This window comes from Sphingomonas sp., from assembly GCF_017744835.1.
GTDB lineage: Bacteria > Pseudomonadota > Alphaproteobacteria > Sphingomonadales > Sphingomonadaceae > Sphingomonas.
Genome location: NZ_JAGIAM010000006.1, coordinates 57,672 through 173,014, shown reverse-complemented (window position 1 = coordinate 173,014; position 115,343 = coordinate 57,672). Strand labels below are relative to the sequence as shown.

Genomic DNA, 115,343 nt, shown 5'->3' with positions numbered 1-115,343 from the left:
CGCTCGGCTATTACATCCCGGATACCGACTGGGTCGACTTCTTCAACCCGGAAGCCGCAGCCTTCTATTGGGCGAACGAACGCGACAAGCTACTCAAGCTCGGGGTCGATTGCTTCTGGCAGGATGCGACCGAACCCGAGAACGACGATCTGACGGGGCGGGTCACCAGCGCCGGTACCGGCGAGACTGTCCGCAACATATTCCCCCTGCAGGTTGCGCGCGCAGTCTATGACGGCCAGCGGCGCGACGCTCCGCGCCAGAGGGTGTTCACGCTTACCCGCTCCGCCGCCCCGGGGCAGCAGCGCTACGCCACCGCCGCCTGGTCCGGCGACATCGGCAACGACTGGGAGACATTGAAGCGGCAGATCACCGGAGGGCTCAATTTCGCCGCCGCGGGAATGCCTTATTGGACCGTCGACGCAGGCGGCTTCTTTCGACCGGGCAAGAGCCAGTACAGCGATCCTGCCTATCACGAACGGCTCATCCGCTGGCTGCAGTTTGGCACGTTCCTGCCACTCCAGCGAGTCCACGGCTATCAGAGCGACACGGAATTCTGGCATTACGGACCCGAGGTGGAGAGGCTGGCGCGCGCCTGTCTCGAGCTTCGCTACCGGCTGTTGCCCTATGTCTACAGTGAGGCCGCCGAGATCACGCGCGACGGATCGAGCCTGCTGCGTCCGCTCGTCATGGACTTCGTGCATGACCAGAGGGCGCTGGACGAGCGCTACAGCTACATGTTCGGCAAGGCATTCCACGTGGCTCCGGTCGTGGCGCCCGGGGTGCAGCAATGGCCGGTCTATCTGCCGGAGTCGCCGGGCGGCTGGTACGACTTCTGGAGCGGCGAGCATCGGGCTGGCGGCACCGTTCACCAGATTGCCGCGCCGCTCGACAGAATACCGCTGCACGCAAGAGCCGGAAGTATCGTTCCGCTTGCGCGGGTCGCCCAATCGACGGCGGGATCCCGCAATCTCGATCTGGAGCTCCGCATCTATGCGGGCGCGGACGGCCGCTTCACGCTCTACGACGACGATGGCACGAGCTATGATTACGAACGCGGCAGCTACAGCCGCATCGCGTTCGCATGGGACGATACGCGCAAGCGCTTGTCGATTTCGGCGCCGCGAGGGAGCCATGACGCGAGCACGCGGGTGCGGAACCTGCACCTGGTGCTGAAGCGACAGGGAAGCCCCGATATCGAACGCGATATTGCCTATCGCGGCGAAGGGGTGGTCGTGGGCCTGTGAAAAGTGCGTGGCGGGATCAGGGCGCGGGAGTCTCGCTGTCACCGATCGACGCAAGGGACTGAATAACAAAAGACGAGCCAATCGGCGGTCGACAGGAGAGGTGAATGAGGCTGACCAGGCGTGAAACCTTGAGCGGTCTGGGGATCGCAGGTGCCGCGGCATCGAATCCAGCCGCTGCCGCTGCGGGTTCGGCCCGCGGGCAGTTCACGCCGGACTGGCCCTCGTTGACCGCCGGTTATCGGACTCCCGACTGGTTTCGCGATGCCAAGTTCGGGATCTGGGCGCATTGGAGCGCGCAATGCGTGCCCGAGGAGGGAGACTGGTACGCCCGCGAGATGTATCGCCAAGGCTCCAATGCCTACAAAGCGCATCTGGCCAAATATGGGCATCCCACCGAGTTCGGCTTCATGGAGATCGACAATCTCTGGAAAGCCGAAAACTGGAATCCCGAGCGGCTGGTCGATCTATATACGCGTGCCGGGGCCAAATATTTCGTCGCGCTCGCCAACCATCATGACAATTTCGACGCCTTTGATTCCACCTACCACAGCTGGAACTCGACGCGGGTAGGCCCGAAGAGAGACATCGTCGGGATCTGGGCACGGGCCGCACGCGCACGCGGGCTGAGATTCGGCGTGTCCAATCACAGCGCGCACGCGTGGCACTGGTTTCAAACCGCTTATGGCTATGATCCCGAAGGGCCGTTGCGCGGCCGGCGGTACGACGCGTCGCGCCTCACCAAAGCCGACGGAAAGGGCAAATGGTGGGAGGGGCTCGATCCGCAGGAACTTTATGCGGGCAGGACGATGGCCTTGCCCGACGGCGTGCCATCGATGGTCGAGGCCAACGCCATTGGCGAACGCACCAACCTGATATGGGATGAGTCCGTGCCTCGCGCCAATCCTGCCTTTGCACGCAAATGGTTTCTGCGGTGCCGGGATCTGATCGACAAATATCGTCCGGATCTTCTCTATTTTGACAATTCCGGCCTTCCGCTCGAGCACTATGGCCTGGAGATCGCCGCGCATTTCTACAATGCCAGCCCAAGCTGGAACGATGGCCGGATGGAAGCGGTCATCAATGCGAAGAGGATGCCCGCCGAACTGCGCATGGGGCTGGTCGAGGATGTAGAGCGCGGCGGGAAGGGAAGCATCGAAACCTACCCGTGGCAGACCGACACCTGCATCGGAAACTGGCATTACGACCGCAAGCTCTACGCCAACAACGGGTACAAGACCGCCGCCACGGTTATCCACACGCTCTGCGACGTGATCTCCAAGAATGGCAATCTGCTGCTGAGCGTGCCGGTACGCGGCGACGGCACGATCGACGACAAGGAGGAACGGATCGTCGAGCAGATCGCCGATTGGATGGGTCGATACGGTTCGGCCATCTACGGCACGCGGCCATGGCGCATCCATGGCGAGGGGCCGACCAGGCCGAACAGCGGAATGTTCGGCGAAGGCGGCCCCCATTCGCCTTATACGGCGCGGGACATTCGCTATGCGCGCAAGGGACAGGACGTTCACGCCTTCGTCTTGGGCTGGCCCGCCGACGATATCGCCCGCCTTACCCTGTGGGGCAGCGGCAATCCCGTTGGTCGCGGTGCGCTCGCGCGCGTGGCTGTGCCGGGAGCTCCTGTGCCCCTCGATATTCGGCGGACAGCCGATGCGCTCGAGGTCAGGCTCCCGCCCGGGTTGCGCAACGACATCGGTATCCCGCTGATCCTTTCTGGTTCGGGCCTGACCGAGGGAAGCCCTGCGGACAGCTGACGGCGCCCATCGAGAAACAATGTCGAGCGAAGGGGGAGTTGAGGATGATACGGAATGGCGCAGTCCCGAAGCATTGGGCCCTGGCCCTCGCGCTGACGATCGGATCGCCGGCGCTGGCGCAACACCAGACGGGGCTCGACGCCAACGGTCACCTGATCCCGGTCGCACAGCGCCCATCGCCAGCCTTCGCCTATGTGCGCCTCAAGAACGGCGTCCAGCTGCGCCTCAACGGCGTGACCAAGAACATCCTCTTCTACGGTCCCGAGACCGTCCGCGTGAACGCGACGCTCGGCCCCAATTACTGGACCGCCCCCAGCCTGGTCGTGATCGAGAAGCCGGCGGCGGTGCCCTTCACCGTAACCGATACTGCGGCCACGCTGACCATCCGCAGTGCCAGGCTGCGCATCGAAGTCAGCAAGGAGACCGGCGCGGTGCGCTTCCTCGATGCGTCAGGCAAACTCTTCACCGAGGAGGCGGCCGACCAGCCGCAAACGCTGACCAGGCGCACCATTTCGGGCGCGTCGACCTATGAAGCGCAGAACCGTTTCACGCTTCGGCCCGACGAGGCGATATATGGCTTCGGTTTCACCGGCGACGACACCAGCAACCGGCGCGGCGCGGACCTGCTGCTTGTCCAGACCAATGTCGGCATCATCATCCCGGTGATGATGTCGACCCGGCGCTACGGCATCCTGTGGGACACCTATTCCCAGATGCGCTTCAAGGATGATGCCCGCGGCGCCTCGCTCTGGGCCGAAAGCGCTCCGGGCGGCGTCGACTATTATTTCATGGGCGGCAGTTCGTCCGACGAGGTGGTGGCGGCCTATCGCGCGCTCACGGGCCCGGCGCCGATGTATCCGAAGCAGGCGTTCGGCCTGTTCATGAGCAAGGAACGCTACAAGACCCAGGCGCAGTTGCTCGACGTCGCCCAGACCTTCCGGCGCGAACGCTTCCCGCTCGATTACATCGTGCAGGACTGGCAATATTGGGGATCGGACAAGGACGGAAGCTGGAGCGGCATGACCTGGGATCCGACCCGGTATCCCGATCCGGCCGCAATGAGCCGGCAGCTCCACGACATGCACCTCAAGTTGATGGTGTCGATCTGGCCGTCGATAGGCGATGACACCGCGCTCGCGCACGAACTCGACGCGAACCATCTTCGCTTCGCTCCGCTCCACTGGATCTCGAAGCATGCGCGCGTCTACGACGCCTACAGCCCGCTCGGCCGCCAAATCTATTTCAAGCACATCAAGTCGGGGCTGCTCGACAAGGGCGTCGATGCGCTGTGGATGGACGGTACCGAGGTCGAGGTGAGCAGCGCGATGTGGAACGCGGCGGCCAATATCCGGGATACCAAGGCGCTCGGCTCGAACGCGCTCGGCGACTTCACGCGGTACCTCAACCCCTATTCGCTGCTGACGACGCAGGGGACCTATGACGGCGAGCGCGCGACCAGCGACAAGCGCGTCTTCACGCTCACTCGTTCGGCCTGGGCAGGGGCGCAACGCACGGCGGCGGCATCCTGGAGCGGCGACATCTTCGCCAGCTGGAAGACGTTCAGGCAGCAGATCGCCGGTGGCGTGAACGTGACGGTGACGGGCAATCCCTATTGGACGCAGGATACCGGTGGCTTCTTCGTCTCCAACTTCCCTGGTGGCGAGAAGAATGCCGCATGGCGCGAGCTGTTCGCGCGCTGGCTGCAGTTCGCGGCGTTCAACCCGATCATGCGCATCCACGGCACCGACGTCGAGCGCGAACCCTGGCGCTTCAAGACGCTCGACCCGCAAGTCTACGCCTCGCTGCTCGACAGCACGCGCCTGCGCTATCGGCTTCTGCCCTACACCTATGGCCTGAGCTGGAAGGTGACTTCGGAGGGCTACACGCTGATGCGGCCGCTGATGATGGATTTCCCCGACGACCGCGCAACCGACACGATCGACGACAGCTTCATGTTCGGGCCTTCGCTGCTCGTCCACCCCGTGACCCGCGCGATGTATCATGTGGAGAGCCCGCCGCCGCCAACGGTGCCGACGGACTATCTGCGGACCCCCGATGGCCAGCCGGGCCTTGCGGGCGAATATTTCGAAGGCGAGGGATTCGAGAGTCCGAAGAGCCGCTTCGTGGACACGAAGATCGACCACACTTGGCCCGACCCGCCGCTCGCCGAGCTGCCGGCGGGACTGACGAGCCTCGACCACTTCTCGGTGCGCTGGCAGGGCATTCTGACCGCACCCGAGGAGGGCAAATATGAGCTGGGCCTCGAGGGAGACGACGGCTTTCGCCTGATCGTCGACGGCAAGACCGTCGTCGAGGACTGGAACAAGGGTGCGACGCGCTACAAGAATGCCGAGCTGAGCTTCCACAAGGGGCAGCAGGTCAGGATCACGATCGAATATTTCCAGGGCGACGGGAATCGCGCGCTACGCTTCGGCTGGCGCCGCCCGAGCGAGCTGAGCAAGGCTCGCAACGACAGCGCGGCGCTCGACACGTCGGTCGAGACCTATCTTCCCAAGGGCGCCGGCTGGTTCGATTTCTGGAGCAACCAGCGTTTCGCGGGAGGTCAGCGCGTCGCGCGCGAGGCGCCGCTCGACATCGTCCCGCTCTATGTCCGCGCAGGTTCGATCGTCCCGATGGGGCCGGAGGTACAATATGCCACGGAATTGCCGGGCGCCCCATATGAGATACGCATCTATCCCGGTGCCGATGCACGCTTCACCGTCTATGAAGACGACAACGAGACCTATGGATACGAGAAGGGCCAGCGCGCGACCTATGATCTCGTCTGGAACGACAAGGCGAGAACCCTGACCGTCGGACCTCGCAAGGGCGCATTCCCGGGCATGATCTCACGCCCTGAACTCGACCTGGTGCTGGTGGGCGGCACGCAGCAGGGCGGCATCCAGCCCGCCCCCGCCACTAGGCGGATCACCTATGCCGGCAAGCAGGCGATTGTTCGCTTCTGACTGACCCGCAGGCGATCGGCCGACGCGCCGATCGCCTCTATTTCGGGAGTGTCGCGGGCTCCCGAACGGTGAATCCGGCGCTTTCGCCGGGAACTCCGGTCCCCGGCTGGCCGGAGCCGACCGTCACCCGATACGCCCCCGCGAGCACCTTGCGTACTCCGTCGGCGCTAACGGCGCTTAGGTCGCGCGGGGAAAGATCGAAGCGAATCGCGCGTGCCTCGCCCGGCTTCAGCGTCACGCGCTGGAAGCCGCGTAGCGCGATGCGCGGGGCGCCTGGATCCTCGGGGAAGTCCAGATAGAGCTGCGCGATTTCGTCGCCTGCCCGGTTGCCCGTGTTGCGCACCGTGCTCGTGACGCGGATGCCCTTGGCGGCTCCGCCGGCCGCGGGCGTCACCTCGAGCGGCGCATAGGCGAAACGCGTGTAGCTGAGGCCATAGCCGAACGGATAGACCGGCGTGCCATCGAAATAGCGATAGGTGCGGCCCGCCATCGAATAGTCGCCGAAGGGCGGTAGCTGGTCCACGCTGCGGTAAAAAGTGAGCGGAAGGCGGCCCGAAGGATTCGTCTTCCCCGACAGGACGTTCGCGATCGCCAGACCACCCGACTGGCCCGGATACCAGGCTTCGACGATCGCCGACGCATTGTCCTTTGCCCAGGCGAGGTTGATCGGGCTGCCGTTCATCGCGACCAGCACGATCGGCTTGCCCGTCGCCTTGGCCTGTTCGAGGAGCGCCTGCTGGTCGGGCGGAATGTCGAGCGTGGTCTTGTCGCCGCCCTTGAAGCCGGGGATCTGGACGGGCGACTCCTCCGCCTCGAGGTCCGAGGTCAGACCGACCACCGCCACGAGCACGTCCGCCTTCGCAGCCGCGGCCTTGAGGTCACGTTCGGGGGCAGTCGAGACGCGCTTCCACACCAGCCCCACGCCTGTGGTGCCGGTATGCGCGTCGCCGGTGATTTCGATCGGATAGCGCCGCCCCTTTTCGAGCCGCACCGTCTTCATCGTCGGCAGGCTGCCCCAGGGCGCATCCTTGAGGTCGACGAACGGCTGACCCTGGAACTTGAGCACCCCGCTCATGAAGCCCGAAAGGCCCAGGCGATAGCTGCCGGTCTCGGGCGGGACGAGGAAGCCGGTCCACACCACCCGGTGGTGATCCGAGACCTGGGCGAGGTCCAGGCTGCGGCCATCCACGCCGGTCTCGACCCTGGTCGCGACGGGCGTGTCTGCGAAGCGTGCACTCCGCACATATTCCACGAAGGCGCCAGGCGCGAAGCGCGCTGGAGGCGTGCCGAGCACATTGTAGTAGCGCGCAAGCAGGCCGGGCCGGCCGTCCGGCGCGCGCAGTGCCGCGGTGGGCACCGGATCGCCGTCGGTGAAGGTCTCGCCGAACGGGACATATTCGATCTGCGTGCCCGGCATGGCGCGCCGCAGCCCCTCGACCACCGAGATCGGCGGCGCGGACAGCGGCGAGGAATAGTTGCCGCGCAGCACGCGCGTGGCGTCGCCGAGCGGCCCTACGACGGCGATGCGAAGTCCCTGCCGCAGCGGCAGGATTCCGTCGTTGCGCAGCAGGACGAGGCTTTTCTCTGCGGCGCCCAGCGCCAGCGCGCCATGTTCCGGCGCGCCGACCGCGGCCGGGTTGCCCTCGGGCTTGCGGACGCCGCTCAGGTCGCCGTTGCGGTACCGCGCGGCGAAGAGCCGGACGAGCGCCTGGTCGATGTCGCCCTCGCTGATCAGGCCACGCTTAAGCGCCTCGCGATAGCGGTCCCCCAGCCCGGCGGTGTCCGAGAGGGTGGCGGTGTGGCATTCATTGTCAACGCCGGCGCGCAGTGCCGCTGCGACCGCTGCCGCGGGATCGGGAGCATAGTGATGGTTGTCGCTGATGTCCTTCACGGCGTCGCAGTCGGAGACGACATAGCCGGTGAAGCCCCAGGCGCCGCGCAGATGCTCCTTGAGCAGTTCGTCGCTGGCGCAGGCGGGCTGGCCGTCGATCCGGTTGTAGGCGCACATCACCGAGCCGGCCTTGCCCTCGACGATCGCGGCGCGGAACGCCGGGAGATAGGTGTCTTCGAGGTCATGCCTCGAGACGAAGACGTTGGCGCTGTGGCGCGTCGATTCCGGTCCGCTGTGAACGGCGAAATGCTTGGGCGTCGCGATCACGGCGGGCAGGTCCGGGTTGGGGCCCTGCATGCCGGTCACGAAGGCCACGCCCATGCGCGCGGTGAGGAACGGATCCTCGCCATAGGTCTCCTGCCCGCGGCCCCAGCGCGGGTCGCGGAAGATGTTGATGTTGGGCGACCAAGTATCGAGCCCGGTACCGATCCGGCCCATTCGCCCGGTCTGTCGCGCCAGCGCGTGGAGACCGCGGACCTCGCTGCTGATCGCCCCGGCGACGTCCTTGACGAGCGGCGCGTCGAACGTCGCGGCGAGCCCGATCGGCTCGGGGAAATTGGTCGTGGGCAGCGAACCGAGTGCGCCGTGCAGCGATTCGGTCCACCAGTTATAGGCCGGTATGCCGAGCCGCGGGATCGCCGGCGCGGTGTTGAGCAACTGGTCGATCTTTTCGTCCGGCGTCATCCGGCCGACGAGATCGATTGCCAGCTTCTCAGCGCGGCTCTGGGCGGCGGTCGCGGTCTCCGTCTGGGCGGCGGCAGGAAGCGAGATGCAGGCCGCACCCGCGAGCAGGAGCGCGCCGAACGATGCCGCGGTTCTGGTCATTCCGTACCTTTCGTGAGTTGCTGTGGCGATGTTTTCCGCCGGCCTTGCCTTGTTCCCGCCTCGAAAAAAAGACTGGGGATGCCGAAGGACATCCCCAGTTGAGGGGAGTTCTGGAACTGGATGTCGAACGCCGCGCCCCGAGGCGGCCACGCGTGCACATCACCTCGGCGGCGATGTTCGTGCCGTCTTGGCGCGGATCTGGTCCATCACCGCTTGGGCGGAATAGATCTCCGGAGTTTTCTCTAGCCCCTCGAAGGCGACATGTTTTCCGGAACCCATCTGGATCACCAGCATTGTCTGGTAGACGGGCGGAGGGGCCCAGCGCTCGAGGACCTGATAGGGAACGTCCCCACCGCCGAAGCCGCCCGTGCTCGGCCCGGTGGGAACGGAGCCGTCGCTGACGCCGGGAGCGGCACCCGCTTTGCTCGCGCCGCCACCTGCGCCGGTTCCGATCGACCCGGTCGAAAGAACCGAACCGGACCGCCCCTCGATGTTGTTGATATCCCCGGCCTGGACCTTTCGGGATACGGTACTGAGCACTGCAAACCATTCCTGGCCCGCGGCAATCGTAATTTCAGCCGCGCGCAGCATGGCGAACTCGGCCACCTGCGCCGCCGACATTTCCTTGCTGCCCGTGTAACTGACGGCATGGCGGCCGCCATCGACAGGTTCGGAGAAGTAGCCAGCGCCATTCGGGGCACGGGCGGCCTGATACGTCGGCATGGTGGTCGTGCAGGCGGCCAGCATCGCCGTCGCCGCAATCGGAAGAAACTTCCTCATCGCTTGCACCTTCTGATTTCCGCCCGGAGGAATTCCGGTCGGCGCGTTCAGGACAGGGCACCGATCGGGGGAGCCCGAAAGCTCCCCCGTTTGATTACACGCCCAGGTTACATCTGGAACAACACGCCGACCACGATGCGGCGATCGTTCAGGAAGCTGAAGCGATCGTACATCTGGCCTTGCTCGTCGATCATCGTCCTGGCCTTGCTCTTCGTGTCGAGGATGTTCGCGATCGATGCGCGCACCTGAACCTGGTCGAACACCTTGTACTTGATTGACGCGTCGAGGAAGCCCGCAGCCGAGTTGTACACCGGATGGCCGGTGACCCAGTCGCGATAGGTCGTCAGATATTTGGACCGCCAGTTGTATGCGAGACGCATCTCGAGCCTGTCGTCCTGATAGATGCCAACCGCGTTGGCGATGTGCTTGGACTGGCCTAGCATATCGTCGACACCCCATCGGAACACGGTGGTGACATCGTCCGGATTGCCGTCGCCGTCCGCATCGACACCGTTGCCCGGCGGCGTGGTGGTTGCATCGATAAAGGTATAGTTGGCCTGGACGCCGAGATGTTTGAGCGGACCCGGCAGGAAATCGAAGAATTGCTGATACGCAAGCTCGATGCCCTTCACCTTCGCCGACGCCTGGTTCACCTGACCATTGTAGATCACCTGCACCGTCTTGCCGTCGAGAGTCTCGCTGCCGAGGACCATGTCGCCGGTCGAGATGATGTTCTTGATGCTCTTGTAGAAGCCAGCGACCGACAGGTAGCCGCCCTTGAAATACCACTCGTACGAGAGGTCGTAGTTCCACGCCGTCGTCGGTTTCAGGAACGGGTTGCCGCGATTGACCCTGATATCGCCGATGGTGATGTTCTGGGCGCCGCGATCGATACCGTACAACGGATCGGTCGTGTCCACGATCGTCGGGTAATTGGTCCGGTTCGTAGTGACCACATATTCCTGCGAAGCGCGCAAATCCTGAACGTTCGGGCGGCTCAGCCCCTTGCTGGCGCCGACGCGGATCAGCATCTCGCGATTCAAATTCCACTTCATGTTGAACGACGGCAGCCACTGCTCGTCTTCCAGATCATAGGAGATCGGAACCGCTGCCTGTTCGGAATAGGCCGCCGACTGGGGCAGGAAATCACGCGGATCGTCGTGGGCCTCCGCATCGTCCGTCCGCGTCCGCACGCCGTTCGTGATCGGAGCCGTCTGCACGTCCGCGTTCCAGACACGATAGGAGCGATAGCCGGCCGAAGTCAGGTTGGTCTTCACATAGCGGAGGCCGATGTTCCCATCGATCGACATGCCATTGCCGAACTCCTGCTTGAAGTCGACGCGGACATAGGCGTTCTTGGTCTTCTCGGTGATGTCGGATGTGTTCTCCGGCAGGAAGATCGGGCTACCCCACTGCGTGCCGTCCGCCGTGCCGTGCGGAGTCCAGCCATAGTTGGTTCCCAGCTGCGGCTCGTTGTGGAGATAGTCGATGAACTTGCTGTAGTCGGACAGATAGTCGTCCTTCATGAACACGAAGGAGTTGTTCGCGCCCTGGACCACACCGCCACGGAAGAAGTCCGAGAAGTTGACCGCCTCGAAGGCGGACGGATCCTGGAACGTCCCGACGATGCCCAGACCGCCGCGCCCGTCCCATGCCGGCGCAATCGAACCCCAGTTGCCCATTCTTTCGGAGTTCACCTGGCTCCGCTCGGAATAGCGGACGCCGAACTTCACCCCGTGGAACCAACTGGCAAGGCCGTCGCCGCCCGACAGATCATAGGCTAGGTCGGCGCGAAGCGCGTAGAGCTCGCCCGTGCCGAGCTGGAAGCCGTCCGACGCGTACTGGAAATTGGCGCCGTTGAGGTCGCCCGCGTTCGCCGGCGTCGGAATGAAGCGCGCTTCGTTGACGCCGGTAGTGGCGGGATCATCGACGAGGTCTCCGCCATAGCGCGTGCTGCCGGGGCTGAACGCCTGGGTCGGCGTGAAGAACTCGATTGTCGGATTGTCGAGGTCCTGGTTGACGTTCCAGCTGAGCCAGGTGTTCATACCGGCCCAAAGCTCTCTGAACCGCGCGCTGGACTTGGTGTACTGGCCATCGAGCTCGACATAGAGGCGCGAGCTGGCGTTCCACTTCAGGTTCAGGCTGAAGTCCTGAGTGGTCGTCTCCTCTTTCTTGCCGATGCCAAGCGAGCCGATCGGGATGCCCTGTGCGCCGATCCAGCCGTCGTTGTTGCTGTTCACCAGGCCCGATTCCATCAGGCCGCCGCGAATCGGGATGAGCGTCTCGCAGTCGCCGGGGTTGGCCGGGAAGCCGTCGCTTCCGCTGCACATCGGCGTCCCCGCCGTGCCCCAGCTGGGATCGAGCTTCATGTCGGTGACGGACCAGGTCGCGTCGTGCTCCGGCCACCACTCCAGGGTGCGCTCGGTGCTGTCCACCTTCGTTTCGACGCGGACATATTTGAACGTCGCCTGCAGGCTGTCGTTCTTCCACTGCGCCGCCCCGTAAAAGCTCTCGCGATCGCGGTCGACATCGTTGGTGCGCATCTGGAAACCGCCAGCCATGCCGACGATCTGGCTGGGGTCGACGCCGGCGAATTCGTTCAGCCTGCCGCCGTCGTTGAACGCGCCGTTCTGAGGGATGTTGCCGTTCGCGTCGATCACCTTCGGCACGGGCGAGTTCTGCTGCCAGCCGTGAATCCGCGAATCGAGGATCGAGCGCGAATAGGAACCGAGCAGGCCGAATTCGCTGTTTCCGACACGCCAGCGGTTGCCGAGCGTAATGCTACCCGACGGAGACCATTTCTTGCGCAGGTCCGAATAGGTTCCGTCCACCGCCACGGCGACAATCGGGCCACGGCGATCGAACGGTTCGAGCGTCCGCAGGTTGATCGTGCCGCCGATGCCGCCTTCGATCAGGTCGGCCGACTGGTTCTTGTACACGTCGACGGCACCGACAAGCTCTGGCGGGATGCTCGACCAATCAAGTGCGCGGCCGCCATTAGCGGTGAACGCGTCACGGCCGTTGAACTCGGAGCGGACAAAACCGAGGCCGCGAATGAGGTTTCCGCGCCCTTCCGGCGACGGGAAGTCGGGACTTGCCCCACCGCCTGCCGGAAAGCGCGAGACAGTCAGGCCGGGAATGCGCCCCAGGGCCTCCGCCACCGACAAGTCCGGCAGGGTCGCGATGTCGGATGCCGTGATCGAATCGACGAACGTGCTCGCGTTACGCTTGATCTGCGCGGCGGACTCGAGCGCTCCGCGGATACCGCTGACGACAATGGTGTCGTCGGTCTTGGTCTGGGCTGCTTCATCGGCCCCCGCCTCGGTGGGCGCCGGTTCGTCCTGAGCATGGGCCGCGGCTGCGGCCAAAAGGCTGCCAACGGCGAGAATGGAGGCACCACTTTTCAGCGACCCCCGCAGCCACCTTGCCCCCCGAGCGTACACTGAAACATCCGCAAACGCTGATTTGATCACGCCCCATCCTCCCATGTTACCGCTACCATATTTTGGCAGCTCTTTTCTCCGACAAATGGTATTTGGAAAATCAGCTGCTAGCAAGTGGCCATCTGCGAGCAGATTGCGGTACGCCGAGGCAAACAAGCGACGAACTGATCAAATGCGCTCTCCGACCCTCGGTTTTGCAGCGCAACATTGCTGATTTGCAGTGCAACATTGCCGGTTCATTACATTCCCAACCTTGTTGGAGCCTGTTTTCTCTGACAAATAAAGTCGAGCAAAACACGGCGCGTGCGCCTGGCGCAGCGCGAAACGGGAGAGGGGGCGATGTGGTAAAGGAGGCGCTGCGCGGCGAGGACGGAAACCGCGGTGTCGCTATCAGCCGCGTTACGGTGATCGGAGGCGGAACGGCGGGCTGGATGACCGCCGCGGCACTATCCAACAAACTCAAGGGGTTGCCGATCTCAATTCGGCTTATCGAGTCCGAAGAAATCGGGACCGTCGGTGTCGGTGAGGCGACGTTGCCGCATATTCGGGCATTCAACAACACGCTCAACATCAGTGAGCAGGAGTTGATGAAGGCGACCGAGGCGACCTTCAAGCTGGGCATCGAGTTCTGCGACTGGGGGCGGATCGGCGACCGCTACATCCATCCGTTCGGCGACTTCGGCCCGACCGTGAACGAGATCCCCTTCTACCAGTTCTGGCTGAGGCTGAAGACGCTGGGCGACACCTCGCGGCTCGACGAATATTCGTTCCCGATCATCGCCGCCGAGAACGATCGCTTCCGCCACCCCTCCCCCGACCTCACCAGCATCGAATCGACCTTCGGCTACGCCTATCAGTTCGACGCCTCGCTCTACGCGCGCTTCCTCCGGCGCTATTCGGAGGCCAATGGCGTCGTCCGGACCGAGGGAAAGATCATCGGCAGCAAGCTCGATTCCGAAACGGGCTTCGTCGAATCGGTGACGCTCGATTCGGGCGAAGTCGTGGGCGCCGACCTGTTCATCGACTGCTCGGGCTTTCGCGGCCTGCTCATCGAACAGGCGCTCCACTCGGGCTATGACGACTGGAGCAAATGGCTCCCTTGCAACCGCGCGGTCGCGGTGCCGTGCGAGACCCGCGGCCCGCTCACGCCCTACACGCGCGCCACCGCGCGGACCGGGGGCTGGCAGTGGCGCATCCCGCTGCAGCACCGCGTCGGCAACGGTCAGGTCTATTGCAGCGACTTCATCTCCGACGACGAAGCCCAGCAACAACTGCTCGACAATCTCGAAGGCCCCGTGCTGGCCGACCCCCGCAGGCTCTACTTCACGACGGGCCGCCGCCGTTCCTTCTGGAACAAGAACGTCGTGGCCATCGGCCTTTCGGCGGGCTTCCTCGAGCCGCTCGAATCGACGTCGATCCACCTCATCCAGGACGGCATCACCGAACTGATCACGCTCTTCCCCGACAAGAGCTTCCGCCGCTCGGACATCGACGAGTACAACCGCCGCATGAGCCTGCATTTCGAGCGGGTGCGCGACTTCCTGCTCCTGCACTATGTCGCGACGCAGCGCGACGACAGCGAGATGTGGCGGCACTTCCGCAGCATGGAATTGCCCGATAGCCTGCAGGAGAAGATCACCGCCTGGACCACGCGAGGCCATATCATCAAATATGAGTTCGGCCTGTTCCTGCCGCCAAGCTGGATCGCGGTGATGCTCGGGCAGAACCTGCAGCCGCGGGGTTACGACCGGCGAGTCGATGCCGTGCCCGAGGAGGCGCTGGTCGCGAACGCTGCGGCGATTCGCCGCGACGTCGCCACGGCGGTCCGCAACACGCCCGAACATGCTGCCTTCATCGCGCAGATCGGAGCCGCTTCGGGCACCGCCGCGCTTGCGGCCGGCGCGCGGTAGGGGGAACGCGATGACCACGCCAAGCGAATCGGCCGCGGCGATCGAGCACGTCGTCATCTGCGGCACCGGGCTGGCGGCCCAGATGACGGCCTGCGCGATGGCGGCGCAACTGCCGCCCGCGATCCGAATCACGCTGGCCGACGTCGGCGACAGCGCGGGCACCGATCTGTTCTACGGCAGCGTCTCGGCACCCTCCGCCTATGCGTTCAACCTGACCACCGGATTGCAGGAGCCCAGGCTGGTTGTCGAAGGCGACGCCGCCTTTTCCTGGGGAACCCGCTATTCGCGCTGGGCGGGCGGAAGCCGATCCTGGATCCAGTGCTTCCACTTGTCGCTGCCGGTGATCGACGGGGTGCTGTTCCACCACTATCTCGCGCAACAAGGCGAGACGGAGCTCGAGCCCTATCTCGTGTCGGCCATGGCGGCGCGGAAGGGCGTATTCGCGCACCCGCCGCAGCGACCGGGCCAGACCGAGCAACTGCTCAGCCGCGCGGAATATGGCTATCAGTTCGATCCGGCCACCTATGCGCGGCTCTTCCAGTCGAGCACCGACGACGCGCGCGTGCATCGGGTACGCGGCGCGCTGGAGGAAGTCGTACGCGGCGACCAGGGCATCGCGGCGATTCGCCTGGCGGGCGGCCAGTCGCTCGAAGCCGACCTGTTCATCGATTGCACCGGCCCCGATGCGTCGCTGCTGTCCAGCCTCGGTTCGGCCTTCACCGGGGGGCGCCGCCTGCGTGCCGCGATGACGCGGAAACCCGCGGCCCGGCTCGGCCCGCCGGTTCGCGAGGTGACGCCGGAAGCCTATGGATGGCGTTCGGAAACGCCGCTTCGCGGCTGCACCGCGCAGCTGACCGTGTACGATCCGGCGTCCGAGGCCGAGGCGCTGTCGGCGCACGGCGCGGAGCCCGAGCGAACCGGCGAGGCGGTGCTGGGCCGGCGCGACGAGGCATGGTCGGGCAATTGCGTCGCGATCGGCCAGGCGGCCGGTGTCGTCGAGCCGCTGACGCCGGCGCCGCTGATGCTGCTCGAGCGCGACATCGAGCGCCTGCTTTCGCTGATCCCCTTTTCGAGCGACATGACGGTGGAGCGCCGCGAGTACAATCGCCGCTCCGCCGAGGATCACGAGCATTGCGCGCTCTTCTCGCGCGCGCTGTTCGAAACCGACGGTCTTCCCGACACGCCCTATTGGCAAGCCGCGCGCGCCGAGCCCGTTCCCGAGAAGCTCGCCCGCAAGCTCGACCTGTTCGAGGACCGCGGGCTGCTCGTCGCCTATGACCTCGAGCCGTTCCAGATGGAGGACTGGACGATCCTGCATTGCGGGATGGGCCGCCATCCGAGCCGATACGACCGCTCCGCCGATCGCGCGCCGGCGGATCGCGTCCGGCAGTATCTCGCGAACATGAAGAGCGAGATCGCGAAGCTGGTCGATACGCTGCCGAGCCACGCCGATTACATGGCGCAGCTGAAACAATATCTGCTCCAGAATCGACGCTGAGCGATGCAGCCGATCCTGAAGGAGATCGTCATCGTCGGGGGCGGGTCGGCCGGATGGATGACCGCCGCGGCGCTTTCGAGTCTGCTCGAGCCCAAGGACGTGTCGGTCACGCTGGTCGAGTCCGACCAGATCGGCACGATCGGCGTCGGCGAGGCGACCGTGCTCGACATCGTCAACTACAACCGCTTCCTGGGCGTGCGCGAAGACGAGTTCATGAAGGCCACCCAGGCGACCTTCAAATACGGCATCGAATTCATCGACTGGGGGGGCAAGGGCACGCGCTATGTGCATCCGTTCGGCCAGCATGGCGTCGACATGCGCGGCATCGACTTCCACCAATATTGGCTGCGCAGCCGCGCCGCGGGCAATGATCGCCCGATCGAGGACTATAGCCTGAACGCAGTCGCCGCGAAGCGGAACCGGTTCGCCCTGCCCGACCCCAATCCGCGCTCGGTGCTGTCGCATCTGCGCCACGCCTATCATTTCGACGCGGCACTCTATGCGCGCTTCCTGCGCAACTATGCCGAGGCGCGCGGCGTGCGGCGGATCGAGGGCAGGATCGAGGCGGTGCTGCAGGCACCCGAGACGGGCTTCATCACCGGCCTGAAGCTCGACAATGGCGAGACCTTGGGCGGGGAGTTCTTCTTCGACTGCACCGGCTTCCGGGCATTGCTGACCGAGCAGGCGCTGGGCGTCGGGTTCGTCGACTGGAGCCACTGGCTTCCCTGCGACACCGCCCTCGCCGTCCCCAGCGCGCATTCAGGGCCGCTGACTCCCTACACGCGATCGACCGCGAAGACGGCGGGATGGCAATGGCGCATTCCGACCCAGCAGCGCACCGGCAACGGCCATATCTATTGCAGCGGCTTCATCAGCGACGACGAAGCCACTGCGATGCTGCTCGACGGGCTCGACGGCGAAGCGACCGCGTCCCCGCGGATGATCCGGTTCACCACCGGATGCCGCGAGGAATTCTGGACCAAGAACTGCATCGCCATCGGCCTTTCGGCGGGGTTCCTCGAGCCGCTCGAATCGACCTCGATCTATCTGATCCAGGAAGGGATCAGCCGCTTCATATCGCTCTTCCCCGACGCGACCCTGCCCGAGATCGTGCGGACCGAGTACAACAAGCACATGCGCACCGAATTCGAGCAGGTGCGCGATTTCGTCATCCTCCATTATGCGGCGACCGGGCGCGACGACACGCCCTTCTGGAACCATTGCCGGACGATGGACATCCCCGACAGCCTGCAGCACCGGATCGAGCTGTTTCGCGAGGCCGGGCGGATCTTCCGCTACGATGAGGAGCTGTTCACCCCCTCGAGCTGGGTGGCGGTGCTCATCGGCCAGGGAATCATCCCCAAATCCCACGATCCGATCGTCGCCACCCTGCCCGCCGACGAGGTGCTGCACAGCCTCGCGACGATGAACGCGGGGATGGAGGGCGCGGCCGAGCGGATGCCGACCCACGCAGAGTTCATCGCGCGCTATTGCCCCGCGCCCGTCGCCTGATCGATCGCCCACGGAGCCCGCGGACATGCAAGACCTGAAGATCCGGAACATCGTCATCGTGGGCGGGGGCACATCGGGCTGGATGGCGGCGGCCGCCATGTCCAAGCTGCTGCACGACGACGAGATCCGGATCCGCGTGATCGAATCCGATGCGATCGGCACGGTCGGAGTCGGCGAAGCGACGATCCCCCACATCCTCTATTTCAACCGGCTGCTGGGGCTCGACGAGGACGACTTCGTCCGCAAGACCTCGGCGACCTTCAAGCTCGGCATCGAGTTCGTGAACTGGGGACGGATCGGCGATCGCTACATCCATCCCTTCGGCACCTATGGCCAGGAGATGGAGGGCCTGCACTTCCATCATTTCTGGCTGCGCCACGCCAAAGCGGCGACGGCGCGGCCGCTGGACGACTATTGCCTTGCCACGCTCGCCGCGCGCGCCGGAAAATTCCAGCGCCCCGACCCCACCAAGGTCAATTCGCCGCTGAGCGCGATCACCTATGCGTTCCAGTTCGATGCCGCGCTCTATGCCCGCTACCTGCGCCAATTCGCCGAAGCCCATCGCGTCGTGCGGACCGAGGGCAAGGTCATCAGCGTGCAGCAGCATGGCGAGAGCGGCTTCGTCGAAAGCGTGACGCTCGAAAGCGGCGAGATCGTGCCGGGCGACCTGTTCATCGACTGCTCGGGGTTTCGCGGGCTGCTCATCGAGCAGACGCTGAAATCCGGCTTCGACGACTGGAGCGCCTGGCTTCCCAACGACCGCGCAGTGGCGCGCGCTTCCACCAGGATCGCAGACCCGGTCCCCTTCACTCGCGCGACCGCCAAGTCCTCCGGGTGGCAATGGCACATCCCGCTGCAGTCGCGCACCGGCAACGGCCATGTCTATTGCTCCGAGCACATCAGCGACGAGCAAGCGCTGGAGAGCCTCAACGCCGATATCCTGGGCGAGCCGATCTCGGAGCCCAATTTCCTGCGCTTCAAGGCCGGGATCCGCAGGAAGCCGTGGAACAAGAACGTCGTCTCGCTGGGGCTGGCGTCAGGCTTTCTCGAGCCGCTCGAATCGACCTCGATCCATCTCGGGCAGTCGGCGATCGCGCGGCTGATGACCAACTTCCCCGACAAGAAGTTCAACCAGCACGACATCGATTACTACAATCGTCGGACGCGGCTGGAATGGGAGCAGATCCGCGACTTCATCGTCCTCCACTACAAGGCGACCGAGCGCGACGACAGTCCGTACTGGAACTATTGCCGGACGATGGACATCCCGCAGACGCTGGCGGACCGGATCGCGATCTTCAAGGAGAACGCCCGGCTTTACCGCCACGACAACGAGCTGTTCACCGAGCCGAGCTGGCTCGCCGTGCTGCACGGGCAGCGCGTGGCGCCGCAACGCCATCATCCGATCGCGGACATCCTGCCCGACGCCGAGCTGGAAGATCGCATGGAAAGGATCGCCGCGGTGATGCGCACCTGCGCCGCGCGCATGCCGTCGCACCAGGAGTTCATCGACCGGCATTGCCGCTCGCAGGCCTAGGCGCCCGTCGCGCGCCTATCGCTTGAGCTCGTCCACCAGATAGGCCTTCACGTTCCTGGCCGTCTCCGGCGTCATCTCGCCCAGCGCGCCGCGGCCCTGCGGCGGCAGATGCGCGACGGCGTCATGGCCCGCGCCGAAGACATAGTGATCGAACCAGGCGCGCCAGATCTGGCGCTCGTGCGCCGGAAGGTCGCGCACGGTCATGATCGCGTGCGCGAGCGCCTTGAAGGGAGAGCCCTGCCACGGCTTGTCGATGAGATCCCACCAGTAATTGGCGAGCACGTTGACCGGATCGAGCGCCTCGACATGGTGCCACCACATATAGGGGATGAAGATCGCGTCCCCCGGCTCCAGATCGGCGGTTTCGGCGGTCTCGAGCGCCTCGGCGAAGCGCGGATATCGCTCGAGATCGGGTTCGCGCAGGTCGACCATGCTGACCGGCGGCCCGGCGAAAGTGAAATCGAACGGACCGACATAGAGGTTGCGGACCTGCTCGGGCGGGAAAAGCGTGAAGCGGCGGCGCCCGCCGACGACGACCGCGACATTCTCCGACATGTCGAAGTGCGTCGAGACGGTCGCCCGGTTGCCGATCCACAGCCGCGCGACGGCACCGTCGCCGACGATGTCGGTGGCATTGTCGCGCGAGAACTCGGGGAAATTCTCGCAGACGGGTATCGCGCCGGCATAGAAGGTGGCGGGTTCGGCCTCGTCCTTCATCGCCAGCAGCGCGGCGAGAAGCTCGGCCGGCGGCGCCATGCGCTGCTGATAATTGAAGCCCCGCATGTCCTCGCGGTACCAGAACTTGCCCTTGATCTGGGGCGGCCCGAGGAAGGTGGGCGTGGGCCTGCCGATGTCGAAGGTCCGCAGATAGTCGCAGAGCGCCTCGGGCGATTCACGCCCCGCGCGGACCGCGGGCCAATCGGCCGCGACGCCGCGCAGCACGGCGGGTTTCCTCAGCGGCGCGATTTCGGAGCGAAAGCGCGCGCGGTCGAGATTGTGCCATTCACGCACCTTTTGAAAGTCCCGCATCTCGATCCCGCTCGCTCCCAATTCGACGGAGTCCTTCCTGAGGGCCTAATCGGTTTTTCCCAAGAGTCGACCGCGCGATCGGGCTCGGCTCGCGCCCGATTACCGATTGACTCGACCATTTTTTACTCGGACAAATTCGATGAGAGAAGGGGCGTTCCAGGGCCGGGCTGCAGTTCGCGCCGCAATCCCGATCGAATAGCAGGAGGGGAAGATCCGATTCCGTAACTATGCGGCCCTGGCGCTGGTGCCGCTCGCCGCCTCGTCGCTCTGCCTCGCATCGCAGGCCGCCGCGCAGACGCCGCAAACGAGCTGGGCGCCCGACAACGGCAACGGGACCTTCACCAATCCCTTGTTCGCCGAGGAGTTTTCGGACCCGGACGTGATCCGCGTCGGCGACGATTATTATATGACCGGCACGACGATGCACGTCATGCCGGGCCTTCCGGTGCTGCATTCCAAGGACCTCGTGAACTGGCGGCTGCTCGGCTATGTCTTCGACCGGCTCGACCTGGGTCCCGACTATCGGCTGGAGGGCGGCAAGGAGACCTATGGCCAGGGCATCTGGGCGCCGGCCATCCGCTATCACAACGGCACCTTCTACATCTTCTCGAACATCAACCACCGCGGGCTGCAGATCTTCAGCGCCACCAATCCGGCGGGGCCGTGGACGCATCGCTCGCTGCCCGGGCCGGCGCACGACGTATCGGTGCTGTTCGACGACGACGGCCGGATTTACGCGGTGCACGGCTATGACGAAGTCAAGCTGAGCGAGTTGAAGCCCGATCTGAGCGGCTTCATCGAAGGCAGCGAGCGGACGATCATCCCCGCCGGCAACGCGATGGGCGAGGGCCATCACTTCTACAAGATCGACGGCCGCTACTACATCATCAGCGCCAACTACTCCCCGGTCGGCCGCATGACCGCGGCACGCGCCGACCGACCGGAGGGTCCCTATGAAACGGTGACGATCAGCGCGCGCGAGACCATGGGGCAGCAGCGCGGCGCGTGGCTCACCGACAACGGGCTCGGCAAGGCGCTGCCCGGCCCCGGCGCGAAGCTCGCGATCGCGGGGCCGCCGACGCCCGATTTCGCCGGCGCGGTGCCGCTGCACCAGGGGGGCATCGTCGAGCTGCCCAATGGCGACTGGTGGGGCTGGTCGATGATGGACCGAAAGTCGATGGGTCGCACGACCTATCTGTCGCCGGTCACCTGGAAGGACGGCTGGCCCTATTTCGGGCTGCCAGGCAACCTCGGACGCAGCCCGGTGACCTGGCTCAAGCCGGCGACGGGCGCGGATCAGAAGCCGGCCCCGACCTGGCAGCACAGCGACGACTTCTCGGGGCCCAAGCTCCAGCCCATTTGGCAATGGAACCACGTGCCGGACGACAGCAGATGGTCGCTCCGTGCGCGGCGCGGCTATCTGCGGCTGGGGACCCTTCCCGCCCCGCATTTCCTGCTGGCGCGGAACAGCCTGACCCAGCGCGCGGTCTGGCCCGAATCGGTCGCGACCGTGCAGATCGACGCCCGCGGACTCAAGGACGGCGACTATGCGGGCCTTGCGCTGCTCAACGTGCCGTTCGCGACGCTCGGCGTGGTGCGCGACGGTGCGGGGTACCGCCTGCGCTTCTACGACCAGCTGGCCGACAAAACGCTCGAGGAGCCGCTGGCCGGCCCGGTCCTCCAGTTGCGCGTCGCCGGCGACTTCGATCGCGAGACCGCACGCTTCAGCGTGAGCAGTGACGGCAAGGCGTTCAGGTCGATCGGCGGGGAGCTCCGCACCGCCTATCAGCTCAAGACCTTCCAGGGCGTGCGCTACGCCCTGTTCGCCTTCAACGAGAAGGGTCGCGCCGGCGGCTACGCCGATTTCGACTCCTTCCGGCTGGACCAGCCGCTGGCCGACCGCAGCCATAACCTGCCGCTCGGCAAGGTCGTGACGATACGGAACCTGGCCAATGGCGAGCTCGCCTGGGCCAGTCCGCACGGAATGCTGCACGGCACGGGCGCGGCATCGCAGGAGGCGGCGAAGGGCGGAATTCGCTTCCGCGTCCACGATCGCGGCCAGGGGCGCGTCGCGCTCGAATCGGCCGACGGGCGCGGGTTCCTGACAGTGGTGGGCGAAGGCCTGTCGGCGGACGTGCGGCTGATGCCGGCGGAGAGCGCAGCCAGCCTCTTCCAATGGCAGGACCTGCTGCGCGGCGAGTTCATGCTGCTGTCGTTGCGCACCAACCGCTATGTCGGCATCGATCCCGGCACCGGCGAGCCCTATGCCGCCGACTGGCCCGGCGCCGCCGCCGACCGGCGCAACGGCACGGTGTTCCAATGGCAGGAGCCGGCCCCCGGCTCCGATTGAAGCCGAACGTCATTTGAGCGGACGCGGTTCGACCGGCGTCCGCTCGTCCTGCCATGGCAGGAATGGCAGCCCCCGCGCGGCGGCCGATCCGCCGCGCGGGGCTCCGCTCATTCGGCCACGGGGTATTCGAATATCGCCGTGGAGATCGGGGGGACGGTCAGCGCGCCGCCGAGCGCCGGCACCGCGCCCTGCTCGATCGTCACGCCGGCGGGCTGGCCCACCTTGTTCTCGGTGTCCACCGACTTGCCGGTCAGCAGCCAGCGCACGCCCTTGCCCCGCACCTTGAGGCTGCGCAGGTCGACCGCGAAGCGCTGCGGCTCGTAGGTCGCATTGGTCACGGCGATGCGCAGCCGCTTTCCGTCGGCGCTCAGCCCCGCGATCACGTCGAGCGGCCAGGTCGGGCTGCCGGCGTTGACCTTGGGATGGTCGAAGCCGACCGGGTAGTGCGGATCGGGCTGGGGCACGTTGCCGTCGACGCCGAGCGGAATCGTGCCCGCTCCGAAGTGCTCGCCGAAGAGCTTGAAGACCATGCCCGTCGTGTTGAGCACCGATGCGGTGGGGGTGATGTCCATCGTCGAGGCGCCGGTGGTGAAGGCGCTCATCTTCAGGAAATCGGTGTGCCGCAGCATCTCCTGCATCACCATCGAATAGGCGAGCGCGTTCTTGAGCGTCGGCTTGCCGAAATAGGCATATTCGTCGATCGACAGGAAGATCTTGCGCTCGCCGATCGCGGGGAAGCGCTGCGCGTAGATCTTCCACTCCTCGGCCTTCATGCGGACCTGGTTGGAGGGCGAGCGCGCATATTCGATCAGCTCGGCGTCGGCGGGTGCGCCGGGGCGCTCCTCGGGCCGATCGTACCAATGCTCGCTGATGCCGTCGAAGGTACCCATTGCCTTGGCGAAGAAGCCGCCGGTCCAGTCCTCCTCGGTACCGAACTTGTGCTGGATGCTCTCGAGCGAAGCATTCTCCTTTAGGTCGCGCGGCTTGAGCTGATCGGGCATCGCGCCCGAGGCGATCAGCGTGATCGACGGATCGACGGCGCGCATCCGCTCGGCGAACTCGCGGTGCTTGATCATGTAATAGTCGAGGCTGGTCTTGCCGATCTGCCACCAGCCATAGGGCTCGTTGCCGATGTTCCAGAACTTGACCCCATAGGGCTGGGCATGGCCGTTGGCGGCGCGCTTCGCGCCCCATTCGCTGGTCGCCGCTCCGTTCAGATACTCGACTTCCTCGGCTGCCGAATTGGCGTCGCCGAGGCCGGCATTGACCGTCACATAAGGCTCGACGCCGAGAATCCGGGTCAAGTCCATCCACTCGTCCATGCCGATGTCGTTGGGCTGCATCGCGCTCCAGGCATGGTCGAACATCGGCGCGCGCTTGTCGCGCGGGCCGAGCGCGCCGTGCCAATCCCAGTTGGACAGGAAGTTGCCGCCCGGCAGGCGCCAAAAGCCGGAATTGAGCGATTTCGCGATCGCGGTCGTGTCGGCGCGCCAGCCGTTGATATTGTCGGCGGGCATCAGCGACACCGCTCCGACGCGGAACCGGCCCTGGCCCGTGCCGGTGATCTCCAGCTTGGCGTCGGCCGAATCGGCCGCGGGGGTAAATTCGAACGCGACGCGCTTCCAGCCTGCGCCGGGCGCCGGAAGGGCGATCGTCTGGCGGTCGCCTGCCCCTGCGCCCCAGACCAGCGAGACCTCGACGCGTGCGCCGGCGTCGCCCGAAAGCCAGAGCGAGCCCGCATACCGCTTCCCGCGCGCCACGCCGATGCCTGATTGCGACAGCCCCTTTGGCGCCGCACCCACCGATACGCTCGGGCTCTGCGCGCCGACGAAGGGATCGCGCGGGTCCATCGTGACGGCATCGTCGCCGCCGATCGGGCGCCATTTGCGATAGGAAATGCCGGGACGCCCCTCCGCATTGGGCGGCGGTGAGACGTCCTTGGCCTCCGCCACGACCGGATAATAGAATTTGCGGTCGTCGAGCATCTCGGCCCAGAGCATGCGCGCCACCAGGCTGCCGATCGGCTCGACGAACATGCCATAGGCATGGCGCGTGACCGGCGCCGAGCGCTTGGCGCCGTCAATGGTGACGCGGACGCCCTGCGCCAGCGCCGCGGGCGCCATCCCTTGGGCCGCCAAGATGAACGCGAGTCCTCCCGCTGCCGTGCCGAAACGCGTCATTATACCCCCTTCGGATATTTTATTACTCCGACCAGTCTAAAGCGCTGCGGAACGATCCGCTACCCCTGCCGTCGCCACCGTCAGAGAGCATTTCCGTTGGACGAGCAATGTTGGGCGGTTGACTCGCCCTCGATTAAACCGACAAATGAACCAAATCGCGGGCAGGACCGCGACCCTGGGGAGGATTCGAGCATGATGACCAAATCGGCACGCTTGCTGCGCGCAGCGTCGTGGGCGCTGCTTGCCGCCGCGCTGCCTGCGGCCGCACAGGTCGCCACGAAGGCGCCGCCGCCCGTGCCGGGCGCAAGGCCGGTCACCACGGAATGGATCAAGGTCCACGCCCCGACGATCGAAGGCAACCTCGAGGGGGAATCGGCGGATCGCGACGTGCTGGTGCTGCTTCCGCCGGATTATGCGAAGAACCCCCGCAAGCGCTATCCCGTTGTCTACGCGCTCCACGGCTATTCGATCGGCGCGAAGCAATGGACCACGGAGATCCACGTCCCCCAGACCGCCGAAGGCGGCCTCGCCCGGAGCGGACGGGAGATGATCATCGTCTTCCCCGACAGCAAGACCGTCCATAACGGATCGATGTACTCGAGCTCGGTGACCACCGGCGATTTCGAATCCTTCATCGCCGACGATCTGGTCCGCTACATCGATGCGCACTACCGGACCCTGCCGAAGCGCGAGAGCCGCGGCCTCGCGGGCCATTCGATGGGGGGCTATGGCACTGCCCGCATCGGAATGAAGCACGCCGACGTGTTCGGCGCGATCTACATGATGAGCCCCTGCTGCCTCTCGCCCCGCGATTCCGGCCAGTTCGACGCGGCAACCGGCGCGAAGCTCGAGAAGCTCAAGTCGATCGAGGAAGCGACCACGCTCGGCTGGGGCGAACGTGCACAGCTCGCGACCGCCGCCGCCTGGTCGCCGAATCCCAAGAACCCGCCACTTTTCCTCGACCTCCCGGTCAAAGACGGCGTCGTGCAGCCGCAGGTGCTGGCGAAATGGGCAGCCAATGCCCCGCTCGCCTTCGTCGACCAATATGTCGGCAACCTGCGCCGCTATCGCGCAATCGGGCTCGACGTGGGCGACCGCGACGGCCTGAAGGGCGATGCGGTCAAGCTCCACGAAACGCTCGATCGCTATGGTATCGCCAACAGCTTCGAGATCTATTCGGGCGATCATACGAGCGACGTCGCGACGCGTTTCCAGGATCATGTGATCCCGTTCTTCGCGAAAAACCTGGTGTTCGAGGCGCGCAAGTGAAGCGCGCAGCCTTCGCCGCGCTGCTCGCGGCTTCGTCCCTCGCACTCGCCTCGCCCGCGGCCGCGCAGTCCGATCCCCTGGCCCCGACCGGCCAATGGAGCGTCTATTCGGGCGGCGCCGCCCAGCTGCCGCCGATGGGCTGGAACAGCTGGAACGCCTTTGCGCTCGATATCAGCGAGGCGAAGCTCCTGGGATCCGCCGAAGCGATCGTCGACTCAGGCCTCGCGGCCAAGGGCTATCGCTACATCAATATCGACGAAGGCTGGTGGGCGCGCCGCGACGCCGACGGGCGGCTGGTGATCCGGACCGACAAATTCCCGTCCGCGCGCCAGACCGGCGGGCGGACCAGCTTCCGCGCGCTGACCGACAAGCTCCACGCGATGGGGCTCAAGGCCGGCATCTACTCGGACATCGGCCGGAACAGCTGCGGCCAGATCCACAGCGACGACAAGGCGAACCTGCCGAGTGGCACCGTCGCCGAGCGCGAGGTCGGCCTCTACGGCCATGTCGACCAGGATATCGGGCTCTATTTCGGCGAGTGGGGCTTCGACCTGATCAAGGTCGACGCCTGCGGCATCCGCGGCCTGCCGGCGGACGCGCCCAAGGTCGTGTCGGGCGAGTTCCGCGCGCTTCCTCCGCTGGTCGACAGCGGCTCGCTCGGGCGGACCAATATCGCGGGCACCAAGGCGCTCTACACCCAGGTCGCCCGCGCGCTCGAGCGCGCCAATCCGGACAATGACTTCATCTTCTCGCTGTGCCTCTGGGGCGCAGCCGACGTGCGCTCGTGGGCGCGCGAGATAGCGAGCACGTCGCGCACCAGCGAGGACATATTCCCGATCTGGGGGCGGATGCTCCACAACATGGACACGGCACTCCGCCGTCCGCTCTATGCGCATCCGGGCTCGTGGAACGATCCCGACATGCTCTACATCGGCGCCGGCGACTTCGACGCGCGCCACCTCACCGAGGCGCGCTCGCACTTCAGCCTCTGGGCGATGCTCAACGCACCGCTGATCATCGGCTATGACCTGCGCACCGCTGCCCCCGAGCTGATGGCGATCCTCGGCAAGCCCGAAGTGATCGCGCTCAATCAGGATCCCGCGGGAAACCAGGCGGTGCTCGCCTATGATTCCGACGATGTCGACATTCTGGTGAAGACGCTCGCGAACGGCGAAAAGGCCGTCGCGGTGCTCAATCGCACCTCGGAGCCGGTTTCGGCCACGCTCACCGCGGCCCATCTCAAATTCGCGGCCGATGCGGACATCGCGCTCACCGACCTGTGGAGCGGCGAGGCCAGGCGGTTCCGCGACCGCCAGGAGCTAAAGCTCGCACCGCACGAGACGCTGCTGTTCCGCGTCAAGGGCAGCCGGTTGCTCGCGGACGGGCATTATCTTTCCGAAATGCCCGGCAGCGTGAACCCCGCGGTCGACGGCGTCGTCGCTCCCGAGGTCGATCCGCTCGTCCACCGCGCCATCCTTCCCTGGGCGGGCACGCGGGTGACGCGCGAGGGGCCACGCTATGGAGGCTGGGGCGGCGCCCAGGCGGACAGCACGCCCTATTCCGAGCAGCTGGGCATCGCCGGCCGCCGCTTCGATACCGGGATCGGCGTGCTTGCCAATTCGCGTCTGGAAGTCCGCAATGCCGGCTATCGGCGCTTCACCGCGCTGGTCGGCGTCGACGATTCGGCGCGCGACAGGAGCCAGCCGGTCACCTTCGAGGTCTATGCCGACGGCAGGCTCGTCACGCGCTCGCGCCCGATGCGCTTCGGCGAGGCGCCTGCGCCGCTCGCGGCGGACGTCGCGGGCGCCAAGCTGGTCGAGCTGGTAGCGAGGACCCCGGGCGCGCCGCGCTTTCCCGATCCGGTCACCTGGGCCGAGGCGGCCTTGCGGCGCTAGAACGAGGAGTTGGTGTCCTCGAGCGCAAGGTCGACAAGGACACGCATGGCGTCACTGGCGGCATCGGCATCGCCTGCGGCGATCGCGTCAAAGACGCGGACGTGGTCGGGAAGCGGGTCGCGCGGCAGCGAGCGCGCGCGCTGCTTGAACTGCGTCGTCCAGTTCACGGCCGCGCCGATGCTCGCGCTGAGTGCGATCAGCGCGCTGTTGTGCGTCGCCTGGAGCAGCGCGTCGTGGAAATCGCGATCGGCGGCGCGCCCTGCTTCGGTCGCAAGCGTGAAGCGTCGCATCTTCGCCAACGCGTCCTTCATCAGCTTGAGATCAGCCTTTTCGCGACGCTCCGCGGCGAGACGCGCGGCCGAGGGTTCGACGATAGCGCGCAGCTCGAAAAGGTCGCGGACGAAAGCCGGATCGGGCTCGCCCGAGAATGCCCAGGCCAGAACCACGGGATCGAGCATGTTCCAGCGGCTGCGCGGCAGCACGCGCGTCCCTGCCTTGGGGCGACTTTCGACCAGCCCCTTGGCGGTGAGCACCTGTACCGCCTCGCGATAAGCGCTGCGAGACACGTCGAGTGCCTCCGAATTCTCGACTTCGCCGGTCAGCCGTTCGCCGGGCGCGATCTGGCCAGAGACGATGGCGGTGCCGAGATAATGCGCCACCGCGCCGCGCAGGCGTCGTCCAGAGCCCTTCGGAGCGGGCGTCTGGCCGTCGGCGCTCAATTCCCCGAGCACTAGCGCCTTCCCCTCCTCCGATGCCATCCGGCCGCTTCCCCTTATCCGAGCTAGGCGCGCCTTATCAGCGACTGGACGACGCATGCAAGTTGCGTAGCCCGTCGCGCAAAATGGTGGCGCCGAATTGGCGCTGATGCCGCGATCATGCGGGAAGAGAAGCGTCGCTCCGGCAAAGAGGCCGAATCCGGATCGGTCTTTACCATTACGTCCGATTTGGCCAGTTCGAGCACCGCACCTCAAATCCGCAGCGGAACGGCCGACGGGGCTGAAACGCGGCGGCCGCCCGCTGAATCATCCCTTCGGCGTGACCCAGACCGATACCGGCACCACCACCTTTCCCGGTGCGGGCTTGCCCACCTCCACGCGGTCGGCCTTGACCAATTCACCCGTCTCCAGGTTGAAGGATGCCCAGGGCTTGGGCATGCGCCCGAACGACATCTTCTGGATCGGCTGGCCGGTGGTCGAGTTCATGATCGTGGCAATGATCGGCATACCGGTGCGTTACCCAGCTGCCTGGAGGCCTGTCCATCGCGCCCGGACAGATTGCTGTGGACGATCGGGCCGACGCGGCGCGTTAGCCGCAGCCGATCTTATGGCCGGACCCGAAAATTCGAAAAAATGGGATAAAATCAATGGCGGCTGGTGGAGCTGAGGGGAATCGAACCCCTGACCTCTGCAGTGCGATTGCAGCGCTCTCCCATCTGAGCTACAGCCCCGCCGCCGGTCCCCGGGTGGCCCCGGGAGGCGCACCCATTAGCCCCAGCCGATGCACGATGCAACTGGCTTGTGCGGCGTCGCCTACATCGCCGGAAGTGCCGCAAATGCGACGAATTTCGGAACTCCGCCCCGGCCTCGCTCGCTGATCCCGCGAGGCGCCGCGCCCTCGCGCGTGCGCCATCAGGAACGCAGATCAGGAGAGAGGATGATGGACGACCGTAACGACCGCTGGGGCGCGCGCGACTATGAGCGCAGCACCCCCAGCCCCGACTATACGCGGGATTACGGCTCGGGCCGCGACTATAGCTACTCGAACGCGCGCGACTATGCCGCCGCGGGCGAGCTCGGCTACGGCCGCGAACGCCAGGACCAGGGCCGCAGCACGCCCAGCTATCGCGACGATTCGTGGCGCGGGCGCAGCGACTATGGCGCGCAGGATTATGGCGCGCGCGACTATGACCGCGGCGCCTGGGACCGCGACCGCTATCAGCGCGGCAGCGACCGCGGCTGGGGCGAGCGCATGCGCGGCTATGCCGGCTATGGCGCAGCCGCCGGCGGAACGCGCGGCCAGGGCGAGCGCGCCGGCCAGGACGACGACCGCGGCTTCCTCGAGCGCGCCGGCGACGAGGTCCGCTCGTGGTTCGGCGACGAGGAGGCCGAGCGCCGCCGCGAGATGGACCAGCGCTACGACGACCGCATGGCGCGCTCCGAGCGCCGGCGCGACACGTCGCCGCACGACGATCATTATCGCAGCTGGCGCAGCGAGCGGATCGCCGAGCTCGACCGCGACTATGACGAATATCGCCGCGAGAACGCACAGCGCTTCCACAACGAGTTCAGCAGCTGGCGCACCGAGCGCCAGGGCCAGCGCGACTGCCTGCGCCGGGTGAGCGAGCATATGGAAGTGGTGGGCTCCGACGGCAGCCATGTCGGCACCGTCGACAAGGTCCGCGGCGACCGGATCCTGCTCACCAAGAGCGATCCCGAGGCAGGCGGCCATCACCATTCGATCCCATCGCGCTGGATCGATTCGGTCGACGACCAGGTGAAGCTGCGCAAGACCGCCGACGAGGCGCAGGCGCATTGGCGCGACGAGGAGCGCTCGGGCGCCTTCTTCGGCGAGCAGGGCGAGACCAAGCGCGCCGAGGAGCGGCAGGACTGGTCGAGCGAGCACAATCTCAACCGGAGCTTCTCCGGCACCTATTGAGGCCGGAGCAACAGCACGCAGGCGGTACTAGGCCCGGGGTCGTTCCCGGGCCCTTTTTTTGCTCAGTCGGCGAGGAAGGCCGCGAGTGCCCTGGCAAAGGCGGCGGGCTGGTCGAGCATCACGAAATGGCCGCTGTCGCCGACGTCGACGAAGCGGACATGCGGCGCCTTGGCATATTCGCCGCGATAAAAGGCCTCGGCACGCTCGCGCGGCAGCCGCGCGCTCCACGGATAGACGAGCGTGATCGGCGTCGTGATCGCCGCCATTTCGGGACGCAGATCGGTGGTCGCATCCTCGTAGAAGGCGCGCGCCGAGACGCGCGGATCGGCGGCGAGAATCCATTTGGCGACCTGCGCCTGGGCCGCAGGCGTGGCCGCCTGGGTCGCCGCGACCTGCGCGGCAGCGGCCGGGTCGCGCGGCTTGCCATGCTCGGCAGCCATCCGGTCGCGCATCGTCGCGGCCATCGGCTCGATCGCCGCCACCGTCGCACCCGGCGCGAAGATCGTGCCCACCCAGGGCAGCGCATCGACCACCATCAGCCGGCCGACGTCCTGCGGATGCGCCTTGGCGAGCATCAGCCCGGCGAGCCCGCCCATCGAATGGCCGACCACGACGGCGCCCTTCAATTTCTCGCTGGCGACGAGCCGGTGGAGGTCCTCCACCACGCCCGGAAGCACGCCGGGCGCGAGATTGGCGCCGGGATCGTCGCCGCCGAAGCCATTGACCTGCACCAGATAGACGCTGTGCGCGCGCGCGAGCTCGGGCACGACCGTCTCCCACACTGCGCGCGGGCTCGACAGGCCGGGGATCAGAATGACCGCCGGGCCGCTGCCGACGCGCTCGACAGAGATATGGTCCATGGGGATCGGGGCTGCGGCCTGCGCGGGCGAGGCCTGGCGCTCTGCGGCGCGGCCGTCGGTAGCGGAAGCGCAGGCGGCTGCGATCGCCACGGCGATCGCGATCCAGCGGAGGCGGCTGCCGCGGCAGTCGGCGAAGGGAAGCAAACGAGCAATCATTGCGAGACTCCCTTGGAGGGGTTCTGGAAGATGTCTTCGATCGCGAGGCCGAAGACGTCGGCGATCTTGAAGGCGAGCGGGAGCGAGGGATCGTAGCGGCCGGTCTCGATCGCGTTCACGCTCTGACGTGACACCTCGAGCCGTTCGGCCAGGTCCTGCTGGCTCCAGGCGCGCTCGGCGCGCAGCACGCGGAGGCGATTGTTCATTACGCCGCCCTCCGCGCCAGTGCGGTGTTGACGCACGCGCCGAGCCCGAGCCCCGCGAACCACACGATCGGCCAGACATAAGCGACGACGTGCGGCACCAGCTCGAAGCCCTCGAGGAAGCCCCAGATCGTCGAGGCGGCGAGCGCCACGCCGGTGGCGATCAGCAGCTGTCGGATCTGGACCGCGCGCAGATATTCATCGCTCTCGATCAGCAGATAATGACCCATCGCGACAAAGAAGCCGGTCACTGGCAGCGCCGGCAGCACGCCGACGACATAAGCGAGCGGGCCCGAGACGAGCTGCCGCGACAGGAGATAGACCGCGCCGAACAGCAGCAGGGCATAGAGGACGCTGAGCAACAGCACGGTACGGTTGTAGCGCCGCTGGGCAGGAGAGAAGGCCATGTAAAGCTCCCTTTCGAATCAGACAAGGACGCTTTACACATCTCGGCGCTGATATGTCAAGCACGCTTGCCAATGTGGTTGGCATGCTTGACGAACGACGCTAGTGCGCAGCCTTTGAGTGGCCGTCGGGAGGTGGGGGTGGATCGGGATCGGCCTGCCAGCCGCCGTGGCTGCGGATCAGCGGCTTGCCGCAGCCGACGCACCACGAACGGTAAGTGGTGCCGTCGCTCCAGGCGAGCCGACGACTGCGGTGATGCTTGCCACGCACGCACTGGAAAAGCTGGAGGACTCGCATGACGCCTCCCGTCTCCCTCCGCCGGTCGGGAGGGTGGAGGCGCGATGATGCCATGTTGCGGAATTGTGTCCAGCTGAATCGCTGGCGGTTCAGCGGCCTAGCTGTCCCACCATGTCCGCGGCGAGCAAGCTCAGCGTGTCGTCGCGCGCGCCCATCACGACAATGCGGTCGCCGGGCCGCGCCTCCGCGACCAGATGCGCCGCGGCTGCCGCGCGCTCGGGGATGTGGAGCGCCCTGCGTCCGGTGGCGGCGACGTCGGCGACGATGTCGGCGCTGGTGACCTCACGCGACACCGTGCCGCCGTGGTAGACGGGGTCTGGGAGCACCAGCAGATCGTCGGCGCCGAGCTTCTCGGCGAACATCGCCACCAGCTCGCGCCGCATCACCTTGAGCGGGCCATAGCCGTGGGGCTGGAAGAGCAGCAGCAGCCGGCCCGGGAAGGCGTGGAGCGTGTCGAGCGTCGCGGCGATCTTGTCGGGGTTGTGCCCGAAATCGTCGATCACGGCGACGCTACCGGCCTCGCCGACCAGCTCGAAGCGGCGCTTGAGCCCGACGAAACCCTCGATCGCACGCGCCGCCTCGTCGAGCGGCACGCCCGCGGCGCGGACCGCGCCGATCGCCGCCAGCGCGTTCGAGACATTGTGGCGGCCGGGCACCTGGAGATTGACGCGCAACGGCGCCCCGCCCTTCTCGACCAGGCCGAAGCCGATGCCGAAGCGCTGCTCCTTGAGGTCGCGCGCGATGAGGTCGGCCTCGCCTTCGATCGCGAAGGTGAGCAGCCGATCGGCGGGCAGCGTCATCGCCAGGGCGGCGCCCTCGCCATTGTCGAGGTTGACCACGGCGGTGCCCGCCTTTGCGATGAAGGTGCGGAACAGGTCGCGCAGCTCGTCCATCGACTTGTGGTCGAGGCTGACGTTGTTGAGCACCGCGACCGCCGGCCGGTAGAGCGCGATCGAGCCGTCGCTCTCGTCGACTTCGCTGACGAAGGCGCCGCTCTCGCCCACCAGCGCGCTGGCGAAGGGGGCGTCGGGGGTGGCGAAATTCTTCATCACCGCGCCGTTCATCACCGTCGGGTCGCGACCGGTGGCGTGGAGGATCCAGCCGATCATGCCGGTGACGGTCGACTTGCCGCTGGTGCCCGCGACGCCGATCGAGAGCGGCGCGGCGTTGAACAGCGTGGCGAGCAGCTCGGCGCGCGACATGCGCTCCGCGCCGACGCGCTCGGCTGCGACGATGTCGGGCACGCTCGCCTCGACCGCGGCCGAAGCGACGACGATCTGGTCGCCCGAGACGACGCCGCTGCCGTCCTGCGCGAAGAGCGCGATGCCGCGGCGCTTGAGGTAATCGAACTTGGCGGGGAGCTTGGCCTGGTCGAGGCTGCGGTCCGATCCGGCGACGGTGGCGCCCTGGCCGGCGAGGATCATGGCCAGCGGCATCATGCCCGATCCGCCTATGCCGACGAAGAAGTAAGGTTTGCCGTGGTGCATCGCTGCGCGCTATCGGCGGATTCCGCGGGAGGGGCAAGGCATTGCCCGGCAATCCGCATGGCTTGAGCCGGATATTGGCCGGATATTGGGGTGAATGGATGCGCATTGGAGTCGTGGCGCCGGGCCGGGCAGTGAGCAAGGAATCCTCGCTGCGCATGGCCGCCTTCATGGCGCTGACTTATCCCCAGCACGAGATCGTCTTCCATCCGCAATGCTTCATGACCCAGGGGCATTTCGCGGGATCGGACGACGTGCGCGCGGCAGCCTTCCTCGAATTCGCCAACGATCCGGCCTTCGACGCGATCTGGTTCGCGCGCGGCGGCTACGGATCTAACCGCATCCTCGACATGGTGATCCCCAAGCTGGGGCCCGCCGCTTCCGCCAAGACCTATATGGGCTTTTCGGACATGGGCTTCCTGCTCGGTGCGCTCTATGCGCGGCGGATCGGGCATCCGGTCCACGCGTCGATGGCGAGCGGGCTGGGCATGAACGACAGCGGCGAGGATGTGGGCTGGGCGCTGGGCTGGCTGATCGACCGCGACCGCCGTGCGCTAGAGCCGAGCCTTGCCGACGGGCGGCCGGCGGTGGCGTTCAACCTGTCGATCCTGAGCGCGCTGATCGGCACCAAATGGCTGCCCGACCTGACCGACCATGTGCTGATCGTCGAGGAAGTGTCCGAGGCGCTCTACCGGATCGACCGGATGATGTTCCAGGTCGCGCACGCCACCCAGCTCAAGGGGATCGCCGGCATCCGGCTGGGCGCGGTCTCGGACGTGCCCGACAACGACGTGGATTTCGGCGAGACCGACGAGCAGATCGTCACGCGCTGGTGCCGCGACATGGGCGTGCCCTTTCTCGGCCGAGCCGAGGTGGGGCATGTGCGGCTCAACCGGGTGGTGCCGTTCGGGGTGCTGTGAGCGACCGCGCCGCGCTGGCGACGACCTCCGCGGCGAGCGATTCGTAGAAGGCGCAGACGCCGGCGAGCTCGCCTGCGCTCAGCACCAATTCCTCGCCGATCGCGAAGCTTCGCAGCGGCGCGCAGGGTCCCGCCCAGCCGGCCGTCATCCGCGTGCCGCCGCGCGCATCGGCGCGCGTGACGATGCCGCCGCAGTGGAACAGGCAGTCGCGCGACCGGCCCAGCGCGCGCAGCCGCACCTCGTCCGTCGCGCATGCCGCGCCGTCCGCAGCCCGGAACGCGCGCAGCTTGTTGGCGGTGTTGCGTTGCCCGGCGACCACGGGGAGGCCGATGCGCAGCGACGCCTCGTCGATCAGCACGTTGAGGAAGCGATCGAGCTCGCGCAGCCCGTTCCCGATCACCTTCGCGCGATAGCGTCCGCCGATCGCGGCCGGCGCCACGCCTGCCTGCGCGCTAAGCCCTGCGCCGAGGAAGCGCGCGCCGCGAGTCAGCGTGGCATGCGCCCGCACCAGCCCGTCGTCGATGCCCGGCGCGCGGGTCAGCTGCGCGACGCGTCGGTGGCCGCGCGGGCGGCGATCGCCTGCTCGACGGCTTCGCACCCGGCAGCGCTGGCGACGGCGAGATCGAGCGGCCGCCCGCCGAGCGCGTCGTCATGATTGTTGAGGAATTCGATCGCCGCCTCGCGCCCGCCGAGCATGCGCCAAGCGAGCATCGTGATGCGGCCCTGGCGCTCGGCGCTGTCGGGCGAGAGCCGCGGCGTGCTGAACTTGTTGCGGAAGGGCTTGCGCGGCGCGCGTGCGGGCGCCTCGCTGGGGGTCGTCTCGACCGGCTGCTCGTCGCTCATCGCCTGTTTCCTCTCCGCGGCCCGCCCGGACCGGCGCCCACGCGCTCGCGATAGACCAGTCGCCCCTTCTCCATGTCGTAGGGCGACATCTCGACCTGGACGCGATCGCCCACGAGCGTGCGGATGCGGAATTTGCGCATCTTGCCCGCGGTATAGACGATGATCCGATGGTCGTTCTCCAAACGAACGCGGAAGCGGCCGTCGGGCAGCAGCTCCTCGACCTGGCCGTCGAGGGTGAGCAATGCTTCCTTCGCCAAGCCTCAGCCCTCCACGCGGCTGAAGGGCAGGCGGCGGGAATTCAGATATATCGGGGTCATGCGGCGCTCCGGCAGATGTAAGCGGGAGCACGCGAGTCTCTCAGCCGTTGGCGCCTACGGGGTGACGTGCCAGCGATTGGAGCAATATGGGCGCGCGGGCGGCGAAAAGGAACCCCGGCACCGGCGATAAGGCGGCAATCGCGACTGTGCTTGCCTATATCGCACCCGCGAAGGCATAAGCCGCGCTCCCGGAATCAACCCTTTGTCGAAAGTCCAACCCGTGTCCGAGATGTTCCGCATTACGCTGCCCGACGGTTCCGTCCGCGAGGTAGCCCCGGGGACTACCCCGGCGGACATCGCCGCGGCGATCGGTCCGGGGCTCGCCAAGGCGGCGATGGCGGCGCGTGTCGACGGCGAAGTGCGCGACATCATGCGTCCGCTCGAAGGCGACGCGCAGCTCGCACTGATCACGGCGAAGGACGAGAAGGACGCGCTCGAGCTCGTCCGCCACGACTATGCGCACATCCTGGCCGAAGCGGTGCAGAACCTCTTCCCCGGCACGCAGATCACTTTCGGTCCGGCGACCGATGACGGCTTCTATTACGACTTCGCGCCCAAGGACCGGCCCTTCACCGAGGAGGACCTGCCGGCGATCGAGGCCGAGATGCGCAAGATCATCGCCAAGGACGAGCCGCTGATCCGCGAGGTCTGGACGCGCCAGCAGCTGATCGAGCGCTGGCAGAAGCAGGGCGAGACCTTCAAGGCCGAATGGGCGCAGGAGCTTCCCGAGGGCGAGGAGCTGACCGTCTACCGCGCCGGCAAGGGCGAGGACGCGTGGCTCGACATGTGCCGCGGGCCGCACTTGGCCTCGACCGGCAAGGTCGATCCCAACGCCTTCAAGCTGACGCGCGTCTCGGGCGCCTATTGGCGCGGCGACCAGAAGAACGCGATGCTCTCGCGCATCTACGGCACCGGCTGGCTCAACAAGAAGCAGCTCGACGAGCATCTCCACCGGCTCGAGGAAGCCGCCAAGCGCGACCACCGCAAGCTCGGCGCCGAGATGGACCTGTTCCATCTCCAGCAGGAGGCGCACGGGTCGGTCTTCTGGCACCCGCACGGTTTCACCATCTGGCGCCAGCTCGAAGCCTATATGCGCCGCGCGATCGACGCCGCGGGCTATCAGGAAGTGAAGACGCCGCAGGTGATGGACGCGCGCCAGTGGGAGCAGTCGGGCCACTGGGGCAAGTATCGCGAGAACATGTTCGTCATCCCCGACGAAGTGCCGAACGTCGAGGACGAGGGCCCGATCGTCTCGGACGCCGCTGAGTGGATGGCGCTCAAGCCGATGAACTGCCCGGCGCACGTGCTGATCTTCCGCCAGGGGATCAAATCGTACCGCGACCTGCCGCTGCGCCTGTACGAGAATGGTTGCTGCCACCGCAACGAGCCCCACGGCGCACTGCACGGGCTGATGCGCGTACGCCAGTTCACCCAGGACGACGCGCACATCTTTTGCCGCGAGGACCAGATCGTCGAGGAAGTGCAGGCCTTCTGCCGCCTCGCCGACCGCATCTATCGCGACTTCGGCTTCACCTACTCGATCAAGCTGGCGCTGCGCCCCGAGAAGCGATTCGGCACCGAGGAGATGTGGGACCAGGCCGAGACCGAACTGCGCGACGCCGTGGTCCGCGCGGGGCTCGCCACCGAGGAATATGGCTGGGAAGAGCTGCCGGGCGAAGGCGCTTTCTACGCGCCCAAGCTCGAATGGCATTTGACCGATGCGATCGGCCGGACCTGGCAGGTCGGCACGATCCAGTCGGACCGGGTGCTGCCCGAGCGGCTCGACGCGTCGTACGTCGCCGAGGACGGGGAGCGCCATCGCCCGGTGATGCTCCACCGCGCGATCTTCGGCTCGTACGAGCGGTTCATCGGCATTTTGATCGAGCATTTCGCGGGCAAGCTGCCGGTGTGGCTCGCCCCGACCCAGGCAGTGGTCGCGACCATCGTCTCGGACGCCGACGATTATGCCAAGGAAGTGGCCAGGAAGCTGCAGGCGGCGGGCATCCGCGTCGAGAGCGATCTGCGCAACGAGAAGATCAACTACAAGGTCCGCGAGCATTCGGTCGCCAAGGTCCCGAACCTGCTCGTCGTCGGCAAGCGCGAGGCGGACGAAGGCACGGTGGCGCTGCGCGTGCTGGGCAGCCAAGGCCAGCAGATGCTGAGCCTGGACGAGGCGATCGCCAAGCTGAAGATCGAAGCGACTCCACCCGACCTGCGATGAGCCCCTTGCCCTTAGGAACGACCGATACGCTTTAAGAGCGGGGATTCGGCGGATCCTTAATCATTCGTTTGCCCTAATACGCGAGATACCGACGCTGCATGCGGCAAAGGGGATTGCGTTGTCGGGTATCGTTCCAAACGCTGTCCGGGGATCTGCTCGAAACGACCGCACGGCTATTCTGGTGGGCGCCGTGCTCGTGTTGGCATGCGCCGCGTTCATGTTTGTGGATCGCCATGTCCCGCCCCTCATTTTGTGGGACGAGTCGCGTCTGGCTGTGAACGCGCTTGAGATGCACCAGCGCGGCTGGAGCCTGGTGACCACCTATGGCTTCGAACCGGATCACTGGAATACCAAGCCACCGCTGATGATTTGGCTGATGAACGCCTCCGTCTCGGTCTTCGGCCCGTCCGAACTCGCGTTGCGGTTTCCCGCGATGCTGGCCGCGCTGGCGACGATCGCTATCGTCTTCGTCTTCACTCGGCGGGTTTCGCATTCGACTTGGACCGCGGTTCTTGCGGCGCTGCTTCTCGCAGGTAGCGTCGGATTCTACGGCGAGCACGGCGCGCGCACCGCGGACTATGATGCGCTGCTTTGTTTCTTCACCACGGCCTATCTCACCGTCTTCTACTTCGCGGTGCATCGGCGTCGCCCCGGCATGCGGCACCTGCTCTTGGCAGGCGTGCTGGTCGCGGGGGCAACGATGACCAAAACGACCGCCGGCCTGGTGCCCGGAGTCGGTGTGGCGCTCTATTTGGCCGTGTCGGGAAGGTTGCACCGTGCCTATACCACGCCGCGCTACTTTATGCTGTTGCTGCTGGCGCTCCTGCCGCTGGTCGCCTTCTACCTGGCGCGCGAGCGGCTCGCGCCCGGCTATCTGGAAGCGGTATGGCACAATGACTTTTCCGGCCGTTTCCGGGACAAGCTGGTGCGACAAGGCGGTCCGCCTTGGTATTATGTCCAGTTGTTGTTCCGAGACGGCTTGTTCAGCGCGGGGCCGTTGGCCCTTCTTGCCCCGCTTGGATTGGCCGGCGCCAAAGGCCAGACTCGGCAGGGCCTTGTGTTCGCACTCTGCTGCTTCTTCGGGCAGCTGGCCGTCGTGAGCATCACCGCCACCCGGCTCATTCAATATATTCTGCCCGCGCTGCCGTGGCTGGCAATTGCCTGTGCGCTCACCGTGAAGGCGCGGCTCCCACGCTTCCTGGGGTATTCGGCTTTACAGCGTCCGTCCTGGAGCAAGCTGATTCTGCCTCTGGCTCTTGTCACAGTGGCGATAGTCAACATCGGCGTGCGTACCGCAGTCATGCGGTACGACCTTCTCCTGGGTCGCGCCTATTACCCGCAGGCAGGCTATGGTGCGCTTTTCACCTCGCTTCGGGAGCGTGGCGTCGGCCGCTTGGCCGTCCTCGAGCCTGGATTCGCAGGCGGCGGGGTCACGAACTACCAGCCGCAGTTCGACTATTACGCACTTCTGTGGCGTACGCGCGGGATGACCATTTCCCGGATCGAGAAGCTGCCTCTTCAACGATCGCCTATGGTCACGGCGAGCTGCAATCCCGATCTCGGCGGCGCGCTTCGCGCGAGGGGAGCCTACACCGTCGGCAGCTTCGGCTGCGTAGCCACAAACCTGCCAGTAAGCCTGGCGAGATCCACCGAGTAGCTCGCCGGCAAGGTCGGCTGGCACACCGCTCCCGCCATCGTTTACACGATCCTGACGGCGGCCGCCGCACCGCCTCTCATGCCCAGGCCCCGATTAAGGCTTGCGCCTCGCCCCTCCGCTCCCGATATCCGCGTTACGCTCGCGCCACAGTGCGCGGGATTTTCGGCGGGACAGTGCGCGGTGGGCTACCGGAATGCGCTTTCCTGCGTTATTTACGCGCGCACGAAGCGAAGAAACGAAACAGCAGGAGCAATCCCTATACGTCCTCCCATGTCCCGGCGCCCGCTGGCGCCACCGCCGATGAACGGTCCGCGGTTCAACGAATTCATCCAGTCGCCCAAGGTCCGGGTGATTGACCAGGACGGCGAGAATCTCGGCGTGATGTACACGCGCGAGGCAATGGAGCAGGCGCGCGAGGTCGGTCTCGACCTGGTCGAAGTGTCGCCCAACGCCGATCCGCCCGTCGCCAAGTTCCTGGACGTCGGCAAGTACAAGTACGAGGCGCAGAAGAAGGCCAACCAGGCCCGCAAGAGCCAGAAGACGCAGGAGATCAAAGAGATCAAGATGCGTCCGAACATCGACGATCATGATTATGATACGAAGATGAAGGCTGTTCACAAGTTCATCGGCGAAGGCGACAAGGTGAAGATCACTCTGCGCTTCCGCGGCCGCGAGCTTTCGCACGGCCAGCTCGGCATGAACCTGCTCAAGCGCGTCCAGGAAGATTGCGCCGAGGATGCCAAGGTCGAGAGCTATCCGCGCATGGAAGGCCGCCAGATGCTGATGGTGCTGGCGCCCAAATGAGGATCGCGCGAGGGCTGTCCGCCGTGGCGGCCCTCGCCGCCCTGCTGCCCGCCGCCGCGGCGGCGCAGACCGTCCACAACCCGCCGATCACTGCCGGCGCCGACGAGCCGCTGACGCGGCCTTCGGACTATCGACTCGTCTGGTCCGACGAGTTCGATCGCCCGGGCGCGCCCGATTCGAAGAAGTGGCGCTACGACACCAGCCGCAACAAAGAGGGCTGGTACAACAACGAACTCCAATATTACGCCGCCGACCGGCGCGAGAACGTCCGCGTCGAGAACGGCAGGCTGGTCATCGAGGCACGCAAGGAGCGGCTGGCCGACAAGCCCGATTTCGGTGGGCAGGACTATGCCTCGGGCAAGATCGTGACCCAGGGGCTCGCCTCGTGGAAATACGGCTTCGTCGAGGTTCGCGCCAAGCTCGCCTGCGGGCGAGGCACCTGGCCGGCGATCTGGATGCTCGCCGAGGACGGCAAGGCCGGCTGGCCCGCAATGGGCGAGATCGATATCATGGAGCATGTCGGCTGGAACCAGGGCCGCGTCTACGGCACCGTCCACACCAAGGCCTATAACCACACGATCAACACGCAGAAGGGCAGCTACACGCAGGCGCCCGATGCCTGTGATGCCTTCCACAACTATCAGCTCGACTGGAACGAAGACCGCATCCTGGTGGGCATGGACGGCCATGCCTTCATGCGCTTCGACAACGACCACAAGGGCGACCCTGCGAGCTGGCCCTTCGCCTCGCCGCAATATCTGATCCTGAACGTCGCGGTGGGCGGCTGGGGCGGCCAGATGGGCATCGACGACGCGGCCTTCCCGGCGCGGATGGAAGTCGATTACGTGCGGGTCTGGCAGAAACGCTAGGCGGCCGGCGGTTCCCACAGCTCGATCGGGTTGCCTTCGGGATCGTGGATGCGGGCGAAGCGTCCGGTTTCGGGCGTATCCCATTCGGGCTTGGTGATGATCGCGATGCCGAGCGCGTTGAGCTGCTCGAGCAGTCCGTCGAGGTCGCGGACGCGCAGGTTGAGCATGATCTGCTTGTCCGCGGCGAAATAGTCGCTCGATTCCTTGAAGGGCTCGAACACGATCGGACCGGGCTCGGGATACCAGAACCATTCGCTCGACTGGCCCTGCTCGTCGGTGCCGCAGCCGCCGCCCACGCCGAGAGTGTCGCGGTACCAGCTCTTGAGCGCCTCCGGGTCCTTCGCGCGGAAGAAGAAGCCTCCCATTCCGATCACCGGCATATACTTTCCCCCGTTCAGGCCGCCTGGGCCGTGTTCACCTCGCCGGCCGCGGCGTCGAGCAGGCGGCGCTCGATCGTCTTGAGCCGAGGGGCGCCCTCGATCTTATCACCGATCAGATCGGTCAGGTAGAAGGTGTCCACCGCGCGCTCGCCATAGGTGGCGACATGCGCCGAGTGGATCGTGACCTTCGACTGGAAGAGCGCGTGGGCGAGATGGTAGAGCAGCGCCGGCCGGTCGCGCGCATTGACCTCGACCACGGTGAAGCGATTCGAGGCGCTGTTGTCGATGAAGACATTGGGCTCGATCGCGAAGGCGTCCGAACGCGGGCGCGGCGCCGGGCGGGCCTTGAGCCGCTCGGAGAGCTTGGCGCGGTTGGTGAGCGCGTCGGCGATCGCTTCCTTGAGCCGGTTGAGCCGCGACTCCTCGTCGAAGGGGCGGCCGAGCGGGTCCTGGACGAGGAAATTGTCGAGCGCCATCCCGTCGCGCGTCGTGTGGATGCGCGCGTCGATGATGTTGCCGCCGGCGACATGGATCGCGCCGGCGATCCGATAGAACAGCCCGGGATGGTCAGAGGCATAGACCGTCACCAGAGTAGCACCGCGCTCGGGATAGACCTGCGCCTCGATCGAGAGCGGCGCATCGCCGGCGGCGTCGATCTGCCGTGCATTGCGCTCGAGCACGTCGAGCGGTTCGGCGATCCAATAGGCTTCGGGCAGTCGCTTCATCAGCACCGTCAGGCGCGGCTCGGCCCAGCCGAGCGCGTCGGCCAACGCGGCCTGCTTGGCGGCGATGCGCTCGGTGCGGCCCTTCTGCTTGTGGCCCAGGCGCAGCACTTCCTCGGCGGCGTCGAACAGGTCCGATAGGAGCTGGCGCTTCCAGCTGTTCCACACGCCGGGACCGACCGCGCGGATGTCGACGATCGTCAGCACCAGCAGCATGCGCAGCCGCTCGGGGCTCTGCACATGGCCGGCAAAGTCGAGGATCGTCTTGAAGTCGGCCAGGTCGCGCTTGAAGGCAGTGGCGGACATCAGCAGGTGCCAGCGCACCAGCCAGGCGACCGTCTCGGTTTCGGCCGGGGTGAGCCCCAGCCGCGGACAGAGCCGCTCGGCGACTTCGGCGCCGAGGATCGAATGGTCGCCCTTGCGGCCCTTGGCGATATCGTGGAGCAGCACCGCGACATAGAGCGCGCGCCGCGAGGCGATCTGGCGGAAGATGCCGGTGGCGAGCGGATGGTCTTCCTTGAGCGTGCCCTTCTCGATCTCGCTCAGCAGGCCAATCGCGCGGATCGAATGCTCGTCGACCGTATAGTGATGATACATGTCGAACTGCATCTGCGCGACGACGCGGCCGAAGTCGGGGACGAAGCGACCGAAGACGCCGGCCTCGTTCATCCAGCGCAGCACCATCTCGGGCGTGCGCGGCGAGGACAGCACGTCGAGGAAAAGCGCATTGGCGCGCGGATCGTTGCGCACGTCATCCACCAGCTTGGCGTCGCGCGCGGCGGCGCGCATCGCGAGCGGATGGACCTCGAGCCCGTGCAGGTCGGCGAGCTGGAAAATCTCGATCAGCCGGACCGAATCCTCACGGAAGAAGTCGTCGCGGGGCAGTGCCAGCCGCCCGCGCTCAAGGACGAAGCCCTTTAGCTTGCGCGGAGAGCGGAACAGCCGCGGCAGCCCGAAGCGCGCGCCGCGGGCGGCGAATTTCTCGTCTAGGTGCGCTAGGAACACGCCGGTCAGGTCGCCGACGACCTTCGCCTGGAGGAAGTAGAAGCGCATGAAGCGCTCGACCTTCGACATGCCCGGGCGATCGGCATAGCGCATCCGCTCGGCGATCTCGCGCTGGACGTCGAAGGTCAGCCGGTCCTCGGCGCGATCGGTGATCAGATGGAGGTGGCAGCGCACCGCCCAAAGGAAATTCTCGGCGCGGCGGAACTGGCGATATTCCTGCGCCGTGAGCAGCCCCGCGGCGACGAGCTCGGCGGGCTCGCGGACGTGATAGGCGAACTTGCCGATCCAGAAGAGCGTGTGGAGATCGCGCAGACCGCCCTTGCCTTCCTTGACGTTGGGCTCGACGACGTAGCGGCTGTCGCCCATCCGCTTGTGCCGGACCTCGCGCTCGGCGAGCTTCTGCGCGATGAAGCCGCGGGCATTGCCGTCCTGCACCTCGGCCTTGAAGCGCGCCGCGGCCTCTTCGTAGAGCTCGGTATCGCCCCAGATGTAGCGCGCCTCGATCAGCGCGGTGCACACGGTCACGTCCGCCTTGGCCTGGCGCACCGTCTCGTCGAGCGAGCGCGACGAATGGCCGACCTTCAGCTGCATGTCCCACAGCGAATAGAGCATCGATTCGATGACCTGCTCGCACCAGCTGGTGACTTTCCAGGGGGTGAGAAAACCGATGTCGATGTCCGAATGCGGCGCCATCTCGCCGCGGCCGTAACCGCCGACCGCGATCAGCGTCATCCGCTCGGCCGCAGTGGGATTGTGGTTGGGATGGAGCCGCTCGATCGTGAAATCCCAGAGCAGGCGGAGCAGCTGGTCGATCAGGAAGGCGCCTGCCGCCGCGGTCTCGTGCCCGCGCGAGGGATGCTCGGCGAGGCGTCGCGCGATCTCGGCGCGTCCGGCGTCGAGTGCGGCCTTGAGCTCGAGCGTCGCGGCCCGGCGCAGCGCCGCGGCGTCGCACGCCTCGAGCGCGGCCAGACGCTCGGACACAGCGCGCCGATCGATGATCTGCCGGCGATGCGGAACGGAATCGAAGCGCGACGACATGGCACCGAGATAAGGCCGCGGATGCGACAAGGCTAGGCACTGATAAACGTTCGCAACAAAGTTCGCACGCTAATGCGAATCGTTTGCATTATCATCTGTCGGTGGCTAAGGGCGCTTTCCGAAAGGGAGGTCCACAATGCATTCGATTCCGCTTCTGCTTCTCGCCGCTATCTCCGGTCCGGAGGCCGGCCCCGAGGAGGATCCGCAGCGCCAGGAGATCGTCGTCACCGGCGTGCGCGGCGAAGCGAGCGAAGGCACCGACAGCTATACCATCGGCACCAGCCGCACCTCGACGCGGCTGCCGCTCACGCCACGCGAGACGCCGCAATCGGTCACCGTCGTCACGCGCACCCAGATCGACGATTTCGCGCTGCGCGACGTCAACACGCTGCTGACCACCACCACCGGGATCAACGTCCAGCAGGCCGAGACCGACCGCACCTATTTCTCGGCGCGAGGGTTCGACATCACCAATTTCCAGATCGACGGCATCGGGCTGCCTTTTGCGAATGGATTGCAGAACGGATCGATCGACACCGCGACCTTCGACCGCGTGGAAGTGCTGCGCGGGGCGAACGGCCTGCTCTCCTCGACCGGCAATCCCTCGGCAACGATCAACCTGGTGCGCAAGCGCCCCGGCCGCGAGTTCGCCGCATCTGCGAGCCTGCTCTACGGATCGTTCGACCAGATCCGCGGCGATGCCGACGTCAGCGTGCCGCTGACCGCCAACGGCGCGATCCGCGCGCGCGTCGTCGGCGCCTATGAGGACAAAAGCAGCTACCTCGATCGCTATCATTCGGAGCGCACGGTCGGCTACGGCGTGGTCGAGGCCGACCTGGGCCCGGCCACGACGCTGAGCCTGGGCTACCAGCATCAGCAGCACAATACCGACGGCGGCATGTGGGGCGCGCTGCCGCTCTACGACAGCGCGGGCAACCCGACCGACTTGCCGCGATCGGCCAACACTTCGGCCGAATGGTCCAAATGGGACATTCGCGACCAGCAGATCTTCGGTGACCTGACGCACGACCTCGGCCAGGGCTGGACCGCCAGGCTGAGCGTGCTGCGCCGCGTGATCACCGAGGACGAAGAACTCTTCTACGTCTATGGCAATCCCGACCCGACCACCGGCGACGGGCTGTTCAGCTATCCCGGCGCCTTCCGGGGGCCGACGCGCGAACTGACCGTCGACGCCTATGTCTCGGGCCCGTTCGAGCTGTTCGGGCGCAGCCACGAGCTGGTGCTCGGCGCCAATTACGGCGTCAGCGACACGCTGCAATATGCCTCGTACGATTATTCGCAGGTCGGCCTGCCACTGCCCGGCAACAGCGCGTTCGACGGCAGCTTCCCTCGCCCCGACTTCCCCGATTTCGAGCTGCGCGCCGATTTCACCGTGAAGCGCGAGACGGCCTATGGCCTGTTCCGCATCAATCCCGCCGACGGGATCAAGGTGATGCTGGGCGGCAACATCACCCACATCCGCAGCGAAGGCCAATCCTACGACGCGCCGCGCGAATATTCGATGACGCGCGGGCTCCCCTTCGTCGGCGCGACCTTCGACCTGACGCCGTCGATCAGTGCCTATGCGAGCTTCGCCACCATCTTCAATCCACAGACCGAAGTGGATGAGACCCTGCGCGTCCTGCCGCCGACCGAGGGCAACAACCTTGAGGCGGGGCTGAAGGGCGAGTGGCTGGGCGGCAAGCTCAACGCGAGCGCGGCGATCTTCCGCGCGCACCAGCGCAACATCGCCGAAAGCGTCGGCTTCGATACCGGAAGCGGGCTGACGCTCTATCGCGGCATCGACGCCACCGCAGAGGGCGTGGAGCTGGACGTCGGTGGCATGGTCCTGCCCGGGCTGCAGCTGAGCGGCGGCTATACGCTGCTGCGCATCAAGGATGCCGAGGGCGATGCGGTGCGCACCTATGTGCCGCGCCACACCGGCCGGCTCAACATCGCCTATGCGCCGCCCGCGCTGCCGCAGCTCAAGCTCGGCGCATCGGTCCAATACCAGAGCCGGATCTGGCGCGAGCAGCCGCTGGTGATCGCGGGAACGCCGGTGATCACCGAGCAGAAGCAATATGCGCTGGTCGACCTGATGGCGCGCTTCGAAATCGACAAGCATTGGTCGCTCACCGCCAACCTGCGCAACCTGACCGACGCGAAGCCGATCACCAGCCTCTATTGGGAACAGGGCTTCTTCGGCCCGCCGCGGACGGTGAGCGCCACGCTGGGCTGGCGTTTTTGATGGAGCCGCAGCTCGCCCTTGGGCTGGCGGCATCGGTGGCAGGGGTTGGCGTGCTGCGCCTCGCCTGGGGCAGCCGCCGGCCTTGGCTGACCGCCGCCGGCTGGACGCTGCTCGGCGGCGCCACGGTGCTGCTCGGCGCGTCCGGCGGGGCATGGGGCATGGCGATCGCGACGGTGGTCGCGATGCTCGCGGCCGGCGTGCCGCTCGCGCACAATGCGCTGGTGCTTCCCGGTGGGCGGGCGCGCACCGTCGCCGAAGCCGCGAACGCGCCGGGCTGGCGCTTCCGGGCGAGCGACCTCGGCCGGCGGCTCGCGGTGTTCGCGCTCGTGGTGCCGCTCGGCTTCGCGGCGGCGCAGCTGCTCGCCTTCGGCGCGCAGGCGGCGGCGCGGCGCGCGGGCTGGGGCGATGCCGACACGCTGACGCTCGCGCTCTTGCTCCAGCCGATCGCCTGGACGGTGCTCGCCGCCGTCCAGATCACGCGTGCGGGGCCGCTCCGCATGATCCTGCCCGCGCTCGTCGTCGCGCTCGCGGGCCTTCTCCTCTGGTGGCCGCTATGAAGCACGAACCCCTCGCCGCCCCGCGGACGCTGGTCCAGCGCGCGCTATCGGGCCATGGCGCGATCGGCCTGCTCGCAGGCGCGCTGATCTACATCATCGCGCTTTCGGGCACGCTGATCGTCCTCGACGAGCGGCTGCAGCGCTGGGAGCAGCCGCAGGTCGCCGACAGCGGAGGGATCGCACCGGCTGCGGTCCAGCGCGCGATCGAAGCCGTGGCGGCGAGCGAAAACGGCAAGCCGCTGACGACGCATCTCTATGTCCATATGCCGACCGAGGGGCTGCCGCGCACCGTCGTCACTACCGATCACGGCGCCGTCTATGTCGACCGCGGGGGGCGCATCGCCGCGCCCGAGGCGCATGCCTGGACCGAGTTCCTGAGCAACCAGCACATCTATCTGCACCTGCCGATCACGCTGGGGATGATCGTGGTCGGCGCGCTTGGGGTGATGCTCGCGGCGCTGACGATCACCGGCGTGGTCGCCCATCCGCGCATCTTCCGCGACGCCTTCCGCCTGCGCGCGCGCGGCAACCGCCAGATCGCCCAGGCCGATTGGCACAACCGGCTAGGCGTCTGGACCCTGCCTTTCGCGCTCGCGCTTGCGCTCACCGGCGCCTTCATCGGGCTCGGCAGCGTCGGCGCCACGCTGATCGCCAAGGCGTACAAGGGTGGCGACGTCGTCGCGACCTATGGCGTGATCTTCGGGGCGGAGGCCAAGCCCGACCCGCGCCCTGCCCCGATCGCCGATGCCGCCGCCGCGCTCACGACGCTCGCGCAGCGCTTCCCGGGCGTCGAGCCGAGCTATGTGATCCTCCACGATCCCGGCACACGTGGCCAGCATGTCCAGATCATCGGAACCCACGCGCGCAGGCTGATCTATGGAGAGAACTACGCCTTCGACGCTGCGGGGCGCTTCCTCGGCACGACGGGGCTTTCCGACGGGGCAGTGGGGCAGCAGGTCGCGGCTTCAACCTACGGGCTGCATTTCGGGAGCTATGGCGGGCTGGCGGTGGAGCTCGCCTATGTCGCGCTGGGGCTGGCACTCTGCGTGGTGACCGGCACGGGCATGTCGCTGTGGCTGCAGAAGCGCCGCCGCCGAGGCGCGGCGAGCCCGCGGCTCGAGGCCGCCTGGGCCGTGACGGTGTGGGGCGTGCCGATCCTCTACGTCGTGCTGCTGTGGCTGCGCGCGGCGATCGGGCCGGAGCTGCCGCTGCCTGCAATCTTCTGGGGCATGCTCGCGACGGCGACGCTGGTGTCGCTGGTTCGGCCCGGCGCGATCGTGCCCCGGCGGATGCGCAGCGCACTGGGGGCCATGCTGGTGGCGACCGGCGTGGGGCATGCGCTGCTGCTTCCGAGCGCAGTGGCGGGGATCTGGGCGATCAACCTCGCACTGGTGGCGGCGGGCGTCGTGATCCTGTGGATCGAGCATGCACCGCGGCGGACGCAGCCTGATCATCCTTAATAGCGCGGGATGCTAAATTCGCGCGCTGCGCCGGTGGGGCGACTGCACATTCTATAAGGTGTTGAAAAGGGGAACTCCCGGCAGCCCCTTGCACCGGCCGTCACGCGACGGTTCGCCGCGTGTGTCGCCACAGAATGGATGGAAAAAGGCTCCGCATGTTCGAGCACATGACTCTTAGAAAGCGCCTGATCGTCGGCTTCAGCGCCGTCATCGGGCTGCTCGCGATCCTGGCGCTGGTCAGCGTCGAGCGCGTCCAGTCGGTCAAGGGCAACCTCGACCAGATGAACACGATCAACAGCGTCAAGCAGCGCTATGCGATCAACTTCCGCGGCAGCGTCCACGACCGCGCCATCGGCGTGCGCGACGTGACGCTGGTGAGCGACGCGGAGCTCGACGGCGTGACCGACACGATCGACAAGCTCGCCGCCAAATATGCCGATTCGGCCGGCCCGCTCGACGCGATGCTCGCGCCCGACACCAAGCCGACTGCCGACGAGACGCGCATCATCGCCTCGATCAAGGAAACCGAGTCCAAGACCCTGCCGCTGGTCAAGCACGTGATCGAGCTGCGCCGCGCCGGCGACATCGAGGGCGCGCGCCGCGTGCTGCTCGGCGAGGCGCGGCCGATGTTCGTCCAGTGGCTCAAGCAGATCAACGAGTTCATCGACCTGCAGGAAGCGATGAACAAGCACATCGGCGAGCAGGTGGCGAGCACCACCAGCTGGTTCAGCATCATCATCGGCCTGCTCTGCGTGCTCGGCATCGGCCTGGGCATCGCCGTCACCCGCTGGGCGATCGGCGGCCTGCAGCCGCTCACTGCGATCACCGAAGTGATCGAGCGGCTGAGCCGCGGCGACCGCGCCGTGACGATCCCGGCGCTCGATGCCGAGAACGAAGTGGGCCAGCTTGCCCGCGCCACCTCGGCCTTCCGCGACCAGCTCGCCGATGCCGAGCGTGCGAAGGAAGAGCAGGCGACGATGCTGGTCGACAGCATCGGCACCGGCCTCGCCGCGCTGGCCGAGGGCGACCTCGAGGCGCGCATCACCGCCGACCTCGCCGGCCCCTTCGCCAAGCTCAAGACCGACTTCAACGAAGCCGCAGCGGCGCTCCAGTCGGCGCTGCGCGTGGTCGCCGAGGGCGCCGACGCGATCCGCACCGGCACCGGCGAGATCGCCACGGCTTCCGAGGACCTGGCGCGCCGGACCGAGGGCAATGCCGCCAGCCTCGAGCAGACCGCGGCCGCGGTGAACCAGATCGACCAGCGCCTCAAGGCGACGGCCGACGCGGCGAGCCGCACCGTGCAGCGTGCCGACCAGGCAATGGAAGTCGTCGGTTCGGGCCGCAGCGTCGCCGACGACGCGGTCCAGGCGATGGTCCGCGTGTCGGACAGCGCCAAGGGCATCGACTCGGTGATCGAGGGCCTCGACAAGATCGCGTTCCAGACGCGCGTTCTCGCGATGAACGCGGCGGTTGAAGCCGGCCGCGCCGGCGAGGCGGGCCGCGGCTTCGCCGTCGTCGCCGACCTGGTCTCGGCGCTCGCGATGCGCGCCGAGGAAGAGGCCAAGCGCGCCCGCGAGCAGCTGACCGTCACGCAGAGCGAGATCAGCGTCGCAGTGGAAGCGGTGCAGAAGGTCGACCATGCGCTGGTCGACATCGCCACCGACGTGAGCACGGTCCACGGCCTGCTGGGCGACATCTCGACCGACAACCGCGCCCAGGCGGCGGCGGTCGGCGAGATCACCTCGGCGGTGTCGTCGATGGACCGCGAGACGCAGCAGAATGCCGCGATGGTCGAGGAGACCACGGCGGCCGTCCGCAACCTCGCCAACGAGGCCGAGCAGCTGGCACGCGAAGTCACGCGCTTCCGCACCGGCGCGGCAATGGCCGCAGTGCGCCGCGCCCCGGCCGCCGCGATCCAGGTCGCGAGCTACGCCAGCCCGGTCAAGCCGCTCCCCACCGCCGCGATCCCGGCGCTGGTGCGCAACGGCAGCGACGACTGGCAGAGCTTCTGATCCAGCGGGTCAGGTCGACAAAAGAAAAGCCGGGGCAGCGATGCCCCGGCTTTTTTGCTTTCCTAAGCCCCTCCCCTGAAGGGGAGGGGCTTTTTCCTCACTCCGGCTTTTTCGCCACGCCGACTAGCGCCGGGCGGAGCAGGCGGTCCTTGATCATGTAGCCGGTCTGGATTTCCTGCACGACCGTGCCGGGCTCGGCGTCGGCGGTGGGGATCTCCATCATCGCCTGGTGGCGATTGGGATCGAGCGCCTCGCCGGTCGCGACGATCTTCGAGATGCCGTGGCGCGCGAAGACCGAGTCGAGCTCGCGGCCGGTCGCCTCGAGCCCGGTCACCAGACCCTTGAGCTTCTCGTCCTCGCGCAGCTCGGCCGGAATCGCGGCGAGCGCACGGCTGAGATTGTCGGCGACCGAGAGGATGTCGCGCGCGAAGCCGGTGGCGGCATAGGTGCGCGCGTCGGCGGCTTCCTTCTCGGCACGGCGGCGGACGTTCTGCGTCTCGGCCTGGGCATAGAGCACCGCGGCCTTGGCCTCGGCGATCTGCGCCTCCAGCTCGGCCAGCCGGTCGTGCTCGGCCACTTCGGGCGCGCCTTCGGCGGTCTCATGCCGCAGATCGGCCTCGGCTTCGTTCACGTCCACAGCTTCGTTCCTGTTCGCTTCGTTCGACATAATTTCCTGTTCGTTCCTGCGCGGCTCAGGCCAGCAACCGGGCCAGCGTCGCCGCCGTGAAATCCACCATGGGCACGACGCGGGCATAGTTCAACCGCGTGGGGCCGATCACGCCCACCACGCCGACCACGCGCCCGTCCAACGCGCGCACCGGCTTTGCGATCACCGACGAGCCGGACAACGCGAAGAGCTTGTTCTCCGATCCGATGAAGATTCGCGTGGCCTCGCCTTCGCGCGCGCTGTCCAGCAGCCGGGCGATCTCTTCCTTGCCCTCGAGCTCGTCGAGGAGCTGGCGGACGCGGTCGAGGTCCTCGGTGGCATTGGTGTCGATCAGCCGCGCCTGGCCGCGCACGATCAGCACAGGACGGCGGTCGCCGTCCTCGCTCCACACCGCCAATCCGCGCTCGACCAGCGCGGCGGCGGCGGCGTCGAGCTCGGCGCGCTGCTGGGTGAGGTCGCGCTCGATTCGCGCGCGCGCCTGGGCGAGGGTGAGCCCGCCGAGCATCGCGCTCATGTAGTTGCTGGCCTGCTGGAGCGAGAGCGGGTCGATCCCGCCGGGGATGTGGACGACGCGGTTCTGGACCGAGCCGTCCTCGCCGACCAGCACCGCGAGCGCGCGATCGTGGTTCAAGGGCACGAAGCCGAACTGGCGCAGCACCGGATCGTCCTTGGGGACCAGCACCAGCCCGGCGCAGGCCGAGAGGCCGGAGAGTGCCGCGGTGGTGCCCGCCAGCGCCTCTTCGACCGGGCCGGTCTGCCCGGCGCGCGCCTCGATCGCGGCGCGCTCCTCGGCGGAGGGTTCCATCGCGTGCATCATGCCGTCGACGAACAGCCTGAGGCCGACGTCGGTGGGCATGCGGCCCGCGCTGGTGTGCGGCGCGGCGAGCAGGCCCAGCTCCTCCAGGTCCTGCATCACGTTGCGGATCGACGCGGGCGAGAGATTGAGGCCCGAAATCTTGGAGATAGTGCGCGAGCCGACCGGAGCGCCGCTGTCGAGGTAGGATTCGACCACGATCCGGAACACATCGCGCGCGCGATCGGTGAGTTCGTGGATCGGTGGGGTGTTCATGCCGCCCTATGTAGCGCAGGCGGCCGCGGGCTCAACCATGGGCGAGAAGCGCTAGGCTGTATCATCTCCCTTTCCTTTCGGGGAGGGGAGCGCGTTACGCCATCGCGCCGCCCCGCGCATCCTGCGCGACCAAAGGTCACACCAGGGTCACACTATCGCGGGGGTTCGAGCGGGGCCTGCCATCGGCCGATCCGGCGGGGCGATGCCGGAAGTCGACACGGCGGAAGTGGACAAAGTGGACACCCCAACGCGGGCGCATGCGCGTGCGTACGTGCCCGCGCGTGTGCGTGTGCGTGTGCGCGCGAGACGCCGATTATATTCAGATTGAGAAAGAGCGTTCCCGTTATGTTTCAGGCCAAATCCAATTTTGCAAGCGGCAATATCGTGCTCCGGGGGCCTGGGTTGTCTCGACATTCATCTCCCCTCCCCAAAAGGAAGGGAGCGCGTTAGGCTGAATGTCGATACGCCCTAGGGATGTTCGCCCACCAGCGCCTCGATCGGCAGCACGTCGGGCGCGTTGCCGAGCGCATCGGCCATGGCGCGGTTCTTCTCCCTGTCGCAGCCGAAGTAGAAATAGAGGTGCTGGCTGTCGCCGATCGCCCGCGTCCAGCGGACATCGACGCTGGGCATGTCGGTAGCGTGCCGCGTGCAGTTGGGCTCGCCCGGTGCAAAGCGCAGCTCGCCGCTCGCGGGCCGATAGGGCGCGAGCGTGGCGGCGAAGGCGTCATATTGCGCGCGCGTCAGCCGGAATTCGCGCGTGCCGCTCACCGCCGTGAAGCGCTTACCCTCGAAGATGCCCGTGCCGTCGGGGTGGACGGTCACCGAATAGACCGGGCAGGCGCCGAAACAGGGGCCGGTTTCATAGGCGATCGAATCGCCCTCGATCGGAACCGGCGTGCCCGTGTCCGCGCCGGGGCGCGCGGGCGGGACGCATCCAGCAAGCGCCGTCGCCGCCAGCCCCAACACCAACCACCGTCCCGTTATCATCCTGTCCTCCCCCTGGATCGTGCGCCGATACTGGCGCGTTCGCGCTCCAGCGTCTACGTGGCCGTTCCAACCTTGCAGGAGACTGAAGCATGCGCCCATCCGGCCGCGCCCCCGACGAGATGCGCGCGATCACGATCGAGCCCAATTTCACGCGCCACGCGGAGGGCTCCGTCCTGATCGGCTTCGGCGACACGCGCGTGCTGGTGACCGCAAGCATCGAAGAGCGGATTCCGCCGTGGCTGCGCGGCAAGGGCGAGGGCTGGGTCACCGCAGAATATGGCATGCTGCCCCGTGCGACGCACACGCGCGGCCAGCGCGAGGCGGCCAAGGGCAAGCAGTCGGGCCGCACGCAGGAAATCCAGCGGCTGATCGGCCGCAGCTTGCGCGCCGTCACCGACCTCAAGCTGCTCGGCGAGCGCCAGATCACGCTCGACTGCGACGTGCTCCAGGCCGATGGCGGCACGCGCACCGCGGCGATCTCGGGCGCCTGGGTGGCGCTGCGGCTCGCCACCAACAAGCTGCTCGCGGCTGGGCTGCTCGACAAGGACCCGATCCAGCAGCAGGTCGCGGCGGTCTCGTGCGGCATCTACAAGGGCGATCCGGTGCTCGACCTCGACTATGATGAGGATTCCTCGGCCGATGCCGATGCCAACTTCGTCCTGCTCTCCGACGGCAAGATCGCCGAGGCGCAAGCGACGGCCGAGGGCGCCTGTTACGACGAGGAAGGGCTGCTCCGCCTGCTCCGCCTCGCGCGCATCGGCTGCAACCAGATCTTCGCCGCCCAGTTGAAGGCGGTGCAATGACCGACCCCAACGAAGGAATCGGCGGAGACGCCCCCCAGGCGATCCGCAAGCTCCAGCCCGGCCGGCTGGTGATCGCCAGCCACAACAAGGGCAAGGTGCGCGAGATCCGCGAACTGCTCGCGCCCTATGGCATCGAGCCGGTCTCGGCCGCCGAGCTCGACCTGCCCGAGCCCGACGAGACCGGCACGACCTTCGTGGCCAATGCCGAGCTCAAGGCACTCCAGGCGGCCGACCTCTCGGGGCTCCCCGCGCTCGCCGACGATTCGGGGCTGTGCGTCGAGGCGCTGGGCGGCGATCCCGGCATCTTCTCGGCCCGCTGGGCAGGCGAGAGCCGCGATTTCGGCGTGGCGATGCGGCTGGTCGAGGACAACCTCGCCGCCAAGGGCCCGGACACGCCGCGTGATGCGCATTTCGTCTGCGCGCTGGCGCTGGCCTGGCCCGACGGGCATGTCGAATGGTTCGAGGGCCGCGTCGACGGGACTCTCGTGTGGCCGCCGCGCGGCGATCGCGGCTTCGGTTATGATCCGATGTTCCAGCCGATCGGCCATGCGGAGACCTTCGGCGAGATGGACCCTGCGGCCAAGCACGCGATGAGCCACCGGGCGGACGCGTTCCGGCAGCTCGTGGCAGCGGTGTTCTGAGGCTGGAGGGGCCTTCGAACGCGGCGATCCAGCCCGTCACCTCGAATAGAGTTGATGCTTCTCGGTCGTGAGAGTCACCGAAGACAGATAACGGCAGAAGAGGTAGCTGAGCAGGCTGAACATGAAGCCTCGCTCCTTATAGCCGTGCCGTGGCTTGAGCCCAAGCCGCTTGCGCAGCAACGCTTCGTAGAATTCCCAAGTGTGGGCATAGGTCGAGCGCAGCCCCGCCGCTTTGCAGTAGGCGAGCATTTCCCGCGCCGACTTATAGTTGGTCATGAAGGTCATATAGTCGGCGTGCTCCTCCGCGAAAAAGTCGCGGCTGTGGCCGAACTGGTCCCGGTGGCCCTTATAGACCCCGAGCCCGATGTAGCTCATCGCCTTGATGTATTTGCGCACCAAATCGTGCTGATGGATCTTGTGCACCAGCGGGATGTGGAGGTGCCCCTCCCAGATATAATGGCGCAGCGGGAACAGGTGCGTACCGACACCGCCGGTAGCGAGCACACGATAGGATTCGGCCATGAAATGGGCGTGGTCGCGAACGTGTTCGAGCACCTGGTTGGACGTGATGACGTCGATCGCGCCATCGTCGAAGGGCCAGCGTTCGGTGGAGCGAATTAGATGGAGACGGCTCGTCCAATCCACTTCCGGATGCGCAGCCGCAAGCGTCCGGATCGTTGACGCGAAAAAGCCCTCCGCCTGCACGCCGGAGTCCGACACGTCGATCCCGTAGAAATGAAATTCGTTACGAGGCCAGAGGAGCCGAAGGCCGGAAGCGAGATAGGAAAGAAAGACGCCATTTCCGCAACCGACATCGCAAATGGTGATCACGCGCTTGGTCGGCGCGATCGCCGCGAGCCTGGTATTCACCACCGCCAGCAAGTGCTGATGCGTAAGGCTACTGGCGCGAGCCAGTTGCACATCTGCCGTCGCCGGCGGAAAAGGCCCCTCGAGCATAGGCGCAAGGTATCATAGATGCGTGCATGCGCAACCATGCAGATCGTGACGCAGACGTGACCAGCCGACCCGCGGGCATGCGTCGAAGCCAATCGATCCGGCAAAATTAAAAGAGGTGTGTCCGCACGCCGAACAGCCTCCGCCATAACCACGGCATGTGCCGAAGCTTTAGCGGAGGCTGGTGGACAGGGCTAGATTCGAACTAGCGTAGGCTTGCGCCGGCAGATTTACAGTCTGCTGCCTTTAACCACTCGGCCACCTGTCCATGGGCGCCGCTTGCGAGCGAGGGCGTGCCAATGCCGATACCGGGGCGTGCTGTCAACGCCTTGCGCGCACTCCTCGTGCCGCATAGCGTCCGCGGCATCTTTTTTCCGGGAAACCCAATGCGCAAGCTTGCCGCGATCGCCGCACTCTCACTTCTTTCCGTACCGCTCGCGGCTCAGACCGTCGACCGCAACGAAGTCGCCCGCATCCTCGACGAGGGGCTCAACCGCTCGCAGGTGATGCAGACTGCGCAGCAGCTCACCGACGGGATCGGCCCGCGCCTCACCAACTCGCCGGGCATGCGCCGGGCCGAAGACTGGACCGCGGGCAAGTTCCGCGAATGGGGCCTCGCCAACGTCCACAAGGAAGGGTTCGACTTCGGCCGCGGCTGGTGGATCGAGCGCGCCTCGGCGCGGATGGTGAGCCCGCGGCCGATCGAGCTCACTTCGATTCCGATCGCCTGGACGCCCGCCACGCCGGGCCGGATCAGCGCGCCGGTCGTCGTCGCGCCGATGAGCAAGGAGGATCATTTCGCGCGGTGGCGCGGCAAGCTCTCGGGCAAGGTCGTGCTCGTCACGCTCCCGAATGACGGATCGGAGCCCGGTGACGCGCCCTTCCGGCGGCTGGGCGGCGACGACCTCGCCAAGCTCGATAATTACGACCAGCCCCAATATGATCCCGAGGCGACCGACCGCCGGATCAAGCGGCTGGAGTTTGCAACCAGGCTCGACGCCTTCCTCAAGGCCGAAGGCGCGGTCGCCTATGCGACCATGTCGCCGCGCGACGGCAAGCTGATCCACGGCAGCGGCTATCTGTTCGGCACGGGCGAGACCCAGCAGGTGCCCGGCATCGAAATCGCCGCGGAGGATTATCGGCGCCTCGGCCGGCTGGCGAAGACCGGCCCCGCGCCGGTGCTCGAGATAGAGAATGTCGTTCATTTCGAGGACGCCGACACCAAGGCGTACAACATCCTGGCCGATATCCCCGGCAGCGATCCCTCGGGCGCCTATGTGATGGCCGGCGCGCATCTCGACAGCTGGGCCGCGGGCGACGGCGCCGCCGACAATGGCGCGGGCGTGGCGATGGTGATGGAGGCCGCGCGCATCCTGAAGGCAATGGGCGCCAAGCCGAAGCGCACGATCCGCTTCGCGCTCTGGGCGGGCGAGGAGCAGGGGCTGCTCGGCTCGATGGACTATGTCGAGCGCCACATCGCGACTCGCCAGCGCAAACCGGGTGCGCCCAGTTCGGGCCTCGCGCGCTTCTACGGCTGGGCGGACCGCTGGCCGGTGGTGCGCCAGCCGGGCTATGACAAGCTCGCGGCCTATTTCAACATCGACAATGGATCGGGCAAGATCCGCGGCATCTATTCGGAGCGCAACCTCGCCGCGGTGCCGATCTTCCGCGAATGGTTCGCGCCCTTCGCCTCGCTGGGCGCGAACACGGTCGCTATCCGCCAGACCGGCGGCACCGATCATGTCTTCTTCTCGGCGGTCGGCATCCCCGCCTTCCAGTTCATCCAGGATCCGCTCGACTATGGCAGCCGGCTCCACCATACGAACGTCGACACCTTCGATCACCTGAAGGCGGCCGACATGCGCCAGGGCGCCGCGGTGCTCGCCGCGTTCCTGCTCAACGCCGCCAATGCGGAGAAGCCCTTGCCTCGCCTGCCCTTCCCGACCGAACCGAACGTGACCGATCCGTTCGCCTATCCCAACCCGGACGACCTCGACTGATGGCACGCAAGGGACACCGCCCGAGCCAGGCCGCCCCGTCGCGGCCGCGCTTCTATGGACGCCATGCCGTCACCGCGGCGCTCGCCAATCCCGAGCGTCACGTGCGAAAGATCTGGGGCACGCGCGAGGCGCTGGCCGCCTTCGACCTGCCGTCTTCGATTCCGGTGACCTTCGCCGATGTGGCGGATCTCGCGCGGCTGGTGCCGAACGACGCGCCGCACCAGGGGCTGGTCGCCGAAGTCGATCCGCTCGAGGACGTCTGGCTCGGCGACCTGCTCCTGCAGGGCAAGGACGACCAGCGCCCGCTGCTCGTGCTCGACCAGGTGACCGATCCGCACAACGTCGGCGCGATCCTGCGCTCGGCGGCGGCGTTCGACGCTTTGGGCATCGTCACGCAGGACCGGCACGCGCCGCCCGAATCGGGCGCGCTCGCCCGCGCTGCGTCGGGGACACTCGAGACCGTGCCCTGGGTACGCGTCGTCAACCTCGCCCGCGCGCTCGATGAGATCGCCGAGGCCGGCTTCTGGCGGATCGGGCTCAGCGGCCATGCCACGCAGACGCTCGGGCAGGCGATCGGCGATGCACGCGTCGCGCTGGTGCTCGGCGCCGAGGGCGAAGGCATGCGCCAGAACACCGAGGCGCATTGCGACGAGCTTGCCAGGCTGCCGATATCGCCTAAGGTCGAGAGCCTGAACGTGTCCAACGCCGCAGCGGTCGCGCTCTACGCCATCGCCGCACGCGGCTGAGGGCCCGCAACAGGGGGGGCTGAATCGATGTTTCACCGGGGGAAGGCGCTCGCCGCAGCGTTGCTCATGCCGCTCGCGCTCGCCGCGTGCCTGTTCACGCCCGGCAAGTTCGCATCGACGCTCGACATCCGTGCCGACCGCAGCTTCACCTTCACCTACAAGGGCGAGATCCAGGCGCTCGACCTCAAGCGGCTGAGCGGCAAGGCGACCGAGGCCGCGATCAAGGAGAAGGGCAAGGACGAGGATTCCGACGACGCCAAGGACGATCCGGCCGTGCTGACCGGCGCCGTCCTGGTCCAGAGCGACGACAAAAAGGACCCGGACCTGGCGCTGACGCCCGAGGAGAAAGCCGAGCGCGACGCCGAATATCGCGAGCTCGCAACGCAGATCGCGAAGGAAGCGGGATATCGCACGGTTGAATATCGCGGCGACGGGCTGTTCTGGGTCGACTATGCGATCTCGGGCAAGCTCAGCCACGGCTTCGCTTTCCCCTACAATCAGGACGCGCAGATGGTCTTCCCGTTCGTGGTGATCGAACTGCGCGGCAAGGACGTGGTGCGCGTCAAGGCGCCGGGCTTCGCCCAGCAGGATTCGAGCGGCCTTGGCGGCGCGGGCGCGATGGGGGCGATGAGCGAAGGCATGGGGGACGGCATGGGCAAGGCGATGGGCTATGAGTCCGCCAAGATGGCCGGCACCTTCACGCTGACCACCAATGCCGAGATCGTCAGCCAGAACCAGGAGGACGGCGCCCGCGCGGGCGCGGCGGGCAAGACGATCGTCTGGACGGTCAACAACCGCACCAAGGATGCGCCGACTGCGGTGCTCAGGGTCGTGGGGCTCTAGCCGGGCCGCAGCGTGGTACGCGCGGCGGCCTGGGTGTCGACCGCGGCACGGCTGAAGAGCATCGGACGCATCCGCCCGGCCGCCCAGGGCTGGAACTGGTCGCGGTAATGCGGCGAGCGCGGGTCTATCGACTGGCCGGGCAGGTTGAGCATCAGCGAATTGTCCCAGGCGCCGACGTCGATCACCTGCAGATAGCTCGCGCCGCCGCCGACACCCCAGCCCGGCCCTCCCCCGAGCCAGCGCGCCATGACGGTATAGCCGTCGCCCCCTGACCCTTCGCCTTCGATCGGCGGGAAGGCCGCGGCGATCGCGGGAATCGCCGAAAGCGGATGGCGGATGCGCACCTGGTGGAGCGTACTCCAGCGCCATGCCGCGGGATCGGGTCCGAGGAGCTGGTGCGCCGAGGTCCAGCCGCCGGCGAGCGCGGCGTCTAGCATCGCGTCGCGCGCGGCTGTGGGGTTTGCGCCGAGCCGCGCATCGGGCCGGGCGAGCAGGCCGAGCAGCACCGACGGCGCGATCTCGGTCACCAGCGCCCTGGCACGCGCCGGCACGATCGCGGCCAGCATGCGCTTGCCAAGATCGCGCCAGACGATCTGGAACAGTGCCGCGGCGCCGCTCCCGACGTCGATCCGCGCGTCCCAGCGGCGCAGCATCTCCACTGCCGGTCGGGCAGCTTCGGAGGGGTTTTGCGGGAGCAGCGCGAGGAACTGGCGCGCGGGGGTGGACAGCGTGTCGTGCTGGAGCGCGACGCTGTCGGCCAGACTGTGCCGGTCCTGCGTCGCGAGCACATCGGCGATGCGCTCGTAGCGATAGGGATCGCGGAACGAGAAGGCGGGGATGCGCTCGCGCGGCCAGTTGGCGGGGAGGTTGTTCTGATTGGCCGAGGCGAACCAGCCCTTGGCGGGGTTGTATTCGCTGGGCAACGCCGTGAAGTCCCGCAGCCCGGTCCAGTCATAGCTTCCGTCGCCGGGAACGGGCAGCAGCCCGTCGCCGCGCTTGCGCACCGGCATATAGCCGATCACTTGCCAGCCGGTGTTCCCTTCGACATCGGCATAGTGGAAATTGGTCGGCGACGGGTGGAGCGCCCAGGCCCGACGCAGGCTCGTCCAATCCTTCGCCAGGTTGATCGCGATCATCGCGAAGACGCCGCTCGCGCCCGGCTGCATCGTCACCGTGGCGAGCGCAGTCGCGCGCCGGCGGGCGGGATCGTGCGCGATCACCGGGCCCTGGACCGAATAGCGCAGCGTCACGCGCCGGGGCGGAGCGCCCTTGACCGCGATCGCTTCTTCGACGCGATCGAAGCGCTTCCAGCCGCCGTCGTGACGGTAGCGCTCCGGATCCTCGGGGTGGAGCTCGAGCACGAACAGGTCGCCCTGATCGATGTGGAAATTGGTGCGGCCGAAGGCGAAGCGATCGGTGTGGCCCTGCATGATGCCGGGCAGGCCCGGCGAGCCGCCACCGATCACGTCGAGCCCCGGCGCGCTCAGATGCGCGACATGGCGCGGGCCGAAGCCGCCGATGCCGAGATGCGGATCGTTCGCGAGGATCGGCCGACCGGTGGTTGTGCGCGAGGGCGCAACCGTCCAGGCATTGCTCCCGGCATTGGCGCGCTCGACCGCGCCGGCGGGATCGGGCACGGCGATGTCGGGGCCGAAGGGTAGCCGCTCGAGCCGAAGGACGCCTAGATCGGCTTCGCTCACCGCGGCCGCGTCGAGCCCCTCGGGCACCTGCATCGTCCAGGCCGGGCGGAGCGGCGCGATGATCGCGTCGAGATCGAGCAGCCCCAGCGCGGCGAGCTGCGCGCGACGAACCTCGTCATCGGCATTGCCCGCGGCGTCGCGCGCGCGCACCAGGTCGCGCAGGTCCCATTTGAGCGGCCGAATGCCCAGGATCCGATATTCGAGCGGCAGCAGCGAAGGATCGGCGAGCACTTCGTCGATGCGCGCATTGACGCCGGCGACATAGGCGCGGCCGCAGGCGAGCACGTCGGCCGGCACATGGGCCAGCTCGGCGTCGAGGTCGCCGCGATAGTGGAACAGGCGCGCGGCCGCGTCGTGTTCGGCGAAACGCGGACCGAAGACCTCGGAGAGCCGGCCCATCTCCCGACGGTGCGACAAGTCGATCTGGAACAGCCGGTCGCGCGCGACGACATAGCCTTGGCCGAAAAAGGCGTCGGGGATCGAGGCGGCGCGGATATGCGGCGTGCCGAAGACGTCATCGACGATGTCGATCGCGGCGCCGGGCCCCGACACCTGCCGTTGCCGCACGACCGACAGCGGCCGCGCCGCCGCGGCGGTGGCAACCAATGTGGCAGCCGAACCCAAGAGGAAGGAACGACGGTTCAGCATCGGAAATCCCCTTGCGGCGTTGCGGACCGACTAGAGTCGGCCTGAGCCGCGCTGTCCATCGAGCATCGCATAACACCGGAATAACCTATGGTTATCGGGCAAACTTGCGATCGAGCATTTTTGAAACAACAAAGCAGATGTGAAATGTCTGATAAAATGACATCGATCGCGCAGGAGAAGCGGGAGTCCAGCCGAGATTTCGCTTGCAGAAATTTGCAGATTTTGACTAGATAGCTGCTCGACGGGTGAAATAGACGCATTAGCCTTGACGGAGCAGGGCTGGAAAGAGAACCCGTTGCCAGGCCATATCACGCCACCGCATCTTCGCATTCGCGATGTTCTAACTGCCGAACAAGCCGCCGAATTTGACCGAGTCGTAGACAAGTTCGCTTTCGCACTGCCGCTCGGCTGGAAAATCCGGACCAAGTCCCGCACCGTCGCCATCGTCATGGCGGCGTGGATCGAGGGCTGCGTTGCCGCCGGGATTTTCGCGCTTGAGGACGAGGCGCTCGCGAAGGTGCGCATGATTCGCGACCTCTGCCTCAATCACAACCGCCGGAACCCACAGCGCGAGGGCGGTCTCTCGACAGCCTTCGCGCACGACAAGATCCGGATCCTGATGGAGAGCGGAGTCATCCTGCCCGGCGATCCCGAGGCAGACGCCGCCTAGCGGCAGGCCCGTCCGCGACCTTGCAAAGCAGAGTGCGTTCTGCTTTCGTTCGACAATGCCGAGTGCGCTCGCCCCTGCCCCGGCCCGTCGCCGCTCCTGCCGCGCGGGTGGGCGCCCGCGTCAGTCCTCGGCGGCGATCGTCACGCGCAGCCGGTCGAGCTCGGGCGTGAACAGCAGCTGGCACGACAGCCGCGAAGTCTCGTCGCGATCGGACGAGCTTTCGAGCAGATCGTCCTCGTCCTCGCTCATCCGCGGCAGTTTGGCCGCAAATTCCGGGTCGACATGCACGTGGCAGGTCGCGCAACTGCAGCAGCCGCCGCAGATCGCGAGCAGCTCGTCGATCCCGCTCTCGCGGATCACTTCCATCACGCTGAGGCCCGCGCTGCCATTGACTTCGCGTTCCTGCCCGTCCCTGGTCACCACGATGAGCTTCGGCATGCAATTCTCCTTCGTCGGCCGCGTCCATGCCGCCGATACCCGCTCAGTTCAAGGATGCCGCGCATGGGCCTGACCGCCGACCAGCTCAAAACCTCGATCGACGCACTCGCCGCAATCGAGCCCGCCTTTGCCGCCGCCCTCGCCCGCGCGGGATATCCGGCGCCACGGCTGCGCGATCGCGGTTACGAGACGCTGCTGCGTACGATCGTGGGCCAGCAGGTGAGCGTCGCCGCCGCGCAGTCGATCTGGAACAAGCTCGAGGCCGGACTCGGCGAGCTGACCGATCCACAGGCCATCGCGGGCGCATCGGACGAGGCGCTACGTGCCGCCGGCCTGTCGCGTCAGAAGGCGAGCTATGCGCGCAGCCTGGCCGACGAAGTGACGAGTGGGCGGCTCGATCTGCACAACCTTCCCGCCGATGATGAGGAGGCGATCGCCGCGCTCACCCACATCAAGGGGATCGGCCGGTGGTCCGCCGAGATCTACCTGTTGTTCGCCGAAGGGCGGCCCGACATCTGGCCCGCGGGAGACCTGGCGGTGCAAATCGAGATCGGCCGCATCCTGGGCCATGCCGAGCGTCCGTCCGAGAAGCTGCTGCGCAGCTGGTCGGAGCCCTGGAGCCCGCACCGGGGAGCGGCGGCGATCTTCGCCTGGCACCATTACAAGATCGACATGGAAGTGATCTGAGCGGCGCTCAGCGCTCCAGCGCCTCCAGCCCCATTGCGATCGCGCCCAGCGGGCCCGCCTGCGTGCCGAGCCCCGGCGGGCCCAGCCGGCGGTCGAGCTCGGCGGCATAGGGCCCGAGCGAGCCATAGCCGCCGATGCTCTGCGCAAGCCGCGCGCGCAGCCGGGCGAATAAGTGCTCGCGCTCGGCGATGACTCCGCCGCCGATCGCGATCCGCTCCGGTGCGAAGGCAGTGACGAGATTGTGGAGCAGCCCGACGAGGTCGTGGACGAACAGCTCCCATTGCGGCCCGTCGTCGGGAAGCTCCCGGCCGGCCACGCCGAAACGTTCAGCCAGGGCGGGGCCGGAGATCAGCCCCTCGACACAGTCGCCATGGAAGCGGCACCAGCCCGGATAGTCGTCACCCGCTGCGCGCGGCACGCGCATGTGCCCCGCTTCGCCATGCGCGACGCCCTGCACGGGCCGGCCGCCGGCGATCGTCCCGACGCCGACCCCGGTGCCGATGGTGATATAGCTGTGCGTGGACATGCCCTGCGCCGCACCCCAGCGCCCCTCCGCGAGGGCCGCGCCGTTGACGTCGGTCTGGATCGCCAGCGGCCGTTCGTAGCGTCGGCCGAAGCGGCGGAAGAGATCGGTTCCGGTCCAGCCGGGCTTGGTCGTGGCGGTGACGCTGCCGAAATCGGGGCGGGCGCGATCCAGCTCGAGCGGGCCGAAGCTGGCGATGCCGATCGCGTCGAACCGCCAGCCGTCGAGCACGGCCTCGATCGCGGCGAGCGTCGGCCCTGGATCGGTGGTCGCGATCACATGCTGCTCGCGGATGTCGCCGGGGCCGCTCGCGAGCAGCGCCACGCATTTGGTGCCGCCGAGCTCGATTCCGGCGATCAGCGGTGCAGTGGAAGCCATGCCCCGAGCTAACCTGCCGCGCGGCACAAAAAAAGGGCCGCCGAAGCGGCCCAGATGCGGAAAATGTCGGGATGGAGCGGCGGCGGCCGGTGCGACCCGAGGGCCGGCCGCCGCTCCCCCTATGACCCGCGGGTCAGAAGCGGCCGCGGATGCCGACCAGCACGGTGCGGCCGGGATTGTATTGCGTGAAGGTCGCGTTCTCGAACTGGAAGTAGCTCGACTGCGCCTCCTTGGTGATGTTGATCACGTTGAGCGTGAGGCTCGGCAGGTAGCTCGGGCCGAAGATCTTCGCGAGATCGAGGCTGCCCGAGAAGTCCAGCTGGCCGTAGTCGCGCCCGTAATAGGCCGCCCCGGTGATGCCGTTCTCACCCGGGTTCACGCTCTGCGAACCCTCAGTGAAGGTGTAGCTCAGCCGTGCCGAGACGCCGTGCTTATCGTAGTAGCCGGTGACATTGTAGGTCATCGGCGCCACGCCGAGCGCAATCGCCGGTGCGCCGGCGCCCTCGCCCTTCTGATCGACCAGCGTCAGGTTCGCCTGCACGCCGAGACCGGTGACCCCGACATATTGGGTCAGGAAGTCGAGCGGCTGGGTAAGCTGGAACTCGAGGCCGTTCACCTTCAACTTGCCGTCCGAATTTACCTGCTGCTGCAGGACGATCGGAATGGTGCTGAGCGGCTGACCCGGAGCGCGGGCGGCGAGCGCGTCGCGCTGCGCCTGGGTGAGCGATTCCGGGGTGATGCCGTACTGCGCCAGGAACGAGAGCGGCACGGTCGTGTTGCCGTTGACCGTGAAGCCGGTGATCGACTTGCGGAACGCCGCAACCGCGATCACGCCTTCCCCGCCCGTATAATATTCGAAGCCCAGGTCGATGTTGGTCGAGATGTAGGGATCGAGCTCCTGGTTGCCGACGGTGCCGATGTCGGCCGACGGCGACGTGAAGCTGGCGCCCGGCAGCAGGGCGTTCGGGTTCGGACGCGTCATCGTCTTCGAGAAGGACGCGCGCGCCACTGCCTTGCCTGCGAAGTCGTAGGCGAGGCTGAACGACGGCAGGAAGTTGGAATAGACGCTGCGATTGATCGGGAAGATGATCTGGTTCGGATAGCGTCCGCCGTCCGCGATCTGCGGCGCGGGCAGCGGTCCGCTGCCATCCGGATCCGGCAGGGTGTTACGCAGGTCGGGAACGCTCAGGCGGCCGCCGACGATCTGCTCGGTGCGGACATAACGCAGGCCGGCGTTGAGCCGCAGCGTGTTGTCGCCGATGTCGATGACATCGTTCGCTTCCACGAAGGTGCCGGTCACCTTCTCCTGAATCAGGCCGCCATTGGCACTGCTCGACGACTGGCCAGTCTCCTGCGCCTGGGCGAGGAGCTGGTCATAGCCGGTGGCAGTGCGGAACTTGTCCCAATCCACGGTGATGAAGCCGTTGCTGTTCGGGAGCAGATAATTCGGGACTTCCGCCGTCGGGATGAGCGAACCGGCATAAGTGATCGGCGCGCCGCCGGCGGTGAAGTTGGTGCCGTAGCCCGGCCAGGTCGGGAAGCCTGCGGGTGCGGTGGCGCCGGGCTGATCGAGGCCGGTGCACGGCGTGGTGGCCGTGTTCGGGCTGGGCAGCGTGATGCTCGGCCCGTTGCCGCAGATCGCGTTCTGCCAGGGATTGGTGTTGTCGAACGGCGTGATGCGACGACGCGTGTCGTCATAGGCCGCGCCGACACGGACCGAGAAGCGCTTCTCGTCGCCGAACAACAGGCTGCCGCGGATGCCCTTGGTCTCGGTTTCGCGCTCCTCGCCGTTGAGGTTGACGCGGCCGCCGCCGGCCCAGCCGAAGTTGGCCGGGTTGTTGAGATCGATGTTGGTGTTGATCTGCGGAATGCCGCCGTCGTTGCGGTAATCGACGGTAACGCCGCTGCTGGGAGGCGTGATCACGAGCACCGTCGGGCTTTCGCGACGGAAGTTGCTCTTGGTGTAGTTGGCCTGCAGGTCGCCCTTGATCCAGTCGTTGACGACGAATTCCATGCCCGGATTGACGCCCCAGTAATCCTGGGTGTCGAGGTACGGGCGGTATTCGAGGAAGAACTGCGCGTTGGCATAGGTGCCGCCAGTCACCACGCAACCGGCGCTGCAATCGCTACGGTCATAGGTGGTGTTGAGCGGGATGGCGGCGCCGTTGCGGCCCACCCAGTTCATCGAGGTACGCGTGAACTCCGTGCGCCGCGTGCCGTACATGCCGTCGACATAGAAGTGCAGCGCATCGCTCGGGCGCCATTCGACCGAGGCGATCAGGTTCTTGCGGTCGCGATAGCCTTCCTCGGTGCGCGGACGGCCGAGGCGCGGGATGATGCCATTGTCGATCTGCTGGATCGTCGCGCCCGGATTGTTGGCGAGCAGGAACGCCTTGTCGATCGTCGCGCCGGTGGTCAGGCCGTTGCCGGCATTGGCGGGGACAGTGGCCGGAATGGTGAAGTTGCCGCCACCGGTCGAGTTGCATCCGCTCGTCGCGCCGCACTGCGCGGCGGTCAGGTTCGGGTTGGTCCAGCCGATGGTTTCGAAACCGTCGACGTGGAACTCGTTGCGCGCCGCGGCGGCGCCGACGAGGATACCGAAGTTACCGAAAGTCGTGCTTGCGAGGATGTGGCCGCGATAGCCCCACTTGTCGGCGCTGCTGACCTTCGAGCCCTGGAAGCTGTAGCTGACATAGGTCTCGGGCTTGTCGAACGGGCGCGCCGAGCGGAGGTTGACGGTGCCGGCGGCGCCGCCCTCGATCTGGCTGGCGGTGGGCGACTTGCTGACGGTGAGCTGAGTGAAGAGCTCGGTCGGCATCAGGTCGAGGTCGACTTCGCGGTTGGTGCTCTGCGCGTCGAAGCGGACCGAGGCGACCGCGACGGGCGCGCCGTTGAGCGTCACGCGGGTGAAGTTGGTGCCGAGGCCGCGGATCGTGACGTTCGAGCCTTCGCCGGTCACTTCGCGCGCGATGGTGACGCCCGGGATGCGGTTCACCGATTCAGCGATGTTGGTGTCCGGGAACTTGCCGATGTCCTCGGCGAAGATCGTGTCGGTGAAGCCGATCGACTCGCGCTTGGCGTTGGTCTGGCTCTGCAGCGAGGCGCGGTAGCCGCTGACGACGATCTCTTCGTCCTCGGTCGGCTGAGCGGTGGTGTCCTGCGCGGGTGCAGCGCTGTCCTGTGCCGGAGCGGCGGCGTCCTGCGCGAGCGCGGGCCAGGCGGTCCCGGCGAGCAGCACGGCGCCGAGCATGGCGGCACGGCGCGCAGTGAAGCTGGGTGCAGTTCGAACGTGCATGATCCTCCCCTTGTGCCTCTTTTCGGGCACTGCCGGCCGCGCCGGCAAGAAATGTTAGCGGTCACAAAGCGCTATGCCCGAGCGGAGGGCCTGTCAACTCATACATTTGCGCACGGCAAATGATCTTCCCCGTCAGCGGGTTACCGCATTGCAGCGCATTTCGGACGCGCGGAGAGGCCGGAACTGACAACGATGCCAGTCCGGAAAAAGTCAAACGCCGAAGCGGCGTCTCAGTCGAACAGAAGTTCGAGTCGCTCGGCGAAGGCGCCGTTCTTGCGGAGCCGGCCTGCGCCGCCGGGCGCGCGGCGCAGGCCCTGGCGCTTGAGCAGGGGCTTGAGCATCAGGTGCAGCGTCGCGCGGTTGATGTGCCGCCCGAAGCATTCGTGCAGGCCAAAGCCGAAGTGGATATAGTCGCTCGCCGGACGGTCCGGATCGAAGCGGCGCGGATCGGCGATCCGGCGCGGGTCCATCATCGCCGAGGCGAAGGCGGCGAGCACCGTCGCGCCGGCGGGAATGGTGCAGGCGTGCGAGGTGCCCGCGGCGAGCGTCCAGTCCTTGAGCGCGACGCGCGGCAGGCCCGGCGCGAGCGGATCGAAGCGCATCGCCTCGAGCACATAGGCCGCTAGCCGTGCGTCGTCGCCGGCGCGCGCCGCAGCTTGCGCCTCGGCCAGCGCGTGCGGCCGGCGGAGCAGCTGCTCCATCGCCTGGGGCACCACCATCGGCGGCTGTGGCGGACCGCCGACGATGAAGCCGGTGAGCGCAGTGCGGATACGGTCGTCGGTGAACCAGGGGTCGCCCGCCGCCTGGAGCCTGAGGCAGCGCGCGAGCACATCGTCGCCCTGCGGATCGGCGCGGCGGCGCTCGATCTCGGACTGGATGTGCGCGCGAAGCGCCGGCGCGATTTCGTCCACTTCGGCGCGAAGCGCGGGATCGTTGCCCTGGTCGGCGAACTGGAACTCGAACAGCCGCGTGCCCCAGACGCTGAGATGACCCTGCTGCGGCTCGGGCACGCCGAGATATTCGGAGAGGAAGGCGAAGGTGACCGTGCGCACCAGCGTGTCGACCACTTCGATCCGCCCCGGCGCCGCGGCGACGACGGCCTCGGCAAGCGCCTCGACCCGGGATGCGAGCCCGGGCAGGTCGGCGGGGAGCACGACGCGGCGCATCGCATCGGTGTCGGCGCGATATTCCGCCGTGTCGCCCATGCCGAGGAAGAAGGGCTGGCCGCCCATGATCACGTCGAGCTTGGGCTGGTAGACGACGCCGAATGCCGTGTCGGTGGCGAACACCTCGCGCACATCGTCGTAGCGCGAGGTCAGGTAATTGTTCTTTCCCAGCCTGGCGATCGGCTTCACGCGCCGGAGCACGCTGAAGAACCACGGCATCGCGGCGAACACGGCGCGCTGGATCAGGCCCTTGAAGCCCTTTGCTCCGGGGCGGAGCACGTCGCTCGAAGTCAGCGCGCTCATAGCGAGGCCAGATAGTTGAGTGCCGGGATGCCCGGCAGGAAGAAATATTCGCCGCCCGCCATCTGGACGAAGGTGTCGACCGCGATGATCCGCCGCAGCGGGTCCTCGGGAATGGTGAGCGTGCCCGCGGGGCCGATCAGCGGATCGGTCTCGTCATAGAGCGTCGCGAAATTGGGGTTGAGCACCCAGGTCTGCTGGACGAACTCGAACTGCCGCGTGATGTCGGTGTTGAGGCAGATGAACAGCAGCCCGCGGTTTTGCTGGTCGTCGTGCATCGGGTCGGCGATCGTCGGGCCATATTTGCGGCCGCGGCGCAGGATGCGGTGGCTGTTGGCGGCGTCGAGCAGCGTCTGCTTGTCCGCCGGCTTGGGCGCGAGCGTGTCGCGGGGATTGCCGCGGCGGACATGGCTGCCGAGCGGGCAGCCGCGGCCGTGCGGATCGGTGTCGAAGAAGCCGAAGTCGTTCTCGGGCTGGCCGTCCGGGCCGACCGGCAGCGTGCCCGCCGGGCAGAGCAGATTGCCGTCGCGGTCGCGACCCACGACGCGGTCCGCGATCCAATTGGCGTCGATGTGCCCCGAATGCTCGGGATCGGCCTCGGCGATGCGCCGGGCGGCGTCGGTCATCGAGTTCCAGAAGGCCGCGACGTCCTGCTTGAGCTCGCGGACGACCATGTAGCTGCCGTCGAGCCCAAGGTCGCGGAAGCCCTCGCCCTTCGGATGCGGCGGAAGTCCCGCCCTTTGCGCCGCGGGCGTGTCGACCACCACCGGGCCGGGCGCGACTTCGTGGTGCGCATTGACATGGCCCATCAGTATCTCGCCGAGCGGCACGCCGTTCCACGGATCCCTGGGCGCCTCGCCGGCGGCACCGAGCGTCACCGTGCCGGGCTCATAGGGCAAGGGCTGCGAAACGCCGTCCGCGAAGCCGAAATGCTCGCGCGCGATGCCCTTCTCGTCGGGGCGGAGCTGGAGCTCCAGCCGGTGCACCACCTTCACGTCGTGCGGGGCGAGCGCCTGGCTCACCTGCGCGCACCAGGCCTCGGCGGTCTCCTCGTCCTTCTCGTAGAGCAGCAGCAGCGCATGGACGGTGATCGGCGTGCGGATGTCCTGCTCGCGCACCGCGGGCCCGTCATCGACAAAGGCGCGCCCGCCGGTATCGAAGGCGGCGGCGTCGAGCGGGGCGTTGCCGCTCCATAGCGGCCCGCCCTCGACCACGGTTTTGAGCCATTCGCCGTCGCGACGGTCGCCCAGCCGGCGCAGCCGGTCTTCCTGGAACATGCCTTCCTTGAACGGCCGGTCGAACGAGGCGAGCGCATTGGCCTCGAGGCCCATCTTGCGCAGCCCTTCCCAGCTCATTCCCAGCCCCGCCGCGCGCGGCTCGCGGCCGTCGGCATCGGTGATCGGCGCCACCTGCTGGAGCGCCTGCAGCCAGGCGCCCCCACCCTGGGTCTTCACCCCTACCCAGCCGAACTCGAGGAACAGCGCGCGGCCGGTGGGGAGGTTGGCGAAGCCGCTCACCACCATGCCCTGAGTCAGCTTGTCGTGCGGCGGCGCCAGCTTCCAGCTCGGCCGGCCTTTCTTCGGCGCGCTCACAGGTCGTTGATCCACAGCGCGGCCTCCTTTTCGCTGAGCCTTGGTTTGCGCAGCCCCGAGGCGATGCGGAAATTGCGCTCGATCTGGTCGGCGGTGAGGTTCTTGTAGGCCGAGTACCAGAAGCGGCTGACCGCCATCGAATGGCGCGCCCATTCCTTGAACTGGCGCCCGTGGCTGGCGCCGTCCTTCACCAGGAAGCGCGTCGGCGGGAAGCCGACCCCGCAGCTCCAGGCGAGCGTCAGCCCGCCGTGCGCCTTCTCGATGAAGTCATCGAGATAGCTTTCCCAGGTCTGGTCGAAGTTGGAGAAGAACATCAGCCGGCTCTGGTTGTTGACCAGCGCCCAGTGCGCGAAATGGATCGTGCGCATCGATCCTAGATAGCCGTTGCGCGCGACGATGCGCAGCGCCAGCCCCAGCCCGCGGTGCCCCGCGCGGATCACGATCGCGCGCAGCACGCCGGGCTTGACCAGCACGACCGAGCCCATGTGGTTCTGCGGGATCCAGTCCTCGCGCCGCGCCATCTCGCGCAGCATGTGCGGATCGACCGGGGGCGCGTCCTGCGAGGAATCGGCGCGCTCGAGCGTGCGCAGCCACAGCACCAGCCCAGCGGCGGTGACGGGCAGGCTCGCAAGGCCCCAGCCGAGCCAGACCAGCATCCCGTGCCACGCGGCATCCCAGTCGCGGCCGGTGAGCAGCATCGAGAAGGGCGCGCCGATCGTCGCCGCCGCGATCAGGTAGAGCAGGCCGAGCAGCGCCAGCGGCACCAGCAGCTTGAGGAAGAGCTTGAGGAAGCTGAAGCGCGTCGGCACCTCCGTGCCCGGCAACGCCCCGCCGATCCGCCAGAGCCGGCCGGCGAAGAGCAGGAACACGACCCCCAGCAGCACCGCCAGCCGCAGGTCCGGCATCGCCAGCTTGAGGAAAAGCCCCGGCAGCGACAGCACGAACACGGTGAGCAGCCCGAACCAGATCAGCCGGGCCCAGTCGCCCAGATTCTCGAGGAAGGGGATGCGCGGCGGGGCCTTCTCGTTCAGCCACGGAAACTGCGGGAGCAGCGTCTCGCGGAGGCTGGCGTGGATGCCGGCGGGGGTGAGCTTGCGGTACGGGCTCGGCCCATGCGCCTGCGGCCCCGGCAGCGCCTCGCGGGTCGCGCGGAACAGCGCCGCCTCATCGAGGATGCGGTCGCGGCTCATGCCGCGATTGCCGTGGTGATAGACGGTGGGGGTAAGCGAGCGCGCTTCGAAATAGGGCGCGATCGGCGCGCGCGAGTCCGGCGCAGTGACCGCGTCGAACAACGGCCCGGCGCTGTCGAGCGGGCGCTTGCAGCAGCGCAAAATGGTGCGCAGGTCCTCGCCCACCGCAGCCTCGAGCTGCGCCCAGAAGGGACCGGGGCGCCCGTCGAAATTGGCTTCGAGCACGAACAGCGGGTCGTAATCGAAGCCGGGAAAGACGCTGAGCGACAGGAAGTGCAGCGCCGGCACCCGGCTCAGGAATTCGGCATAGGTTCCCTTCCCGCCCGACGGATCGGTGCTGCGCCGGTCGCGCAGCGCGTCAAGCAGGTTGGACAGATGGTCATAGCTCTCCGGCTTGACCTCGAGCGCGACCGACAAAGTCGTCTGGCGCATATGGCAATTCCCCCGGTTCGGCACGCCCCCCGCGCACCGAATCCGCGCCTATGTCACACAGCGAAAGCCGCGTGCATAGAACATATCCGACATGGCGTGGGGCCTTCAGCCGAAGGTGGTATCGAGCAGCATCATCGCGGCGAGGCCCACCATCAGCCCGGTGGTCACGCGCCCGCCGCCGCTGATCCGCGCATGCGCGTCGGGGATGATGTCGGAGGCGACGACATAGATCATCGCGCCCGCGGCGAGCCCCAGTCCCCAGGGAAGGAAGGCCTGGGCTTGCGTGACGATGGTGACGCCGATCAGCCCTGCGACCGGCTCGACGAGACCCGAGGCCGTCGCCACTACGGCGGAATGGATGCGGCTGTGGCCGATCGTCATCAGCGCCACCGCCACGGCAAGGCCTTCGGGGATGTTCTGCAGCCCGATACCGAGCGCGGTGACGCGCCCCGCCTCGAAGTCGCCCCCGCCGAAGCTCACCCCCACGGCCATGCCCTCGGGGAAATTGTGCAGCGTGATCGCGGCGACGAACAGCCAGATGCGGCGCGCGGAAGTGCTTGCAGCGATGCCCGGCGGGCCGAGCCCCAGCCGGTCGAGCGGGGGCACCCAGTCGTTGAGGCGGGCGATCGCGAAGGCGCCGAGCAGTACCGCCGCCGCGACCTGGACCGAGGCCATCGCCGGCCCCGCGCCCTGCTGCCGCGCGACTTCGATCGCGGGGAGGATGAGCGAGAAGAAGCTCGCCGCCAGCATCACGCCGGCGGCGAAGCCGAGCAGCAGATTCTGCTGCTGGTCGCTCGGCTTGCGCAGGAACAGCGCGGGGATGGCCCCCAAGCCGGTGGCGGCGCCCGCACAAAGGCTCCCCAGCGCTCCTGCCGCGACGATCTCGTTCACAGCGCTCCGATCAATGGCTCACCATCACGCCGCTCGGGCGGAGCGGCACCATGTCTGCAACCCATTGCCGCTCCGCCTGTTCCTCTGCGCCGAGCGCTCAGTCCATTGGTTCGAGCTGCTTGGTGCGGCCCGCGCCCGGGCCGGCGCCGAGATCGGTGCCCGTGGTCGGATCGCGCGTCGTGTCGGACGCCAGCCGCGTTGCGAGCTGCGCCAACGCCGCCTTGTCGCCGGTGTCGAGGTCGACCGTGGCCGTCCCGTCGCCGCCGTCGATCGGCATGGTCTGCTCGAGGTCGTCGATGCGATCCCACTGATCGCCCGAGTTCCACGGTCCGGTCATGTCGCCTTCGCCCTGCGAGGTGTTCACATAGACGCTGGCATATTGCTCCATTGCCGGCAGCTTGCCCGAGGGGAAGTTGGGCTCGATCGAATAGAGCGCCTTCTCGAACGACTTCTGGTGCGCCACCTCGCGCGTCATCAGGAAGCCGAGCGCTTCCTTGATCCCGGGATCGTCGGTGATGTTGATCAGCCGCTCGTAGACGATCTTGGCGCGGCTCTCGGCGGCGATGTTGTTGCGCAGGTCGACGGTCGGTTCGGAGCGGGAGTCGATATAGGCGGCGGTCCAGGGGACGCCGGCGGAATCGATCAGCGCGGGGCCGCCGCCGAAGAGGATCGACTCCTTGGCCGAGGTGCCGGTCTGGCCGACCATCGCGAACAGGTCAGCCTCCGACTCCTGCGCTTCGGAGAGCTGCGCCTTCACGCCCTTGTTGAGCATCGTCACGATCGAGCCGATCACTTCGAGATGGCTCAGCTCCTCGGTGGCGATGTCGAGCAGCATGTCCTTGCGGCCGGGGTCCTCTTCGCCGAGGCCCTGGGTGAAATAGCGCATCGCCGCGGCGAGCTCGCCGTCGGCACCGCCGAATTGCTCGAGGAGGACGCAGGCGAGCCTGGGGTTCGGCTCGGACAAGCGCACCGTATATTGCAGCCGTTTGTTGTGCATGAACATGGCAACCACTCCTGCTGGGATGGCGCAAGAACCGGAGGCGCGCAGGCGAAGTTGCCAAAGTCGTTGAAAGAACGGGATTTTCAATCTGGCTCCCGGGCGGGGATACAGCGGCTGCGCAGCGCAGCGCGGGTTGTTGCGGCATCATCAACGATGCTCGCGGGGGGCACTGATCGAAGGAACCGATTGGCCGACGTGGCCGCCGACCGCCGGACATGAAAAAGGGCGGCGGGATTTCCCCCACCGCCCTCTTGCACGCATCCGGGCGTCCGAAGCGCCCGGCGCCGGCCTTACTTCAGCTCGAAGCGGAAGCCGACGCGGAACTGGCGGCCGAGCAGGTCCGAATAGGTGCTGTTCGCGGCGAGGCCGGTCTCCGGCACCAGCAGCGGCCAGCGGTTGAACAGGTTGGTGACGTTGAAGAACAGCTCCGCCTTCGAACCGCCCATCCGCACTCGCTGCGTCAGGTTGAGGTCGACGTAGAACAGCCCCGAGACATGGTTGTCGTCATAGGTCTGGAACTGCGAGCTGGTGGTGATGACCGGGCAGCCGGTCTGGCACTCGATGCCGGCCGAGTCATATTTGCCGGCGCTGACGCCGCGGCCGACGACCGTCGCCGAGAAGTCCGGCGAGTCATAGGCGATGCTGCCGCGGAAGATCCAGGTCGGGGTGCTGGCCTGGCCGCCGTTCGAGCCGACGGTGTTGACCGGCACGACGCCGGCGACGCCGGTGTTGATCAGATTCTCGATGTAGCGCGTCGCGACGCCCTTGATCGTGATGTTCTGGTCGGCGCCGACCGGCAGGCGATAGGCCGCATCGAAGTCGATGCCGCGCACCAGCCGGTTGACGAAGTTGAACGGCTGGCTGCGGATCAGCAGATAGGGCGAATCCGGAGTCGAGCGAGCCGGATCCTCGGTGATCGCGTCGCAGAAGTCCTGGTTACCCTCGGCGCAGCGGTTGACGATCTCCTGCGCGGAGAGCGAGTCGATCGCCGAGTCGAGATCGATGCGGAAATAGTCGACCGAGGCGGTGAAGCCCGGCACGAAGCGCGGCGAGAGAACCGCGCCGACGTTCCACGAGTTGGCGACTTCGGGCTTCAGGTTCGGATTGCCGGTGACGAGACCCGAATAGCCGAACCGCTGGGTCCCGGCCGAGCCGGTGGCGCCGGGGACGAAGTTCGGGTTGGCGACGGAATCGCTGTTCGCGGTGCCCGCCTGATAGAGCTCGTTGAGGTTGGGTGCCCGGATGTCGCGCGAGCGCGTCACGCGGATACGGATGTCCTCGATCGGCTGCCAGCTCGCACCGAGCTTCCAGGTGGTGACGTAACCGGCGTTCGAATAGTCGGTCGCCCGCACGGCGCCGTTGAATTCCAGCCCGAGGCCGAGCGGAACCACGGTCTCGAGATAGGCTTCCTTGACGTTGTACTCGCCGGTGAAGGGCAGATAGTTGCCCACCGACCAGGCGTTGGTGGTACCGGTGGCAGTCACGGTGGGCTGGTATTCGGTCGGCACGCTGCCGCGGATCTTCTCCTTGCGGTACTCGCCGCCCACCGCGACGCTGACGTCGCCGGCCCAAGTGGCGAAGGGCGTCAGCGACAGGTTCACGCCGGTGACGAACTGCTCCATCACCTGCTTGCGGTAGGGATCGCCCAGCACGTAATCGATCGCCGCCGGGCTGGCGACGCCAAGGCCGAGGCGGTTGAGCGGCACGCAGGCCCGGTCATCGTTGGTCGCATTGGTATCGACGTTGATCAGGCACTGGATCGAGCCGGGCGCATAGCCGCCTGCATTGCCGGCGGGCGCGAAAACCGCCGCCGTCGCATTGGCCAGCCGCGTGACGTTCATGATGTCGCGCAGCTGCTCGCGCAGGTCGGAGCGGCTGTACTGGGCATAGACGTCCCAGTTCGCCGACTTGCCGAACGCGTCGAAGGAGCCCTCGGCGCCCACGACATAGCGCTGGACGCTGCGCTGGTTGTTGATGCCGCGCCATGGCAGGTCGGCTGCCGTGGTGGTGACGCTGACGGTGTTGACACCCGTGAGTGCAGCGGCGCCGAGCGTCTGGAGAGCGAAAGCGTTGCAGGTGAGGGGGTTCGGGGTGGTCGTGCAGCCTCGGGTGTCCAGCGAGAACGACGACAGGTTGGGACCAGCGTTGAACAGCACTTCCTGATGATTGTACGAACCCTGGGCGTAGACCTCGACGCCGTCCGCGACTTCGAAGCTCAGCCGGCCGAAGACGCCCCAGCGATCGTCCTCAGGGTTGAGGCCGATACGGCGGCCCGAGTCATTGAGCGTCCAGTCCCCGCCGATGGTCCGGGTGGGCGCGCTGCCGCTCGCCAGCGACGGCGAGTTGATCGAGCCGTACTGGAACGGAATGACCTGCCCGTTCTGGCCGAAATAGAGGCCGCGCAGCCGGTTGGCGACGCCGCCGGCCGAACCCGTGATGAAGCCGCCCGGAGCCTGGTTGGTCTGGCCGACCGGCCGGCTGGTCGTGATCCAGCGCGGGGTGGTGCTGACTCCGCTCACCCAGGCAGGGTCGGAATATTGCACATAGCCGGTCTGGTTCCACGGGCGATCGTGCGGATCGATGTAGAAGATGCCGTCCTGGTGCGCGATCTCGGCGTTGAAGACGAAGTGTCCGCGGCCCCCGGCAAAGGCGGTTCCGCCCGCGATGCTGCCCGAATAGTTGAACCCGTCGCCGGCGTTGGTCACGCCGGTGTCCGCTTCGATCTTCAGCCCCTCGTACTTGGTGTTGAGGATGAAGTTGACCACGCCCGCGACGGCGTCCGAGCCATAGGCCGACGAGGCGCCGCCGGTGACGACCTCGACGCGGTCGACCAGCGCCTGCGGGATCGTGTTGACGTCGACCCAGCCATAGATCGTCGAACCGACCGAGCGCTTGCCGTCGACCAGGACCAGCGTGCGGCCTTCGCCCAGGTTGCGCAGGTTGAGGGCGTTGATGCCCGCCGAACCGTTCGAGATGTTGAGGCGCGAGTTGCCCGGCTTGGTCGAGCCCGCGAGCTGCGGCAGCTGGTTGACGAAGTCGGCGATGTTGTTGGTCGGCGAGGTGTTCTGGATGTCTTCCTGCGTCAGCACCGTGACCGGCGTCGGCGCCTGGAAGCCGTCGCGGCGGATGCGCGAGCCGGTGACGATGATGTCCCCTTCCGGCGCGGGAGCGGCGGTCTCGGCCGCCTGCGTGTCACTTGCCGTCTGCGCCCAGGCGGGAGCGGTTCCCAGGATCGCCAGCGCAGTGCCGGAAATCAGGATATTCTTGAATGACTTGGTACCATTCATGTCTTTGAGCCCCCAACTGACCGCGACCCTTGCGGAACCGTGACATTAAGTAACAGTAATGTTGCACCGCGCCATAGTTTCTGTTCGCAAATCCATAGCTTGGCGGCATGTGGGCCTTGAAACGTGGCCGGGGAGCAACAGGCCGAACCGTTGACGCGCGGCCCCGCTTGGCCGAGCGTGGCGCGATGGCTTCCCCCCAGCATGCCGCCACCCTGGCACCCTCGCCGCCCGCCGCTTCGCCCGTGCCGCACGGGCTCGGCCGGATGGCGCTCTACGTGCTGCTCGGCTTCTCGGCGGGGCTGCCCTTCTACATGTTCTCGACCGTGCTCGCGGCGCGGCTCACCGATCACGGCGTGGCGCTGACGATCATCGGCTTCTTCGCCTGGGTGCAGTTGCTGCCGACGTTCAAGTTCCTCTGGGCGCCGCTGCTCGATCGCTACGACATTCCCGGCTTCGCGCGCTTCTGGGGGAAGCGGCGCGGGTGGATCATGCTCTCGCAGCTCGGCATCTTCGCCTCGATGCTGGCGATGACGCTGACCGCGTCGGACGCGAGCCTGGCGCTGACCGCGCTGTTCGCGGTGCTGCTCGCCTTCTGGACCACGACGCTCGAAGTCGCCGCCGACGCGTGGCGCATCGAGCTCGCCCCCACCGAGGCCGAACAGGGCCCGATCGCGGCGGCGAACCTGTGGGGCTATCGCACGGCGATGGTCGCGGCGGGCAGCGGCGCGCTGCTGATCGCCGACGCGCCGGGGCTCGGCTGGAGCGGCGCCTATCTGGCGATCGCCATCGCCGCCTTCGTCCCCTTCCCCATCCTCGCGGCGATGCGCCCCGATCCCGCGCACGGCGGCGGGCGCTGGCCGGCGCTGGCGACCGGACTGCTGGCGAGCGCGGCGATCCTCGGCGTGTCGACGCTCGCCACGGGCGTGATCGGCTGGGCCCTGCTGTCCGGAGCCGCGGCGATCGGCGTGGGGCCGCAGACCGACGTCAAGACCTTCGTCATCGTCGTCGCGATGCTGCCCTTCGTCGCCATGGCCTTCGCGCTGCCCCGCATCCGCCGCGCCGGGCCGAACGATCCGCTGCGCACCTCGGTCGCGATCGGGCCCTATGTCGACTTCTTCTGGCGCTACGGCGCCATGGCGATCGTGCTGATGGCGTTCGTGTCGATCTATCGCATGGGCGACGTGCTCGCGCTCAACCTGTCCAAGCCGATGATCCTGGGCCTGGGCTATACCAAGACCGAGATCGGGCGTGCCGACGGGCTGGTGGCGCTGGCGGCGAGCATCATCGGCGTGGGGCTGGGCGGCTGGATGGTGACGCGCTGGCGCTCGCCCGTGACGCTCGCGATCGGCGCAGTGTTCGCCGCGATCGGCAATTTCGGCTTCGTCTGGCTGGCGCACCAGCCGCGCGACGAGCTGCTGCTCTATGTCGCCACCGCCGCCGACCAGTTCGGCAACGGCATGGCGGGCGCGGTGTTCGTGGTCTATCTCTCGATGCTGGTGAACCCGCGCTATCCCGGCGCGCAATATGCCTTCCTCTCGGGCTTCGCGTTCCTGCTCGCGCGACTGCTGTCGGGCGCCGGCGGGCAGATCGTCGAGCAGCTCGACGCCGCCGGCTATAACGGCTTCGACCTGTTCTTCCTCGCATCGGGCGTGCTGAGCCTGGCGGCGATCGCCTTCCTGCCGGTGCTCGCCCGGATCAAGCCGCGCGAGGACGACCGGCCGTGAACATCGACGCCGCCTTCGCGCCCGCCGCCGCCGCAGTGGCCGAGGGGCGGATTCCGGGCGCAGCGCTGGGCGTGGTCGCGGCCGACGGGCGGCGCTGGGTGCGCCACGCGGGCCTCGCCGCGATCGAGCCCGGGCCCGAGCCCCTGACCGAGGATCACTGGTTCGACCTGGCCTCGGTCTCCAAGGTGATCGCGACCACGGTGATGATCCTGCGGCTGGCCGACGAGGGCCGGCTCGACCTCGACGCGCCGCTCACCAGCGCGATTCCCGACCTCAGGCAATATGACGTGGCGGGCGCCTATGAGCGGACGCTGACCTTCCGCGACTGCCTGGCGCACCGCACGCGGCTTCCCGCGGTCGAGCCGATCTACACCTATGGCGACGATCCGGCGCGGCTCCGCGCCTTCGTGCTCCAGCGCGAATGGCGGCAGCGCGAGGATCCGGTCTATTCGGACATCAACTTCATCCTGCTCGGCATTGCGATCGAGCGGATCACCGGCGCGCCGCTCGGCGAGTGGGCGCTGGGCGAGGGCCTCAGCTACGGTCCGCCGCCCGGCCCTGCCGTGGCGACCGAGCGCTGCAGCTGGCGCGGGCGCGTGCTCCGCGGCGAAGTCCATGACGAGAATTGCGCGGCGATGGGCGGCCAGACCGGCCATGCCGGGCTGTTCGGCACCGTGGCCGGCGTGCTGGGCTTCGCGCGGGGCCTGCTCGACGGCAGCGGCGCGAGCCCGGCGATGCTCGAGGCGATCCGCACGCCGCAATATGCGCACCGTACCTGCGGGTGGGAGCGCAAATTCCCCGACTGGTCGGGCGGGCAGGCCTGCTCGGCGGAGACGATCGGCCATACCGGCTTCACCGGTACCGGGCTGTGGGTCGACTTCGCGCGTGGCGTCGCCTGGACGCTGCTCACCAACCGGGTGCATCCGACGCGGCACCGCGACAGCGGCATCTTCGCATTGCGCCCGGCGACCGGGGACGCGGTGATCGCGGCCTGGGACGCGGGCTAGGATAATTCAGCCAAACGTGCACCCCTCCCTGCTCGCAGGGAGGGGTCGATCTAAGCCGCGCGCATCGTGCAACCCCGCCACGGTGTCTGGGATGATCACCAGTTGCTACAAGATCTTCCAGGCCATCCCGGAGCGGGGTTGGTGAGCGTTGCTGTGCACGACCTGTTCGGAGGCGTTGATGGAACGCGGCGCTTCCATCCCTCCCGTCGGTCGGCGGGCCACGGGGACCTGGTGGAAATACGGGCGGAGATCCAGGCGGGAACCCGAATGCCCCCGACACTTGGCGAACCAATTGGGAGGCAGATCGCGATTGGAGGCGACAACGAGGAAGTTGATGCCATTGCTGCAGCAGGTAAATCGCCACTTGGAGCACGTTTCGCATATCACGATACCGTCAACTCATCTACGGCTGACATCGGCCGGGAGACGCTACACCGTATCTTTAAACCTCTTCAGCAGCATGATAGCTTGTTTCTCTTAAGCGCATTTGGAGCCGGCGCGTGAGCAACATTCTCGCATTTTTCGTTGTAGCGGCCGCGATTTCGACATCGCTAGCCGCATCAAACGATCAAGCGGCTGAACGTGTCGAAATTAGGCTACTAGAGAGCTCCCCATCGAGCTGGATCGACAGGAAAATAGAAATCTGTGGGGTCGATGATATCGGAAAATTCGGGCGAAGGAGGCTTACCGATCGTTCGACGGACGAGCCAAAAGGAGTGTACATCGCGAAAGATCTTCGCCCTTCTGGCAAGCTTCGGGCGGCGCGCTGCTTTATTGGGATTTGGCGTCGCCTGGACGGGCGGACGGCCCGGCAAGTTGCTGCGGAGGGCTCTGGCGTGGTCACCCATGGCTACAATCCCGAGTACGAATTGGCTGTGGAATAGCAGTCGTTCGCACATGGCGACGCCAACGGCAGTTAGCGACTTTGTCCTCGGAAGGGTCGCGCCGAAAGTCACTCAACATCGGGCATTCAGCCCCTGTGACGATAGCAGTCGTTTATGCGTTCACGGCCTAGGTTGAGGATTCAGACCGCCCGCTCGCGGACATCCTCGCGCAGCCGCTCGCGGCTCGACATGAACGGGCCCACTGCATGTCGGGGCGGCGCGAAGCGGCCGAAGCCGGTGCGTTCGGGCATGTCGATGTAGATCGCCTCCATGCCGCGGCCACTGCTGTAGGTCTCGTGCCAGAAGCCGCAGCCGCGCGTGTCGCGCAGGAAGTCGCGCCACCAGCCCGCGTGCAGCGGATCGCGGGTGAAGCGTTCGAGGCTCTCGAGGTCGCGCCAATATTGGCGGATGCCGACATGGTTCCAGGCGAACAGGAACTGCTCGTGGTGGAGCAGCCCCTCGGGCGGGTCGCTCCGCAGCGTGGCCAGCCCCCGGCCGATGCCGAGCAACCCGGGCAGGCCGCGCAGCCGCCGCAGCTTGAATCCCAGCAGCACGACGACGAGGTCCGGATAAAGCGAGAGGTCCACCGTCTCGCGCACGACCTTGGCTTGCATGTTCCGACTCCTCTGTTTACGCTGTAAACATATATTGGCTTGTGTACGGTGTAAACATCAAATGACGGACGAACGCGGCGGCCTGCGGGAAAGGCTTGTGCAGGTTGCGATGGAGATGCTCGCCGAAGGTGCGAGCGAGCTGAGCCTGCGCAGCGTCGCGCGCGCGGCGGGAGTTTCCGCCATGGCCCCCTACCGCCACTTCCCCGACAAGGCCGCGCTGCTGAGCGCCGTGGCGGATGCCGGCTTCGTGATGCTGCGCGCGTCGCTGGAGGCTGCGGATGCCGAGGTGAGCGGGCGCGAGGCACTGGTCGCGCAGGGCCTTGCCTATCTGGCCTTCGCCCGGGCGCATCCCGCGCTGTTCCGGCTGATGTTCTCCGGAGTCTGCGAAACCCCGGAGCCCGGCGACGCCGGAGGATCCGCCTATGCGGTGCTCGCGCGGCGGGTGGAGCGGATCGTACCGGCTGCCCATGCGGCCGTCGCGACCACCGCTGCCTGGGCGATCGTGCACGGGCTGGCAATGCTTGCGCTCGACGGCCGGGCCGCGGCGGGGCAGCAGGAGGCCGGCGCGGTGCTCGCCTTGTTCGCGCACGGACTTGGGGGAGCCGATTGATTCCCGTCCGCCTGGCGCCTGCTGAACTCTGCAGGCGCGGGCGAGTTACGCCTTCATGCCTTCTGCCCTCTCGGCAAGCCGGCCGCCGCACGCGCCGGCCGGCAGCCGTCCGGAGGGGATACAGCCGGGGAGTGATCGGAATGATCGAGCGGCACCTGATGAAGCTGCGCGCCCGCGACAGCGTCTCCCCGCAGGAGGAGGAAGCGCTGCGATCGGTGGCGCGCGACGTGCGAACGGTGGACGCCGACGTCAAGCTGGTGCGGGCCGGCGACGAGCTCACGGTCAGCACGCTGCTGCTCGACGGGATGGCGTGCCGCCAGAAGGACGTGCGCAGCGGCGAGCGCCAGATCACCGAGTTGCACGTCGCCGGGGATTTCGTCGACCTCCACAGCTTCACGCTGAAGCGGCTCGACCATGACATCGTGTCGCTGACGCCGTGCCAGGTGGTGGCGGTGCCGCATGCGGGCTTGCGCCGGATCACGCAGGAATTCCCGCACCTCACGCGTCTCTTGTGGTTCAGCACCAACCTCGATGCGTCGATCCACCGCGAATGGATGCTTTCGCTCGGTCGCCGCTCGGCGCTGGCGAGGACCGCGCATCTCTTCTGCGAGCTCTATGTGCGGCTGGGGATCGTCGGCCTGGCGCAGGGGTTGCGATATGATCTGAGGCTGACGCAGATCGACCTGGCGGAGTGCCTTGGCCTCACTTCGGTGCACGTCAACCGGATGCTGCGCGAGCTTCGCGAGCGGCGCCTGGTGGAATTTCGCCAGTCGACCGTGACGATCCTCGACTGGGACGCGCTGCAGCGCGTCGCCGAGTTCGATCCCGCCTATCTCTATCTCGAGCACCGGCCGCAATAAGCCCGGCGGCCCAGCCTCAGTTCGCCGCGGCGACCTCGACCAGCGCCGCATCCATGAAGCGCGTCGCGCTCACGTCGCCGGGAACGTCGTTGGCGATCACCGAGAAAGTGAGCGTGCGGCCGCTCTTGGCGATCATGTATCCCGACAGCGCATTGGTGGCGTTGATCGTGCCGGTCTTGGCGAAGAGCTTGCCCTCCAGGATCGTGCCCTTGAAGCGCTTCGCCAGCGTGCCGTCCTGCCCCGCGATCGGCAGCGTCGCGCGCCATGCCGCGCCCCAGGGCTGCACGGCGATCCAGCGCAGCAGCCGCACGGTGCTGCGCGGCGCGGTGCGATTATAGGTCGACATGCCCGATCCGTCGGAAAGGTCCCAGGCGGTGCGGGGCACGCCGGCGGCCTGCAGCATCGTCTCGACCTCGGCCACGCCGTCGGGGATCGATCCGCTGCCGCGCTTGAGCCCCACGCGGCGCATCAGCAGCTCGGCATGGAGGTTCTGGCTTTCCTTGTTGATCGTGCGGATGTCCTCGGCGAGCGGCGGCGGCGCGAGGCGCGCGAGCGCGGGCTGCTGGGGCGGCCGCGCGACGGGCGCCCCCTGGCGCACCGCGGGATCGTCCGAAGGCGCAAGCGGGCGGTAGCGCGAGGAGACCGCACCGCTCACCTGCACACCGCGCGCTTTGAGCAGCGCGCGAAAGCGCCACGCGGCATAATGCGCGGGATCGTCGATGCCCATGCGCAGCGTCTGGGGCGCAGCGTCGGCCGCGATCGTGCCGGTGAGGCGCAGCGTGCGGCTGTTGACCGGGCGATCGAAGTCGAGGTCGGTCTTGCCGCCCGCCGGCAACGTCACTGCCTGATTGTCTATCGTGTAATAGCCGAGCCCGGCGACCGCGGGCGCATCGCCCACTGCGCCCGGCTTCACGTCGAGCGCGATCTCGTTGTCGTCGAGCGTCAGCGCCGCGATACCGGTGCCGTAGCGGCTCGGGATGTTGTTCCAGCTCATCCCCGGGCTCCAGCGCTGGTCGGGGAAGAGCGTGGCGTCGCCGATCACGTTGCGGACCTGTCGGGTCTTGGCCGCCACGGCATCGGCGAGCGTGGCGAGGCAATCGGTGGTGCAATCCGCAGCGCTCGAAAGCCGGGCATCGCCGTTGCCGACGAGGATCACGTCGCTGCCCTCGATCCGCACCGCCGCGCCGCCCGTAGCATCGGGCCGATCGATCCCGGCGAGCGTCCAATAGGCGGCCGCCGTGGTGTAGATCTTGGTGTTCGAGGCCGGCATGAATCGATCGTCGGCGTCGACCGCGACGATCTCGCGCCCCTGCTCGTCGGTCACCAGCAGCCCGAAGCGCGTGCCCTTGGGCGCCTCGCCCAGCCTGGCCTGGACGCGCTGCGGAAGGCTCTGCGCCAGCGCGGGTGCGGCCGAGACGAGGGCGAGAGTGAGTAGCAAGGATCTATGCACGATCGGGGGCCCTGTAGACGGCTTCGTCGAGCTCGTTCTCCCAGCGCGCCACGGTGGTGGCGACGGTGAGATTGGCGCTCGCGCTGGGAACGGTGCGGGTCATGTCGAGCAGCCGGTCGAACGGCAGCACGAAGCCGACGACGAGCGCGGTCTGCTCGGGCGGCACGCCGACGGCGGAGAGCACCGCGGCGAGCATGAACAGCGAGGCGGAGGGGACCGGCGCAGTCCCGAAGGCGGCGAGCGCGCCGGTGAGCAGCACCATGCCGTAGACCTGGGGCGTCAGCGGCGTGCCGAAGGCCTGGAGCGCGAACATGCTGAGCAGGCCGACGTACATCGCCGTCCCGTCCTTGCCGATGCTCGCGCCGAGCGGGAGGACGGTGGAGAAGACCGGGCGGGCGATGCCGAGGTTCTTCTCCGACACGCGCATCGCCACCGGCAGCGTCGCCGAGCTCGACGCAGTCGAGAAGGCGACGACCAGCGCGTCGACGATACCGCGGAAGAAGGGCAGCAGCGGCAGGCGCGCGAGCAGCTTGAGGATCAGGCTGTGGACCACCACGATCTGGATCGCCGAGCCGAGCACCACCGCCAGCGCCAGCCAGCCGACATTGACGAACACCGCGGCACCGTTCGCCGCCACCGCATTGGCGATCAGCGCGAACACGCCGAAGGGCGTCGCCTCCATCACGATGCCGACCACCTTGAGCAGCACCGCCGAAGTCGACTGGAGCAGCGATGCGAAAGGCTTGCCCGGCTCGCCGGCGATCACCGTGCCCACGCCGATCAGGATCGCGACGAAGATCAGCGCGAGCATGTCGCCCTTGGCCAGCGCCTCGAAGATGTTGAGCGGGATGATGCCGATGAGCTGCTGGTACGGCGTGACCGGCTCGCCCAGCGCATGCGGCGCGGCAGTGCCGAGCGGCGCCCCGACGCCGGGCTGCACGAGCGCCGCAACGAGCATGCCGACCGAGACCGCGATCGCCGTGGTCAGCGCGAACAGGCCGACGGTGCGACCGCCGAGGCCGCCGAGCCTCTTGGGATCGGCGAGCGACGTGATGCCCGCCGCGATCGTCACCAGCACGATCGGCGCCACCAGCATGCGGATCGCGCGGACGAACAGGTCGCCCATGAACTGGACGTACGGCGTCGCGCTCGGCCAGGCGAAGGCGAAGACCAGCCCGAGCGCGAGCGCGCCGAGCACCCGCTTCCACAGCGGGATGGCGAACCAGCCGCGCAGCATCAGCGGCAGCTTCCCGGCGTCGGGGTATGCGCCAGCGCGCGGCCGGCGGCCTTGCCGGTGAGCGCGCCCTTGTCGACCGCGACCACGCCGTTGACGACGACGGTCTGCACGCCCTGGGCGAGAAGCCTGGGCTGCGCATAAGTGGCGCGCTCGGCGAAGGTTGCGGGATCGAACACGACCACATCGGCGAAGGCGCCGGGCCGAAGCCGGCCGCGGTCCGCCAGGCCGAAGGTGTCGGCGGTGAGCGAGGAGGACCGCTCGATGAAGTCACGCAGGGTGATCACCCGCTCGGCCTTGACGTATTTGGCGTATTTGCGCGCGAAGCTGCCATAGACGCGCGGATGGCCGCCCGATGCATCCGAGCTGGTCATCACCCAGGGCCGGCGCATGAAGGCGGCGATGTCTTCCTCGCTCTGGTTGAACGAGACGACCCCCGGATCGGCGATGCGGATCACGGTGATCGCGGCGGCGACAGGATCCTGCTTCAGCTCGCGCGCGACGTCGTCGAGCGTGCGGTTGGCATATTTGCCCTCGACGATGAGCAGCTTGGCCGCGCCGCCGCGCTTGCGCAGATTCTCGACGATGCCATCGCGCAGCCGGACCGCGAGCGCCGGGTCGTCGAAGCGCTTGAGCAGTTCCGGCCGGCCACCGTCCTGCGCCCAGAGCGGCATCAGCGAGGCGACCAGGCTCGTGCCCGAGGCCGACCAGGGATATTGGTCCGCGGTGACTTTCTGCCCGCGCGCCTGCGCGGCCTCGACCTTGGCGATGATCGCGCCTGCCTGGCCCTGCACGTCGACGCCGAGCGCCTTGATGTGGCTGATGTGCGTCGGAAGCCCGCCCTCGCGCCCGATCGCGATCGCCTCGTCGATCGCGGCGGCGAGCCCGACGGTATAGCTGGATTCGTCGCGGATATGGCTGTCGTAAACCCCGCCGCGCTTCCCCGCCTCGCGGGCGAGCGCCACGACCTCGTCGGTCTTGGCGAAGCTCTGCGGCGCATAGAACAGCCCCGTCGAAAGCCCCAGCGCCCCCTGGCACATCGCGTCCGCCACCAGCGTCTTCATCTGGCTTAGCTCGGCCAGGGTCGGGGCGCGATCGGCCTCGCCCACCACCTTCTCGCGCACCGCGCCGAAGCCGACATAGGCGGCATAGTTGATACCGACGGGCTTGGCCTTGGCGCTGGCCAGCACCTTGCCGACCTCCGGGGAGCCGCCCCCGTCGTTGCCGATGAAAGCTGTGGTGACACCTTGCATCAGGAAGGCTGGGACCAGCCGCTTCTCGGCATCGTTCGAAGAGAGATCGTCGCCCATGTGCGTGTGCGGGTCGATGAAGCCGGGCGCGACGACCATGCCCCCGGCCTCGATCACGCGGCCGGCGCTGACCTGCAGATGGGGACCCACGGAGACGATCCGGTCGCCCCGAATCGCGATGTCGCCGATGATCGGCTCGCCCGATCCGGTGTAGATCGTGCCGCCGCGGATGAGCAGATCGACGTGCTGCGGAGCGGGGGAAGCGGCGCCCAGCGCCAAGGCCGCGATCCCGAGCAGCAGCGCGACCTTCATACCGTCCCCCAAAAACCCTTTTGCGGCGGCAACATATAGCCGCGCTCGTCGAGTACCCCGCCCGCGCGATCCTCCTTGAGCCAGATCGGTCCGTCAAGGTCGACGAAGTCCGACATGCGCGCGACGTGCAGCGCGGCGGCGATCGAGAGCGAGGAGCTGACCATGCAACCGGTCATCAGCCCGAGGCCGCGTGCCCGCGCGGCATGGGCGAGCTCGAAGCCGGCAGTAAGGCCGCCCGACTTGTCGAGCTTGACGTTCACATGGGTGTAGCGGCGCGACACGATGTCGAGGTCGGCGGCGACATGGACCGATTCATCGGCGCAGATCGGAATGGCGTAGGTCAGCCCCTCGAGCGCTTCGTCGGGTCCGGCGGGCAAGGGCTGTTCGAGCAGGTCGACCCGGTGCTCGACCAGTACGGGCTCCATCGCCTCGAGAAGCTGCCGGTCCCAGCTCTCGTTGGGATCGACGATCAGCCGCGCGTCGGGCGCCGCCTGGCGGACCGCGCGGATCTGCGTGTCGGGAATGGTCGCGTCGACCTTGACCTTGATCAGCGGCGCGTCGGCGATCCGGCGCGCGGCGAGGCCCATCGCCGGCGGCGTGTCGATCACCACGGTGAGCGCGCTCGCCAGCCGCTCCGGCTCGGGCGCGCCGATCAGCTGGGCGACGCTACGGCCGGCCAGCCGGGCTTCGAGGTCCCAGAGCGCGCAATCGACGGCGTTGCGCGCAGCACCCGCAGGCAGCAGCCCCAGCAGCTCGGTACGGCCTGCGCCCGCCTCGATCGCGGCCCGCACGCCCTCGATTTCGGCCAGCGCGCTTTCGATGCTCTCGCCATAGCGCGGATAGGGCACGCCCTCGCCGCGCCCGGCGACGCCATCCTGATCGAGCGTCACCGTCACCACATCCGCCTGCGTCTTGACGCCGCGCGAGATGCGGAACGGCTGGCTCAGTGCGAAGCGATCGTGTCGTGCGCTGAGGTTTCGAGACATAGCAACTCGTCGAGGATGGCTTCGACGCCGAAGACCATCGGGTCGGTGCAGGGCAGGCCGAGCTCGTCCTCGGTGCGCGCGCAGAGGGCCCGCGCGGCCTGGGCATCGAGCGTCGAGGTGTTGAGGCACACGCCCACCGCGCGCACGTCGGGGCTGGTCAGTCGCGCGACGAGCAGGTTCATCTCCAGGCACTCGGCCAGGCTCGGAAGCGCACGCCCCGGAATGCCGCGCATGCTCGCGCGCGCCGGATCGTGGCAGAGCACGATCGCCTCGGGCTGGGCGCCGTGGAGCAGTCCGGTGGAGACGCCAGCGAAGCTCGGGTGATAGAGCGAGCCCTGGCCCTCGATCAGGTCCCAGCCGCCATCGTGGCGGGCGGGCGCCAGCTGCTCGATCGCGCCCGAGATGAAGTCGGCGATCACTGCGTCGACCGGGACGCCCGCACCGGCGATCAGGATGCCGGTCTGCCCGGTCGCACGGAAATCGGCGGTGACGCCGCGGGCACGCAGCGCCTTGGTGAGCGCCAGCGTGGTGTACATCTTGCCCACCGAGCAATCGGTGCCGACCGTGAGCAGCCGGTGGCCGGCGCGCGCATAGCCGTTGCCGACGACCAGGTTCGCAGGCGGATCGCGCACGTCGAAGAGCTGCAGACCCTTCTCCTTGGCGAGCGCCGCCAGCCGGGGCTCGTCGCGCAGTCGCTGGTGAAGCCCGGCGGCGACGTTCATCCCCGCCTGGAGCGCGGCAACGGCGTCGTCGACCAGGTCGCGCCCGAGCGTGCCGCCCGAATTGGCGATGCCGAGCACGAGCGTGCGGGCACCGGCGGCGGCGCCCTCCTCGATCGTCATGCGGGGCATGCCCACGGTCAGCGGGCAATCGTCGTGGCGGAATTCGCCGACGCAATCCTCTGGGCGGAAGGTCGCCAGGCCACGCGAGGTCTTGATGCCGACGAAGTCGGCGCTGTGGCCCAGATAAAGCAAATATGGTGCTGGAATCATTGCCCCGCACCCGTATCGCCTGCAGCCAAATGTCTGCGCATAGCGTGTGCGGGGCGCGGCATAGCCACGCGTTATGGCACGTCGATCACACCCCGCAGCGTCTTGAGGAAATCGGTGGCGAGCGCAGTCAGCGGCCGGTTGTGCAGGAACATCGCGTGCACCCCGAAGGTGAGCGAGGGCCTGAGCGGGCGCATCGCCAGCCCGTTGCCGAGATAGGCTTGGGCCGTGAAGCTGTCGACGACGGTCATCCCCACGCCCTGCTCGACCAACGCGGCGGCGATATAGAAGGTGCGCGCCGAGATGACTTCGTCGAGCTCGACGTCCTGCCGCTCGAGCTCCTGGCTGAACAGGTGCCCGATCGGGCCGCTGGTCGCGAGGCTGATGAAGCGCTTGCCCTTGAGGCAGCCGAGATCGAGCCGCGGCGGCGCGTCGGGCATGTCCTCCTCGCGATAGAGCACGACCAGCTCGCCTTCGCCGAGCGGGCGGTGATCAAGTGGGGATGCGGGCGGCACCTCATAGGCGATCGCGATATCGGTCTCGCGCTCGAACAGCTTGCGGAGCAGATCGTCGTGGTGGACCGTCTGCAGATCGAACTGCACATTCTCGTGGCTACGCAGGAAGCGCGCGACTGCGGTCGGCACCGCCTGGAGCGCGAGCGAAGGAAGCGCGGAGACGCGCAGCATGCCCCCCGCCCCGCGCCGCAGGTTCCGCCCCGCCTCGCGCAGCGCATAGACTCGGTCCTGGATCTCGGCGACTTCGGTGAACAGCGTGTGCGCGTCCTCGGTGGGGACTAGCCGGCCGTTGGTGCGCTCGAAGAGCTGGAAGCCGAGCAGCGACTCCGCATGGCGCAGCATCTTCGACACCGAAGGTTGCGACACGTTGAGCGCACGCGCCGCGCCGCTGACCGATCCGTTCACATAGACGGCGTGGAAGATCTCGATGTGCCGCAGGTTCATGGGGAGGAGACTATCGCGGTTTGCGAAAAGGGGAAGCGCCAGCCATGATCGGCGCCATGCTGTTCGCCGCCCTGCTGCTCACCGCAGCGCCGCCACTTTCGTCCCAATCCGAGCCGGTGGCGACGGTGCGGGTCGCGTTCGACCGTGGCGGCGAGGCCGCAGTGGAAGCGCACGGCTTCGCCGATCTCGCGTCGAAGCGCGCGATACGCGCCGACGATCCAGTGCGCGTCGCCTCGATCTCCAAGCTGGTGGTCGCGATCGCCGTGCTGCGGCTGGTCGAGCAGGGCGTGCTCGACCTCGATGCCGATGTGTCGGAGAAACTCGGCTGGAGGCTGCGCAACCCCGCCTTCCCCGATACGCCGATCACGCTGCGGCTGCTGCTCTCGCACCGATCCAGCCTGACGGACACGATCGACTATGTCCTGCCGCTCGACGGCGACATGCGCGCGGCGCTCGAAAACCCCAGGGCATGGGACCCCGAGCACGCGCCCGGCGGCTATTTCCGCTACACCAATTTCAACTTCCCGGTGGTCGCCGCGGTGATGGAACGCGCGAGCGGGGAGCGGTTTGATCGGCTGATGAACCGGCTTGTGATTCTCCCGCTCGGCATCGAGGGTTGCTACAATTGGGCGAGCTGCTCGGGGGAGACCGCGGCGCGGGCGGTGACGATCTATCGCGCGCGCCAGCCCACCAAGGACGACCATCGCGGCGCACCGCCCGCCTGCGCCGTCACGCCCGCGACCGACGGAAGCTGCGACCTCTCGCAGTGGCGCGCAGGGGCCAATGGCGCGATGTTCGCGCCGCAGGGCGGGCTGCGCATCTCGGCGCGCGGGCTGGCGAAGATCGGCCGACTGCTGCTCGGGCAGGGCAAGGTCGACGGCGTGCGGCTGCTCCGCCCCGCCTCGGTCGCGCTGCTGCGCAAGCCCTTGTGGACCTATGACGGCAGCAACGGCGACACCAGCGACGGCTTCTATTGCAGCTACGGGCTCGCGGTGACCTTCCTGCCCACGCGCCGCCCAGGCTGCCGCGACGACCTGTTCGGCGACGGCCGCACACGGCTGGGGCATGGCGGCGAGGCCTATGGCCTGCGATCGGGGCTGTGGATCGACCCGGCCCGCGGCACCGGCGTCGCCTTTTTCGCGACCGACGTCCCCGACACGCCCGCCGCGCGATCGGCCTTCACTCCGGCCGAGGAGACGCTGGCGCGCGGGACGCCCCTGCTCCAGCCGTAGAATTCCTGATGGGACGCTCAACCGGTTTTAAGCGAGTTTCACCGTATTCGCGCCGCATTGATCGCTGCATAGTGCGTGGTGCGTGATTCGCTTTGGCCGGGGGGTCGGGGTACGTGAAAACATTGTTGCTGCCGCTACTTGCGGCATTCGGAGCGGAAGTTCCTCCCACGCCGGTGGCGCAGCCGCCGCGGGTGGCGATCATCGACAGCGGGGTGGCCAGGACTCCCGAGCTCGCACCGCTCGTCTCGGCCGAATACGACATGGCCGGAAGCAATCGCCCGGCGTTCCAGCCGCGCTACGACCACGGCACGATGGTGGCGACGATCCTGGCGCGCGCCGCGAACCGCAACGTCGACATCATCTCGATCCGGATCGACGACCCTTCGGGCTGCCCCGAGGGCGCCAACCCGCCGTGCCAGCCCTCGGCCCGGCCAATCGCGGCGGCGATCCGCCGCGCGACCGAACTCAACGTCGACGCGATCAACATCTCGCTCGCGCTCAGCCGCGATCCGGAGATCACCCAGGCGATCCGCGAGGCCGGGGAGAAGGGCATCCGCGTGGTGCTCGCCGCCGGCAACGACGGCTTCGCGCATCCGGGCAACCTGCCCCAGGCACGCGCCGCCTATCCCAATGCGGTGCTGGTCGGGGCAGTCGATTCGACCGGACAGGTGTGGAGCGGCACCAACCGCCCCGACGCCAATCCCGACGGCTATCTCTACCATTGGCAGCTCGGCGTTCAGGTCCCGACCACCGCGGCCGACGGGCGACCGATGATCGCGACCGGCACGTCCTTCGCTGCGCCGATCGAGACTGCACGCCAGCTCGCCGCGCGGACCAGCGCCTCGCTCTGAGCCCGGCTATTCGGCCGCCTGCGCGGGAGCCTCCTCGTCTTCGGGGGCACCGTAGAAGCGGTCGAGATAATGTCCGGCGAGCAGATAATGCGCGCGTACCGCGGCGGGATGTTCTGCACTCTGCGCCAGCTGCAGCTCGGCTTCGGCGCGGTCGTAGAAATAGCTGTCGGGTTCCTGTTCCATCTCTTCTCTTCACAAGCGCCTGAAGGGCGCATCGCTCTAGCTACGGCGGGATTTGGGCAGGGCGTAGGACGGAGGGTCGCTGGCCGGGAAGGACTCGTCCGATCCTTCGTCCACTTCGTCCCAAACGTCGCCATCTTCGTCCCGCATATGCTCGGGACCGGCATTCCGGGTGGGATTGAAGCTGCCGCGTTCGGCGACCGGAACGGCGAAGGCGGCCGGAGTCGGGCCGTCTTCCTCGTCGTCGCGGCGGCTCAGCCTGCCGGCGAAAAAGGCGGCGACGCCGATCGCCGCGGCGCCGAGCAACCCGGCCACTACCCAGGCCGCGCCACCGGGCTTCCGCTGAGCCGCGGATCGTTTTCGCTTCTGCTGTGCCATTTTTCCCGGCCCCAAGAACATGCGCAAGGGTCCCCGGAATGGGGGTCCCGATGGAAGCCGAACGAAGGACCGGCCGGCTCGTTCCGCGAGAACCGGGAGCTAGGGCGTCTCGACGTAGTGGGGGTCGCGGCGCTGGTGAAGCTGCTCGTAATGGACGAGCGCGGGCTCGGGGCCGAGGGGCACGGGCTCGCCGCCGCGGAAGGTCCATTCGCCGCGATCGCAATCCTCGGCGCGGACATAGCCGTTGATGTAGAGCCGGCGGCGATGGTCCGATCGGTTGGTGCCCGATGCATGGACCAGATAGGGGCTCCACAGCGCCAGGTCGCCCGGCTCCAGCACCAGTTCGACCACGTCGGATGCGGAGAAGCCCACGGCCTCGAGCGCGCTGTCCTGCGGGGCATTGCCCAGCACTTCGGTGCTGGTGTCGAGCGGCAGCTCGCCGTGCAAATGGCTGCGCGGGATCATCCGCATGCACCCCGATTCGGGCGTGTGCGGATCGATCGCGAGCCCGGTCTGCACATAGGAGCTGCCGAGGTTGCGATAGGCGGCGTCAGGCTTGCGGAAGCGCGAATCCTGGTGCCAGGCGAAATCGCCCTTGCTTCCCGGCGCCTTCCAATGGACCTGGTTGATGATCTGCTTGAGGTCGCCGCCGATCAGCGGGCCGAGCAGCTCGGCGAAGCGCCGGTCGAGCCGCACGGCGTTCATCACCGGCTGGTGATAGGCGGGCCATTGCACCATCCGCACCACCGGCCCCTCGGCACCGGGCACGACATTGTAGAAGAGATTGCCATGGCGGAAGCTCCGGCCATGGCGCTCGCCCTCTTCGCGGAGCTGGTCGATCGCGGCGCCGACTTCGGCGATTTCCGCGCGCGAGAAGAAGCCGCGGACGATCGCATAGCCTTCGCGGTGATAGCGTTCGACCAGGTCGCCGGGGATCCGGTTCTGGGCTGTCATGGCCTGTCGTTCCTCACTTGCCGCCAGACTGGGCAGTGCACCGGGACACGGCAAATAGCTTGCGTGCGCGCCCCGATGCCCAATGGCTATGGACCAACGCGCAACATACTGGACCGGCACATGAAAAAGACGTGGCGCGCCGGTGTAACCGATTGCAGAAGGCGCATCGGACTTTGCGGGAGGAACGGCGGAAATGATCAGGACGGCAGCAGCGGCGCTCGCGCTCGGCTTCGGTGCGACGGTGGCGCATGCGGCAGCGGCGCAGGGCGCCTCCGCCAGTGCGCCCGCCCGGATCGTGGCTCGCGCCGACGGGGCCGAGGCGCGGCAGGGCGCGCTGCTGCTCCGCGTGACCGCGCTCACCGACTCGATCCTGCGCGTGCGGATCGGGCGCGACGGCACGCTTCCCGAGGATGCGAGCTGGGCGGTTCCCGCCGCGATGCGCGCGCAATCGACCCGCGTCACCCCTGCCCCCGATGGCTTCGCCACCCCCGCGCTGCGCGTCCGGATCGATCCCGCGACGCTTGCGCTGCGCATCGAGGACTCGGCGGGCAGGCGCATCGCAGGCGATGCGGCGGCGCCGGTGACCCTCGACGGCAACGGCTTCACGCTGCGCAAGGCAATGCCGGTCGGCGAGCATTATTTCGGGCTTGGCGACAAGACCGGTCCCTATGACCGCCGCGGCGCGAGCTATGTCGACTGGAACACCGACGCCTATGGATTCACCGGCACCACCGATCCGATCTACAAGTCGATCCCCTTCTTCGTCAGCGCCGGCGGGGCGGGCGGAAGCTACGGCATCTTCCTCGACAACACGCACCGCAGCTGGTTCGACTTCGGGCACCGCGAAGACGGCGTGCTCGCGATGGGCGCGCCGGACGGGCCGATCGACTATTATGTCATCGCCGGGCCGAGCACCGCGGAAGTGGTGCGCCGCTACACCGCCCTGACCGGCAAGGCGCCGCTCGTTCCGCGCTGGGCGCTCGGCTATCAGCAGTCGCGCTACAGCTACATGACCGATGCCGAAGTGCGCGAGATCGCCGGCCGGCTGCGGCAGGATCGCGTGCCCACCGACGTGATCTGGCTCGATATCGACTATCAGGACCGCAACCGGCCGTTCACGGTGAACAGCAAGGCCTTTCCCGACCTGGGCAAGCTCGCGCGCGACCTGGGCAGCGATGGGATCAAGCTGGTGGCGATCACCGACCTCCACATCGCCGCCGCGCCGGACCAAGGCTATGCGCCGTACGACGAGGGGATGAAGGCAGGCTATTTCCTGCGCAACCCGGACGGCAGCCCCTATGTCGCGCCGGTCTGGCCCGGCCCCGCGGTCTTCCCCGACTTCACCCGCAAGGCTGCACGCGACTGGTGGGGCTCGCTCTACAGGAGCTTCGTCGACCAGGGCATCGCGGGCTTCTGGAACGACATGAACGAGCCGGCGATCTTCGAGACGCCGAGCAAGACGATGCCAACGGATACGCTCCACCGCATCGACAGCGACGATTTCGCCCCGCGCGATGCGACCCACGCCGAGATTCACAACGTCTATGGCATGGAGAACACGCGCGGGACGTTCGAGGGGCTGCAGCGGCTTCGCCCGAACGAGCGGCCCTTCGTGATGACGCGCGCCAGCTATGCGGGCGGGCAACGCTATGCGGTGACCTGGACCGGCGACAACAATGCGACCTGGGAGCATCTCAAGCTTTCGGTCCAGCAGCTCGTCAACCTGGGCCTCTCCGGCTTCTCCTATTCCGCGGCCGACGTCGGCGGCTTCACCGGCGGGCCGAGCCCCGAGCTGCTGACGCGCTGGATCCAGACCGCCGCCTTCACGCCGGTGTTCCGCGTCCATGCCGCCAAGGACACGCCGCGGAGCGAGCCGTGGGTCGACGGCCCCGAGCATCTTGCGATCCGCCGCCGCGCGATCGAGGAGCGCTACCGACTGCTGCCCTATCTCTATGCCGTGGCCGAGGAGAATGCGCGGACCGGCGATCCGATCATGCGGCCGGTCTTCTATGACTATCCGGGCGCGCTTTCGGCCTCGTGCGACCAGTCGATGGCATTCACGCTGGGGCACGGCCTGATGGTCGCGGGCAATCCCAAGCCCGAGAGCCCCCAGCCCTATGACGTCTGCCTGCCCGCCGGCGGCTGGTTCGATTACTGGACCGGGATGCCGGTGGAGGGCGAGAAGATCACCGAGACGCCCCGGCTCGACCGGCTCCCGGTGTTCGTGCGCGCGGGCACGATCCTGCCGCGCCAGCCGCTGGTGCAGAGCACGGCCGAGCGTCCGCAGGGTCCGTTGTCGCTCCACGTCTATCCGGGCAAGGACTGCGCAGGCGCGCTCTATTGGGACGACGGCATTTCGGTGAAGGGCGCGACGCTGCGCCAGACGATCCGCTGCGAAGAGACGCCCGAGGGCCTCGCCATCCTGTTCGGCGCGCGCGAGGGTAGCTACCGTCCCTGGTGGAAGGAGATCGAAGTCACCGTGCACGGCTGGAGCGGCGGAGCGGCGGTGAAGGGTGCGCAGGCGAGCGTCGATGCGGCGCAGCGCACCGTGCGCTTCACGCTGCCCGACCAGCGGCGCGCGGCGCGGGTGCTCGTGGCCCGGCAGTGACGACCGAGGGCGCCCCTGCCCCCGGCGCGAAGGTCCCCAAGGCGCGGCTGCTGCTGTTCGCCTTCGGGGACTTCGCCTTCAATCTCTACTGGCAGAGCATCATGCTCTACCTGCTCTTCTATTATACCGAGGCGCTGGCGCTGCCGATGACCACTGCGGCGGCGATCTACACCGCGGCGTCGGTGTGGGACGGCATCGCCAATTTCGTCGCCGGCGCGGTCACGGATCGGCACCGGCCGAAGCGCGGCTACGGGTCCGTGCTGGTGATCGGGAGCGTGCCGCTGGGGCTGGCCTGCATCCTCACCTATTCGCCGCCGCTCGCCTCGGGCTTCTGGGGACTGGCGGGCGTCGCCGCAGCGCATTTCCTGTTTCGCGCCGCCTATGCCGCGCTCAACGTGCCCTATCTGGCGATGGGCGCGCGGATCAGCACCGACAGCCAGGACCGCGCCTTCGTCGCCGGCGCGCGGATGCTGTTCGGCACGCTTGCCTGGGTGGCGGTGGCGCGCGGCACCGTGCCGCTCGGCGCCTGGCTCGCCGGGGACATGGTGCCGGCCCGCGCCTATCTGGGCGCCGCGCTCGTCTTCGCGGTGGTCGCGACGGCGATCCTGATGCTGGTGGGCACCTTCTGCCGTGAGGAAGCCGCGATCCCCGCCGCCGCGCCGCCGCCGTCCACGCCCGCGGCGCTCACCGCGCTGGCGGCGAACCGCGCCTTCGTGACGCTCAATCTCGCGATGATGGCGGCGATCGTGGGAATCACCGTGCTCAACAAGTCGGTGCTCTATTACTTCAAATATTTCATCGGGGACGATGCCGCCGGCCAGTGGGCGCTCGCCTGGATGGGGCTGGTGAGCTCGATGGCAGTGCCGCTGTGGATGCTGCTCCAGCGGCGGACCGGCACGCGCGCGCTGTGGTTCCTCGCCGCGGCGCTGTGCATCGCGGGGCTGGCGCTGTTCGCATCGGTGCACATCGGCGCGGCCGCGGCGATGCAGGCCTGGCTGGTCGCGATGCAGGCGGCGATCGTCGGGCTGCACTTCGCCTTCTGGGCGATGCTGCCCAACACGATCGAATATGGCGAGCGCGCGACCGGGCTGCGCGTCGAGGGCGCGGTGTTCGGCGTCGCGGCGCTGCTCCAGCGCGTCGCGATCGGGGTGGCGACCGCGATCCTGGGGATGGGCTTCAACTCGGCGGGCTATGTCGCCAATGTCGCGCAGAGCCCGGCGACGCTGGCGGCGATGCGCTGGACGATCGCGATCGTCCCGCTCGCCTGCCTGGCGCTGTCGTGCGCGCTGATGCTGCTCAATCCGCTGGGCCGCGGCGCGCACGCCCGGATCGTGCGCGACCTCGGCGGCGGCTGATCAGCGCGCCAGCAGCTCGAACGTGCCGTGGACGCCCTGCGCCTCGGCCGAGGGCGCGATCCACAGGTCGAACTGGCCGGGCTCGACCGTCGGCTTGTTGTCGCGGCCGTAGAAGAGCAGCAGGTCGCGGCGGATTTTGAAGGTCACCACTTCGGACTGGCCCGGCGCCAGCGCGAGCTTGCGGAACGCCTTCAGCTCGCGGACCGGACGCGTGACGCTGGCGGCGCGATCGTGGACATAGAGCTGCACCACTTCCTCGGCCGCCCGCGTGCCGCTGTTGGTGATGCGCGCGCTGACGGTCAGCTCGCCGTCCCAGGCGAGCGTCGGCGCGGCCTGCAGATCCGAATATTCGATCCGACCGTAGGTGAGGCCGTGACCGAACGGGTAGAGCGCCGAGTTGGGGATCCCGCGGTAATGCGCCTTGTAGGGCTCGAGCTTGTCGTCCGACGGATTGGGCCGGCCGGTCGGCTTGTGCGCATAATAGAAGGGCTGCTGGCCCGGCGATCGCGGGAAGCTGCACGGCAGGCGGCCCGAGGGGCCGTGCGTGCCGAACAATATGTCGGCGATCGCATGGCCGGTCTCGCTGCCGAGGAACCAGGTGACGAGGATCGCGGGCGCATCGGCGACGGCGCCCTGCAGCGCGAGCGCGCGGCCGTTCTTGAGCACCACCACGATCGGCTTGCCGGTTGCGGCAACGGCCTCGGCGAGCGCCTGCTGGGGCGCGGGGACGACGATCTCGGGCCGGGACTGCGCCTCGCCCGACATGTTCTCGCTCTCGCCGATCGCGAGCAGCACCACGTCGGCGGCGCGCGCCGCGGCGACGGCGGCCTCGATCCCGCCGGCGAGCGGCTCCTCGACGCCGGAGCCCAAGGCGACGGTCACGCTGGCCCGGTCCGCCACCGCGGCGCGAACGCCGGTGGCGAGGTCGACGGCCTGGGCGTTGTCACCATAGACCACCCACGGCCCGTTGAGGTCGTGCTGCCCTTCAGCGAAGGGACCGATGATCGCGATCCGCTTGCCCGACTTGGGCAGCGGCAGCAGGTCGCCCTGGTTCTTGAGCATCACGATCGACTTGCGGCCCGCCTCGCGCGACAGCGCCAGCGCGGGCCTGGTGCGCGAACGCGCCTTCTCACGCTTGGTGTCGATGCGGCGGAAGGGATCGTCGAACAGGCCGAGCACTGCCTTGACCGCGAGCACCTTGCGCACCGATTCGTCGAGCCGCGCCATCGGCACTTCGCCGGCCTCGACCAGCTCGGGGAGGTGCTTGCGATAGAAGCCGCTGGTCATGCTCATGTCCACGCCCGCAAGGAAGGCGAGCCTGGCGGCCTCGCGCGAGTCCTTGGCGAAGCCGTGGTCGATCATTTCCATGTCGCCGGTATAGTCGGAGACGACGAAGCCCTCGAAACCCCATTCGCCGCGCAGCAGCTGGCGCATCAGCCATTCGTTGCCGGTCGAGGGCACGCCCGAAATCTCGTTGAACGAGGCCATGAACGTCAGCACGCCTGCGTCGAGCGCCGCGCGGAACGGCGGCAGATAGACTTCGCGTAGCGTGCGCTCGGAAATGTCGACCGTGTTGTAGTCGAGCCCCGCTTCGGCCGCGCCATAGGCGGCGAAATGCTTGGCGCAGGCCATCATCGAATCGATCGCGCGCAGGTCCTTGCCCTGGAAGCCGCGAACGCGCGCCTCGGCGATCAGCATGCCCAGATGCACGTCCTCGCCGGCGCCCTCCATCGTGCGGCCCCAGCGCTGGTCGCGCGCGATGTCGACCATCGGCGCGAAGGTCCAGTCGATGCCCGCCGCGGCAGCCTCGTACGACGCCATGCGCGCGGTGCGCTCGGCGAGATCGGGCTCGAAGCTCGCCGCCTCGCCGACCGGCACCGGGAAGATCGTGCGGTGGCCGTGGATCACGTCGGCGGCGAAGATCAGCGGGATCTTGAGCCGGCTCTGCGTCATCGCCGCGGTCTGCATCCGCCGCGCCATCTCGGCGCCGTTGCCGTTGAACACGCCGGTGACCAGGCCCTGGCGCACTTCGTCGAGCTGCGCCTCGAAGCTCGGCCCCTCGGTGGGGGGGTTGAGCGCAGTCGCGACCCCGCCGCCCCAGGCGCTGGGCATCAGGGTCAGCTGCCCGGCCTTCTCCTGAAGGGTCATCTTCGCGATCAGGCCGTCGATGAAAGCCGGAACCGGCACGCGCGCAGCCGCCTGCAGCATCGCGCGCGCGGGGCTCGCCGCCCAAGCCGCAACGGCACTCGCTCCCATCAGCGCCGCGCGTCGCGAAATCCTGGCTTCGAGCATCGATACCTCTCCTGAATCGGCGCATCCCGGCTCGGGAACGCAGCCACTCTAATCCCCGGCCCACGCGCAACTTTTTTGCTTGTGAGCAGCTTACGTAACCGGTTACATATCCTCGACAGGGCGGGCATTGCAATCGCCCTTGCGGTCTGAAACGTAGGAAAGATGCGTGAGACCGGGAGCAGGAGCAAAATGGGAGAAGCCACGATCCGGGATGTCGCGCGACGCGCCCAGGTGTCGATCGCCTCGGTGTCGCGCGCGTTCAACGGCGTGGACAATGTCCGCGGCGAGACGCGCGAGCGGATCATGGCCGCCGCCGCCGAGCTCGGCTACGTCCCCCATGCGGGCGCGCGCAGCCTGAGCCTGGCGCGCGCGCAGGCGATCGGCGTGGTGCTCCCGGACCTGCATGGCGAGTTCTTCTCCGAATGCGTGCGCGGCATGGACAAGGAAGCCAGCCGCCGCGGCTATGTGCTGCTGCTCTCCAACATGCACGACGACAGCGAGCAGTCCGCCGCCGCATTACGCACGATGCGCGGTCGCGTCGACGGGCTGCTGGTGATGGCGCCGCACATCCCGCTCGCCTCGCTCGAGCGCGCGCTGCCGGCGGCGCTTCCCTCGGTGCTGATCAACGCGCCGGGCGACGTGGCGAGCCATCCGGGGCTGCGGCTCGACAATGTCGCGGGCGCCGAAGCGATGGTGCGCCACCTGCTCGATCTCGGCCGGCGGCACATCGTCCATGTCGCGGGTCCGCAGGGCAATGTCGACGCGCGCGAGCGTGCCCAGGGCTTCCGCGACGCGCTCGAGCGGCTCGCGCCCGACATGCCGGTGCGGATCGTCCAGGGCGACTTCAACGAGGAATCGGGCGAAGCCGCCGCGCGCAAGATCCTGGAGAGCGGCGAACCGTGCGATGCAGTGTTCGCCGCCAACGACATGATGGCGATCGGCTGCCTCCACATGCTGCGCGTGCTTGGCAAGCGCGTTCCCGAGGACATCGCCGTCGCCGGCTTCGACGACGTCCCCCTCGCCCGCTATGTGGCGCTCACCACCATGCAGGTGCGCATCGCCGAAATCGGCTCGCGCGCCGTCGCCCGGCTGATTGACATGCTCGAGGGCAAGGGGCCCCGCAGCGGTGTGGAGCTGATCGAACCCGAACTCGTCGCCCGCGCGACCACCGTGGCTGCCGCCGATGGCTGAGGGGCTTTCGCGCGCCGACAATGTAACCGCTTTCACCATTACCCCTCCTGGAGGGCGGCTCCTGCGCCGCCCTCCGCTTTTTCGGAGGTGAAGGGCCCATCGATGCTCGACCGACGCAAGCTGATCTCGCGTTCCTCTTTGCTCGCCGCCGCGGCCGCGCTTCCCGGCTGCGCGCGCAGCCTGGGTGCCGGTCCGGCCCCGGCGGGGAAAAGCCTGCCGGGCTTCTACGACGACCTGGAGGAGCGGACCTTCCGCTTCTTCTGGGACACAGTGAACCGCAGGAACGGGCTGGTGCCCGATCGCTGGCCGACGCCCAGCTTCTGCTCGATCGCCTCGGTCGGCTTCGCGCTCACCTGCTATCCTATCGGCGTCGAGCGCGGCTGGTGCACGCGGGCCGAAGCGCGCGACCTGACGCTGACCACGCTGCGCTTCTTCCGCAACGCGCCGCAGGGCCCCGAGCCGCAGGGCAAGGCCGGGCACGCGGGCTTCTTCTACCATTTCCTCGACATGGAGACCGGCACGCGCTTCCGCGACGTCGAGCTCTCCAGCGTCGACACCACGCTGCTGCTGATGGGCGTCCTCTTCGCCGGGCGCTATTATGATCGCGCCGACGCCGCCGAGACCGAGATCCGGCGGCTGGCCGAAGAAATCTACGCCCGCGCAGACTGGAATTTCTTCCGCGCGGACGGGCGCAAGTCGATCTCGATGGGCTGGCATCCCGAGCGCGGGCTGATCCCGGCAAACTGGAACGGCTACAACGAAGGCATGTTCGTCCACATACTGGCGCTCGGTGCGCCGGTGCACGCGCCTGCGGACAACAGCTGGGACGCCTGGATCGAGAATTATCCGAACTGCTGGCGTGGCGAAGGGCCGACGCGGCACCTCGCCTTCGCGCCGATGTTCGGCCACCAGTACAGCCACATCTGGATAGACTTCCGCGGCATCCAGGACGCGCCGATGCGCGAGGCGGGGCTCGACTATTTCGAGAACAGCCGTCGCGCGACCTATGCCAACCGGGCCTATTGCATCGCCAATCCGAAGCGGTGGGACGGCTGGTCCAAGGACGTCTGGGGCCTCACTGCCTGCGACGGCCCGGGAGACTTCCGGCTGCCCTTCAAGGGGGAGACGCGCCAGTTCTACGGCTATGCCGCGCGCGGACCGCTCGGCCAGCCCGACGGGCGCGACGACGGAACGCTGGCGCCCACTGCCGCGCTCGGCTCGCTGCCCTTCGCGCCCGAAATCGTCATCCCCGCCGCGCAGGCGATGCGCGCGGCGCAGGGCGGACGGCTTTACGGCAAATACGGCTTCCTCGACTCGTTCAACCCCAGCTTCCGCCACCAGGTGAAGCCCGAGAAGGGCGTGGTCGATCCGGTGCTCGGCTGGGTCGACGACGATTACCTCGGCATCGACCAGGGGCCGATCCTCACCATGGCGGCGAACTATCGCAGCGACTTCGTGTGGAGCCGGATGCGCGAGGTCCCCGCCATCCGCCGCGGGCTGCTGCGCGCGGGCTTCAAGGGCGGCTGGCTGGGATAACGCCCACGGCCGCGCGTCAATCGAGCTTCTTTCCCGAGCATTTGGTCAGGAAATATTGGCGTTTGAGGTCGACGGCCTCCTGCCGCATCGTCTCGAGGCGCCGCTGGTCGTCGAGCGCGCGCTGCCGGTCGTCGAGCGCGAGCTGGCGTAGCGCGAGCTCCTGGTCCGAGGCTGTCGGCAGCGACTGCCCCGTCGCGGCCGCTGCCGTCCCCTCGCGCAGCGCCCGGCGCTGGCTCGCGGTCGCGAGGCGTTCGGCCGCGATCTGCGCCTGTTCGCGATAGAAGGCAGTCACTGCCGCGCTGCGCCGCTGCGGCTCCGCGGCGAAGACCGGAAGCACCTTGTCGCGCTCGCAGCGCTCGATCGCCGCGTCGAGCGCGGGCAAATCCATCGGCTCCGAAGTCTGGGCCGCGGCAAGCGCGAGGAGGAGAATCATGCGGGCGCCTTATCCGATATCCCTGTGGCGGGCGAGGTGGTGCCGGCCCTCAGCGGATCGGGGTCGGCTTCGTCCGCCGCGACACGCCATTCTCGTCGAACGCCTCGACCGCGACCCAATAGGCCTGCCCCTTGTTGAGCGCGCGCACTTCCAGGCTCGCCCCCTGATCGGCCCAGCGCTGGTAGCCGAGCGTCATCCGGTCGGGACGCACGCCCCACAGGACGTTGTAGCCGACCGCGCCCTTCACCGGCTTCCAGGCGATGTGCGCATTGCGTTCGTCGCTGTCGCGCTTCGCGGTCACGCCGCTCGGCTCGGCGGGCGGCTTGCCCCCGGCGCTGCCGAACACGCGGATGTCGGCGATCGCGAGGTTCGCCCCGCCGACATGGCCATGGACATAGCGGACGTAGCGCGCCTTCACCGGCGCAGGCAGCTCGACATAGGCGTTGGGCCGGTCGCGGCGCGGTCCTTCGGTGTGGGCGAGCGGCGACCAGTTGCGACCGTCGAGCGAGGATTGCAGCTCGAACTCGGTGTAGATGTCCGGCGCGTCGGCGAAGCGGTCGGACTTGTAGTCGGCATAGTTGACCTGGACCGCGCGCAGCGTCCGCGGTCCGCCCAGGTCAAGCGTGAGCGTCTCGCCCGCCTTGTTCGCGCCGGAGACCCAGAAGGTACGCGGGTTCTCGTCCGTGGTCCTGTCTGCGGCGAACTCCCCCATCGTCGAGGAGGCGCTCGCCGCCTTCTTGTACGAAAGCAGCATCCAGCCCGGGAACAGGCTCTCGGGGTCCTCAACCTTCGATGTGGGCGCGTAATGCGGGAAATCGCCGAAGCGCGAGAAGGCCGCCATCTGCCCATCGGGGTAGAATTTGACCGGATACATCACGATCCGGCGCTCCATTCCCCAATTATAGCCGATCCACGACGTGCCGGTGTTCCACCAATTGCCGTAGCGGTCCTCGAAGGTCGAGCCGTGCCCCGCCCCCTGCGCGAACCCGCCGGGGCGATAGGCGACCGGGTTCCACGGCGCATAGGTGAACGGCCCGAGCGGATTGTCCGAGACATAGGTGCCGTTGGCATAGGCGTTGAACTCGGAACCCGGCGCGCCGTACTGGAGGTAATAGCGCCCGCCGTGCTTGGTCATCCAGGCGCCCTCCATATAGGAGGGGCTGGGCTTGCCCGGCGCCCAGCAGGCGCAATGGTCCTGCCCGAAACGCTCCCAGCCGTGCCGCTCGGGATCGAGCGCGAGCATCGGCTTGGCCTGGCCGTGATAGACCAGCCGCCCATCCTCGAACGCGACCTTGATCCCGTACATCGGGAAGACGTTCGACGACCCCCAATAGAGATACCATTGGCCGTCGTCGTCCTTGAACAGCGCGGGGTCCCAGGGTCCCGGCGGTATCTCGCCGGGCTTCATCTCCTCGGGCGCCTTGTTCACTGCGCCGGGGAGCGGCGGCATGCGGCGGACGAGGAAGTCGAGCCGGCCGGTCTCGGGCGCGGTGGACTCGAGGATCGACTCGGGCTCCATCATCGACGGTTGGACAAGGATCCGCGCGCCGTCCGACCAGACGGCGGGCGCGACGATGCTGTCGAACGGCCAGCGGCTGGGCTTGATGAAGGTCCAGTCGGCGAGATTGGTCGAGCGCCAATAGCCGTCCGCCAGCGTCTGGAACATGTAATAGGCGTCCTTGTGGCGGACGATCGCGGGATCCGCGCCGGTCCGGTAGGACGCGCCTTCGTTGATCTGCTCGAAATTGTAGCGGTAATCGATGTCGATCGGATTGATGTAGGTCCGGCGCTCCGGAGCGGCCGGCTGCGCCACCGCGGCGGTGGCGACCAGGCTCAGCGCGAGCGGGGCGATAGGCTTCATGATCGGCGTCCCTGAACGAAAAGATTGAGCGTCAGCCGCCCGTGCCGCGGGTTCGCGCTGAATTCCATGTCGGCCGGGATGATCCCCGAATGAAGCAGCGAGCCGGGATAGATGGCGAGCCGATCGACGATGCCGGCGACCGCGCCGATTTGCTCGAAGGCCGGCGTCGAACCGCAGATATAGCCCTGCATCTCCATGCTCGCGGCCTTGGCGGCGTCGATGAAGCGGGGGAGATTCTCTTCGGTCACGCGCTCGATGCCGGTGGCACGCTGACGATAGAAGGCCGTGCCCGGCGTGTCCGACAGGTAGAGCAGCAGCGCGAGATGCTCCGCGCTGGTCGAATCGAAATGGGGGACGCGCTGCGGCGGGCCCAGCCCTTCCGGAGAGCTCGTCACCATCGAGAAGCTGGCGTCGATCAGGTCGAACCCGCTCAAGTCGAAGCCGCCGCCGATATAGGGTGCCGCCCGCTCCAGGAGCGTTTGCACGCGGGCGAAGGCGGTCTCGTCCGCCTCGTGGATCGAGCGTCGCACGCCCGGATAATAGGTACCGCGATTCAGAGGGAAGGGCGCCATCGCCGCGGCCAGATCGCGCCATCCGGGCACATCGCCGGTGAAGCCGTCGATCACGACCACCGGATGCCGGCTCTCCCCGAAGTGCAGCAGCTGTGGTTTCATCGCTCCGGCCCGGAAAAAAGCGGGGGAGGAGGTGATCCCCCTCCCCCACAGTATCGCTTCGAAGGGGGCTTAGAAGCGATAGCTGGCACCGACCTGGAAAGTGCGGGCATTGCCCACGGTGGCTTCCTCTTCCCAGCGCGGCGGATTGTTGCCGGCACTCCACGACGAATAGTTGCGGTTGATCGAATCGAAGAGGTTGAACACCTCGCCCTTGATCTGGAGCTGGTGCCCCCAAGGGAGCTCGAACGTCTTGGTCAGCCGCAGGTCGACATTGGCATAGGCGAACTCGTTCGGCGGGAAGCGCACGCCGCCGAGGTTCGCGATGCAGCCGGTGTTCTCCGGCGCAGGCCCCGGGTTGGGGATTGCCGCCGGCGGGCAGCCTGCATAGCCATAGGCCGGGCCCGAGGCGAAGGTTCCGGTGGCCGAGAGCAGGATTCCCAGCGGCAGATCGACCATGCCGGTCGCGACGAAGCGATACTGGTCGACGCCCTGCACATATTGCCAGCCGAACTGGTCGACCTCGGTGCCGGCGAAGAACTCGTCCGAACCGAGCTCGGTGCCGACGTTGGTGCGCGCGCGCTGATAAGTACCCGACAGGGTGAGGCCCCAGCCCGATTCCTTCGAATAGGGCTTGTCGATCGTCAGATAGACGGCGTTGTAGACAGCCTTGCCGTTGTTCTGGCCGATGTTGAGCTTGCCGTTGAAGCCGGCGAGATCGCCCTGGGTGGCCGGGCAGGCGGCGAAATCGGCGTCCGGGATATTGTCCTGGACCCAGTTGGTGCCGCCATCGGTGCAGCCGATGACGTTGCCTGCGGCATCACGCTGCAGGATGCGGGTGTACCAGCCGTTCGAGAAGCGATTGCCGCGGACGAACTGGAAGATGTTGTGGCTGCGGATGTGCGAGAAGGTGAGCGAGGTCTGCACCGCGCCGAACCGCTTGCGCACGCCCACGCTGAACTGGTCCGAATAGGGCAGCTTGGTGTCGTTGTTGAGCAGCCAGATGTCGCCGCCGATTCCCGACACCGCTGCACGCAGGGCCTCGGGATCCTTCAACGTGGGGCTGTACGGGATATAGCCGATCGGCAGCACGCCGTTTTCGCTCACGCTCGCGCAGGTCGGCTGTCCGCCGCCGCCGTCGCAGAACGATATCTGCGGCGAGGACTGGTACAGGTTCTTGATCGTCTCGATGCCCGCAGTGATGAACAGCGGCCGATCATAATAGCGGCCAGCGCCGGCGAAGAAGATCAGGTCGCGGTCGCCGTGGACGTCATAGCTGATGCCGAGGCGCGGCTGAAACGCACCCCAGAACGGCTTCCGGTTGTCGCCGGTCGAGATATAGTCCTCGGGATCGATCCCCGCGGCCTTCCAGCCGGGATAGTTGCGCAGCGCCGTAGCGACATTGTCGGGCGTGACGAAATTCTCGTTCTTGGCGTTGGTCTCGAAATCCCAGCGCAGCCCCGCGTTGATCGTCCAGTGATCGTCGGGCGTCCAGTCGTCCTGAACGAACAGCCCGATCTGGGTGTTCTTCGCGCGCGCCGGCCGCACGTCGACGGTCGTGATGCTGGCTCCGAAGGGAGTCGACGCGTCGAAGGTGGTGAAGAGCGGCGCGTGGAAAAAATAGGAGCCGTTGCTGCGAAGGTCCTCTTCGCGGCTGTAATCGTTCAGCGAGACCTTCGCGCCCGCCTTCACGGTATGATCGCCGCCGTAGAAGGTGACGTTGTTCTTGAACGTCCAGGTCTCCTGCCGATCGTTCTGCTCGAACGAGTTGGCGCCGAGGAACGCAGCCTCGCCGCCGAACGCCACGAGGCGGTTGAGCACGATCTCGGGGCCTTCGGACACGCGCGGCGTGCCGTTGGTGACGGTGTTGTAGGCGACGGTGAGCTCGTTCAGCCAATCGTCGCCGCGGTGGTTCCACTCGAGCTGGTAGACCTTCACGCTCGCGTCGATCTGGTGCCCGTGCGAGGGGACCGCGTTGCCGCCGAAATCGCGCAGTTCGTCTTCCTGGCGGATGAACACGCTGCCGTTGATCGTGTCGCGCTCGGTCGCGAACAGGCTCAGCTTGCCGAAATAGAGCCGCTGCTCGAACGTCTGCGGATACGTGCCGTTGAACTCGTTGATGATCGCCGCGGGAACGCCATCCTCGGGCTTCAGCGCAACCGAAGCGGAAGGAAGGGTCTGGCTCGTACCTTCGAACGCGGCGAAGAAGTGCAGCTTGTCCTTGATGATCGGACCGCCGAGATCGGCGCCATACTGCCACCGCTCGTAATCGCCCTTGGGCCTGGTGCCGTCGGGGTTGTTCGCTTGACCGGGGCGGTCGAAATAGGGTCGCGAAATGAACGACCGGGGCTGCCATTCGCCGAAGGCGCCGCCGTGGAACTCGGTACCGCCGCTCTTGGTGACCGCAGTGATGATCGCCGAGCCGGCCTGTTCGTACTCGGCCTTGAAGTTCTGGGTGTCGACCTTGAATTCCTGCACCGCCGATTGCGGGAAGGGATTGCCGCGCGAGAAGTTCTGGCCGGCCACGCCGCCGTGGTTGATCGGGTTCTTGAGGCTGAGGCCGTCGATGAAGACGTTGGTGTTGTCGGCGCTGACCGCACCCGCCTGGATGCGGCGCGTGCCCGCGGTCGGCGAGACCGACACGCCTGGCGCGAGCGCGGCGAAGTTCAGGAAGTTGCGATCGTTCTGCGGCAGGTTCTCGATCTGCGTCTGGCTGACGTTGGTCGAGACCGTGGCGGTGCGCACTTCGGTGCGGTCGCGCGTCCCGGTGACGACGATCTCCGCACCCTCGGCCGCCGCGACTTCTGGCGCCTCGCCCAGGTCGACGGTGATGGTCTGGCCCACCGGCAGCGTCACGTCGCGCGGTTCCTGCCCGGGGACTTCCACCCGATAGGTGCTCGGCCTGAGGCCCGGGATGACGAAACGGCCGTCCTCTTTGACCGGCACGGTGACCGAACGGCCAGTGACCGTGTCGGTCACGGTGACGGTGGCGCCGGGCTGCACGCCCTCGACATGACCCTGGAGAGTCGCAGTCGTCTGCGCGACGGCGGGGACGCCGATGACGAGCGCAGCCGCGAGCGCCGCGGCGGAGATGCCGCGCGCGAGATGGGAACGCATGGTGCTGGAATCCTTCACTTCACTCTCCCCTGACCCATTATTGTAACCGGTTACATGACGTTCCGGCCGTCTTTGTTCTCAGACAACGGTGACAAACCCCTTTCGCGCGCCGTGTCAATCCCGATCACGCGCCTCCACGATCGATCGGCGCACGAACGCCGCAGAGCGTGTTCAGGGTGCAACAGTGGGGAGCGGCGGTGCCTTGCAGTGGCGTTCGATGAAGGCGGCGTGATCGGGCATCGCGTTGGCCACGTCCTCGATCACGTCCTCGACGTCGCGGACGAACGCCGCGAGATCGGCATCAGGGACCATGTCGACCATGGGGTCGTAGCGCATCTCCAGCCCCTGCCCGAGCAGCACCTGCACCCAGCTCTCCTCGCGGAAGAGCTCGGCCTTGCCATGGACGAAGAAGCGCGCCGACGTGCGGAACAGCTCGAGCCGTTCGGCCAGGCTGTCGGGCACGTCCATGTGGCGGAGATAGGCCCAGAAGGGCGTGTCCTCGCGATTGGTGACCTTGTAGTGCGCGACGATGAAGTCGCGGACGTCCTGATATTCGAAATCGGTCTGGCGGTTGTATTCGGCCACGTCCGCCGCCTTCACGCCGTCGCCGGGGAAGAGTGCGATCAGGCGCAGGATCGCGGTCTGGATCAGATGGATGCTGGTCGATTCGAGCGGCTCGAGGAAGCCGCTCGACAGCCCGATCGCGACGACGTTCTTCTCCCAGAAACGGTGGCGCTTGCCTGGCGTGAAGCGCACCGGGCGCGGATCGCCGAGCGCGCGGCCGTCGAGATTGGCCATCAGGATCGCCGCCGCTTCGTCGTCGCTCATGTGCGCGCTCGAATAGACATGGCCGTTGCCGATCCGGTGCTGGAGCGGGATGCGCCATTGCCAGCCGCTGCCGTGGGCAGTCGAGCGCGTGTAGGGGGTGAGCGGGCTCACGCTCTCGCACGGCACCGCGAGCGCGCGGTCGCAGAGCAGCCACTTGCTCCATTCCTCATAGCCGACGCCCAGCGCCTGACCGATCAACAGCCCGCGCATCCCGGAGCAGTCGACGAACAGATCGCCCTCGACGCTGCGCCCGTCGGCGAGCAGGACGCGCTCGACGAACCCGTCCTCGCCCCGCTGCTCGACCGAGACGATCCGCCCCTCGATCCGCTGGACGCCGCGCCCCTCGCTTTCGGCGCGCAGGTGGCGCGCGAACAGCGAGGCGTCGAAATGATAGGCATAGTCGATGTGCGCGATCGGCGAATGCGGGTTCGACGGATTGGGGAAGCAGAAGCGGTTCTTGCGCGCGGCGAGGCAGTTCAGCGCATAATGGTCGAAATGCTTCACCGCGCCCTGCCCGGCCATCTTGAGCCAGAGCTGGTGCATGTGCAGCCACCACAGGTCCTGGCCGATCTTGCCGAAGCCGTGGATGTAGCTGTGCCCCGGCTCGCGCCAGTTCACGAACTCGATGCCGAGCTTGAAGGTCGCCTGGGTCGCGCGGACCATCGCGAACTGATCGAGCCCGGCGAGCGCGCAATAGTCGCGGATCGCGGGGATCGTCGCTTCGCCGACGCCGATCGTGCCGATCTCGTCGGATTCGATCAGCCGGATCTCGAAGCCGTGCACCAGCAGCTTCGAGAGCAGCGCGGCGGTCATCCAGCCTGCGGCACCCCCGCCGACGATGGTGACGCGCCGCACCGGAGTCATTTGAGCGCCCGGAAGCGGATCGCCTGGCCGCCGCCCGGCGCGAGCCGCAGCGTCAGCGTCTCGCCGGCGCGGACGCGGCGCTTCTCGATCGCGATCGAGTGCCGCTTCTCGGTGCGATAATCGGCGTCGTCGCCGTCGCGGTAGATCTGCGCCTCATAGCTGCGGCGCGGATCGAGGAAGTCGAGCTTGACGTCGAGCGTGCGCGCGTTCTCGTCGGTGATAGAGCCGAGGTACCAGTCGTTCCCTGCCCGCTCCTTGCGCGCGACCGCGACATAGTCGCCCACCTCGCCCGCAAGCACGCGCGTCTCGGACCAGTCGACCGGCACGTCGCGGATGAACCGGAAGGCGTCCATGTGCTTGGCGTAATTCTCGGGCGTGTCGGCCGCCATCTGCACCGGCGAGTAGATCACGACATAGAGCGCGAGTTGCTTGGCCTCGGTCGACTGGATGGGGCTGCCGCCCGATCCGGTGAGGCTCAGCACGCCGGGGGTGAAGTCCATCGGCCCGCCGAGCCACTGAGTGAAGAACATATTGGCTTCGTGCTCGGGCGGATTCTTGCCCGGCCAGGCATTATATTCCATGCCCCGGCCACCCTCGCGCGCCAGCCAATTGGGATAGGTACGGCGCAAGCCGGTGTCCTTGACCGGCTCGTGCGAGTCGATCGACACCTTGTACTTGGCCGCGGTCTCCACGACGCGCTGATAGTGATTCACCATCCACTGGCCCTCGTGCCACTCGCGGTGCTGCGAGCCGTCGGGATCGACGCGCTCGATCTGGCCGGCGTCGGTGACATAGCCGGTCTTCACCGTGGGGATGCCGTGGTCGGCGGCGAACTTGAACGCGCGATCGAGCTGCGCGTCATAATGGCTCGACGATCCGCCGGTCTCGTTGTGCCCGATCAGGTGCACGCCCTTCGACCTGGCGTAGCGATAGAGCTCGGCGGCGTCGAAGTCGGGCGTCGGCGTGTCGAACTGCATGTCGTTGCCATTGCCGAACCAGTCGCCGTCCCAGCCGACGTTCCACCCCTCGACGAGCACGCCCGGAATCTTGTTGGCCGCGGCGAAGTCGATGTACTTCTTCACATTCGCAGTGGTCGCGCCGTGCTTGGGCCCGGTTGCCCAGGTCCATTCGCCCTTTATCATGTTCCACCATACGCCGACGAACTTGCCGGGCTTCACCCAGCTGACGTCGCCGAGCTTGTTGGGTTCGTTCAGGTTGAGCGTGATGTGGCTCATGTAGAGCCCGGGCGCGTCGTCGGCCATCACGATGGTACGCCAGGGCGTCGCGAAAGGCAGGTCGCGGCTCACCTTGGGCGCGCCCGCGCCGGGGGTCAGCGCCGCGCGCAGCGTGTTGCCCTCGGTCCGCGCGAGGTTCATCGCCGAATAGTCGACCAGCGCCGCCTCGTGCAGCGCGACGTGCGTGCCGTCGGCAAGCTTGATCGTCATCACCGTCTGCGCGGTGCCGACCGCGTCGAGCGGCGTCTTGTTGTAGAGATATTCCTCGCGGTTCCACAGGAACGCCGGCTTCCACCAGGCCGTGCCGCCCTGGGTGAAGGCGAACTCGGTCAGCTCGTCGGCGATGTTCGCATGCTTGAGATTGGGCTGCTCGGGGAATTCGTAGCGAAGCCCCACGCCATCATCGAAGACGCGGAACACGACATCGAGCACGCGGCCGAGCGCAGTGGTTTCCTTCAGCCGGACGCGCAGTTCGTTGTGGCGGTCGCGGATCGTCTTCCACTCGCCCCAGGGTTGGTCCCAGCTGGTGTCGACGCTCGTCTTGGACTGGCTCTCGATCCGGATGTTCCGGTGCAGCTTGGGCGCGTCGGTGAAGAGGAAGCCGAGCGCGGCATGCTCGATCACCGGCTTGCCGTTGCGAGTCACGCTGTAGAGCGGGCGGCCGTCGCCGTCAGTGGTGACCGCAACGGTGATGCGGCCGTCGGGCGAGGCGATGCTGGGCGCGGCGGGATCGGCGATCGCGGCAGTGGATTGCTCGACCTGGGCGGCGGCGGGAAACGTGGCAAGCACCGCACAGAACGCAACCAAGCTGCGAAGCATCATATTCTCCCTCTCCGGCTTTTTGTAACCGCTTCCATCACCCATGTGCGGATCGAGCGCAACGCCGTGGAATTCGTATGCGGCGATAGCGGCTGCGGCCCGCTCGAGGCAAGCCGCGCCCCCGCGGCTTTTCGCCGCGCAAGGCGCCGGACCCGGTTGCCAGCGCCGTCGCCGCAGAGCATTAGGGCGCCATGCCGAAGCCCGCCACCGAGCTCATGCAGGAGATTCTCTTCTCCGTCTTCCTCGACTCGGTCGATGCGCTCAAGCGCGCGTCGAACGGGCTGCCGAACCAGCTCGTGCGCGACCTCAACGCGATCCACCGCAACACGACCTTCGCCGACCTGCCCAAGGACGTGCAGGATGCGATCGTGACGAACGTGCGCGCGGCCTTCACCAAGCTGCTCAAGGAAGGCTATTCGGTCGGGCCGACGAGCGCGGTACGCCCTGCCCAGCCGGCGGCGCCGCACGGGCCGGGCGCGCGCCGCGGCCCCGCGCGCGGCCGCCCTGGCGGCGAAGGCCCACGGCGTCCACCGTCGGGCGACGGTCCGCGCCGCCCACCCTCCGGCGATGGCCCCCGCCGCCCGCCGCGCGATCCCAAGAAGCCGCGTGGCTGACGTCATCAACCTCCGCCAGGCGCGCAAGCGCCGCGACCGCAAGGCGGCGGAGGAACAGGCAGGCGCCAATCGCCTCGCCTTCGGCCGTACCAAGGCACAGAAGCAGGCCGATGCCGCCGAGGCCGAGCGCGCATCACGGCTGCTCGACCAGGCCAAGCGCGAGGACTAGGGGCCGGCCGGCTTCAGATCGCCGACCGAGATGCTGCCTTCCGCGCCCTTCGGCACCACCACAGCGAAGCCGGTCGTGTCGGCATCGGTCATGACGATCCGCCAGCGCCCCGGCGCCAGCCCCGTGACGCCGAAGCGCCCTGCGCTGTTGGTGAACAGCGGAATCGGCTCGCGCTCGGGATGCGCCTCTTCGGTCGCAGTGCCCGCGACGAGTGCGAGCGGCTCGCCCGCCGCGGTGAGCAGCCGCCCGACCAGGCTGACCATATAGTCCGACCCGACCGTGAGCTTGTAGCCGCCGCGATAGGGCGGGAAGAGGCGGAACGAGCCCTCGCCCAGATTGGCCCCGAGCGGCGCCTCGGGCGAATCGAGCAGGATCGTCCGCTCGCTGTAGCTGCTCAGGCTCGGCTGGATCGCGCTGCCGAGCGTGCCGGTGTTGGCGACGAACGCGCCGCCCCCGGGATCGACCTCGACGTCGGCGCCGTGGAGCGAGGGATGCGCGCGCACCAGCGCGAAGCCGTCCTGGATCGGCCGTCCGACCGAGAATGCCCCGTCGGCCATGGCCAGCGACGTGCCGAAGCGGAACGAGCTGCGCTGCCCCGACGCCACCGAGTCCGTCCCGAAACTGCTGTCGAAGGTGCTGAAGTGACTGAAGCCGAGCTCCGCGCGATTGGCGTAATAGGTGCCGTTGAGGCTCGCCGCCGCGCCGATGTCGCTGCGCTCGACATCCGCACTGAAGTTGTACGCGCCGACGCCCGACCCGCGATAGGTCTGGTAGCTGAGCCGGGCACGGTCGTAGCGCCGGTCGTAATCGGCGCGCAGCGTCGAGTAGCGGTCGAGCCGATAGGTGAGCGACAGGAACAGCCCCAGCCGGCGCCCGCGCGCGTCGCGCTCATAGCTCGCGTCGCCGGTGAAACTCAGGTTCGGCGCGATCCGCCATCCCATCGTGCCACGCACGCTGCTGACATCGGGCTCGCCGTCGCGGCCCCGCGAATAGCGCAAGTCGAGCCCGGCATAGACCGCGTCGCTGATCGCGCTGTTGTAGCTCGCGCCCGCGACCACGCTGTAGGGATTGCGCGGCACGAGCGTGCCCGCGGGCGCGAAGTCGCGGCTGCGTGCCTCGACCGACAAGGACAGCGCATCGGCCCGGCCGCCGCTG

89 protein-coding genes and 2 tRNA genes (2 of these 91 cut by a window edge) are annotated in these 115,343 nt (G+C 67.4%); 40 read left to right on the top strand and 51 right to left on the bottom strand.

Features of this window, described 5'->3' with window-relative positions; all coding sequences use genetic code 11:
• From J7500_RS16775 to J7500_RS16765, 3 genes are all read left to right on the top strand, one after another.
• Window positions 1–1,244, top strand: the 3' end of a protein-coding gene (locus J7500_RS16775; RefSeq protein ID WP_294063131.1) for a TIM-barrel domain-containing protein. The gene continues 1,372 nt to the left of window position 1, outside the view; the window shows 1,244 of its 2,616 coding nt (coding positions 1,373–2,616); its start codon lies off the left edge, out of view; its stop codon occupies window positions 1,242–1,244.
• A 104-nt stretch (window positions 1,245–1,348) separates the two neighbouring features.
• Complete coding sequence (locus J7500_RS16770; protein WP_294063130.1) at window positions 1,349–3,016, top strand: alpha-L-fucosidase; 1,668 nt, start codon at window positions 1,349–1,351, stop codon at window positions 3,014–3,016.
• Between the two features lie 44 nt (window positions 3,017–3,060).
• Complete coding sequence (locus J7500_RS16765) at window positions 3,061–5,982, top strand: TIM-barrel domain-containing protein (RefSeq protein ID WP_294063129.1); 2,922 nt, start codon at window positions 3,061–3,063, stop codon at window positions 5,980–5,982.
• 37 nt (window positions 5,983–6,019) lie between these two features.
• Here J7500_RS16765 and J7500_RS16760 read toward each other — a convergent pair whose 3' ends face one another.
• The 3 genes from J7500_RS16760 to J7500_RS16750 all read right to left on the bottom strand — a co-directional run bounded on the left by J7500_RS16760 (window position 6,020) and on the right by J7500_RS16750 (window position 12,951).
• Window positions 6,020–8,698: a glycoside hydrolase family 3 C-terminal domain-containing protein gene (locus tag J7500_RS16760; protein WP_294063128.1), complete on the bottom strand. Its 2,679-nt coding sequence runs from the start codon at window positions 8,696–8,698 to the stop codon at window positions 6,020–6,022.
• Window positions 8,699–8,857: 159 nt separating this feature from the next.
• Window positions 8,858–9,478 carry a hypothetical protein gene (locus J7500_RS16755; RefSeq protein WP_294063126.1) on the bottom strand — a complete coding sequence of 207 codons (621 nt, stop codon included), beginning with the start codon at window positions 9,476–9,478 and terminating at the stop codon, window positions 8,858–8,860.
• Window positions 9,479–9,585: 107 nt separating this feature from the next.
• On the bottom strand, window positions 9,586–12,951 hold the full coding sequence (locus J7500_RS16750) for a TonB-dependent receptor (protein WP_294063125.1): 3,366 nt from the start codon (window positions 12,949–12,951) through the stop codon (window positions 9,586–9,588).
• 311 nt (window positions 12,952–13,262) lie between these two features.
• Here J7500_RS16750 and J7500_RS16745 point away from each other — a divergent pair, with 311 nt between their 5' ends.
• From J7500_RS16745 to J7500_RS16730, 4 genes are read left to right on the top strand one after another with little or no spacing between them, the layout of a single operon-like run.
• Complete coding sequence (locus tag J7500_RS16745) at window positions 13,263–14,831, top strand: tryptophan halogenase family protein (RefSeq protein WP_294063123.1); 1,569 nt, start codon at window positions 13,263–13,265, stop codon at window positions 14,829–14,831.
• Window positions 14,832–14,841: 10 nt separating this feature from the next.
• Entirely contained in the window at window positions 14,842–16,329 is a 1,488-nt protein-coding gene (locus J7500_RS16740) for a tryptophan 7-halogenase (protein ID WP_294063122.1), read from the top strand.
• A 3-nt stretch (window positions 16,330–16,332) separates the two neighbouring features.
• Window positions 16,333–17,841, top strand: coding sequence for a tryptophan halogenase family protein (locus tag J7500_RS16735; protein WP_294063121.1), 1,509 nt, complete (start codon window positions 16,333–16,335; stop codon window positions 17,839–17,841).
• Window positions 17,842–17,866: 25 nt separating this feature from the next.
• Complete coding sequence (locus J7500_RS16730) at window positions 17,867–19,378, top strand: tryptophan halogenase family protein (protein ID WP_294063120.1); 1,512 nt, start codon at window positions 17,867–17,869, stop codon at window positions 19,376–19,378.
• A 15-nt stretch (window positions 19,379–19,393) separates the two neighbouring features.
• Here J7500_RS16730 and J7500_RS16725 read toward each other — a convergent pair whose 3' ends face one another.
• Window positions 19,394–20,407: a cupin-like domain-containing protein gene (locus J7500_RS16725; protein ID WP_294063119.1), complete on the bottom strand. Its 1,014-nt coding sequence runs from the start codon at window positions 20,405–20,407 to the stop codon at window positions 19,394–19,396.
• A gap of 244 nt (window positions 20,408–20,651) precedes the next feature.
• Here J7500_RS16725 and J7500_RS16720 point away from each other — a divergent pair, with 244 nt between their 5' ends.
• Window positions 20,652–22,757: a glycoside hydrolase 43 family protein gene (locus J7500_RS16720; protein ID WP_294063118.1), complete on the top strand. Its 2,106-nt coding sequence runs from the start codon at window positions 20,652–20,654 to the stop codon at window positions 22,755–22,757.
• A 107-nt stretch (window positions 22,758–22,864) separates the two neighbouring features.
• Here the strand turns inward: J7500_RS16720 and J7500_RS16715 are convergent, their stop codons facing one another.
• Window positions 22,865–24,937, bottom strand: a complete 2,073-nt coding sequence (locus J7500_RS16715) for an alpha-L-arabinofuranosidase C-terminal domain-containing protein (protein WP_294063117.1) — start codon at window positions 24,935–24,937, stop codon at window positions 22,865–22,867.
• 192 nt (window positions 24,938–25,129) lie between these two features.
• Between J7500_RS16715 and J7500_RS16710 the strand changes: the two genes are divergently transcribed.
• Entirely contained in the window at window positions 25,130–26,206 is a 1,077-nt protein-coding gene (locus J7500_RS16710; RefSeq protein WP_294063116.1) for an alpha/beta hydrolase-fold protein, read from the top strand.
• Window positions 26,203–28,101 carry an NPCBM/NEW2 domain-containing protein gene (locus tag J7500_RS16705; RefSeq protein WP_294063115.1) on the top strand — a complete coding sequence of 633 codons (1,899 nt, stop codon included), beginning with the start codon at window positions 26,203–26,205 and terminating at the stop codon, window positions 28,099–28,101. Before J7500_RS16710 ends, J7500_RS16705 begins: the two co-directional genes overlap by 4 nt.
• Here J7500_RS16705 and J7500_RS16700 read toward each other — a convergent pair.
• From J7500_RS16700 to J7500_RS16690, 3 genes are all read right to left on the bottom strand, one after another.
• A complete protein-coding gene (locus tag J7500_RS16700) occupies window positions 28,098–28,832 on the bottom strand; it encodes a FadR/GntR family transcriptional regulator (RefSeq protein ID WP_294063114.1) in 735 nt (244 codons plus the stop codon). The two genes, J7500_RS16705 and J7500_RS16700, sit on opposite strands and share 4 nt — an antisense overlap.
• Before the next feature lie 291 nt (window positions 28,833–29,123).
• Window positions 29,124–29,324, bottom strand: a complete 201-nt coding sequence (locus tag J7500_RS16695) for a hypothetical protein (RefSeq protein ID WP_294063112.1) — start codon at window positions 29,322–29,324, stop codon at window positions 29,124–29,126.
• Between the two features lie 148 nt (window positions 29,325–29,472).
• A tRNA-Ala gene (locus J7500_RS16690) sits at window positions 29,473–29,548 on the bottom strand.
• A 206-nt stretch (window positions 29,549–29,754) separates the two neighbouring features.
• Between J7500_RS16690 and J7500_RS16685 the strand changes: the two genes are divergently transcribed.
• Entirely contained in the window at window positions 29,755–30,756 is a 1,002-nt protein-coding gene (locus tag J7500_RS16685) for a DUF2171 domain-containing protein (protein ID WP_367112990.1), read from the top strand.
• A 62-nt stretch (window positions 30,757–30,818) separates the two neighbouring features.
• Here the strand turns inward: J7500_RS16685 and J7500_RS16680 are convergent, their stop codons facing one another.
• From J7500_RS16680 to murC, 5 genes are all read right to left on the bottom strand, one after another.
• Window positions 30,819–31,772, bottom strand: coding sequence for an alpha/beta hydrolase (locus tag J7500_RS16680; RefSeq protein WP_294063111.1), 954 nt, complete (start codon window positions 31,770–31,772; stop codon window positions 30,819–30,821).
• Window positions 31,769–31,978 (bottom strand): helix-turn-helix transcriptional regulator, encoded by a 210-nt coding sequence (locus tag J7500_RS16675; protein WP_294063110.1) that lies wholly within the window; start codon window positions 31,976–31,978, stop codon window positions 31,769–31,771. The genes J7500_RS16680 and J7500_RS16675 overlap by 4 nt, the downstream gene beginning before the upstream one ends.
• The gene (locus J7500_RS16670; RefSeq protein WP_294063109.1) at window positions 31,978–32,382 is read right to left on the bottom strand and encodes a hypothetical protein; all 405 of its coding nucleotides are present in this window, start codon (window positions 32,380–32,382) and stop codon (window positions 31,978–31,980) included. The genes J7500_RS16675 and J7500_RS16670 overlap by 1 nt, the downstream gene beginning before the upstream one ends.
• 100 nt (window positions 32,383–32,482) lie before the next feature.
• Window positions 32,483–32,677 (bottom strand): hypothetical protein, encoded by a 195-nt coding sequence (locus J7500_RS16665; RefSeq protein ID WP_294063108.1) that lies wholly within the window; start codon window positions 32,675–32,677, stop codon window positions 32,483–32,485.
• Between the two features lie 89 nt (window positions 32,678–32,766).
• Complete coding sequence (gene murC / locus J7500_RS16660) at window positions 32,767–34,164, bottom strand: Mur ligase family protein (protein ID WP_294063107.1); 1,398 nt, start codon at window positions 34,162–34,164, stop codon at window positions 32,767–32,769.
• A 98-nt stretch (window positions 34,165–34,262) separates the two neighbouring features.
• On the opposite strand from murC, the gene J7500_RS16655 reads away from it, so the two are divergent.
• The gene (locus tag J7500_RS16655; protein ID WP_294063106.1) at window positions 34,263–35,081 is read left to right on the top strand and encodes an LD-carboxypeptidase; all 819 of its coding nucleotides are present in this window, start codon (window positions 34,263–34,265) and stop codon (window positions 35,079–35,081) included.
• Here the strand turns inward: J7500_RS16655 and J7500_RS16650 are convergent.
• The 3 genes from J7500_RS16650 to infA are packed head-to-tail and all read right to left on the bottom strand — an operon-like array spanning window position 35,050 to window position 36,181.
• Complete coding sequence (locus tag J7500_RS16650) at window positions 35,050–35,679, bottom strand: hypothetical protein (RefSeq protein ID WP_294063104.1); 630 nt, start codon at window positions 35,677–35,679, stop codon at window positions 35,050–35,052. The genes J7500_RS16655 and J7500_RS16650 overlap by 32 nt on opposite strands.
• Complete coding sequence (locus tag J7500_RS16645; RefSeq protein WP_294063103.1) at window positions 35,619–35,924, bottom strand: antitoxin Xre/MbcA/ParS toxin-binding domain-containing protein; 306 nt, start codon at window positions 35,922–35,924, stop codon at window positions 35,619–35,621. Before J7500_RS16645 ends, J7500_RS16650 begins: the two co-directional genes overlap by 61 nt.
• Window positions 35,921–36,181, bottom strand: coding sequence for a translation initiation factor IF-1 (infA, locus tag J7500_RS16640; RefSeq protein ID WP_294063102.1), 261 nt, complete (start codon window positions 36,179–36,181; stop codon window positions 35,921–35,923). The genes J7500_RS16645 and infA overlap by 4 nt, the downstream gene beginning before the upstream one ends.
• A gap of 289 nt (window positions 36,182–36,470) precedes the next feature.
• Between infA and thrS the strand changes: the two genes are divergently transcribed.
• The 4 genes from thrS to J7500_RS16620 all read left to right on the top strand — a co-directional run bounded on the left by thrS (window position 36,471) and on the right by J7500_RS16620 (window position 41,792).
• Entirely contained in the window at window positions 36,471–38,462 is a 1,992-nt protein-coding gene (gene thrS, locus J7500_RS16635) for a threonine--tRNA ligase (protein WP_294063325.1), read from the top strand.
• A 118-nt stretch (window positions 38,463–38,580) separates the two neighbouring features.
• The gene (locus tag J7500_RS16630) at window positions 38,581–40,119 is read left to right on the top strand and encodes a glycosyltransferase family 39 protein (protein ID WP_294063101.1); all 1,539 of its coding nucleotides are present in this window, start codon (window positions 38,581–38,583) and stop codon (window positions 40,117–40,119) included.
• A gap of 270 nt (window positions 40,120–40,389) precedes the next feature.
• Window positions 40,390–40,923, top strand: a complete 534-nt coding sequence (gene infC / locus J7500_RS16625) for a translation initiation factor IF-3 (protein ID WP_294063100.1) — start codon at window positions 40,390–40,392, stop codon at window positions 40,921–40,923.
• On the top strand, window positions 40,920–41,792 hold the full coding sequence (locus J7500_RS16620) for a glycoside hydrolase family 16 protein (protein ID WP_294063099.1): 873 nt from the start codon (window positions 40,920–40,922) through the stop codon (window positions 41,790–41,792). The genes infC and J7500_RS16620 overlap by 4 nt, the downstream gene beginning before the upstream one ends.
• Here the strand turns inward: J7500_RS16620 and J7500_RS16615 are convergent.
• Entirely contained in the window at window positions 41,789–42,172 is a 384-nt protein-coding gene (locus tag J7500_RS16615; protein WP_294063097.1) for a VOC family protein, read from the bottom strand. The genes J7500_RS16620 and J7500_RS16615 overlap by 4 nt on opposite strands.
• A gap of 14 nt (window positions 42,173–42,186) precedes the next feature.
• Complete coding sequence (locus J7500_RS16610) at window positions 42,187–44,937, bottom strand: [protein-PII] uridylyltransferase (protein ID WP_294063095.1); 2,751 nt, start codon at window positions 44,935–44,937, stop codon at window positions 42,187–42,189.
• Window positions 44,938–45,073: 136 nt separating this feature from the next.
• On the opposite strand from J7500_RS16610, the gene J7500_RS16605 reads away from it, so the two are divergent.
• The 4 genes from J7500_RS16605 to J7500_RS16590 all read left to right on the top strand — a co-directional run bounded on the left by J7500_RS16605 (window position 45,074) and on the right by J7500_RS16590 (window position 51,214).
• The gene (locus tag J7500_RS16605) at window positions 45,074–47,185 is read left to right on the top strand and encodes a TonB-dependent siderophore receptor (RefSeq protein ID WP_294063094.1); all 2,112 of its coding nucleotides are present in this window, start codon (window positions 45,074–45,076) and stop codon (window positions 47,183–47,185) included.
• Window positions 47,185–47,742, top strand: a complete 558-nt coding sequence (locus J7500_RS16600) for a hypothetical protein (RefSeq protein ID WP_294063093.1) — start codon at window positions 47,185–47,187, stop codon at window positions 47,740–47,742. Before J7500_RS16605 ends, J7500_RS16600 begins: the two co-directional genes overlap by 1 nt.
• Window positions 47,739–49,202, top strand: a complete 1,464-nt coding sequence (locus J7500_RS16595) for a PepSY domain-containing protein (protein WP_294063092.1) — start codon at window positions 47,739–47,741, stop codon at window positions 49,200–49,202. Before J7500_RS16600 ends, J7500_RS16595 begins: the two co-directional genes overlap by 4 nt.
• 167 nt (window positions 49,203–49,369) lie before the next feature.
• Window positions 49,370–51,214, top strand: coding sequence for a methyl-accepting chemotaxis protein (locus J7500_RS16590; RefSeq protein ID WP_294063091.1), 1,845 nt, complete (start codon window positions 49,370–49,372; stop codon window positions 51,212–51,214).
• Between the two features lie 97 nt (window positions 51,215–51,311).
• Here the strand turns inward: J7500_RS16590 and grpE are convergent, their stop codons facing one another.
• The 3 genes from grpE to J7500_RS16575 all read right to left on the bottom strand — a co-directional run bounded on the left by grpE (window position 51,312) and on the right by J7500_RS16575 (window position 53,937).
• Entirely contained in the window at window positions 51,312–51,881 is a 570-nt protein-coding gene (grpE, locus tag J7500_RS16585; RefSeq protein ID WP_294063090.1) for a nucleotide exchange factor GrpE, read from the bottom strand.
• Between the two features lie 25 nt (window positions 51,882–51,906).
• A complete protein-coding gene (gene hrcA, locus J7500_RS16580) occupies window positions 51,907–52,950 on the bottom strand; it encodes a heat-inducible transcriptional repressor HrcA (RefSeq protein ID WP_294063089.1) in 1,044 nt (347 codons plus the stop codon).
• Window positions 52,951–53,418: 468 nt separating this feature from the next.
• Complete coding sequence (locus J7500_RS16575) at window positions 53,419–53,937, bottom strand: DUF6438 domain-containing protein (RefSeq protein WP_294063088.1); 519 nt, start codon at window positions 53,935–53,937, stop codon at window positions 53,419–53,421.
• An 89-nt stretch (window positions 53,938–54,026) separates the two neighbouring features.
• Here J7500_RS16575 and rph point away from each other — a divergent pair, with 89 nt between their 5' ends.
• Together rph and rdgB are read left to right on the top strand one after the other, a co-directional pair.
• Entirely contained in the window at window positions 54,027–54,740 is a 714-nt protein-coding gene (rph, locus tag J7500_RS16570; RefSeq protein WP_294063087.1) for a ribonuclease PH, read from the top strand.
• Window positions 54,737–55,381, top strand: coding sequence for an RdgB/HAM1 family non-canonical purine NTP pyrophosphatase (gene rdgB, locus J7500_RS16565; protein ID WP_294063086.1), 645 nt, complete (start codon window positions 54,737–54,739; stop codon window positions 55,379–55,381). The genes rph and rdgB overlap by 4 nt, the downstream gene beginning before the upstream one ends.
• Before the next feature lie 36 nt (window positions 55,382–55,417).
• On the opposite strand, the gene J7500_RS16560 is transcribed toward rdgB, so the two are convergent.
• A complete protein-coding gene (locus J7500_RS16560) occupies window positions 55,418–56,338 on the bottom strand; it encodes a class I SAM-dependent methyltransferase (RefSeq protein WP_294063084.1) in 921 nt (306 codons plus the stop codon).
• 179 nt (window positions 56,339–56,517) lie between these two features.
• Window positions 56,518–56,603, bottom strand: a tRNA-Tyr gene (locus J7500_RS16555).
• A gap of 118 nt (window positions 56,604–56,721) precedes the next feature.
• Between J7500_RS16555 and J7500_RS16550 the strand changes: the two genes are divergently transcribed.
• The 3 genes from J7500_RS16550 to J7500_RS16540 are packed head-to-tail and all read left to right on the top strand — an operon-like array spanning window position 56,722 to window position 59,924.
• The gene (locus J7500_RS16550; RefSeq protein WP_294063083.1) at window positions 56,722–58,335 is read left to right on the top strand and encodes a M20/M25/M40 family metallo-hydrolase; all 1,614 of its coding nucleotides are present in this window, start codon (window positions 56,722–56,724) and stop codon (window positions 58,333–58,335) included.
• Window positions 58,335–59,081 carry a 23S rRNA (guanosine(2251)-2'-O)-methyltransferase RlmB gene (gene rlmB, locus J7500_RS16545; protein ID WP_294063081.1) on the top strand — a complete coding sequence of 249 codons (747 nt, stop codon included), beginning with the start codon at window positions 58,335–58,337 and terminating at the stop codon, window positions 59,079–59,081. Before J7500_RS16550 ends, rlmB begins: the two co-directional genes overlap by 1 nt.
• Window positions 59,082–59,108: 27 nt before the next feature.
• Window positions 59,109–59,924: a hypothetical protein gene (locus tag J7500_RS16540; protein WP_294063079.1), complete on the top strand. Its 816-nt coding sequence runs from the start codon at window positions 59,109–59,111 to the stop codon at window positions 59,922–59,924.
• Here the strand turns inward: J7500_RS16540 and J7500_RS16535 are convergent.
• Window positions 59,921–62,272, bottom strand: coding sequence for a penicillin acylase family protein (locus J7500_RS16535; protein ID WP_294063078.1), 2,352 nt, complete (start codon window positions 62,270–62,272; stop codon window positions 59,921–59,923). The genes J7500_RS16540 and J7500_RS16535 overlap by 4 nt on opposite strands.
• Before the next feature lie 265 nt (window positions 62,273–62,537).
• Between J7500_RS16535 and J7500_RS16530 the strand changes: the two genes are divergently transcribed.
• Window positions 62,538–62,942 (top strand): hypothetical protein, encoded by a 405-nt coding sequence (locus tag J7500_RS16530; RefSeq protein ID WP_294063077.1) that lies wholly within the window; start codon window positions 62,538–62,540, stop codon window positions 62,940–62,942.
• Window positions 62,943–63,062: 120 nt separating this feature from the next.
• On the opposite strand, the gene J7500_RS16525 is transcribed toward J7500_RS16530, so the two are convergent.
• Entirely contained in the window at window positions 63,063–63,380 is a 318-nt protein-coding gene (locus J7500_RS16525; protein WP_294063076.1) for a 2Fe-2S iron-sulfur cluster-binding protein, read from the bottom strand.
• A 63-nt stretch (window positions 63,381–63,443) separates the two neighbouring features.
• On the opposite strand from J7500_RS16525, the gene J7500_RS16520 reads away from it, so the two are divergent.
• Window positions 63,444–64,067: a DNA-3-methyladenine glycosylase 2 family protein gene (locus J7500_RS16520; RefSeq protein ID WP_294063075.1), complete on the top strand. Its 624-nt coding sequence runs from the start codon at window positions 63,444–63,446 to the stop codon at window positions 64,065–64,067.
• 7 nt (window positions 64,068–64,074) lie between these two features.
• On the opposite strand, the gene J7500_RS16515 is transcribed toward J7500_RS16520, so the two are convergent.
• From J7500_RS16515 to J7500_RS16480, 8 genes are all read right to left on the bottom strand, one after another.
• Window positions 64,075–64,968 (bottom strand): ROK family protein, encoded by an 894-nt coding sequence (locus J7500_RS16515; RefSeq protein ID WP_294063074.1) that lies wholly within the window; start codon window positions 64,966–64,968, stop codon window positions 64,075–64,077.
• A 133-nt stretch (window positions 64,969–65,101) separates the two neighbouring features.
• The gene (locus J7500_RS16510; protein WP_294063073.1) at window positions 65,102–68,263 is read right to left on the bottom strand and encodes a TonB-dependent receptor; all 3,162 of its coding nucleotides are present in this window, start codon (window positions 68,261–68,263) and stop codon (window positions 65,102–65,104) included.
• 230 nt (window positions 68,264–68,493) lie between these two features.
• Window positions 68,494–69,732 (bottom strand): cytochrome P450, encoded by a 1,239-nt coding sequence (locus J7500_RS16505; RefSeq protein WP_294063072.1) that lies wholly within the window; start codon window positions 69,730–69,732, stop codon window positions 68,494–68,496.
• The gene (locus J7500_RS16500; RefSeq protein WP_294063071.1) at window positions 69,729–71,336 is read right to left on the bottom strand and encodes a hypothetical protein; all 1,608 of its coding nucleotides are present in this window, start codon (window positions 71,334–71,336) and stop codon (window positions 69,729–69,731) included. The genes J7500_RS16505 and J7500_RS16500 overlap by 4 nt, the downstream gene beginning before the upstream one ends.
• Window positions 71,318–72,943: a hypothetical protein gene (locus tag J7500_RS16495; RefSeq protein WP_294063069.1), complete on the bottom strand. Its 1,626-nt coding sequence runs from the start codon at window positions 72,941–72,943 to the stop codon at window positions 71,318–71,320. Before J7500_RS16495 ends, J7500_RS16500 begins: the two co-directional genes overlap by 19 nt.
• A 105-nt stretch (window positions 72,944–73,048) precedes the next feature.
• Window positions 73,049–73,834, bottom strand: a complete 786-nt coding sequence (locus tag J7500_RS16490; protein ID WP_294063067.1) for a ZIP family metal transporter — start codon at window positions 73,832–73,834, stop codon at window positions 73,049–73,051.
• 97 nt (window positions 73,835–73,931) lie between these two features.
• A complete protein-coding gene (locus tag J7500_RS16485; protein WP_294063066.1) occupies window positions 73,932–74,837 on the bottom strand; it encodes a manganese catalase family protein in 906 nt (301 codons plus the stop codon).
• Window positions 74,838–75,124: 287 nt separating this feature from the next.
• Window positions 75,125–78,121 (bottom strand): TonB-dependent siderophore receptor, encoded by a 2,997-nt coding sequence (locus J7500_RS16480; RefSeq protein ID WP_294063065.1) that lies wholly within the window; start codon window positions 78,119–78,121, stop codon window positions 75,125–75,127.
• Between the two features lie 185 nt (window positions 78,122–78,306).
• Here J7500_RS16480 and J7500_RS16475 point away from each other — a divergent pair, with 185 nt between their 5' ends.
• The 3 genes from J7500_RS16475 (at window position 78,307) to J7500_RS16465 (ending at window position 81,736) form a co-directional block, all read left to right on the top strand.
• Window positions 78,307–79,845: a permease gene (locus J7500_RS16475; protein WP_294063064.1), complete on the top strand. Its 1,539-nt coding sequence runs from the start codon at window positions 78,307–78,309 to the stop codon at window positions 79,843–79,845.
• Window positions 79,842–80,852 carry a serine hydrolase gene (locus tag J7500_RS16470; RefSeq protein ID WP_294063062.1) on the top strand — a complete coding sequence of 337 codons (1,011 nt, stop codon included), beginning with the start codon at window positions 79,842–79,844 and terminating at the stop codon, window positions 80,850–80,852. Before J7500_RS16475 ends, J7500_RS16470 begins: the two co-directional genes overlap by 4 nt.
• A gap of 500 nt (window positions 80,853–81,352) precedes the next feature.
• Complete coding sequence (locus J7500_RS16465) at window positions 81,353–81,736, top strand: hypothetical protein (RefSeq protein WP_294063060.1); 384 nt, start codon at window positions 81,353–81,355, stop codon at window positions 81,734–81,736.
• Window positions 81,737–81,876: 140 nt separating this feature from the next.
• Here the strand turns inward: J7500_RS16465 and J7500_RS16460 are convergent, their stop codons facing one another.
• On the bottom strand, window positions 81,877–82,350 hold the full coding sequence (locus J7500_RS16460; RefSeq protein ID WP_294063059.1) for a DUF4188 domain-containing protein: 474 nt from the start codon (window positions 82,348–82,350) through the stop codon (window positions 81,877–81,879).
• Between the two features lie 61 nt (window positions 82,351–82,411).
• Between J7500_RS16460 and J7500_RS16455 the strand changes: the two genes are divergently transcribed.
• Together J7500_RS16455 and J7500_RS16450 are read left to right on the top strand one after the other, a co-directional pair.
• Entirely contained in the window at window positions 82,412–82,960 is a 549-nt protein-coding gene (locus J7500_RS16455) for a TetR/AcrR family transcriptional regulator (RefSeq protein WP_294063057.1), read from the top strand.
• Window positions 82,961–83,100: 140 nt separating this feature from the next.
• Window positions 83,101–83,820 (top strand): Crp/Fnr family transcriptional regulator, encoded by a 720-nt coding sequence (locus tag J7500_RS16450; RefSeq protein ID WP_294063056.1) that lies wholly within the window; start codon window positions 83,101–83,103, stop codon window positions 83,818–83,820.
• Between the two features lie 16 nt (window positions 83,821–83,836).
• On the opposite strand, the gene dacB is transcribed toward J7500_RS16450, so the two are convergent.
• From dacB to J7500_RS16420, 6 genes are all read right to left on the bottom strand, one after another.
• Window positions 83,837–85,258, bottom strand: coding sequence for a D-alanyl-D-alanine carboxypeptidase/D-alanyl-D-alanine-endopeptidase (dacB, locus tag J7500_RS16445; protein WP_294063055.1), 1,422 nt, complete (start codon window positions 85,256–85,258; stop codon window positions 83,837–83,839).
• A gap of 4 nt (window positions 85,259–85,262) precedes the next feature.
• Complete coding sequence (locus tag J7500_RS16440; protein ID WP_294063054.1) at window positions 85,263–86,507, bottom strand: dicarboxylate/amino acid:cation symporter; 1,245 nt, start codon at window positions 86,505–86,507, stop codon at window positions 85,263–85,265.
• Complete coding sequence (locus tag J7500_RS16435; protein WP_294063053.1) at window positions 86,507–88,066, bottom strand: amidohydrolase family protein; 1,560 nt, start codon at window positions 88,064–88,066, stop codon at window positions 86,507–86,509. Before J7500_RS16435 ends, J7500_RS16440 begins: the two co-directional genes overlap by 1 nt.
• Window positions 88,063–89,052, bottom strand: coding sequence for an N-acetyl-D-Glu racemase DgcA (dgcA, locus tag J7500_RS16430; protein ID WP_294063052.1), 990 nt, complete (start codon window positions 89,050–89,052; stop codon window positions 88,063–88,065). Before dgcA ends, J7500_RS16435 begins: the two co-directional genes overlap by 4 nt.
• On the bottom strand, window positions 89,010–90,044 hold the full coding sequence (gene dgcN / locus J7500_RS16425) for an N-acetyltransferase DgcN (protein WP_294063051.1): 1,035 nt from the start codon (window positions 90,042–90,044) through the stop codon (window positions 89,010–89,012). The genes dgcA and dgcN overlap by 43 nt, the downstream gene beginning before the upstream one ends.
• Before the next feature lie 71 nt (window positions 90,045–90,115).
• Window positions 90,116–91,000: a LysR substrate-binding domain-containing protein gene (locus J7500_RS16420; protein WP_294063050.1), complete on the bottom strand. Its 885-nt coding sequence runs from the start codon at window positions 90,998–91,000 to the stop codon at window positions 90,116–90,118.
• A 44-nt stretch (window positions 91,001–91,044) separates the two neighbouring features.
• Here J7500_RS16420 and J7500_RS16415 point away from each other — a divergent pair, with 44 nt between their 5' ends.
• Entirely contained in the window at window positions 91,045–92,232 is a 1,188-nt protein-coding gene (locus J7500_RS16415; RefSeq protein ID WP_294063049.1) for a serine hydrolase, read from the top strand.
• Window positions 92,233–92,345: 113 nt separating this feature from the next.
• Window positions 92,346–93,083: a S8/S53 family peptidase gene (locus tag J7500_RS16410; RefSeq protein ID WP_294063047.1), complete on the top strand. Its 738-nt coding sequence runs from the start codon at window positions 92,346–92,348 to the stop codon at window positions 93,081–93,083.
• A 6-nt stretch (window positions 93,084–93,089) separates the two neighbouring features.
• Here J7500_RS16410 and J7500_RS16405 read toward each other — a convergent pair whose 3' ends face one another.
• The 3 genes from J7500_RS16405 to J7500_RS16395 form a co-directional block, all read right to left on the bottom strand.
• Window positions 93,090–93,266 (bottom strand): hypothetical protein, encoded by a 177-nt coding sequence (locus J7500_RS16405; protein WP_294063046.1) that lies wholly within the window; start codon window positions 93,264–93,266, stop codon window positions 93,090–93,092.
• Window positions 93,267–93,302: 36 nt separating this feature from the next.
• Window positions 93,303–93,641 (bottom strand): hypothetical protein, encoded by a 339-nt coding sequence (locus tag J7500_RS16400; RefSeq protein WP_294063045.1) that lies wholly within the window; start codon window positions 93,639–93,641, stop codon window positions 93,303–93,305.
• A gap of 99 nt (window positions 93,642–93,740) precedes the next feature.
• Window positions 93,741–94,595, bottom strand: a complete 855-nt coding sequence (locus J7500_RS16395) for a phytanoyl-CoA dioxygenase family protein (RefSeq protein ID WP_294063044.1) — start codon at window positions 94,593–94,595, stop codon at window positions 93,741–93,743.
• Window positions 94,596–94,788: 193 nt separating this feature from the next.
• Here J7500_RS16395 and J7500_RS16390 point away from each other — a divergent pair, with 193 nt between their 5' ends.
• Complete coding sequence (locus J7500_RS16390) at window positions 94,789–97,203, top strand: TIM-barrel domain-containing protein (protein ID WP_294063042.1); 2,415 nt, start codon at window positions 94,789–94,791, stop codon at window positions 97,201–97,203.
• Window positions 97,200–98,558, top strand: a complete 1,359-nt coding sequence (locus J7500_RS16385) for an MFS transporter (RefSeq protein WP_294063040.1) — start codon at window positions 97,200–97,202, stop codon at window positions 98,556–98,558. Before J7500_RS16390 ends, J7500_RS16385 begins: the two co-directional genes overlap by 4 nt.
• Here the strand turns inward: J7500_RS16385 and bglX are convergent, their stop codons facing one another.
• The gene (gene bglX / locus J7500_RS16380) at window positions 98,559–100,850 is read right to left on the bottom strand and encodes a beta-glucosidase BglX (protein WP_294063039.1); all 2,292 of its coding nucleotides are present in this window, start codon (window positions 100,848–100,850) and stop codon (window positions 98,559–98,561) included.
• 189 nt (window positions 100,851–101,039) lie between these two features.
• On the opposite strand from bglX, the gene J7500_RS16375 reads away from it, so the two are divergent.
• Window positions 101,040–102,041: a LacI family DNA-binding transcriptional regulator gene (locus tag J7500_RS16375; protein ID WP_294063037.1), complete on the top strand. Its 1,002-nt coding sequence runs from the start codon at window positions 101,040–101,042 to the stop codon at window positions 102,039–102,041.
• Window positions 102,042–102,143: 102 nt separating this feature from the next.
• Window positions 102,144–103,577 carry a glucoamylase family protein gene (locus J7500_RS16370; protein WP_294063036.1) on the top strand — a complete coding sequence of 478 codons (1,434 nt, stop codon included), beginning with the start codon at window positions 102,144–102,146 and terminating at the stop codon, window positions 103,575–103,577.
• Window positions 103,578–103,593: 16 nt separating this feature from the next.
• On the opposite strand, the gene J7500_RS16365 is transcribed toward J7500_RS16370, so the two are convergent.
• The 6 genes from J7500_RS16365 to J7500_RS16340 all read right to left on the bottom strand — a co-directional run bounded on the left by J7500_RS16365 (window position 103,594) and on the right by J7500_RS16340 (window position 113,408).
• On the bottom strand, window positions 103,594–104,010 hold the full coding sequence (locus J7500_RS16365) for a hypothetical protein (RefSeq protein ID WP_294063035.1): 417 nt from the start codon (window positions 104,008–104,010) through the stop codon (window positions 103,594–103,596).
• Window positions 104,011–104,059: 49 nt separating this feature from the next.
• Window positions 104,060–105,871, bottom strand: a complete 1,812-nt coding sequence (locus J7500_RS16360) for a family 43 glycosylhydrolase (protein WP_294063034.1) — start codon at window positions 105,869–105,871, stop codon at window positions 104,060–104,062.
• Window positions 105,868–106,545: a DUF6445 family protein gene (locus J7500_RS16355; RefSeq protein ID WP_294063033.1), complete on the bottom strand. Its 678-nt coding sequence runs from the start codon at window positions 106,543–106,545 to the stop codon at window positions 105,868–105,870. The genes J7500_RS16360 and J7500_RS16355 overlap by 4 nt, the downstream gene beginning before the upstream one ends.
• Window positions 106,546–106,614: 69 nt before the next feature.
• Window positions 106,615–109,659, bottom strand: a complete 3,045-nt coding sequence (locus tag J7500_RS16350; protein WP_294063032.1) for a TonB-dependent receptor — start codon at window positions 109,657–109,659, stop codon at window positions 106,615–106,617.
• A gap of 171 nt (window positions 109,660–109,830) precedes the next feature.
• Complete coding sequence (locus tag J7500_RS16345; RefSeq protein WP_294063031.1) at window positions 109,831–111,351, bottom strand: tryptophan halogenase family protein; 1,521 nt, start codon at window positions 111,349–111,351, stop codon at window positions 109,831–109,833.
• A complete protein-coding gene (locus J7500_RS16340; protein WP_294063030.1) occupies window positions 111,348–113,408 on the bottom strand; it encodes a glycoside hydrolase family 97 protein in 2,061 nt (686 codons plus the stop codon). The genes J7500_RS16345 and J7500_RS16340 overlap by 4 nt, the downstream gene beginning before the upstream one ends.
• A 188-nt stretch (window positions 113,409–113,596) precedes the next feature.
• On the opposite strand from J7500_RS16340, the gene J7500_RS16335 reads away from it, so the two are divergent.
• Both J7500_RS16335 and J7500_RS16330 read left to right on the top strand, forming a co-directional pair.
• Window positions 113,597–114,019 (top strand): hypothetical protein, encoded by a 423-nt coding sequence (locus J7500_RS16335; RefSeq protein WP_294063029.1) that lies wholly within the window; start codon window positions 113,597–113,599, stop codon window positions 114,017–114,019.
• Window positions 114,012–114,188, top strand: a complete 177-nt coding sequence (locus J7500_RS16330) for a DUF4169 family protein (RefSeq protein ID WP_294063028.1) — start codon at window positions 114,012–114,014, stop codon at window positions 114,186–114,188. Before J7500_RS16335 ends, J7500_RS16330 begins: the two co-directional genes overlap by 8 nt.
• On the opposite strand, the gene J7500_RS16325 is transcribed toward J7500_RS16330, so the two are convergent.
• A protein-coding gene (locus J7500_RS16325; protein ID WP_294063027.1) for a fimbrial biogenesis outer membrane usher protein crosses the window boundary here: on the bottom strand, window positions 114,185–115,343 show its 3' end. It continues 1,337 nt past the right edge of the window; only the last 1,159 of its 2,496 coding nucleotides appear in the window; its start codon lies off the right edge, out of view; the stop codon is at window positions 114,185–114,187. The genes J7500_RS16330 and J7500_RS16325 overlap by 4 nt on opposite strands.

Bases quoted from the DNA above. Each gene is read 5' to 3' on its own strand.
- J7500_RS16460 (WP_294063059.1), bottom strand. From the start codon at position 82,350: ATGCAAGCCAAGGTCGTGCGCGAGACGGTGGACCTCTCGCTTTATCCG.
- J7500_RS16535 (WP_294063078.1), bottom strand. From the start codon at position 62,272: ATGCTGAACCGTCGTTCCTTCCTCTTGGGTTCGGCTGCCACATTGGTT.
- J7500_RS16725 (WP_294063119.1), bottom strand. From the start codon at position 20,407: ATGCGGGACTTTCAAAAGGTGCGTGAATGGCACAATCTCGACCGCGCG.
- J7500_RS16390 (WP_294063042.1), top strand. From the start codon at position 94,789: ATGATCAGGACGGCAGCAGCGGCGCTCGCGCTCGGCTTCGGTGCGACG.
- J7500_RS16710 (WP_294063116.1), top strand. From the start codon at position 25,130: ATGATGACCAAATCGGCACGCTTGCTGCGCGCAGCGTCGTGGGCGCTG.
- bglX (WP_294063039.1), bottom strand. From the start codon at position 100,850: ATGCTCGAAGCCAGGATTTCGCGACGCGCGGCGCTGATGGGAGCGAGT.
- J7500_RS16480 (WP_294063065.1), bottom strand. From the start codon at position 78,121: ATGAATGGTACCAAGTCATTCAAGAATATCCTGATTTCCGGCACTGCG.
- rdgB (WP_294063086.1), top strand. From the start codon at position 54,737: ATGACCGACCCCAACGAAGGAATCGGCGGAGACGCCCCCCAGGCGATC.
- J7500_RS16455 (WP_294063057.1), top strand. From the start codon at position 82,412: ATGACGGACGAACGCGGCGGCCTGCGGGAAAGGCTTGTGCAGGTTGCG.
- J7500_RS16605 (WP_294063094.1), top strand. From the start codon at position 45,074: ATGCATTCGATTCCGCTTCTGCTTCTCGCCGCTATCTCCGGTCCGGAG.
- J7500_RS16575 (WP_294063088.1), bottom strand. From the start codon at position 53,937: ATGATAACGGGACGGTGGTTGGTGTTGGGGCTGGCGGCGACGGCGCTT.
- J7500_RS16735 (WP_294063121.1), top strand. From the start codon at position 16,333: ATGCAGCCGATCCTGAAGGAGATCGTCATCGTCGGGGGCGGGTCGGCC.
- J7500_RS16740 (WP_294063122.1), top strand. From the start codon at position 14,842: ATGACCACGCCAAGCGAATCGGCCGCGGCGATCGAGCACGTCGTCATC.
- J7500_RS16485 (WP_294063066.1), bottom strand. From the start codon at position 74,837: ATGTTCATGCACAACAAACGGCTGCAATATACGGTGCGCTTGTCCGAG.
- murC (WP_294063107.1), bottom strand. From the start codon at position 34,164: ATGCACCACGGCAAACCTTACTTCTTCGTCGGCATAGGCGGATCGGGC.
- J7500_RS16515 (WP_294063074.1), bottom strand. From the start codon at position 64,968: ATGGCTTCCACTGCACCGCTGATCGCCGGAATCGAGCTCGGCGGCACC.
- J7500_RS16765 (WP_294063129.1), top strand. From the start codon at position 3,061: ATGATACGGAATGGCGCAGTCCCGAAGCATTGGGCCCTGGCCCTCGCG.
- J7500_RS16400 (WP_294063045.1), bottom strand. From the start codon at position 93,641: ATGGCACAGCAGAAGCGAAAACGATCCGCGGCTCAGCGGAAGCCCGGT.
- J7500_RS16340 (WP_294063030.1), bottom strand. From the start codon at position 113,408: ATGATGCTTCGCAGCTTGGTTGCGTTCTGTGCGGTGCTTGCCACGTTT.
- J7500_RS16355 (WP_294063033.1), bottom strand. From the start codon at position 106,545: ATGAAACCACAGCTGCTGCACTTCGGGGAGAGCCGGCATCCGGTGGTC.
- J7500_RS16540 (WP_294063079.1), top strand. From the start codon at position 59,109: ATGTTTCACCGGGGGAAGGCGCTCGCCGCAGCGTTGCTCATGCCGCTC.
- hrcA (WP_294063089.1), bottom strand. From the start codon at position 52,950: ATGAACACCCCACCGATCCACGAACTCACCGATCGCGCGCGCGATGTG.
- J7500_RS16510 (WP_294063073.1), bottom strand. From the start codon at position 68,263: ATGCACGTTCGAACTGCACCCAGCTTCACTGCGCGCCGTGCCGCCATG.
- J7500_RS16760 (WP_294063128.1), bottom strand. From the start codon at position 8,698: ATGACCAGAACCGCGGCATCGTTCGGCGCGCTCCTGCTCGCGGGTGCG.
- J7500_RS16755 (WP_294063126.1), bottom strand. From the start codon at position 9,478: ATGAGGAAGTTTCTTCCGATTGCGGCGACGGCGATGCTGGCCGCCTGC.
- J7500_RS16440 (WP_294063054.1), bottom strand. From the start codon at position 86,507: ATGCTGCGCGGCTGGTTCGCCATCCCGCTGTGGAAGCGGGTGCTCGGC.
- infC (WP_294063100.1), top strand. From the start codon at position 40,390: ATGTCCCGGCGCCCGCTGGCGCCACCGCCGATGAACGGTCCGCGGTTC.
- J7500_RS16715 (WP_294063117.1), bottom strand. From the start codon at position 24,937: ATGACGCGTTTCGGCACGGCAGCGGGAGGACTCGCGTTCATCTTGGCG.
- J7500_RS16730 (WP_294063120.1), top strand. From the start codon at position 17,867: ATGCAAGACCTGAAGATCCGGAACATCGTCATCGTGGGCGGGGGCACA.
- J7500_RS16475 (WP_294063064.1), top strand. From the start codon at position 78,307: ATGGCTTCCCCCCAGCATGCCGCCACCCTGGCACCCTCGCCGCCCGCC.
- rlmB (WP_294063081.1), top strand. From the start codon at position 58,335: ATGGCACGCAAGGGACACCGCCCGAGCCAGGCCGCCCCGTCGCGGCCG.
- J7500_RS16350 (WP_294063032.1), bottom strand. From the start codon at position 109,659: ATGCGTTCCCATCTCGCGCGCGGCATCTCCGCCGCGGCGCTCGCGGCT.
- J7500_RS16370 (WP_294063036.1), top strand. From the start codon at position 102,144: ATGCTCGACCGACGCAAGCTGATCTCGCGTTCCTCTTTGCTCGCCGCC.
- J7500_RS16675 (WP_294063110.1), bottom strand. From the start codon at position 31,978: ATGAACAATCGCCTCCGCGTGCTGCGCGCCGAGCGCGCCTGGAGCCAG.
- J7500_RS16435 (WP_294063053.1), bottom strand. From the start codon at position 88,066: ATGAAGGTCGCGCTGCTGCTCGGGATCGCGGCCTTGGCGCTGGGCGCC.
- J7500_RS16560 (WP_294063084.1), bottom strand. From the start codon at position 56,338: ATGCTCGAGGGGCCTTTTCCGCCGGCGACGGCAGATGTGCAACTGGCT.
- J7500_RS16345 (WP_294063031.1), bottom strand. From the start codon at position 111,351: ATGACTCCGGTGCGGCGCGTCACCATCGTCGGCGGGGGTGCCGCAGGC.
- J7500_RS16395 (WP_294063044.1), bottom strand. From the start codon at position 94,595: ATGACAGCCCAGAACCGGATCCCCGGCGACCTGGTCGAACGCTATCAC.
- J7500_RS16610 (WP_294063095.1), bottom strand. From the start codon at position 44,937: ATGTCGTCGCGCTTCGATTCCGTTCCGCATCGCCGGCAGATCATCGAT.
- J7500_RS16680 (WP_294063111.1), bottom strand. From the start codon at position 31,772: ATGATTGCTCGTTTGCTTCCCTTCGCCGACTGCCGCGGCAGCCGCCTC.
- dgcN (WP_294063051.1), bottom strand. From the start codon at position 90,044: ATGATTCCAGCACCATATTTGCTTTATCTGGGCCACAGCGCCGACTTC.
- J7500_RS16590 (WP_294063091.1), top strand. From the start codon at position 49,370: ATGACTCTTAGAAAGCGCCTGATCGTCGGCTTCAGCGCCGTCATCGGG.
- J7500_RS16670 (WP_294063109.1), bottom strand. From the start codon at position 32,382: ATGGCCTTCTCTCCTGCCCAGCGGCGCTACAACCGTACCGTGCTGTTG.
- J7500_RS16525 (WP_294063076.1), bottom strand. From the start codon at position 63,380: ATGCCGAAGCTCATCGTGGTGACCAGGGACGGGCAGGAACGCGAAGTC.
- J7500_RS16595 (WP_294063092.1), top strand. From the start codon at position 47,739: ATGAAGCACGAACCCCTCGCCGCCCCGCGGACGCTGGTCCAGCGCGCG.
- rph (WP_294063087.1), top strand. From the start codon at position 54,027: ATGCGCCCATCCGGCCGCGCCCCCGACGAGATGCGCGCGATCACGATC.
- grpE (WP_294063090.1), bottom strand. From the start codon at position 51,881: ATGTCGAACGAAGCGAACAGGAACGAAGCTGTGGACGTGAACGAAGCC.
- J7500_RS16415 (WP_294063049.1), top strand. From the start codon at position 91,045: ATGATCGGCGCCATGCTGTTCGCCGCCCTGCTGCTCACCGCAGCGCCG.
- J7500_RS16360 (WP_294063034.1), bottom strand. From the start codon at position 105,871: ATGAAGCCTATCGCCCCGCTCGCGCTGAGCCTGGTCGCCACCGCCGCG.
- J7500_RS16695 (WP_294063112.1), bottom strand. From the start codon at position 29,324: ATGCCGATCATTGCCACGATCATGAACTCGACCACCGGCCAGCCGATC.
- J7500_RS16550 (WP_294063083.1), top strand. From the start codon at position 56,722: ATGCGCAAGCTTGCCGCGATCGCCGCACTCTCACTTCTTTCCGTACCG.
- J7500_RS16620 (WP_294063099.1), top strand. From the start codon at position 40,920: ATGAGGATCGCGCGAGGGCTGTCCGCCGTGGCGGCCCTCGCCGCCCTG.
- J7500_RS16520 (WP_294063075.1), top strand. From the start codon at position 63,444: ATGGGCCTGACCGCCGACCAGCTCAAAACCTCGATCGACGCACTCGCC.
- J7500_RS16405 (WP_294063046.1), bottom strand. From the start codon at position 93,266: ATGGAACAGGAACCCGACAGCTATTTCTACGACCGCGCCGAAGCCGAG.
- J7500_RS16495 (WP_294063069.1), bottom strand. From the start codon at position 72,943: ATGCGCCAGACGACTTTGTCGGTCGCGCTCGAGGTCAAGCCGGAGAGC.
- dgcA (WP_294063052.1), bottom strand. From the start codon at position 89,052: ATGTCTCGAAACCTCAGCGCACGACACGATCGCTTCGCACTGAGCCAG.
- J7500_RS16770 (WP_294063130.1), top strand. From the start codon at position 1,349: ATGAGGCTGACCAGGCGTGAAACCTTGAGCGGTCTGGGGATCGCAGGT.
- J7500_RS16375 (WP_294063037.1), top strand. From the start codon at position 101,040: ATGGGAGAAGCCACGATCCGGGATGTCGCGCGACGCGCCCAGGTGTCG.
- J7500_RS16600 (WP_294063093.1), top strand. From the start codon at position 47,185: ATGGAGCCGCAGCTCGCCCTTGGGCTGGCGGCATCGGTGGCAGGGGTT.
- J7500_RS16615 (WP_294063097.1), bottom strand. From the start codon at position 42,172: ATGCCGGTGATCGGAATGGGAGGCTTCTTCTTCCGCGCGAAGGACCCG.
- J7500_RS16420 (WP_294063050.1), bottom strand. From the start codon at position 91,000: ATGAACCTGCGGCACATCGAGATCTTCCACGCCGTCTATGTGAACGGA.
- J7500_RS16655 (WP_294063106.1), top strand. From the start codon at position 34,263: ATGCGCATTGGAGTCGTGGCGCCGGGCCGGGCAGTGAGCAAGGAATCC.
- thrS (WP_294063325.1), top strand. From the start codon at position 36,471: ATGTTCCGCATTACGCTGCCCGACGGTTCCGTCCGCGAGGTAGCCCCG.
- J7500_RS16365 (WP_294063035.1), bottom strand. From the start codon at position 104,010: ATGATTCTCCTCCTCGCGCTTGCCGCGGCCCAGACTTCGGAGCCGATG.
- J7500_RS16335 (WP_294063029.1), top strand. From the start codon at position 113,597: ATGCCGAAGCCCGCCACCGAGCTCATGCAGGAGATTCTCTTCTCCGTC.
- J7500_RS16665 (WP_294063108.1), bottom strand. From the start codon at position 32,677: ATGCGAGTCCTCCAGCTTTTCCAGTGCGTGCGTGGCAAGCATCACCGC.
- J7500_RS16645 (WP_294063103.1), bottom strand. From the start codon at position 35,924: ATGAGCGACGAGCAGCCGGTCGAGACGACCCCCAGCGAGGCGCCCGCA.
- J7500_RS16505 (WP_294063072.1), bottom strand. From the start codon at position 69,732: ATGAGCGCGCTGACTTCGAGCGACGTGCTCCGCCCCGGAGCAAAGGGC.
- J7500_RS16685 (WP_367112990.1), top strand. From the start codon at position 29,755: ATGATGGACGACCGTAACGACCGCTGGGGCGCGCGCGACTATGAGCGC.
- J7500_RS16450 (WP_294063056.1), top strand. From the start codon at position 83,101: ATGATCGAGCGGCACCTGATGAAGCTGCGCGCCCGCGACAGCGTCTCC.